This window comes from Halobacterium noricense (assembly GCF_021233435.1).
Taxonomy (GTDB): Archaea; Halobacteriota; Halobacteria; order Halobacteriales; family Halobacteriaceae; genus Halobacterium; species Halobacterium noricense.
The window spans coordinates 1,942,974-2,049,675 of sequence record NZ_CP089468.1; the positions used below are offsets into that span (position 1 = coordinate 1,942,974).

Consider the following 106,702-nt stretch of genomic DNA (forward strand, 5'->3'; position numbering starts at 1 on the left):
TCGGTGAGCTCGCTCTCGAAACTGCCGTCCTCGGCGACGACGTTGTGCGAGCCGGCAACCCACTTCCACGTCACCGTCGTCCCGGGGTCGACGCGAACCGCCGCGGGACCGAAGCCGAACGAGCCGTTGTTGGCTTCGACGCCGACCTCGACGGTGACCTCCGAATTTCCGGTCTTGTCGACGACGCCGTCGTAGTTCGACGTGTTCCCGAACCACGATTCGAGGTCGGCGTCCTGTGCGAGCGCGGAGCCGGTGAACGCCGCGCCCGTGGCTGCCGCCGCGCCCGCCGCAGCCGTCGTCTTCAGCACGCTGCGCCTCGTGACCGTGGGGGTGTCGTTGGGAGTCATGGTCCTGGGTTACGCTTCGTAGCCCGCGTACTCCATCAGTTGGGCGAAGATATCCGTGTCCATCGCGTCCCGGTAGACGATGCCCGAGAGCATGCCGCCAGGGTAGTACGAGCCGTTCATCACGTGGTTGACCTTGTGGCAGTGCATCAGGTAGATGCCGGGCTCGGCGTCCGCCTCGAACTCGATGGTGTGGCGCTCGGCGGGCGCGATGTTCGTGATGTCCATCTCGTGCTGAGCAGCCTCGGGAATCTGCCCGCCGTCCTTCTCTATCCGCCGGAAGCGGTGGTTGTGGAGGTGCAGCGGGTGGTTCATGTAGCCGCCGTTGACGAAGTGGATGCGCACCGTGTCGCCCTGGTCGACGATGATGGGCGAGCCGTCCTCGGGGTGGAGCGTGCGCGGTGCGGCCTTCCCGTTGACCGTGAACACGTCCGGGCTGCGCGTGCGTGGACTGTAGGAGACGTCCTCGCCGGCCATCTTCCGGTTGAGCCGGGAGTCCCAGTCCTTGACGGTCATGAAGTACTCCTTGTCCGCCGGCTCGTACCCCTTCGGGTCGACACGGAAGATGCCGTACATCCCCATGTCGATGTGGCGGTGGGTCTGGTAGTGGCAGTGGTAGACGTGCGTGCCGGGGACGTTGGCGGGAATCGTGTACGTGTGTTTCTCGCCGGGGTCGATGCGGATGCCCGTGGTCGTCGGGACGCCGTCGTCCTTCCAGGCTTTCTGCGTGCCGTGGAAGTGGAGGGTGTGCGGGCGCTTGCCCTCGGTATTGTCGAGCGTGACCTCGATGTCCTGGCCTTCCTCCGTCCGGACGATGGGACCGGGGACGCTCGGGTCGCCGTCCTCGGTGGCGAACGCCCACACGCGGGGGAGTTCGACGGGGCCGCCCATCGAGTCGAGGGGGTGGGCCTGGTGGACCGCCGGCACGCTCTTCAGCGTCACCTGATTGCCCTGTTCGGTCGCGTCGACGACCTCCGGCGGGCTCGTCGTCGGGAGGTTCGACTGCGAGGCCTGCTGGCTAGGGGTCGTGTTCGTCACGCCGGAGCCCTGTTCGGCGGGAGCGGTACAGCCGGCGAGCGCGGCGACGCCGGTGCCGCCCGTCGCTGCGACGAACTCGCGCCGCGAGATGCCGTAACCGGGTGCGCCAATACGGTCACTCATGGGTACACCTCAGCGTAGACGGTCCCCGGTAAAGCCCGGGTCGGTGATTCCCGGGACCGGGAAACGGTTCCCAGTTCGTGGGAACGCGGCGAACATGTTCGGCCGTCGGCCTACCCTCGTCGCGGCCCGAGTAGTCGGTGATGCAGACCAACGTCGACCAGACGGACTCCGACGCGCGGCTCCGCGGCCCCTTCGAAGCCGTCGAGGAAACCGACCCCGCGGCCGTCCTCGACGCGCTCACGGACCCACTCTGTCGGCGCGTCCTCGGCTGCGCCCGCGAGCCCGTGACCGCCAGCGAAGTCGCCGACGCCGCGGACCTCTCGCTGTCCTCGACGTACCGGAAACTCCACACGCTCTCGGACGCTGGCCTCCTGGAAACTCAGACCGAGCTCCGGGAAGACGGCTACCACACGACCCGCTACCGGGCGACGCTCGAAGAAGCGACCATCCGGCTCGGCGAGGACAACGACATCCACGTCTCCCTCGCCCACACCGACGAACGAGAATAGCTAGTCGTCTGCCGGATTCGCCTGCCGGTCGGGTAGCGGCCCGTCGTATCCGTCCGGGACGTACGGACACAGCGGGTCGCTCGCCATCGGGTCGCCGGTCACCGCGTACGCCCGCGACCGGCTGCCGCCGCAGACGTGGCGGAACGAGCACGCGCCACACTTCCCCTGGAGGTCGTCTTTTCGTCGGAGCGTCTCGAAGAGGTCGCTGTTCCGGTAGACGTCCACGACGGACTGCTCGCGGACGTTCCCCCCGGACTCGGGGAGGAATCCCGAGGGGTAGACCTCGCCAGTGTGGCTGACGAACGCGAACCCGTCGCCGGCGGTGATGCCGCCACGTCGCCGTGGGCCGCTCCCGCCGCGTTCCTGTGCTGCTTGGGCGCGAACGCGACGGAAGTGCGGGGCTTCCGTGGTCTTCACGCCGAACCCCTCCTCGCGGGCGGTCTCGTCGAGGAACGCCATCACGGCCTCGGCGCGTCCCGGCGAAATCGGGTCGAGGACGCGGCCGCGACCGACGGGCACGAGGAAGAACACGCTCCACAGCACCGTGCCCAACTCCCGGACGAGGTCACGGATGGCCGGCAAGTCGTCGACGGTCTGTTCGCAGACCGTCGTGTTGACTTGCAGCGGCACACCCGCCTCGCGGGCGTCGCGTGCTGCGCGGACGGTTTCCTCGAAGCTCCCGGTTTCCCCACGGAACGAATCGTGTGATTCCGGCGTCGCGCCGTCGATGCTGACGGCGAACTGTTTCACGCCAGCGTCCGCGAGCGCCTGGACGGCCTCCGTGGAGAGCGAGCGCGTCCCGCTCGGAGTGACCGTCATGCGGAGGCCGATGTCCGTGCCGTACTCGACGAACTCGACGGTGTCCTCCCGCGCGAGCGGGTCGCCCCCGGAGAGCACGACGAGCTGGCCGTCGCCGAAGCGACGGACGTCGTCGAGCAGTGCCTTCCCCTCCGCTGTGGTGAGCTCGTCCGGGTGGCGATTCGGCGTCGCGTCGGCCCGACAGTGCTCGCACGCGAGCTCGCACGCCTGCGTCACTTCCCAGATGAGCACGAACGGGCGTTCGTCGGTGTCTACTGGCGTCATCGGTACAATCGAGGCGGCGATTGGGCAGGTGACAGGCTAGGTCCCAGCACGGTGATGCCGCCTCACGTGGAGCGACGGCCGGCAAGGACTTTGTTCGGCGTGTCGGTTCCCAGTCTTCGGGAACGTCCGTGGGCACCTTTTGCACGGAAGCGCTAGCCGGCGACATGGACCCAGAGAACCGAACGCGGGTGCGCGACGCGCCGCGGTCGGCGACCGGCCGCGAGTGGGAGGTGTTCGTGCGCGAGGACGCCGACGGCGCGCTGAAGCACGTCGGCAGCGTCACCGCGGGCGACGCCGACGCCGCCCACGACCGCGCCGACGACCTGTTCGGCTGGACCGCGCGCGACGTCTGGCTCTGTCCCGCCGACGAGACGCGCCGGTACACCGCGCACACGCCCGGCGAGCCCGCGGGAGGTGAGTCGGCGTGATTTCCGTCAGTAAACTTCTCTGCGGGCTGGACGCCGAGAGCGACGGGCTGCGCTACGACGCCGCCGCCGACTCCAGCCGCGAGCAGATTACCGAACAGAAACAGCGGCGCCCGGTGGTCGTCTGGAACCTCACCAAGCAGTGCAACCTCTACTGTTCGCACTGCTACGCGGCCGCCGACACCGAGACGGCCCCCGGCGAACTCTCCACCACGGAGGGCAAGCACCTCCTCGACGACCTCGCGGATTTCGGCATCCCCGTCGTGCTGTTCTCGGGCGGCGAGCCGCTCGTCCGCGACGACCTCGAAGAACTCGTCGCGTACGCCGCAGACCGCGGCATCCGCCCCGTGCTCTCCACGAACGGCACTCTCCTGACCGAGGAGCGCGCCGAAGCGCTGCGCGAGGCGGGCCTGCAGTACGCGGGCGTCTCTGTGGACGGCCTCCCGGAGCGCAACGACGAGTTCCGCGGCGAGGAGGGTGCCTTCGACGCGGCCGTTCGCGGCATCGAGAACAGCCTCGACGCCGGCCTCAAGACCGGACTTCGGTACACCATCACGGAGGCGAACGCGCCCGACCTCCCGGACGTCGTGGACCTGCTGCACGACGTCGGCGTCGACCGGTTCTGCTTCTACCACCTCGACTACGGCGGCCGCGGGGCCGACATCTCGAACCTCGACCTCTCGCCCGCGGACACCCGCGAGGCCGTGCGCACGGTCTGTGACCTGACCCGCGAGTACCACGAGCAGGGCGAAGAAATCGAGACGCTGCTCGTCGGGAACTACGCCGACGCCGGCTTTCTCGTGGAGTACGCCCGGGAAGAACTCGGCGACGAGCAGGCCGACCGCATCCACCGCTACCTCGAAGCCAACGGCGGCGACCCGACCGGCGAGCGCATCGCGGACGTCGACTACCAGGGGAACGTCCACCTCACGCAGTTCTGGCAGGGGTACTCGCTGGGCAACGTCCGCGACCGCCCGTTCAGCGAGCTCTGGAGCGACGAGACCAATCCGCTGCTCGCGGGCCTGCGCGACCGCGACGACCGCCTCACCGGGAAGTGCGCGGGCTGCCGGTACCAGTCCATCTGTCTGGGCGGGTCGCGGCTCCGTGCGCTCAGCGCGGGCGGTCCCTTCGACCCCGACCCGAAGTGCTACCTCACCGAAGCCGAGCGTAGCGGCCCGGCTGACGCATCCGGTGGCTCCGGCGACGCACACGCGGACTGAAAACGAGAGCGGTCACCAGCAAACTTTTGCGAGCAGCAGTGTAATTTACGGGCATGAGTCTCACTACGGACGACTTCCGGGATTTCATGGGTTCAGACCCCGACGACGACGAGTCGGTCCCTCTCGGCGACGCCCTCGAAGAGCTGGCCGTCGACGCTGAGGTCGACTCCGTCGAGGCAGTCCGCGACGTTCGCGAACGGTTATGAAGCTGCTTCTCGACACGAACGTTCTCGTTGCAGCAGTCACCCGCGATACGGAACGGTCAGACGACGCCGTCGAACTCCTCAACGAAGCTGACGAAACGTTCGTCTCCGTGCTGAGCTTGATGGAACTCCGGAGCGTGCTAACGAAGAAGAAGCAGTTCGAGCGCGACCGAATCGACCAAATCGAGAACCGAATTGCGTCCCGAGCGACCGTCACGTTCACGGACGCATCGGACGTGATGGCAGCTAATCAGCTCCAGTCGGAGACGTTGCTCTACCCGATGGATGCTCTCGTTCTCGCGGCTGCTGACGAACTCGGCGCGACCCTCGTCTCGTTCGACGGGGAACTAGTCGAACACGGTGCGAAGCTTCCGAGTGGCGTGCTGTAGCCTCCTCTCGAACGCTAATACATACTACCGCCGAAAATCTAGTGTACGTCGGGCTGTTTTCCGGCTCCTATTCGTATTCGGGTGGTATAGACGGGCCATTCGTCGGCGGCGACCTGCTTGGTCTCGTAGGTGAATCCACAGTCCACCAAGACGCCGTACAGTGGTTCGGGATCGAAGCTGTTGACCAGCAGGCTCTCGCTTCGTTCCACCAACGATTAACGTCCCACCGGTTCTGGCTGGACACATGCCTCTCGGTGGTCTCCTCCCCAGCACACCGCTCGTGGACGTGCTCGTCGTGGTCGCCGCGACCGCGCTCGTCTGGTTCGGCAGCGGCTGGCTGGAATCGTCGGCCGAACACCTCTCGACGTACTACGGCCTCCCCGCGGTCGTGCAGGGCTCCATCGTCGTCGCCGTCGGCTCCAGTTTCCCCGAACTCGCCAGCGTCGTCTTCACGGCGCTGGCGGGCACGTTCAACATGGGCGTCGGTGCCATCGTCGGCTCCGCCATCTTCAACATTCTCGTCATCCCCGCCCTCGCCGGCATCGCCACCGAGGGCCACCTCGAAACCAACCGCACCATCGTCTACAAGGAAGCCCAGTTCTACATGATCGCGGTGTCCGCGCTCGTCGTCACGCTCGCGCTCGCGGTCATCTACGTCCCCGTCTCGGACGGCCCCGCGCTGGCCGGCCGGCTCACGCGCCCGCTCGCGGTGCTCCCGCTGTTGCTGTACGGGCTGTACCTCTTCGTACAGTGGCAGGACGTCGGCGACCACGACGCGCCCGCGGTGCCGGAGGGCATCGCGGTGGGCCGCGAGTGGGCGCGGCTCGCGGGCGGGCTAGTACTCATCCTCGTCGCCGTCGAGCAGCTCGTCGGTGCCGTCGAGTCGCTGGGCCACACGTTCGGCATCCCCGAGTTCCTCGCCGGCGTCACCATCGTCGCGGCGGCGACGAGCCTCCCGGACACCCTCGTGAGCGTGCGGTCGGCGAAAGCCGGCAAGGGCATCACGAGCCTCGGGAACGTCCTCGGGTCGAACACGTTCGACCTGCTGGTGGCGATTCCGGTCGGCGTGCTCATCGTGGGTGCCGTCACCGTGAATTTCGCGGTGGCCGTCCCGATGCTGGGCGTGCTCACGCTAGCGACCGTGCTCCTGTTCGCCATCCTGCGGACCGACCTCTCGGTGACCGGCGTCGAAGCGTACACGCTGCTGGCTGCCTACGCCGCGTTCGTCGCGTGGGTGGTCTCGGAGACGGTCGGGCTGACGAACCTCATCAAGGGAATCTGAACGGCTCGCCGTGGCGACCGGCTAGTCGTCGGTTGCGGACGTGATGTAGACGCGCCACTCGTCGTCGGCGGCCTGTTCGGTCTCGTAGGTGAAGCCACGGTCCGCCAGGACGTCGTACAGCGGCTCGGGCTCGAAGCTGTTGACCAGCAGGAGCGTCTCGCCGTCGTCGAGCGCGTCCAGTTCCGCGACGATGTCGCTGAACGGTTCCCCGTCGATGTCCCGCGCGTCGAGGCGGGCGTCCGTATCGGCAGTCGTCGCCATACTCGACGTATCGACGGACAACCGCCAAGCGGTTTCCCCGAAGGTGTTCGTCAGGCGAGCGCGAGCCGCAGGCTCTCGACGGACTTCGCGGCGAAGAAGCCGACAATCGCGGCGATGGGAACGGTTCCCGTGCCGTCCGCGACGAACCCCGCGACGGCGGCGACCGCGACGGCCGCGACTTCGAGCCCGCGCCCGCCGAGCAGGCCGGCGACAGCTGGTGGCATCAGAACGGTGCACCGGTCGGCGTCGTGTCGCCGGCGTCCGCCGCGTCTTCGTCGGGCAGTTCGCCGGTTTCGAGGTAGGTCTCCTCGAGGTCGCACAGTTCCTCGTTGATGGATTCGCTGCGCTGGTGGGAGTCGGCGACGCGCACCCGCACGAGGTCGTAGTCGTGGCGCTCGCTGAGGCCGTTCCACGCGCGGAACGAGCCGATGGTGAGCGTGTGGCTCTGCGGGCAGAACGGCGTCGTCGGCGTGAACTCCGCGCGCAACACCGAGCGGTCGTCGGCGTCGACGGCGTACCGGTAGCCCGCCTCGGTGTGGCGGGTGTCGCGGTTCAGGTCGGCGAGGTTGTACCCGAAGGTCATGTCGTAGACGCCGCGCTCGTCGAACAGCGCCCTGGTGAGTTCGTGGAACGCGACGTGGTCGTCGCCGGCGAGGACGTCGTGGCCGGCGAGGAACGTGCCGGGTTCGGGGTTCACGTCGGGGTCGAACTCCCCCTCGGGAGCGAGCGCGTCGTCGGACTGCGAGCCCAGGCTGTACATGTTTCACAGGACGAGCCACGGCCCGCTATGCGTAGCCCCGAACGTGTTCGGCGCGTCGCGCAGAGTAGACGGCGGCGCGGCTAGCGGCCCGTGGCTCGGGAACGGAGGATGAGTGACCGGATTGGCGGTTGGCTCGCTATTCGGTCCCGGGGTCGGGGTCGAAGATGTCCTCGTCGGGCTCGCCGGCGACTTCGACCTCGGCGAGCAGGCCCTTGCGGGCGACGCGGCTGAGCGCGTGGTCGACGAGCTTGATGGTCTCCGGGACGGGCGTGTCCATCTCCCCGATCATGCAGCTTCCCGGCGGGACCTTCATCGTCTGGACGTACTCCTCGGGCGTCCCGAGCGCGCCGTCGCGGTGGGCCTGCGTCCAGACGTTCCCGATGGGGTGGAAGTTCGAGGAGACGTTCGGGCCGCCGTCCACGAGGTAGACGCGAATCGTGTCGCCGGTCTCGGCCTGCAGGCGGCCGTAGCGGTCCGGCGTGAACGGGTACTTTTCCCCGTTGAAGAGGACGTACGTCGGGTCTTCGTCGGCCATCGCGTCCATGTCGAACTGGTGGTGGCCCTCCTCGCCGACCGCCTTGTTCGTGTAGAGTTCGTGTTGGCCGAGGTAGAACTCGCGGTCGACCTCGGGGAGGCCGTCCTCGGGTTCGACGAGAATCATCCCGAACATCCCGCTGGAGATGTGGTAGTCCATGTTCGGGACCGCGCAGTGGTAGATGAACGCGCCCGGGTACGTCGCGGTGAAGTCGATGCCGTTGGACTCGCCGGGCGAGACGGCGTCCGCTGCCGCGCCGCCACCCGTGCCGTAGACGGCGTGGAAGTCGACGTTGTGCGGCATCGCGTTGCCGTCCGGGCTGTTGAGCGTGAACGAGATGGTGTCGCCGCGGCGCACCCGAATCATCGGGCCGGGAATCCGCCCGTCGAAGGTCATGTAGTCGAACGTGACCCCGGGCTCGATTTCCGCGGTGACCTCCGTCACGTCGAGTTCGACGTCGTGGTGCTTCGGGGACGACCAGTCGACCGGGTCGGGGACGTCGGTGGGGTCGGCGGCGACGCGGTCGACCTCCGGCTGGGTCGTCTGCGCTGCGGCGTTCTGCTGGGGTTGTTCGGTCGCCGGACTGTCACCGCCAGGAGCGGTACAGCCCGCGACTGCGGCGGTTCCGCTTATTCCGAGGCCTTGCAGCACGCGCCGTCGAGTAGTGTCGAACATGGGTTGGCACCTCTTCACTCGGTAGTTGTCGAGAATACCCCTTCAAGCGGGTCTGCGTTTCCCGTTCTCCTGCGACACCCCCGAACCAGTTCGCAGCCCGCTTTATAAGTACTTCGCGGGGTCACGAACCCCGAACGAGGCGAACGTGTTCGGGGAACTTCTCACCCGCGTGCGCGACGAACACAGACACATGGCATCAGCCCCGCACGAAGACGCCGAGACCGTCGACGGCGTCCACCAGAACTCGTGGTCAGCGAACCTCGAACAGGACCAGCACGCCGACGACCGGGCGCTCGTCGTCGAGGAAGCCCGCGACGCGGTCGAATCCACCGCCACCGGCTACCACGTCAACCTCGTCACGCACGGCGACCACGGCCACCCCGAGACGTACCTCTACGACGAGCTCGACGACGCGTTCGGCGACAGCATCGCCTACGAGTACGTCGACCAGTGTGGCTGTGGCGGCCACGTCACTCGTGTGCGCGTCCTCAACTGACGCTACGTAACCATTTTTAGTTATCTCGTAACGTCTTTGTAACCACGAGTGGTTGTTCGCGCATGGACAGGCGGCGGTACCTCCAAGCGCTCGGCGTCGGCGGTGCGCTATCACTGACGGGCTGTCTCGGCGGGAGTGACGGGAGCAGCGCCGCCATCGCCGACCAGACGCTGACGGTCGCGGCGGCCACGACAGTCAACGACAGCGGACTGCTCGGTGACCTCTCGGCAGGGTTCGAGGACGCCTTCGGCACGACGGTACGCGCAGTCGTTCGGGGGACGAGTGCCGCACTCCGCACGGCCCGCGACGGCAACTGCGACGTAGTGTTCGTCCACGCACGCCCGCTCGAAGACGAGTTCCTGCGGGCGGGCTACGGCGTCAATCGCCGCGCCGTGATGGTCAACGACTTCCTCGTGGTCGGCCCATCCGACAACCCCGCCGGCGCGGCCGGCAGCGACCCGCTCGCCGCGTTCCGCGCAATCGCCGCCAGCGACGCGACGTTCCTCTCCCGGGGCGACCGCTCCGGGACGCACGTCCGCGAACGCCGCCTCTGGGACGAAGCCGGCGTCGAGCCCACGGGGAACTGGTACCGCGAAACCGGACAGGGGATGGGCGCGACCCTGATCGCCGCGGGCGAAACCGGCGCGTACACGCTCGTCGACCGCGGCACGTTCCTGAACACGGAGACGGGCCTCGCCGCGCACGTCGCCCGCGGTCTCGACGATCCGCCCGACCTGCTCCGCAACGAGTACGCCGTCATCCCCACGAATCCCGCGCGCCACGACGTCGCGTACGCGCTCGCGATGGCGTTCGTCGGCTACCTCACCGGGCCAGGCCAGGGCCGCATCGAGGCGTTTCGGGTAGACGGTGAACGCGCGTTCCGGCCGCTCGCACGCTCTGAAGAGCCAGAGTTCGACCAATACGTGCCCTCGGACTGGGCGCCGTAGCGCTCGTCAACGCTCCATTTCCCATCTCGTGTCGGCAGCAATCAGGGCGGTCGTCAGGAGAACGAACCCCACGAACCAGACGGGCTGAAGTGTGAGCCCCTCTCCGCACCCCGACAGGTCGAGGCACGCCGGTCGCGGCCGCAGGCCCGCGAAAATCGCGCCGGTCGACGCGGGCGCTGTCGCGAGTGCGGCGGCCCGACGGCGCCACGTTTCCATCGCGCTCGCCCGGACGACCTGCAGTAGCAGGAATCCAACGAGAGCGGCGTACGTGCCGAAAATCGCGAACAGGTAGGCGCCGGGGTCGAGCAGCCGCCACACCACGACGTAGCCGACGAGGACACCGAGGACGAGCACGAGCGAGCGGAGGAGCGAGCGGGCCGCCCCGCGGTCGAGCAACGACGTGGAGGGCATCTGTCAAGAGTCGTCGCAGGTGCGCGGTAAGTGTCTTCGGCCAGCAACGTCAGTCGGCGTTCTCGGGCTGGCCGTGGAAGCGCTCGGGGAGGACGCGACCGTGCCGGTAGACGACGCCGACGAGGTTCGCGGTGAACACGACGAAGCCGGCGGCCAGCGCGACGCCACCAGCGACAGTGGCCTGCTCGGGCGCGATACCGGCCCGTCCGAGAATCAGCGTGACCGCGCCGAGTGTGGCGAGCGCGCCGTCGACGGCGGCGAGGCGGTCGTCGTAGAGGTCGTCTATCATCGGCACGGGCTCGAAGCCGAGCCGGTCGCTGTACCGGTGCACCCAGACGATGAACGGGACGACGTGGTACAGCGACCCCATCACGACGAAGCCGACGACGCCGACGAACAAGAGGTGGACGCCCGCGGTCGGGCCGAACAGCGCGTTCCGGGCGAGCGGCGCGGCGACCCACTCACGTGCGGCCAGCGGACTCCACGCGGCGAGTGCGACGGCGACGACGGCGTACCGCGTGAGCATCGGCGTGCGTTCGACCTGTCCCTCCGAGAGCTTTTTCGCGAGGAGCACGGCGAACGCGAGCGCGCCAGCGGCCATCACGAGACCGCCAGCGACGGCGAGCGGTCGAAGCGCGAGCAGCCGTCCCGTTGCGAGCGCCACGACGCCTGCAGGGTAGGCGTACTCGGCGTACGCGAGGAAGCGCTCGCGACCCTCGATTTCGGTCTGCGTGAACATCGTCGCGAGCTGGTAGAGCGCGCCGAAGACGGTCGAGAGAATTGCGCCGAACACGGCCAGCGTGGCGTGCGCTCCGACGACCTGCGGCCGCGTCACGCCCGCGAACGGCAGCACGGACGTCGAGAGGTCGAACGCGAGCACGAAGCCGAGCGCGGCGAGGACGACGAAGCAGGCGAGCGCGAACGCGAAGTGGGCCTCCGTAGCGTCGAACTCGCGGAACGGCGGAAGAGTGCGCGCGAGGTTGTACGCGAACGCCCAGATACCGGCGACCAATAGCCCGCCGAAGCCGTGAATCCAGTGGATGTTGGCGGCGAGGAACGCGCCCGCGAGCCCGGCGACGCCGACGGTGACGAGCACGAGCGCGGCGTTCGAAAGCCGCCGAGAGTGGACGGGGCCGTTCGACCAGACGGGCACGAACTGCGTCATCGCGCCCATGATAGTGAGACAGACCCAGCCCGCGAGTAGGAGGTGGACGTGTGCGAGCCGGGTGAACCCGGGCGCAGCACCGAGGGCGGTGGCGAGGCCGACAGCGCCGCCGGCGAGCAGGAAGGCGAAGCCGACGAGGAAGTATCGTAGTGGCACCGTCATCGGTGGCTGCTGGTCGGTCGCGAGTCCGGCAGGGACGGCGCTCATGACTGAACTGTGGCGGTGACGGTGTGTGCGAATTCTCCCGAACGTGTTCGGTCTACGCGAGGTTCTGGTCGGCGAACTGCGGGAGGTTGCTCGCGAACTGCTTGATGGCGGTCTCCTCGGCGCGGTGCAGCGTCTCGCTGAGCGTGGACTTGGCGGTGCCGAGGTCGTCGGCGAGGTCGGTGAGTGTGCACTCGCGGGGCGTGTCGTAGTAGCCGGCCTCGATGGCGGCGCCGAGCAGTTCTTGCTGGCGCGGCGTCAGCAGGCGCTCGGAGTCCCCGGACTCGTAGAGGTAGCCGACGTCGAAGTCCATCCCGAACGCGTCCAGTTGGTCGCGCAGCGCCGACAGTTTCGCGTGCGGCGCGACGACTTCCAGGGTGGCGCTGCCGTTCGACACTTCCAGCGGCGGCTCCAGCGGGAGGCCGGCCTCCTGAAGCGTCAACAGCAGCAGCGGCTCGCTGGTCTCGAACTCGACGAGCACGGAGTCGTCGTCGCGTTCGAGCGGCTCCATGTCCTCGACGCCGTCGGCCTCGTGCATCTCGCGGAGGACTTCGACGACGTCGGGGCCCGTGAGTTCGAGGAGCGCGACGCCGCGGTCGTCGTCGGGGAACGCCGCGAGCACGCGGAACAGCGTGTCGGGGTACTGTGTGGATATCCGCGAAATCCACACCGAGTCGGGCAGGTCGATGGTGAGTTGTGCTCGTGCCATGCGAAGATGTTCGTACATATCGGCCCCAACCTCAAGAAGTATTCCCGAACTTGTTCGGGAGAACGCTGTGGGCGGCGGGAGCCGTCGGTGTAGACATGGCCACGACGACCGACTGGCACGCGCACCTCTCGGAGACGCCCGTGCCGCTGGACCGCGAGCGCGAACTGCTCGACGTCCGCGAGTTGGGACCGCCGAACCCGCTCGTGCAGACGCTGGAGACGCTACCGGACCTCGCCGACGACGTCGTCCTCGTGCAGGTCAACGACCGCGCCCCACAGCACCTCTACCCGAAACTCGACGACCGCGGCTACGAGTACGCCACCGTCGAAGCCGACGACGCCGTCGTTACCGGCATCTGGACCCCGGACGCGTGAGCGCGAGTTAACAATTCGACCGCCGACTTTTATTACGATTACCTATTCTGCGCCGGTTCTATAACAGCCGAATTAATAACTGGGCGGTTCGTAGCCTCGACTAACATGACCGACGACTCACCCGGCGACGAATCCGTCGCCACACTGACTGCCCGGCTGTCGGTCCCCGATATGGACTGCCCCTCGTGCGCCGGCAAAGTCGAGCACGCCCTCGAAGGCGTCGCCGGCGTCGACTCCTTCGACACGCAGCCGACCACCGGCCGCGTCGTCGTCACCTACGACCCCGACGAGGCCGACGAAGCCGAGTTGGTCGCCGCCGTCGAGGCCGCGGGCTACGAGGTGACCGGCTGGTCCGGCGAGAGCGAGGGCGAGCGCACCGAGCCCGCCAGCCCCGGCTCCGTCTGGACGAGTCCGCGCGCGCTGAAGACGTGGGCGAGCGCCGTCCTCGTCGCCGCCGGCTTCCTCCTCGAGTTCCTTCTCCCCGGCTCGAACGCCGCAATCGCGGAACTGCTCGGTAGCGACGTGTTGCTGTCGGACGCCGCGTTCCTCGGGGGCATCCTGGTTGCGGGCCAGCCCATCGTCCGCGGCGGCTACTACTCGCTGAAGAGCCTGAACCTCGACATCGACCTGCTGATGTCCGTCGCCATCCTCGGTGCCGTCGCCGCCAGCGTCGCGTTCGGCGAGCGCCTCTACTTCGAGGCGGCGACGCTCGCGGTCCTGTTCAGCGTCTCCGAACTGCTGGAGTCCTACTCGATGGACCGCGCGCGCAGCTCGCTCGAAGAGCTCATGGAGCTCTCGCCGGACGAGGCGACGGTCCTGCGGGACGCCGGGTCGTCGGAGACGCCCCGAGAAGACGGCGAAGCCGTCGACGGCGAGGAGGTCACTATCCCCGTCGAGGACGTTCGCGTCGGCGACCGCGTGGTCGTCCGGCCCGGCGAGAAGATTCCGATGGACGGCGTGGTGGTCGAGGGCGAGAGCGCGGTCAACCAGGCCCCGATTACGGGCGAGAGCGTCCCCGTCGACAAGACCGAGGGCGACGACGTGTACGCCGGCACCATCAACGAGGCGGGCTACCTCGAAGTCCAGGTCACGGCCGAGGCCACGGAGAACACGCTCGCGCGCATCGTCGAGATGGTCGAGGACGCGCAAGCCAACCGGACCGAGCGCGAGCAGTTCGTCGAGCGCTTCGCCGCCTACTACACGCCCGTCGTCGTCGGCGCAGGTATCCTGGTCGGTGTCGTCCCGCCGCTGTTCTTCGGCGCGTCGTGGCCGACGTGGATTCTCCGCGGACTCACGCTGTTCGTGCTCGCCTGTCCCTGCGCGTTCGTCATCTCCACGCCCGTTTCCGTCGTCTCGGGCGTCACGAGCGCCGCGAAGAACGGCGTGCTCGTGAAGGGCGGCAACCACCTCGAAGCGATGGGAGCCGTGGACGCCGTCACGTTCGACAAGACCGGGACGCTCACGAAGGGCGAACTCACCGTCACCGACGTGGTGCCGCTCGGCGACAACACCGACGAGGACGTGCTGCGCTGCGCGCGCGGCCTCGAATCCCGCAGCGAGCACCCCATCGGGGACGCCATCGTCGAATACGCCGACGACCGCAGCATCGAGGGTCGCGAGGTCTCGGACTTCGAGAGCGTCACCGGGAAGGGCGTCACCGCCGACCTCGACGGCACCACCCACTACGCCGGCAAACCCGGCTACTTCGCGGACCTCGGGTTCGACCTCTCGCACGTCCACGCCGCCACCGACGGCGGGATGGTCACGCAGAAGAGCCGCGACCTCTGCGAGCGCAACGACTGCCTGGACCTCCTCGAAGACCTCGTGCCGCGGCTCCAAAGCGAGGGCAAGACGGTCGTCCTCGTCGGCACTGACGAGGAACTGGAGGGCGTGATTGCGGTCGCCGACGAGGTCCGCCCGGAGGCGAAGGCCTCCATCCAGCGCCTCCGCGACCTGGGCGTCGAACACACCGTGATGCTCACCGGGGACAACGAGCGAACCGCCGGCGCCATCGCCGAACAGGTCGGCGTCGACGAGTTCCGCGCGGAACTGCTCCCCGAGCAGAAGGTCGAAGCCGTCGAGGACCTCACCGACGAGTTCGAGGCGGTCGCGATGGTCGGCGACGGCGTCAACGACGCGCCCGCGCTCGCCACCGCCACCGTCGGCGTCGCAATGGGCGCAGCGGGCACGGACACCGCCCTCGAAACCGCGGACATCGCGCTGATGGGCGACGACCTCACGCGACTCCCGTACCTCTACGACCTCTCCGGTCGCACGAACGGCGTCATCCGGCAGAACGTCTGGTCGAGTCTCGCCGCGAAAGCGATTCTCGCCGCGGGCGTGCCGCTCGGACTGGTACCCATCTGGATCGCCGTGCTCGTCGGCGACGCCGGGATGACCACCGCCGTCACTGGGAACGCGATGCGGCTCTCGCGCGTGAAGCCGGAACTCGACGCGGACGGCGAGAACTAGTCGTCGGCGGACGCGTCGGGGTCCGCACCGCTCTCTGCCACGGTCACGCCGACGGCGGCCGCCTTGTACTCGGGAATCTTCGCGCGCTCGTCGAGCACGTCGTTCGTGAGCGCGTTCGCCGACGCGTCCGCGAAGTGCGGGGTCGTCCACACCACGCCCTCCTTGATTGCCTCGGTGACGTTCGCGCGCAGCGTGATTTCCCCGCGCCGCGACTGGAGGGTCACGCTGTCGCCGTCCTCGATACCGAAGTGCTCGGCGTCCGCCGGGTGGACGTCGACGAAGTTCTCGGGGTGCTGGCGGGAGAGCGTCTCCGAGCGCCGGCTCATCGTCCCCGTGTTGTAGTGTTCTTCGAGGCGCGCCGTCGTCAGAATCAGGGGGTACTCCTCGTCGGGCGTCTCCCGCGGGGGCTGGTGGCGCACGCCCTCAATTTGCCCGAGGCCGCTCGGGGTGTCGAAGGAGTCCGCGTAGAGGAACTGGTCGCCCTCGTCACCGGGCTCGTAGCACGGCCAGTGCAGGCCCGTCTCGCCGAGTTCGTCGTACGTCATCCCGTGGTAGATGGAGCACACCTCGCGCAGCTCCTCGAACACCGCTTCGGGGCCGTCGAAGTCGAAGCCCGCGTCCTCGCCGAACAGCCGGGTGCCGACCTCGGTGAGGATGTCGAGGTCGTGGCGGGTGTGCTCGTGGACGTTCTCGACGCCGCGCATCCGCTGGACGCGGCGGTCCGTGTTCGTCACGGTGCCGCCGCGCTCGGCCCACGACGTCGCCGGCAGCACGACATCCGCGAACTCCACAGTCTCGGTCGGGAAGATGTCCTGGACGACGACGAACTCCGTCTCGTCGAGGAGGTCCGCCACGCGGTCGGCGTTGGGTTCGCTCATCACGGGGTTCTCGCCCATAATGTAGAGGCCGTGGACGGTGTCGCCGATGCTGTGCGTGATTTCGACGTTCGTCAGCCCGGGTTCGGTGGGAATCTCGAACCCCCAGACGGCCTCGACGGCCTCGCGGGCTTCGTCGTCGTCGACGGGCTGGTAGCCCGGGAGGACGTTCGGCATCGCGCCGACGTCGCTGGCGCCCTGCACGTTGTTCTGCCCGCGGAGGGGATTCACGCCCGTCCCGGGCCGCCCGAGGTTCCCGGTGGCGAGCGCGAGGTTGATTTCATTCTGGACGTTGTCCACGCCGCAGGCGTGCTGGCTCATCCCCATCCCGGTGAAGATGGCGGCGTTGTCCGCGGTCGCGTACACTTCCGCCGCGCGCTCGATGGCGTCGAGGAGGACGCCGCACTCCTCGGCAGCGGCTTCCTTGTCAAATCCGTCGAGCGTCTCTCGGAGGTCCTCGATGCCCTCGGTGCGCTCGGCGACGAACTCCTCGTCCACCCAGTCGTTCTCCAGGACGGTCTTGAGAACGGCGTTCAGCAGCGGGATGTCCGTCCCCGGCTCCAACTGGAGGTGCACGTGCCGGTCGGAGTCGTGGACGTCGAACGACTCCGTGGTCTTGTTCGCGTGCGGGTCGACCTGAATCACGGTCGCACCGTCCAGCACGGCCTGTCGGAAGTACTGGCTGTTCGCGATGGGGTGTTGTTCGCCGGGGTTCGCGCCCTGAATCCAGAAGACGTCCGCCTCGTCGCGGAGGTCGACCATGCTGTTGGTCATCGCGCCCGCGCCGAGGCTCTCGCGGAGCGCGTACACTGTCGAGGCGTGGCACATCCGCGTGCAGTTGTCGACGTTGTTCGTGCCGAACCGTCGCGCGAGCTTCTGGAGGAGGTAGTTCTCCTCGTTCATCACCTTCGACGACGCGTAGAACCCCATGCCGTCCGGGCCGTGCTCGTCCCGAATGGCCTCCATCTCGGCGACCACGCGAGAGAGCGCTTCGTCCCACGTCGCTTCGCGGAGTCTGCCGTCCTCCCGAATCATGGGCTCGGTCAGCCGGTCCTCGTGGTCGACGACTTCCGTCGCGGCTCCGCCCTTGATGCAGACGCGGCCCTCGTTGACCGGCGCGTCCCCCCACGGTGCGAACCGGACGTCGCCGGGCTCGTCGCCCTGCCGGACGCTGATGCCACAGCCCACGCCGCAGTACGGACAGATGGTCTTCGTCAGTTCCGCCTCAGTCGACACGCCGCACCGCCCCCGTTGTGGCTCCCGTCATGTGAGTCTCTAGTGGAGACTGTGGCAGGCAGTAGCAAGAATCTTTCCGCGACGCCGAGTCAGCGGGAACGACGCGGGGGCGTTACGCCCGTGGCGCTTCCACGAAGTCGAGGTCGACGGTGTCCAGGGAGACGAACTCCTCGACGAACTCGGTCGCGGGCTCGTGGTAGACGTCCGCGGGCGGCCCGACTTGTTCGAGCGCGCCGTCGTTCATCACGGCGATGCGGTCGCACATCGTCATCGCCTCCGCCTGGTCGTGAGTGACGTACAGCGCGGTGACGTCGAGGCGGTCGAGCAGGTCGCTCAACTCCGCGCGCAGCCGGGTCTTGAGCTTCGCGTCGAGGCCGGTCATCGGCTCGTCGAGCAGCAGAATCTCGGGTTCGATGGCGAGCGCGCGGGCGACGCCGACGCGCTGTTGCTGGCCGCCGGACAGCGACGCCGGGTCGCGGTCCCGGAGTTCCGCGATGTCCAGCAGCTCCAACAGTTCGTTCACGCGCTGGTCGCGCTCCGCGCGGCCGACGCCGTGCATCCGCGGGCCGAACGCGACGTTCTCCGCGACGGTCATGTGCTCGAACAGCGCGTACGACTGGAACACCAGCCCCGCGTTACGGTTCTCCGGCGGGACGTGCGTGACGTCGCGGTCGTCGAAGTAGACGCCGCCGCTGTCCGGCGTCTCGAAGCCCGCGACCGTCCGCAGTGTCGTCGTCTTCCCACAGCCTGAGGGACCGACGACGCCGAGCGTCTCGCCGTCGGGCACGGCCACGGAGACGTCGTCCATCGCAGTCGTGTCACCGTACGCCTTCGTCACCGAGTCGAGTGTTACACGTGCCATAGTTAGTCGCCTCCAATCGCGTCGAAGCCGCGGTTCCCGAGCCGCTGGAGGGCCACGGTGACCGCGACGACGATGCAGAAGAACAGCGACACCGCGGCCGCGGCCTGCGGGAACGCGCTGTTCGAGATGTGCCGCTGGAGGAACAGCGCCAGCGGCTGGGTGCCCTTCGCGTAGACGATGTACGAGAAGTTGAACTCCGCGGCGGCGAGCGTCCAGCAGATGATAGCGCCCGCGAGGATGCCCGAGCGCGCCTGCGGGACGACGACCGTGAGGAACGTCCGCGGCCACGACGCGCCCAGCGACCGCGCGCTCTCCTCGAGCCGCCGGAGGTCCATCGACTCGAACTCGCTGCGCACCGCCATCACCATGAACGGCGCTTTCAGCAGCGAGTAGCCGACGATGAGGCCGAAGCTCGTCGCGGAGAGGTTCGGGTACGCCCGCAGGAACGCGACGCCGAGAACGACGCCGGGCACCAGCGGGAGCACGGAGAAGGCGTCGACCCACTCCTTGCCGGGGAAGTCGTAGCGCGCGACGGCGTACGCGATGGGGACGCCGACGACGAGGTTGATGGCGACGCCGCCGAGCGCGAGCGCGACACTGAACGCCAGTTCTGCCGGCACTTGGACGCCGAGCGCGCGGCCGCCGAGCGGGAGTTCGAACAGCGTCGTCCACCCCATGCTGCGCTGGGAGCCGATGGTGTCCGCGAGCCCGAGCACCACCCGCCAGTTTTCGAGTGTCACGAACCCCTGCGGGACGACGCCGGTCATCCGCGTGGCGAACGACCCGGCGAACGTGTACACGACCGGCAGGATGAGGAACGCGACGGTCGCTACGAGCACGGCGACGACGGCGACGCGGCCGAACCGGCGGGAGGGCGCGACGCTGCGATTCGCGGGCGACGCGTCGGCGCTCACAGCCCCACCTCCGCCTCGGTGTACCGGAGCGCGAGCGCGGTGAACGCGAACGCGAACACGAAGTACGCGACCGCCATCGCGCCCGCCACGCGGAGGTTGTAACCGGGGCCGAGCTCGCGGGAAATTTGGAGCGTCCAGACGACGAGGCTCTGAATCACGAGCAGCGTGCCGAAGATGGCGAGCGCGGTGCGGAACGTCAACACCAGCGCGCCCGTGATGGCGGGTCGAATCGCGGGGAGCGTGACGTAGCGGAACGTCTGGAACGGCGTCGCGCCGAGGCTCTGGGCGGCTTCCTCGGGGCAGTCGTCGACCTCGGCGTACGCGCCGCGGAGGATGAGCGTCGCGCGCGGAATCATCGAGTAGAGGTACGCCAGGAACAGCCCGCGCGTGGTCGTGCCGAACGCGACGTCGAGCGGGCCGGCCGTGGAGAACGCCGCGACGACGCTCGTGACGAGCCCGGAGTTTCCGACGAGCACGAGCACCATGAACGCCGCGACGATGCCCGGGAGGCTGATGGGGAACGAGACCAGCGTGACGAGCAGGTCGCTGGCGGGGAGGTCGTACTTTTCGAGGGCGTGCGCGAGCGGGACCGCGAGCCCCACGGCGGTTACCGTCGTCCCGGCCGCGAACCACAGCGTGTTGACCGCGACGCCGCGGTAGTAGGGGTCCGTGAACAGCGTCTCGTAGGCCGCGAGCGTGAACCCGACCGACTCGTAGGTCTCCGTGGAGACGCTGATGCGCGCGACCTCCGCGAGCGGGTACGCGCCCGCGACGACCGCGAGCACGGCGAACGGCAGGCACAGCGCGAGGATGCGGCGTCGTTCGCGGTCGCGCTCCGTGACCGGCGTCAGCAGCCAGTCCGGGGCGGTCACGGAGTCGACGAGCCGGCCCGCAACGGACATCAGAGCCCCGCGCCCCGCGTAATCTCCTGAATAATCGACTCCTGCTGGTCGACGAGCGCGCCGTAGTCGACCTGGAACTCGGTGCGGTCGTACTCCGCGCTGTCGATGAACTCCTCGGGGAGTTCGAGTTCGTCGCTGCGAATCGGGCGGACGTACGCGTCGAGGAACTGCTGTTGGCCCTCCAGGGAGAGCACGTAGTCCATGAACAGTTTCGCGGCCTCGGGGTTGGGCGCGTCTTCGAGGAGCGCGTACCCGTACGGCATGTTGAGCGCGCCCTGGTTGCCGTTCTCGCCGCCGAGCAACGCGACGCCGACGTTCTCCTCGGCGACCTCGTCGTTGTTGTGCTTGAGGTCGAGCCCGGAGTAGTCGTAGCGCACGAACGTCGCGTACTCGCCGCGCGAGAACTGTGCGAGGAAGTTGTCCGTGAACTCCGCGCCGCCGTCCTGAATCTCCCCGTAGTAGTCGATGACGGGCTGGAAGTCGTCCATGCTGCCGCCGCGGGCGTTGTTGATGGAGAGCGCGGCGGCGAGGCCGACGGCGGCTTGGGGCGTCTGGAGCGCGAGGTCCTGTGCGATGTCGGGGTGGAGGAGGTCCGCCCACGTCGTCGGTTCGTCGAGCCCGCGCTCCTCGTAGATGTCCTTGCGGTAGGTCACGGCGGTCGTCACGCGTCGCGTGGCGGTGACGTGGTGGTCGTCAGTCTTCAGCGAGTCCGGCACCTGCTCCCAGCCTTTGGGCTTGTACGCTTGCGTGAAGCCGTCGTTGCGGGCGACGATGCCGTACGTGTAGCCGCCGTTGTACCCGGAGTGGGTCATGTTGTTCTCGTGCGACCGCATGTGCGTTAGGGCCTCCCCGGAGGAGCGGTCGTCGTCGTTGACGGCGACGCCGTAGTTGTCCTCGAAGGCGGACATGACCGACGGCCAGTTCATCCAGCCGGACTGCACGCAGTAGAAGTAGAGCTTCTCGGGGAACGACGACGCTTCGACGGTCGTCTCGTACTCCCCGGTGCCGACGGTGTAGGAGTCAGCGCCGCCACCACCGGACGCGTCGTTGGCGGCGTTGTCGGTGACGCAGCCGGCGAGACCGGCGGCCGCGAGCGCGCCCAGCGAGCGAACGACGTTGCGACGTGTATCGGGCATCGTGTGCCCGAACTACGACGCCGGTAAAACCCGTTTATAATAGCGTAACTGACGTTTTGGGGTCGCTCGCCCCCACGACTATGCTAAACTGTGCCAAACGTAGCGGAAGTTCGGCCTACTGCACGCGGTCCGCGAACTGCTCGCGCACTTTCGCGACCTTCGGCGCGACGTTCACCGAGCAGTACGCCTGATTCGGGTGTTTCTCGAAGTAGTTCTGGTGTTTGTCCGCCGCGCGATAGAACGTCTCCAGCGGTTCGATTTCGGTGACGATGGGGTCGTCGTAGGCACCAGCATCTTCGAGGTCCGCGACGAACGCCTCGGCGAGGTCGCGCTGCTCGTCGTCGTGGTAGAGGATAATCGAGCGGTACTGCTCGCCCACGTCCGGCCCCTGTCGGTTCAGCGTCGTCGGGTCGTGGACCTTGAAGAACACCTCCAGCAGGTCCTCGTAGGCGAGCTCGTCCGCGTCGTACTCGACCTGCACGACCTCCGCGTGGCCGGTCGTCCCGTTGCAGACCTCGCGGTAGGACGGGTCCTCGACGTGGCCGCCGGCGTACCCCGAGGTGACGTCCTCGACGCCGGCGAGCTGCTCGAAGGCCGCTTCCACGCACCAGAAACATCCGCCGCCGAACGTCGCAGTCTCGGTCATAGCTACTCGTTCGTGGGCCCGGCAGTTAACAGACGCGGCACCAGCATCAGAGCGCGAACACGAGCGCGGCCGTGACGACCGCCGCCAGCAGCACGCTCGTGGCGGTGATTTTCGCGGCGTACAACTGGTCGGTGCGGCGGTCCGCGGCGTCCGGAACGTCCTCACGGTCGTCGCCGAACGCGTACTGGCCGGCCAGCGCCAGCCGGACGCAGAACGACTCGTCGGCCTGGAACGCCCACTCGAAGCCGACTGCCAGCGGGACGAACACGACGAGCAACAGCGGCTCCGGGAGGGCACCGGCGAGGTACGCGGCGACCACGGCGGCAGCCGTGAGGAAGGCCAGCGCGGCGATGCGAGCGCGGCGCTGGCGCTGCTCGCTGCCGATGTTGCACTGGCCGGGGCGGTAGTCAGTCACGCCCGAGTTTCGGCCGGTCGGCGGTTGAGGGTTGCGTCTCTCGCGACGCCTGCTGGTACTTACGCGGACGCGTCGTAGCCGGCGTCCTCGACGGCAGCGACGAGGGCGTCGGTGGCCGCGTCGCCCTCGACGGTCGCAGCGTCGCGCTCGCGGTCCGCACTCGCAGACTCGACGCCTTCGACGCCGGCGAGGGCGTCTTCGACGGTCGATTCGCAGCCGCCACAGCTCATCCCTTCGACGGTGATGGTTCGGGCCATACGCGAGTATTGGCCGTGCCGAACTAATGCAGTTTCGCCTCACGACGTTCGCCTCGAACCGCCGCCGAAGTTTGGATTCGAGCGTCGTTCGGCGAAATCACTTTGTGTCGTTATCGCTGAAGGGTCGGCATGACCGACCTCGACGAGACCGACCGCCGCATTCTCGAACTGCTCGCCGCGGACGCCCGCCGCCCGTACAGCGACATCGCCGACGACGTCGGGCTCTCCGCGCCCGCCGTCTCGGACCGCGTCGCCAACCTCCAGGACAGCGGCGTCATCGAGCGCTTCACCGTGGACATCGACCGCTCGCGGCTCCGCGAGGGCGCGAACGTCCTCGTAGAACTCTCAGTCCCGCCGGGCGAGGTCGAAACCGTCCGCGAGGCCGTCGGCAGTGCGGACGCCGTCGAACACGTCTTCGTCACCGCGAGCGGCGCCGTCGTGTGCTCGGTGCGGCTCCCGATCGAGGACGTCCGTGCGTGGGTGACCGAGACCGTCGGGACCGAGCGCCTCCGCGACTACGAGGTGACGCTGCTCGCGGAAGCACAGTGGCACCCCAGCGTCGGCGAGGAGTTCGCGATGGCGTGCGCGGAGTGCGGGAACACCGTCACCAACGAGGGCGAGACCGCGCGCATCGACGGCGACCGCTACCACTTCTGCTGTTCGTCGTGTCAGGCGCGGTTCGAGGAGCGCTACGACCGCCACGACGCCGAAGCCTAACGGCTAAGCGCCCCCGGCCGCGAGTGCAACTGTGGACCGGAACGCGTTCGTCTCGCGCTCGCTGCTGCTGTTCGCGCTCGTCGCGGCGAGTTTCGTCGTTCTCGGCTTCACCCGGCTCGTGCTCTCGTACCGCGTCGCGCGCCTGCTCGCCGCGCCACTCTTGTTCGCAGCCGCGGGCCTCGCGGTCGTCCTCGTCGCACAGGCGGCGCTGGCGGCAGTCGGAATTTTGGACGTGGACTGACAGTACGCCACCGTACCCTCCGAATCATATACGTGCCGTGGCGGCGAACGGGGAGACGAATGAGCGACACCCCCGGTCCCGACGCGCGACGCGCCCTCCTCGCAGTCGTCTGCGCCATCGGCCTCGTCGCCGCCTCCACGGCCGCACCAGCGCTCGCTGGACAGGCCCCGCTGGGCGGCCTCGACTCGCCGCCCGCACCCGGCGAGGTCCCGGAACTCCTGCGCCAACTCCCCGGAGCCGACGCGCTCCTCGGCAACGTGGACGGTCAGCGGGGCAACTTCGACTTCGGGACGTCCGCGTTCGGCGCACTCACGCCGGGGCGGACGGCGAGCGTCGGCGGACCGATGTCGCCCGGCCAGCGCGAGAACGCGACGGAGGCGCACTTCGTCGCGGAAGCCGACGAGTCGCGGTACTGGCGGACGGAAGCGTACACGACCTACACCGGCTCGGGCTGGGAGCGCCAGCAGGTCAACCGCGTGCAGCCGCCGCGTCCCGCCGAGGAGCGGCCGACCGAGTGGAACGAGATTACGCTGCGCCGACCCGCGACCTCGTTGCCGACGCCGTGGCGCCCGGTCGACCTCACGTGCGGGAACGACGGCTGTGGCTCCACGGTGTCGCTGAGCACGACCGGCGGCATCGAGGCGAACCCCGCGTTCTCCGATACTCAGACGTATCGCGTGCAGAGTGTCGAACCGCTGGACGACGCGAGCGTGCTCGACGACGTGCGCGTCGCGGGCAGCGTCGTCGACACCGAGTACACGACCGTCGAGACGACCGACCGCGTCCGCGAGCGCACCGCGGAGGTGGTCGGGGACGCCGACAACCGCTACGACGCCGCGCGCCGCATCGAGCAGTACCTCGAAGCCGAGAAGACGTACTCGCTGACCGACGTCCCCGAGCCCGGCGACAACATCACCGACCAGTTCCTCTTCGAGCAGGACGCGGGCTACTGCGAGTACTTCGCCACCGCGATGACGACGATGCTGCGCACGCAGGACGTTCCCGCGCGCTACGTCGTCGGCTACGCGGGCGGCGAGCACGTCGGCGACAACAGATACCTCGTCCGTGGCGCGGACGCCCACGCGTGGGTCGAGGTGTACTTCGAGAACGTCGGCTGGGTGCGCTTCGACCCGACGCCCGGCGACGCCCGCGAGAGCGCCCGCGACGCGCTCCACGAGGACGAGCGCAACTTCGACGTCTCCCTGAACCGGACCGTGGTGCCGGGCGAGCGCGTGACCGCGACGGTGACGACCGCGGGCCTGCCCGCGCGCAACATCGCGCTCGTCGTGAACGGCGACCGCGTCGGGCAGACCGACGCGAACGGCACAGTCGCGTTCACGGTTCCGTACGCCGAGGAGTTGCGCGTCGAAGTGTCGACGACGGTCAATCTCACGGCGTCCAGCAGTTCGCTCGCGCCCGCTGGCGTCGGTGGCGGCGACCGCGCGTACAGCGTCGCGTCGCCGGCAGTCGCCCAGCAGGACGACGGCAACGACTCCGCACAGACGTTCGACGTGAACGCGGACGTCCAGTTCGCCTTCGACGGGGACGTCGACCCCGGCACGGAGCGCACGCTCACCGTCACCGTCGCCGGCCGGCCGTTCCCGGACGCCACGGTCAGCGTCGCCGGCGTCGAACAGGGCCAGACGGACGAGAATGGCCGCATCACGGTCCAGGTTCCCGAGGACGCCAGCGGCGTGCTCGACGTGACGGCGTCCCGCGACGACCTCAGCGAGACGACGACCTACCCCGTTGACGACCTCTCTGTCGCAGTGTCGCCCTCGCTCGTCGCGCCGCTTCCCGGCACGACGGCCACCGCGCACGTCACGTCGGGCACCGAACCGGTGAGCGGTGCGGCCGTCACGGTCGCCGGCGAGCGCGTCGGCACGACAAACGCTGACGGCACCGTCTCCTTCGAGATACCGCTGACGCGCGCGCCGGCGGTCGTCGCGACCGCCAGCGAAAAGACCACGACGACGTACCTCGGCTGGGTACTGTCGTCCGCCGCGGTCGCGGTGCTCGTGGCCCTCGGCGCGCTCGCTGGCGTCGTGCTGGGCGCGCAGCAGCGCGGTATCACGCCGCAAACCGTCGCGAGTGCGCTCGTCGCCGTCGCTCGCGGGGGCGTGTCGTACGCGGTCGGCGCACTCGTCGGGCTCGCCGACTCCCTCGACGACCTCGCCGCGGAACTCCGGACGGCCGCTGCGGACGGCTGGCGCGGCGTCCTCGCGTGGTTTGCGTCCCTCCCGGGCCGCGTCCGATTCCCGGACGTCCGCGGGTGGCTCGCGGGCGTCGTAGCGACTGTCGGCGCGACGAGTGGGCGCGAATCCGAGGCGACCGAGCGAGGAGTCGAGTCGAGCTCGGACGCCGCTGACGGCCGCTTGCAAGCGGTGTGGCGGCGGTTCGTCGCGGTCGTCGGCGTGGACCGCTGGGAGACGAAGACGCCCGCGGCGGTCGCACGGGAAGCCATCGCGCGCGGGTTCCCGAAGGAGCCCGTGTACGCACTCACGGCCGCATTCCGGGACGCCGCGTACGGCGGCCGCTCGGACTCCTCGCGGCTCGACCGCGCAGAGGAGGCGCTGGATTCGGTGCGCGAGGACGAGCGCGAGGAGGGCGAACAGTGACCGCGCTCCGCAGAACGCTGCTGGCGGCGGTCGGCGTCGCTGGCGTCGGGGTCGCCGTCGGCGTGGTCGTCGGGCTCGCACCAGCGTCGCTCGTCGGCGCAGCCAGTGGCCTGAACGCGACGCTCGCAACCGCCGTCGTCGCCGCCGGACTGGTCGGGTACGCGTTCCGTCGACGTCGACGAACCGAGCCCGTCACCGAGTCGTCGATGCTCGCGGACACAGGCAGTGAGACGACTGCGGCCGACCCCGGGCAGCCGGTCGACGGCGCGCTCGACCGAATCGCGGACGGCAGCGACGCGTTCGCGGGGGAAGCACGGACGCGCGTCCGCGAGCGGATTCGCGAGACGGCGGTTCGAGCGTGCGCGCAGAAACACGGCATCTCGCGGGACGAAGCCGCGGACGCCGTCGCGCGTGGCGAGTGGACGAGCGACCCGGTCGCCGCGCGTTTCCTCGGGGACGAGCGCGCGCCACGGTACCCGCTCCGCGAGCGCCTGCGCAGGTGGGTGCACCCCGACCGGGCGTTCCGGCGGCGCGTCGAGCACAGCGTCGACGCGACCCACGACCTCGCCACGGAGGGGTCGCGGTGAGCCAGTCGCGGTTCACTGGCGGCCTGCTGGCCGCGCTCGCGCTCGCCGGCGCGGGCGTGGCGAGCGGCCGGCCGGCGCTATTCGTCGCGGCTGTGATTCCGCTCGTGTTCGTGCTGTACGGCGCACTCTCGGCCCCGCGAGGTAGCGACACAGTTCGCGTGACCCGCGACCTCTCGACGGAGTCGCCGCTGCCCGGTGACCGCGTCGCGGTCGAACTCACTGTCGAGAACGTCAGCGGCGGCGCGCTCCCGGACGTCCGCGTCGCCGACGGCGTTCCCGGCGACATCCGCGTGGTGGACGGCTCGCCAGACGCCGCGCTCGCGCTCCCGGCAGACGGCACGGCGACCGTCGAGTACACGATAGTCTCGGACCGCGGCCAGTTCCCGTTCGACTCGCCGACGGTCCTGGTCCGTGGCGCGAGCGCGACGAACGCCCGCACGGTTGACGCGCCCGTCGAGGGTGCGAGCGAACTGAACTGCCAAGTGAGCGTCGCTGACGTACCGCTTCGCCGGCAGACGACGGCATACGCGGGGACGCTTCCAACCGACTCCGGCGGGCCGGGCATCGAGTTCCACTCGACGCGCGAGTACCAGCGCGGCGACCCCGCGAGCCGCATCAACTGGCGGCGCTACGCCAAGACGGGCGAACTCTCCACGGTGAACTACCGGGAGCGGCGCGCAGCGGCCGTCGTGCTCGCCGTGGACGCCCGCGACGCGAGTGACGCGACTGCCCACTCCGGCACGCCATCCGGAGCGTCACTGTCCGCGTACGCCGCAGCGCGCGCCGTCGAACCGCTCGAAACCGCCGGGCATCGCGTCAGTCTCGCGGTGTTCGGCATCGACGACCCCGTGACCGGCGGGACGGACCCCGCGTGGGTGCCGCCGGGAACCGGCGACGCCCACCACGCGCGTATTGCGACTGTGCTCGACGCCGCCGTCGAAGGCGGGGCGGGCGATTCCGAATCGACGACGGAACGGGCCGAGCGCGAGTCTACCGAACAATCGGCTGCCGCGGCCGACGGTGGCAGTTGGCTCGGCGCGGACGACGACGCGCACATCGACCGGTTCGCCGAGCGCGTGCCGCCGGGCACGCAGGTCGTGGTCTGCTCGCCCGCGCTCGACGAGTTCCCGGTGGCACTGACGCGCCGCCTCGCGGCCGACGGCCACCACGTCACCGCGGTCAGCCCGGACGTCACCGCGACGGACACGCCCGGGCGGACGCTCGCCGCGACTGACCGCGCGCTCTCGCTCTCGGACCTCCGGGCTGCCGGCGCGCACGTCGTCGACTGGTCGCCGGACGAACCGCTGGCCAGCGCGGTCGCCCGCGCGACGACCACGATTCGAGGGGGGCAGCGATGAGCACCGAGACCGTTCGCCGGCCGACGCTCGTCGCCGGCGCCGCGATGCTCGCGGTGGCGCTGTTCGCCGTCAACGACGCCAGCGCCACGTACGGCCTGCTGGCGTTCCTCACGGCCGTGGGCGGCGGTGTGCTCGCCGTGGCGACCGGGCTCGCGACGCGTGAGGAGCCGCTGTCCGTGTTCGCGGCGTCCGTGCTCGCGCCCGTAGGTGGTGTCGTCGTCCTCGCCACCGCCGGGCTCTCGGCCGCCGACCTCCCGCTGCTCGCGGACGTGCTCGACCCGCTGGTCGTCGTCGCGCTCGCGACCGCCGGCTTCGGCGCGACGGCGGCGTTCACGGGCGGCGTCGGCGGCGGCGCAGTCGGCCGCGCGTTCTCCGTCGTCGTCGCGACTACCATCCTCCCGTTCCTCGCGACTGTCGCCGTGCTCGTCGGACGCGTGCAGCAGGACGTGGGCGTGCTCGGCGAACTCGTGGACATCGTGGGGCTGATTGTCGGCCTCGTCCGCTCGCCCACCGGGTCCGGTATCGACGTGGTCGTGTTCTTCGTGCTCGTCGCAGCGACGGCGCGCGCGCTCGCTGCCGGCGTGAGCGCCGCGCCGTTGGTCGAACTCGCGCCACGCGACCGCCGCGAGTCGGTGTCGCGGGCGAGCCGCTACGTGGTCGCCGCGTGTCTGACCGTCTGGCGGCTGTTCGCGCTGAGTTGGGCGGTCGTGTTCTTCGCGTTCGTCACCGGTATCGCGGAGCGCGCTGTCGCACAGATGCCGGACAGCGTCGTCTCGCTCGTCGGCACGCTCGCCTCGGCCGGCGTACTGCGAACGCTCATGTTGGCTGCCATCGTAGTCTCCTTGCTCGTGGTCGTCGTCCTGCGCGTCGCACGCCTCGCGACCGGTGACCACCGCGAGAGCCTCCGTCGGGTCGCGTCGGCAGCGGGCGGCGGCGTGCTCGCGGTCGTCGTCGGCGTCGTGTTCGCTAGCCGGGTCGTCGCGGAAGTCCGGCGCGCGCTCCCCCAGCAGGCGCGAGCGAACTTCGAGGGCGTCGTCGGGACGTTCGGCGAGCCGGCGCTGGCGCTCGTCGCCCTGCTCGCGCCGCTGGCCGCGCTCTCGGCGCTCCTGCTGGCGTTCGCGGGGCTGGGCTGGCTTCGCGCGATTCCCCAGCGCAGCGCGCCCGCCGCCGTCGCAGCAGGCGGGCTCGTGGTCGCCGCGGCCGCTGCTGGCATGCAGGGCGCGCCCCGCGAGTTCGTGTTCGCGCTCGTCGCCGCGGGGATGGTCGCGTGGGACGTCGGCGAGTACGGCGTCGGCGTCGCGGCAGAGTTGGAGCGGCACGCGCCGACGGCTCGCGCGGAGGTCGTCCACGTCGCCGCCGCGGCCGCCGTCGGCGTTCTCGCGTACTACGCCGCCACGCTCGTCGGCGGGGTCGCAGCCGGCTTCCGGACGCCGGACGCGGGCGCGGCGCTGGTCGCGCTCGTCGCGGCAGGCGTAGGACTAGCGGCGCTAGTCGGCGCGCTCGCCGAGTGAGCCGTGGAACTAACACCGGGGCGGTCGACTTCCGGAGTATGCGGACGCTGTATGTCCAGCTGCTCTGCCCGTACTGTCGGAAAGTCAAACGCGCGCTCGACGACCTCGGCGTCGGCTACGAGACCGAACGCGTCTCTTTCTTCAAGTTCCGCCGCGACGAGGTCCGCGAAGTCAGCGGCCAGTCGCAGGTGCCCGTGCTCGTGGATCCCGAGCACGGGGTCGACGGGATGAACGAGAGCAGCGACATTGCCGGGAGAATCTCGGCAAGCTATCGGACAGGGTCCGAGAACATCGTGGAGTACCTCTACGAGACGTACGGGGACGGAACGAGCGAGCGATGATTACGTGACGGCCGGCACCTGCACGCTGTCGAGGACGTCCCGGACGACGTCCTCGGGGTCGACGTCCTCGACGGTGGCCTGACCGGTGAGCACGAGCCGGTGGACGAGCACGGCCTCGCCCGCTCGCTTGACGTCCTCGGGCGTGACGTAGTCGCGGCCCTGCACCACGGCGCGGGCGCGAGCGACCTCGAAGAGGCGCTGGGTACCCCGGGGGCTGACGCCGACTTCGACGCGCTCGTCCTCGCGGGTGGCGCGCCCGATGTCGACGACGTAGTCGCGGACGCCGTCGCTGACCGAGACCGTCTCCGGGACCTGCTGGAGGTCGGCGAGCGCGTCGTCGGGGACGACCTGGGACACCTCGGGCGTGGTGGTCTGGCGGTCGGCGCGGCGGTCGATGAGTTCGCGTTCGCCCGCGCCGTCGGGGTAGCCGATGCCGGCTTTCACGGCGAAGCGGTCGCGCTGGGCTTCCGGCAGTCGAAATGTCCCTTCCTGCTCGACGGGGTTCTGAGTCGCAATCACGAAGAAGGGCTCGGGGAGCTGGTGGGTCTCGCCGTCCACGCTCACCTGCCCTTCTTCCATCGCTTCGAGGAGCGCGGCCTGCGTTTTCGGGGGTGCGCGGTTGATTTCGTCCGCAAGCACGACGTTCGCGAACACGGGGCCGGGGTTGAATTCGAAGGACTCGGTGCGGGCGTCGTAGACGTGCGAGCCGGTGATGTCCGACGGGAGGAGGTCGGGCGTGAACTGCACGCGGGTGAAGCCGAGGCCGAGCGCGTTCGCGAGGCTGCGCGCGGTCAGCGTCTTCCCGGTGCCGGGCACGTCCTCCAGGAGGACGTGACCGCGAGCGAGCGCGCCCGAGAGGACCGTTTCGAGGAACGCGCGGTCGGTGACGACCGCCTCGCTGACCGCGTCTATCACGTCGGTGCACGTCCGGGCGGCGGTGTCGGCGTCCATTCGAGTCGTGGGTCGCCGCCACCCTCCTTGTAGTTGTCGCCTGTTCTCGACGCGTCACTGCGAGTAATCGCTCAGTTAATACCGCGCCAGCCCGTCACGTCGACTAACCTAGCGAAACGCATACACCGCTCCCACCGAGAGGGGTGCGTGCTAGCGCCGTTCGGGGCGATGGGGTCGCAGGCCTCGAACGGGCAACGGGGGCAACCGACGACCATGGGACCTGACACAGAGCTTTCGAACGTCGTACTCGTCACGGTCGACTCGCTCCGAGCGGACGCCATCGGAGCGTACGACGCACAGCGACACACGCCGGTGATGGATCGCCTCGCCCAGCGAGGGACCGTCTTCGAACGCGCGTTCGCGAACGGGAACTGGACGCCGTTCTCGTTCCCGTCGATGCTCTCCTCCCGGCCGGTGTTCGCCGATTCCGACGAGGTCGGCGTCAGCGAGTCGCCGACGCTCGCCTCGGCGCTCTCCGACGCAGACCTCGCCACCGGCGGGTTCAACGCGGCGAACGGCTTTCTCACCTCGCACTGGGGCTACGACGAGGGGTTCGACGAGTTCGAGCCGTTCGTCGCCAGCGTCGGGTCGAGCATCTACAGCCGCTACCTCGCCACCCACCCCACCGTCGAGGCGTGGCTCCAGCTCGCGACGTCGCCGCTGCGCCGCGCCGGGTCGTGGCTGCGCGGCGACACCAACGACCGGCCGTTCCTCGACACGTCCCGGATGTTCGACGTCGAGCACGCCGCCACGGAGTTCGTCGAGGATACGGACGAGCCGTTCTTCCTGTGGGTCCACTACATGGACGCGCACACGCCGTACGTCCCCGCGCCGCGGTACATCCGTGAGGTGTCCTCGAACGTGCTCGGCACCCACCGGATGCTGCACGCGCACACCCGCACCGGCCTCGGCTGGGAGGTCGGCGAGCGCACGCTCGGCGACCTCCGCACGCTCTACCAGGCCGCCGTCCGGCAGGTCGACGCCAGCATCGGCCGCCTGCTGGACACCCTCGACGAGGAAGGCGTCGCCGACGAGACCGCAGTCGTGCTCGCCGGCGACCACGGCGAGGAGTTCCAGGAGCACGGCCACCTCGCGCACTACCCGAAGCTGTACGACGAACTGATTCACGCGCCGCTGGTCGTCGACGTGCCCGACACGGAGCCGCGACGTATCGAGCAGCAGGTCGGCCTGGACTCGATTCCACCGACCATCACGGACCTGCTGGACGTCGACGCGAACGCCGAGTGGCAGGGCGACTCCCTGGCCCCCGCGGTCCTCGACGGCGACGAGCCCGACGACGACCCGGTCGTGTCGGTGACCGTGCGCGGCGAGTCGGTGACCGCCCAGCCCATCCCGCGTTCGCTGGACGACGGCGACCTGCTCGTGAGCGTCCGCGACGCGGACTGGACGTACGTCGAGAACGTCGACGCCGACACCCACGAACTGTACCACCGGCCGTCAGACCCCGGCCAGCAGGACGACCGCTCCGTCGACCCGTCGGCGGAAGCCCGCGAGGCCGTCGAGCGATTCGCGCCGCTGGTCGACGAGCACGCAGCCGTCATCCGCGACCGAAGCGGGACGACCGAGGCCGCGGTCGACGAGGACCTCGGCGCGCGACTGGAAGCACTCGGCTACAAATAGATGGTGCGACGCTACCTCCGCGGCCTCTACGAGGGGCCGTTCGCGGTGCAGTTGCGGCGGTTCGTCGCCGTCGGCGCGTTCACGGCGGGCGTTCAGATGGTGTTGCTGTGGCTGTTCGTGGACCTCGGCCGCCTGAACTACCTCGTCGGCGCGGTCGTCGCCATCGAAATCACCATCGTCCTCTCGTACGTCCTCAACAACGCGTGGACGTTCCGCCGCTACCGGAACAGCGGCACCGCCGACTTCCTCGTCGGCTTGCTGAAGACGAACGTCATCCGCGGCTCCGCGATTCCGCTGCAGGTCGGCGTCCTGTTCGCGCTCGTGGAGTGGCGCGCGGTCCCGTACCTGCTCGCGAACGCGTTCGCCATCCTCGTCAGCGGCCTCTACCGCTACGTCCTCGACGCGCGCTGGACGTGGGGATAGCGCCGCTGGCCGTCGCTCGCTGGCGGTTCTGCTGATTCGTCTCTCGCAGAACGGTCAGTCCAACTGCTTGTGCATCGCGACGTGGGGGATGCCAGCTTCCTCGAACTCGTCGCCGTCGCGGACGTAGCCGCGGCGGTCGTAGAACCCCGCAGCGGGCAGTTGGGCGTGGAGGAACAGTTCGTCGAACCGCTCGCGTGCGGCGGCTTCGAGGGCGTCCATCAGCGCTGCGCCCCAGCCCTCGCCGCGGCGGGCTTCGCGGACGGCGACGCGCTCGACTTTCCCCACGCCTGCCTCGTACTCGCGGAGACGCGCAGCCCCAACGGGCTCGTCGTGTTCGTCGTAGGCAACGAAGTGAAGCGCATCGTCCTCGTACTCGTCGACTTCGAGGTCTTCGGGAACGCCCTGCTCGTCGACGAACACGGCGTACCTGACGTCGAGGGCGTCCTCGTAGCGGGCGTCGGTGTCGGCTCGCACGACCGGCATGAAAACGAGTCGGGCGGCGAGCCGGAAAACCCCTACTGCTCGCCGGCGACGTCCGCGACGAACTCCCCGAGCAGCGACGACAGCATCCCGGCGAAGCCGGTGTCGCGGCTCCAGAACGCGGTCTCGGTGCCGTCGTCGCCAGCGACGCTGATGAGTACCGCCGCGTCGTCGACCATCACGACGCGCTCGGCACCCATGTCGGGGGTCGGCTGTTGGTCGACCGCGACGGCTCGCGCACCGAGGTCGCGGGCGACGTCGAGAACCGCCTCGGTCTCGCTGACGACCGTCACGTCGACGCCAGCGGCGACGGCACCCACGAGCGCGTCGCGGACGGCCGGCTCCATGTGAGTCGTCTCGTCGGTCCCGTAGAGGACGTGCGCTTCGGCTGATTCGGCGAGCTGGGCGGTCCGCGAGACGACGTTCGCCTGCCCGCGGACCGTCCAGATGGATTCGCTCTCCTCGGTCGCGCCGTACTCCTCGCGCACCGATTCGAGGTAGTTGAAGGCGGCGTCGCTCTCCGAGCGGAGATGGCGGTAGAGGCGCTCACGGGCCTCCTCGACGCCGACCGGCCGGTACCGGGTCGGGTTCGACTGCTCGACGTCGACGAGCCCGCGGCCTTCGAGGTCTTCGGCCGCGCCGTACACCTGCGAGCGCGGCACCTCCGCGATGTCCGCGACCTCGCTGGCGGAGCCCGTGCCGAGCTTCTGGAGCGCGACGAACACCCGGGCTTCGTACGTCGAGAGGCCGAGGCGCTTGAGCGCGCCGACGGCGTCCTCGTCGTTCATCGCCCCTCCGGGCGCTCGCGCGCCCACTCGCGGACCACGCGGTCGTACTGGTCGGTGGACAGCTCGCCCGCCTCGAAGGCCGCGCTGGCCTCCGCGAGGTCGTCGTCGGTGACCTCGGCTTGCGCGAACACGCGCTCGAAGATGTCCGCGACGACCGCGGCACCGTCGTCGCCGCCGACGTCGTGTTCGTCGCCGCCCGCGAGCACGCGACCGGAGAGTTCGACCGCGGAACCGTCGGACGCGGACTCGGCGACGGCGACGTCGTAGCTGACCGACGCGCGCTCGCCGTCGAGACGCCACGCGACGTAGACGGTGTCGTCGTCGACGACTGCCTCGACCGGTTCGGGGTCGGCGTCGAGTCCCGTCACGGTGCCGCCGCGAACCGTCTCCGTGAGCACGACGCGGCCGTCCTGCGCCGGGGCGGTGACAGTCGCGGTGAGCGTGCCGCCGGGCTGGACGAGGTCGCGGCTGAGCGTCCGCGTCGGTGCGTCGGCTGTCGCGCTGGCGGCCGCTGCGGTGGTCGCCGGTGCCGTCTCCGCGTCGACGACTGGCGCGGCTCCCGCCGTCGGCCCCGAGTCGTCCGGGTCGTCTGCCGGCGGGTCGGGGTCGTCGCCGTCGCCGCCGAAGTTCGCGTCCTCGGGGCCGAGATACTTCGTCCAGAGGACGAGCAGCGTCGGCAACACCAGCACGGCCGCGAGGAACGCGTAGACGATGGTGAGGCCGGTGATGATGCCGAACTGCTGGAGCGGCGGCAGGATGGCGAACACGAGCACGCCGAACCCGCCGACGGTGGTCGCGGCGCTCCCGAGGAGCGCGCCACCCGTGCCGGTGACGGCGGTGCGCATCGCGTCCCAGACGGTGTCGGTGCGCTCCAGTTCCTGCATGTAGCGCTCGCTGAGGTGGATGCTGTACGCCACCCCGAGCCCGACCGTGAGGCTCGTGATCATCCCCGTGAGCACGTTGAACGGGATGTCGAAGACGTACATCGTCCCCAGAATCCAGGCGACGCTCAACACCACGGGCAGCAGCGTCACCGCGCCGAGCGTCGCGCTCCCGTCCGTCAAGCGGTAGGTCGCCATCAGGAACGCGAACACCGCCACGAGCGTCACGAGCAGGCTCTGGATGACGGTTTCGAGCAGCTGGTCCTGAACGATTTTGTTCAGGATGGCGCTGCCGGTCGCGGTGGCTTCGAGGCCGTCGCCGGCCGCCACGTCCGCGACGTCGCGCATCTGCTCGGTGACGGCGTCGCCGGACGCGCCGCCCTGCACGGCGACGACCAGCCGCGCCGCCGCGTACTCGCCGTCGTCGGTCTGGTGGATGTACGAGCCCGCCTGCTCGGGCGCGGTCTCGTAGAGCGCGTCGTAGACGGCTTCGACGTTCCGGTCGGGGACGCCGTTCCCGTCGGTGTCCGCGGCGTGGAACGTCTCGTTGAACGACTCGTTCTCGGCGGCGACTTGCTGCATCGTCGACAGCGGCCCCTGGACGTCGGGCTCGCCGTTCGAGAGGATGTACGTGACGTTCTTCGCCGCGGCAGCGTCCCGGGCCGCCCGTATCCGTTCCAAAGCCCTGTCGCTGGCGACGTTCCCCTCGATGAGTATCTGGGCCTGGGAGTTCTCCGGGGAGAACCGGTCGTTGACGTATTCGAGGTTCTGCTTGGCGGTGTACTCGCCGGGCGCGAACGGCTCGGGGAGGTCTTTCATCCAGTCGGCGGGGTCCTCCGCGAGGAAGTCCTGCTGGTCGAACGACGTGTCGACGTTCGTCGCGCCGTACGCGCCCGCGGCGGTCACGAGAAGCGTAATCACGAGCACGATGGCGGGGGCCTTCCGGGCGGCCTTCGAGCCGACCGACAGCAGTTCGCTGAAGCGGCCGCCGCCGGTGCCGAACGCGCGCTTCTTGCGGTCCCAGCCGCGTCCCTCGAGGAAGCTGTCGAATTCGACTTTCAGCGCGGGAATCAGCACGCCGAACACGAGCAGCGCGGCGACGATGCCGACGCTGGAGACGACGCCGAAGTCCCGAATTGGCGGCACCGGGCTCGTGAGGTTCGACAGGAACCCGATGACGGTGGTCGCGGTCACCCACACGAGCGCGATGCCGACGCCCGCGAGCGCAATTCGCATCGACCCACGGGGGTCCGCGGGCCGGTCGGGGTCGTCGACGGCACCGGGCGCGCTCGCGGCTCCGCCGCTCGCATCGTTCGTGGAGCTCCGCCCCACGCGTTCCTCGCGGTGCCGCATGAAGATGTGAATCGCGTAGTCGATGGAGAGCCCGATGAGCAACACGGGCACCGCAATCATAATTTGGTTGAACGCGATGTCCGCCCAGCCCATGAAGCCGAACGTCCACGCCAGGACGGCACCGATGCCGAACAGCCCGAGGATGATGTCGAGGACGTCGCGGTACGCGACCGCGAGCGCCACGAGCACGAACAGGATGGCCAGCGGCCCGACGATGATGAGGCTGTCAGCCATCGAGGTGTTGATTTCGTGGCTGATGATGCCGCCCCCGAACACGAGGTAGTCCTGTGAGCGGTCCTCGCCGAGGTCCTGCATCGCGAGCTGCGCGTCGATGATTTTGTCGCTGGTGACCTGCCCGCCCGCGGGCACCTCGCTGTCGGTCCGCTGGGTGGCGACGAGCATCGTCGCCTCCGCGGTGGTCGAACCGGGCTCGTACGCGGTCGGCATGAACCCGAACACGGACCGGCCGTTGCCGCCGTTCTGCTCGCCGGCGAGCACGGTGGTGACCAGCGACTCGACTTCCGAGTCGTTCAGCGACCGGAGCTGGTCGAGTTGCTCGTCCAGGGACGCGTCGCTGGCGTTCTGGTACGCCGCGCGCTGGGTCTGCAGTTCCTCGCCGAGCTCCTGGAGGCGCTGGGCTTGCGCCTGGAGCTCGTTCGAGCGCTCTTCGAGGGCCGCGTACTCGGCTTCGAGGACGCCCCGCGTGCCGAGCCGGTAGGCGGCCTCGACCTCGGACTGACTGCTCGCGCTCCGGAGGTCGCTGGCGGCCTGCTCGAAGGTCTGGTAGTGGCTGTCGGTGAGGTTCACCGAGGAGTTCGCGCGCACCCGGTCGAACGACGCGCTGACGCTGGCGTCGGGGTTCTCGCGGAGGTACGTGAGTTCCGCGCGCAGCGACTCCGCGGTCGCGTTCAGTTCGGCCGCCCGTTGTTCGAGCGCCGCCCGTTCGGACTGGACGGTCTGGTTCAGTTGCTCGAACTCCTGGAGGGTGGCCTGCAGTTCGCGGCCTTCCTCCTGCCGGATGGACGCCGTGGCGACGACGTTGGCGATGCCGGTGACGGCGTTCTCGCTCGCGAGCGTCCCGGCGACGGTCTCGTTGTCGTAGAGCGCGCGCTCGTACTCCAAGGTCCCGACGAGCGCGTCCTTCGTGAGGACGTTGTCGTCGCGCACGACGACTTGGACGGTCGTCGTGTTCTCGTCGCCCGAGGTGAAGTTCTGCTCGATGTAGTCGAGCTTCTGTGACTCGTCGCTCTCGGACTGGAACTGGTCCAGCGACGACGACTGGTCGACCATCGGCGCGCCGGCGCCGACCACGAGGGTCAACACCAGCATGACCGCGATGGCAGCCTTGCTGTGCTTCGTGACGAGGGCGGCGACGTCGCCGATGCGGCTCACGACCGCCACCCCTGGAAGACTGTTGGTAGAATCATACTGACAGTGTGGTTCTCGGGTGATACTGACAGCTACTGCGTACATAAACACAGCGAAAGGAGCGGGAACCCGCGCCGACTACTCGCGGCGCTGGCGGTAGTCCGGCAGCGCGTCGTCCTGCATGACGGCCGTGCGCCCGCCGTCCACGAGCAGGGACGCGCCCGTCACGAACGCCGCCTCGTCGCTCGCGAGGAACGCCACCGCCGCCGCGACGTCCTCGGGCTCGCCGATGCGACCCACGGGATGGATGGAGTCGAGGTGTTCGCGGTATTCCTCGTCCATCTCCGCAGTGGTGCGTTCGACGGCGACCCAGCCGGGGTTGACGGTGTTCACGCGAATCGACGGCCCGAAGTCCAGCGCCATCGCCCGCGTCATCCCGTCGATGCCCGCCTTCACCGCGTTGTACGGGAAGTGCTCGGGCATCGTGAGCCGCGCGTGGTTCGAGGAGACGTTGACGACGCTGCCGCCATCCATCGCTGCGACGGCGTGCTTGGCGGTCAGCCAGTACGACCGGAAGTCCGTCTCCAGCACGAACTCCCAGTCCTCGACGGTCGCCTCGTCGGCGGGCGTCTCCGTCTGCACGCCGGCGTTGTTCACGAGCACGTCCAGCGCGCCGAAGCGCTCGATGGTCGCTTCCACGAGCGCCTGGATGTCCTCGGGGTCGCGCACGTCGGCCCGCACGAACACTGCCGAGCCCGCTTCCTCGTCGGTGATGCGCTCGGCAACCACCTCGCCGTCCTCGACTGTCCGGCCGGTGACGACGACGTTCGCGCCTTCTGCCGCGAGTCGGCGCGCGATGCCTTCGCCGATGCCGCGCGTCGACCCCGTGACGAGGGCGGTCTTCCCGTCGAAGCGTTCGCCCGAGTTCACCACTCGGCGACACCTCCGTCCTCGTGACGCCAGACTGGGTTGTGCCAGTCGGGCTCCTCGGCCGCGCGAATCGCGTCCTCGTCCACGTCGATGCCCAGGCCCGGTTCCTCGGGGAGTTCGACGTAGCCGTCCTCGTACTCGAACACGGACGGGTCTTCGAGGTAGTCCAGCACGTCGCTGCCCTCGTTGTAGTGGATGTCGAGGCTCTGCTCCTGAATCAGGGCGTTCGGTGCCGCCGCGTCCACCTGCACGCAGGACGCCAGCGCCACCGGCCCGAGCGGGCAGTGGGGTGCCATCGCCACGTCGTAGGCTTCGGCCATCGACGCAATCTTGTTCACCTCGGTGATGCCGCCGGCGTGCGAGAGGTCCGGCTGGATGACGTCCACGCTGCCCTGCTCGAAGACCTCCTTGAAGTCCCACCGGGAGTACATCCGCTCGCCCGTCGCGATAGGTGTCGTCGTCTTCGCCGCAATCTCCGGGAGCGCGTCGTTGTGCTCGGGGAGCACGGGCTCCTCGACGAAGAACGGGTCGTACGGTTCGAGCGCGGCGACCAGTCGCTTCGCCATCGGTTTCGAGACGCGCCCGTGGAAGTCCACGCCGATGTCCACCTCGTCCCCCACGGCCTCCCGGACCGCGGCGATGCGGTCGACGGCCTCGTCGACGGCCTTCGGGTTGTCGACGCGGCGCATCTCCGGCGTCGCGTTCATCTTCAGCGCCGTGAACCCCGCCTCGACTTTCTCCGCGGCGGCCTCGCCGACGTCGTCCGGCCGGTCGCCGCCAATCCACTGGTAGACGCGAACCCGGTCCCGAGCCGGCCCGCCGAGCAGTTCGTAGACCGGCGCGCCGAGCGTCTGGCCCTTGATGTCCCAGAGCGCCTGGTCGATGCCCGCGATGGCGGACATCAGAATGGGACCGCCGCGGTAGAACCCGCCGCGGTACATCGCCTGCCAGTGGTCCTCGATGCGCGTCGGGTCCTCGCCCAGCAGGTAGCTCTCGAACAGCTCCTCGACCGCCGTCTCGACCGTCTTCGCGCGCCCCTCCACAACCGGCTCCCCCCACCCGACGGTGCCGTCGCTGGTCGTAACTTTCAGGAACAGCCACCGGGGTGCCGCGTGGAACAGCTCGTAGTCGGTGATTCGCATTACGTCGAGGACTGACCGGACACCCGTTAGTGGTTCCGGTCAGCCCGCGAGCGCTCAGACTGGGCGCTCGTGCCGGGACCGGAGTCGCCGGGGCCGCGGTACTCGTAGTCCCCGAAGCCCAGCACGGGGAAGAAGATGGCCGGAATCAGCCAGAGTCCGATGCCGAAGAGGAGTCCGCAGCCGAACGACTCCGCGATGTCGATGGAAACCTTCGCGAGCACGAAGATGTTCACGATGGGCACGAACAGCAACAGCAGCCACCACCACTCGTTGCCGCCGATTTTGACCATCACGTAGAGGTTGTAGATCGGGACGATGGCGGCCCAGCCGGGCTCGCCGGCCTTCGAGAACGTCAGCCAGTAGCCCGCTACGACCGCGACCAGGATTGCCAAGCCCACGAGCAGGCCGACGGCGTCGCCGGCGCTCGACTGGAGGGGCAAGAGGAAGCTATCGGGTGTCATCCAATTCTACTATCACTACACCGCCGTAAAAAGCTCCGAGACGTCACTCCAACTGCTCGGCGTACTCGTAGTCGGCGGGGTAGGCGTTCGGCGCGGCGTCGTCGACGCGGATGCCCCAGCCGTCGAGTACCATGGGGTCGTCGAGCGCCGCGTGTAGCGTCTCGCGCACGTCGTCGACGTCCACGCCGTAGTAGTCGCCGGGCACGCCGTCGAGGTACTGTAATGCCGTCCGGAAGAGACTGCGCATCCCCGCGTCGTCGCCGGACGCCGGGCGGTCGTTCGCAGTGCTGCGCGTCCCGTCACTCTCGAAGTTGTAGTGCTTGTGAGCGCCCGCCGCGACCTGCACCATCCCGTGGAGGAACGCCGACTCCGTGGTGGCGCTGCCGTAGTTGTACCACTCTGATTCAAAACAGTCATGCGATTCGTGGAACTCGCCGCTGTTGTAGAGGCGGACGCCGTGCTCGGTCGCGCGCCGCAGCGTCGCGTGCTCCCACACCCGGCGGTCCGCGAGCCAGCCGGTCGGGTTCCCCAGCGGCGGCGCGACACTCGGGTCGCGGGTGTGGTCGTCCATCACGACCGGCTTGGGCCTGGCGGGCCGTAATCCCGTCGGTGGACCCGCCACGATGGCCGCAACGGCAACCCCTATGCGTCCGCGTCCGCTACGACGTGACGATGCGAGTCGAACAGCTGGGCGACGGCGAACCGGAAGTGGCCATCGTCGGGAGCGTCCACGGCGACGAGCCCTGCGGCGCCCACGCGGTCCAGCGACTGCTCGACGCCGACCTCGACGTGCTCGAACCGGTGAAGCTCGTCGTCGCGAACGAGCGCGCGCTCGACGCCAGCGTCCGCTACCTCGACGCCGACCTCAACCGCTCGTTCGGCGAGGACGTCCCCGACGACGCCCACGAGGTCGAACTCGCCCACCGCCTCGCCGACGAAATCCGGGGCTGTACGGTGCTGTCGCTGCACTCCACGCAGTCCCACGCCGACCCGTTCGCCATCACCGCGGGCTTCGACGGCGCGATTCCGGACGTCGTCCCGCGGCTCCCGGTCGTCGCGACCGTCGACACCCAGGGCTTCGGCGAAGGCCGACTGTTCGCGTCCGACGCGGACATCATCGAGGCCGAAGCCGGCCTCCAGGGAACGGAGACGGCCGCGGAGAACGCGTTCCGCCTCGCGCGCGAGTTCCTCACCGCGGTCGGCGCGCTCCCCGGGAGCGCGGTCGAACGCGAGATTCCGGTCTTCGAGATGGGTGAGTCGATTCCCAAACCTCCGGCCGACGAGTACGAGGTGTTCGTCGAGAACTTCGAGCGCGTCGAACGCGGCGAGACGTTCGCCGCGGCGGACGGCCACGAACTCGTCGCCGACGACCCCTTCTATCCGGTGCTCCTGTCACCGTACGGCTACGCGAGCCAGTTCGGCTACCGCGGCCAGCACCGCGGCACCGTCGGTCAGTCCTCGGACGGCGCGAACTCCACGAGCGTCAACTCCCTGTCCAGCGCGCAGTAGTCGTGGGGCGGGTCCCCGAGAATCTCCTGAATCTGGTACTCCTCGTCGAACGCCGCGCCCAGCGGCTCGCAGTACTCATGGCTCGGACACTCCGTGTGCGGGCACGGCCCCGCTAACTTCCCCTTGCTCCCGGCGTACGCGCCCTTCGACGGCACGTTCGCCTTCACGGACGCCGGCTCCACGTCCACCGCGACCACGCCCTCGTCGTGGACCGCGCAATCCAGTACCTGTCCGCCCTCCCGGACTTCGGTGACCTCGTAGCGCACGCCCTCCTCCAGCGTTAGACACTGCTTGCGGTACGGACACCCCTCGCAGGCCGACGACTCCCCGCGATAGACGAACTCCGTACCCGGCTCGGCGAGCCGCGACCCGAGCAGCGTGATAGACATGTCCGGAGATTCGGCTCGCGCGTGGTTAAGCCCCTCGCCAGCAGGACGGTCTGGCATTGGATGTGATTCCGTTTCTCCGAGTCCCGTGATGTCCGCTGTGAACACGAACTCGAAAGCCCCGGCGGGCTCGCGCTTGCGTGGCGGCGACGCCGCCACGGCATGAGGCGGTCGGCGGAGCCGACCGCCCGGTAGACGAAGGCAGGCGACGTAAGCACCGCAGCGAGCAGCAGCGAGCGAGGAGTGCAACAAGCCTCCCGAGTCTACAGCCTCGGGGCTTTCGAGATGACGTAAGCAACAACGTAGTCACAGGCTCCATCGGCGACTTGACCTAGCCCGAACAGCTACCCGACTAAGCACCGACGGCCTAGACGTGATACTGGTCGTGTGTGGACCGCCGGGCGCGGGGAAAACCACGGTCGCGCTAGGCCTGAATCGGCGGCTCGAAGCCGACGGCTACGACTTTCAGGTAGTACACACGGACGACCTCGCGACGCCGGTGTACGACCACCTCTTCGAGCGCGTCGCCGAAGCCCCCGAAGCGAACTGGCTGCTCGACGGGACGTTCTACGAGGCGAAGTGGCAGGCACGAATCCGGGAGTTCCCGGACGTCTATCTGCTGCTCGTGACTGCGGACCGGGACACCTGTATCCGGCGGAACTACGAGCGGGATGGGGTCTCAGACCGCGCGGTGAAGACGATTTACGACGAGTTCGACTGGCCCGACGCGGAGTTCACCGTCGACACCGACGTCCTGCGCGTGGAAACGGCGGTGGACCTCGCGTACGAGCGCGTGCAGGAGTGGTTCCGGGAGGCGGAGACAATCGAGACGGGCACAGGCGATGGACGAGAGTAAGCGTAGCGGCGGTCAGTTCGTGAGTTCGTCGAGTTCGTCGAGGTAGTCGTCGCGGGGGAGCTGGTAGGCGCTGCGGTAGTCGACGTCACCCGCGCCGAAGCGGGCGGCGAGGTCGACCGCACCGGCGTCGGCGGCGTCGCGGGAGTCGAAACGCGCGTCGGCGTCCTTGACGCGGACTTCGGGTTCGAGTCGGAGGGAGACGAACCAACTGTCGGGCGCGGAGTGCGAGCGGCGCTTGCGCTCGGTGGGCGGGCGGCGCGCGACGCGAATCGTCGGGAGGCAGGGCGCGGAGAAGCGCTGGGTGTCGAAGACGTCGGGCCGGTAGACGAGAATCGCGCCGTCCTCGTCGTCGTTCCACACCCGCCAGCCCTCGGAGAGGTCGTCGAACGCGGTCATGGGCGTCCTATCCCGCGAACGCCGTAAGGTCTGCCGGTTCGCGGCGAGCCGGAAGCCGACTATCGGCACGGCTTTCGGTACTGGCTGTCGGTGAAAGTGAAGTCAGTCGTGGCTGTATCGCGATTGCGTGTTCACCGGTGGAATCGGTCCTCAGCGCGATAGTAGCCACACAGAATAGTTCGTTTCACTTTCACTCCGCACCCCGGCCGGGCGTCGCAGTTTCTCGTTCAGGTGTCGGCCAGCGTGGCGGCCGCGTCGACGCTGTCCGCGTCGTCGCCGAGCCACTCCTCGGCCCACTCCTCGATGGCGTCGAACACCGGGAACAGCGACTCGCCTTTCGCGGTCAGCGAGTAGTACGTCGCGACGGGGGACTCCTCTTCGAGGCGGCGGTTGACGAACCCCATCTCCTGGAGGTCGTCGAGCACGCGCGAGAGCGTCCGCGAACTGGCGTCCGTCGAGCGTTTGAGCTCGTTGAACCGCTTCTCGCCGTCCTGGAGGTCGTGGAGCACGATGAGCCGCCACTGGGAGCCAATCTGTTCCAGCGAGTCGATGACGCTGCAGGCCTCCTCGCTGTATCTCTCGTCTGCCATGCCCGACCGTACGCAGCGGGCACCCATAGTGGTTCCGACTGGAATCAGGTGTCAGAGTGACACTGCAGGGGTGACGCCGCCGTCACCGGATGGCCCCGAGGTTAGCTGAACGGTTTACGTGTGGGCGGCTTACTGGGTGCCATGACAGACGCCGACCCCCACGCCGGACAGCCGGTCGAACACCGCGGCCCCGCCCTCGAAGACGCCGACAGTGCCGTCATTCTGCTGCACGGTCGCGGCGCTCGCGCCAGTGGCATGCTCGGGTTCGCCGAGGACCTCCCCAGCGAGGGCACCGCGTTCGTCGCGCCGCAGGCCGCCCGCGCGACGTGGTACCCGAACAGCTTCCTCGAGCCGACCGAGGAGAACGAGCCGTGGTTCAGTTCCGCGCTCGGCCTCGTGCACGACGTCTTCGACGACGTCACCGAGCACGTCCCTGCGGAGCGCGTCGCGTTCCTCGGCTTCTCACAGGGCGCGTGTCTGGGCAGCGAGTTCCTCGCGCGCAACCCCCGCGAGTACGGCGGATTCGTCGCGTTCTCCGGCGGCCTCCACGGCCCCGAAGGCACCACGCACGAACACGAGGGCGACCTCGAAGGCACGCCAATCTTCCTCGGGTGCAGCGACCGCGACCCCCACATCCCCGAGGAGCGCGTCCACGAGACCCGCGACGTCTTCGAGGCGATGAACGCCGAGGTCACCGAGCGCATCTACGAGGGCATGGGCCACACCGTCAATCAGGACGAACTCGAACACGCCGCCGACGTCGTCGGCGACCTCTGACCCGCCGCGACCTGTAGGTTTACCCGCGGCCGCTTCCTACCAGTGAGTATGAGCGACGCCAGTGACAGCGCCGACGCCGGCAGCGCGGACGCCAGCGACGTGCCCGAGACCGAGGCGGAGTGGCGCGAACGGCTCAGCGACGACGAGTACGAGATTCTGCGCGAAGCGGGGACCGAACGCCCGTATTCGGGCGAGCACGTGGACCGCGACGAGGACGGCACGTACCGGTGTGCGGGCTGCAACGAGGTGCTGTTCGACGCGGACACGAAGTTCGACGCGCACTGCGGGTGGCCGAGCTTCTGGGACGCCGCCGAGAGCGACGCCGTCGAACGCCGCCCCGACCACAGCAACGGCATGGAGCGCACGGAAGTCGTGTGCGCGACCTGCGGCGGCCACCTCGGCCACGTCTTCCAGGACGGCCCGGAGCCGACGGGCGAGCGCTTCTGCATCAACTCCGCCGCGCTCGACTTCGACGCCGAGGATTAGAAACAGAACGAGAACGGGTAGGTGAGCGCGACGCGGTCGCCGTCCGCCAGTTCGGTGGCGAATCCGTCGAGCAGTTCGTTGAACCGGCCGTTCACGAGCACGCGAGCGTACGCCCGGGTGCGCTCGCCCTCGGGGTTGCGCTCCCAGCGGCCGGGCGGGTCGCCGGGGTAGTTCGCCCACGTCGCGGCCGTCTCCTCTTCCTCGCTCTCCGCGAGCAGCATCTCCTCGCAGCCGTGCTCGTCGAAAAACGCGTCGAGAAACTCCCCGAGCGTCGTCCCGTCGAACTCGAACTCGAAGCTGTGCGTGCCGAGTTCGCGGCGGACGTGTCCCGTCGCGCGGACCTCCACAGTCGTCTGGGTCTGCTCGACCTCCCGAACGCTCATACGGGTCGTTCGCGCTTCGCCCATCTAAACACACTTCCGAACGTGTTCGGCTCGCGCGACGGGAAACGCCTATCCCGCTCGCTGGCGAGGGAGCCAGTGATGGACGAGGACCGCGAGTTCGCGCTCGAATCCCGACTCACGAACCACGGCTGCTACCCCCGCGAAATCGCCGAATCCAGGGACGCCTACCACCTCACCTACCAGTCCGCGGCGGCCGACCAGCACGGCGAAATCCCCCACCAGCAGGTCGGGGACATCGTCAACGTCTTCCGGACGCTGTTCGCCGACGCCGGCTGGCCGGTCCGCAGCGTCGAGGCGACCGTGACTGACCTCGACGACGAGCCGCTGGGGTCGTGGCGCGCGGAACAGGAGTGGTTCGACGCGCTCGCGGACGGCGACGTGACCGAGGTCGAGTTCTCGCGTCGCGTCGTCGACAGCCTCGAACCTTAGCCGCCCGCGCGCATCGCCTTCCGCGAGAAGTCCTCGATTAGTGCTTCGAATGCTTCCTCGCCGAACCCCTCGTCGGCCTCGAAGGCAACGGTGACTTCGGTGAGTTCCAGCGACGGCCCGATGGCGACTTGCTCCGCGGACAACTCGGCACGCCAGCCGTCGCCCTCGACCGCATCGTCGTCGACGATGGTGCCGCCGAGGCTTTCGAGGTAGTTTCGGGCGAGCCGCACGGAGATGCCGCGAAACTCCTTCTCCCGCTTCACACCACGTCCTCCGTCGCCGTTCCACCGGCGACCGGTGGGAAGATGCTCAACTGGTCGCCGTCTTCGAGTTCCGTCGCCATGCCGTCGAGGTGGAGCACCTCCCGGCCGCTCTTCAGGACGTTGATGTGCGGGCGGAGACCGTCGTTCTCGACGAGCTGGCCCGCCAAGCCCTCGTACTCGGTTTCGAGTTCGCGGAGCACCTCGCCGACGGTCGTCCCCTCGTCGTACTCGCGCTCGACGACCTTCGTGCCGACCGCCTCGCGGAACGTCGCGAAGAAGCGGAGTTCGACGTTCATGCGCCCCCGAATCGGATGCCGTCCTCGACGAGGCGCTGGTTGCGCTCGCGGTCCAGCGCTTCGCCGAGCTCGTCGTGGTCGTAAATCTGGGCGACGAGCTCCGCGTGGAGGTTCCGCCACGAGATGGCGTAAATCGGCGACTGCCCCCACGCGCGCAGCTCCGGCACGAACTCGTCGTAGCGTTCGAGGCGCTCCTCCAGTCGCTCGACGGCGTCGACGACGTACGACACGGCCTCCTCGTCGGAGTCCGCGGCGTCGATGGCGTCGTTGAGGCGGCGCTCCCACCCGGCGACGGCTTGCTGCATGTCCTTGCGCGTATCGTCGCTGTCGGCGGGGAGTGCGTCGAGAATCGGTTCCGGCACGCCGAGTGACACCGGCTCCATGCGTGAACGTGACGTGGCGACGAGCATAAAGCTCCCGCCGACCCCGGAATTCCCGGGACGGCAACCCATCGAGCGGTCCGAACGGGCGACCCGAGTGGCCCGCTCCGTCTCGAAAATGTAACCGGTACCGGTTACGTGACCGTGGGAATCACTATCGGGATACGGGCCGTATGTAACGAAAGAGCACCAACTATGACTGACCTAGGTGGCTTCCAGGACCACGTCGCCCGCGTCGACCTCGGCGCAGGCGACGTCGACTACGAGAGCATCGACGACGAGGACGCGCGCAAGTACATCGGCGCGCGCGGCCTCGGCGTGAAGTACGTCTTCGAGAACGGCCCCGATGTCGAGCCGCTCTCCGAGGAGAACCTCCTCGCGTTCATGAACGGCCCGCTGACGGGCACGCAGACGCCGATGAGCGGCCGCATCGCCGTGGTGACGAAGTCCCCGCTGACGGACACCGTCACGGACTCCCACCACGGTGGGTGGAGCGGCGCGCGCCTCAAGTGGGCGGGCTTCGACGGCCTCCTCTTCGAGGGGCAAGCCGACGACCCCGTCTACGCCGTCGTCGAGGACGGCGAAGTCGAACTACGTGACGCCGGCCACCTCTGGGGAGAGGGTATCCACGACACCATCGACACCCTCGAAGACGAAGTAGATGGCGCGTACGGGAAGAACCTCTCCGCGATGGCCATCGGGCCGGGCGGCGAGAACGCGGTCCGGTACGCCTGCATCATCAACGAGGACGACCGGGCCTCCGGCCGCGGCGGTACGGGTGCTGTCATGGGGTCGAAGAACCTCAAAGCGGTCGTCGTCAAATCCGGCACGCAGATGCCCAAGCCCGCCGACCGCGAGACGTTCATGGACGGCCACAAGGCCGCGATGCAGGCGATTCAGGAGTCCGACGTCACCGCGCCCAACGAGGGCGGGCTCTCCGTCTACGGGACGAACGTCCTGATGAACCTCACCGAGGAGATGGACGGCCTCCCCACCCGGAACGGCCGGTACACGTCCACGAGCACGGAGAGTGAGAAGGAGCCCGACGAGCCGAACATCGACTCCGAGAAGGTCTCCGGGGAGAACGTCGAGGAGAACATCCTCATCGACGACCCGACGTGTCACTCCTGTCCGGTCGCCTGCAAGAAGGAAGTCGAGGTCGACGTCCACCACAAGGGCGATGACCTCAACGTCCGCATGGAGTCCTACGAGTACGAGTCCGCGTGGGCGCTCGGCCCGAACTCCATGACCGACGACCGCGACAAGGTCGCGCTGATGATGGACCGCTGCAACGACTTCGGCATCGACACCATCGACAGCGGGAACATGCTCGCGTTCGCGATGGAGGCCGCCGAGAAGGGCTACCTCGACGACTTCGAGGGGACCCTCGACTGGGGCGACGTCGACGCCATGGTCGAGATGCTGGAGAAAATCGCCACCCGCGAGACCGACCTCGCGGACGTGCTCGCCGAGGGCCAGAAGCGCGCGGCGGAGACGCTGGACGCCCACGACTGCCGCCTCGACGTGAAGGGGCAGTCCATCGCGGCGTACGACCCGCGCGGCCTGAAGGGCATGGGCATCGGGTACGCGACCTCGAACCGCGGCGGCTGCCACCTCCGCGGGTACACGCCCGCCGCCGAGATTCTCGGCATCCCGGAGAAGGTCGACCCCACGGATTGGGAGGGCAAGGGCGAACTCACCGCGACCTTCCAGGACCTCCACGCCATCTCGGACTCGTTCGACATCTGCAAGTTCAACGCGTTCGCGGAGGGCGTCGAGGAGTACATCGACCAGTACAACGGCATGACCGGCCGCGACGTCGGCGAGGAGGAACTGCTGGAAGCGGGCGAGCGCATCTACAACCTCGAACGCTACTACAACAACCTCGCCGGCTTCGACGGCGACGACGACACCCTCCCGGACCGCTTCGTGGAGGGCGCGGAGGACGCGGTGCCCGCGGGCGGCGGCATCGAGGGTGAACTCTGCGAACTCGACGCGATGAAAGACGAGTACTACGAGCACCGCGGCTGGGTCGACGGCGTCGTCCCCGACGAGAAGCTCGACGACCTCAGCATCGACCTCGGCCCCGGTACGGGCGTTTCCGCGGGTGGCGCGGCCTCTGCGGACGACTAGCGCTCCACCTTGACATCCTCCTCCGCCTGAAGGCGGAGGAATCCCAAGCGTTGGGATATTAGGGTTTGCAGTCTCCCCGTTCTCTCGGTGTGAACCGTCCGCTCTCGCGGTCGAACAGGAAGACTCCGGGCTGTGCCAACCAGCCGTTACTCATATCCCCCGTCGGGGGACTCTGAGTTATCTTTCGGCGGATGTTCACCGCGCCGTTCACGTCTGCGTTCATCGTCGTTTCACAGGGCTCGCAGACGTACAGACCGCGCTCCACGCGATTACTGTCTCGAATCTGCCCGCAACACGAACACGTTTTCGACGTGTTCTCCTCGTCCACACGGTCAACGAGGATACCGTGTTCTTCGGCCTTGTATTCGAGCAGGTTCGTGAAACGGTCGAACCCCCATCCGTGCAACTTCTTGTTCCCCGACTGGCCCCAATTCCGCGAGTCGCCGTCGTCCTCGCGAATGTCACTGAGGTCGCCGACCGTGATCTTCCCCACCTCTTCTTCGGCACACCGTTGCACGATGTGATTGCTGAGGGTGTGGAGGAAGTGGTCTTTGCGTCGGGAGAGTTTCTGCCGGGCCTTCAACGCACGCTTCGACGGCCCGTTCTCGCCTTCGGTCTGATACTCCTCGCGGGTGAAGTAGTGCTTGTCCTCTTTCAGCACATTTCCCGGATACAGCTCACTTGCGCCATCTTCGTAGTCGATTGCGAGGTAGTTACTGATGCCGAGGTCGATGCCCGCCGTGTTGTCGCCGGGTGCGTCCTCGACAGGGATTTCTTTCTTGCAGACGAGGTGGAGTTCCCAGCGGTCGCCGTTCCAGACGACGCGCACCTGCTGGATGTTTTCCACCTGTATGTCGGGCCGAGTTTCGTACTCTGCGAGGATGAAGTCCGACCGTCCGTCTTTCAGATTCCAGCCTTTCGAGAGGCGAACACGGTTGTGCTTGTCGTCGTGCTTGATGCCTTTCTGCTTCCACGTCACGGTGGAGCGCGGGTGTCTGCCGCCACGTTTCCGGTAGCCCGGTGGGTTGTTGCCGTCGTCGGAGTTGTACCAGCCAGTGAACGCCTCAGCAAGCTCTTCGAGAACTCGCTGACTTGTCTGAGAATGTAGGTCACTGTAGCGTTCGTGGTCTTTCAATTCCGACTTCAGTTCGGCTTCATCGGGTATCTCGCCGTTGTCGTCCCTACGCAGTCAGACGCGAGAACTACCGTCCACGCAGCAGTTCAGAAATACGGTCCCGGATACGGGCGCGGTCGCCGAGGCGGAGGTAGTAGGCACCCTCGCCGTCCTCGTAGTAGTTCGAGATTTCGCGTTCGACGCTGAAGCCGAGGTGTTCGTAGAAGGACACCGCGCTCTCGTTGCTCTGGCGGGCGTGACACGAGGCTTTCCCGGCGTCCTCGGTGACGCGCGCGACGAGTCGTTCGCCGTATCCTTCGCCGCGATACTGGGGGGCGACCGCGAGAAACAGGATGTAGCCGTCCGAGCGCGCCGCAGCGAAGCCGACCACGTCGTCGCCGTCGACGAAACAGTAGACCGTCGAGCGACGGTAGGCGTTCGCGAAGAACCCGCGTCGCTGCTTGAGGAGGCCTTCGTCCGCCCGGATGCGCTCTTTGAGGTCCCACGCTTCGTCGAGGTGCTGGTCGCGCCCCGGTGGAACCACGCGCTTGTCGACTGTGACGCTCACTGAAAGGGGGTAGCAGGCCAGCGAATATAATTCCACCGTCGGCGGACGCCGAAACCCTTTCACGCGTCGTCGGCGTCCCCGCGAACGATGCTAGGCGGTAGCCGCCCCGACGGCGAGGCGATGCAGCGCGCCAGCGAGTCCGCGTACGACCGAGTCCGCGAGGCCGCGCTCACGGGCGTCACGGTGGTCGTACCCCTGCTCGTGACGCTGTACGTGCTCTCCATCGCCGTCGGCGTCGTCGACGACCTCCTCGAACCGCTCGCACAGGTGCTGAACAGCACCAACGTCGCGCCGGACGCCTCCGAGACCATCGTCGACCTCGTCGGCGTGCTCGTGGTGGTCGCAATCACGGTTCTCGTCGGGTTCGCTGCGTCGTTCCGGTCCGGGGAGCGCGTGCTCGCGTACTTCGACGCGGCGCTGGAACGCATCCCGGGCGTGGGGGCCGTCTACAAGAGCTTCCGGCAGATGGGCGACGTGATGGTGGACGGCGACGCGGACAACTTCCAGTCCGTGAAGCTCGTGGAGTTTCCCCACCAGGACGCGTACACGCTCGGATTCCTGACGACGGAGACGCCGAGTGTCATCGAGGACGCCGCCGGCCACGAGGAGATGTTGACGCTGTTCCTGCCGCTCGCACCGAACCCGGTGATGGGCGGCCACCTCACGCACGTCCCGGCCGAGCGCGTGATGGACGTCGACATGAGCGTCGAGGAGGGGATGCGCGCGGTGGTGACGATGGGCGTCGCGGTGTCCTCCGAGAGCGGCGCGACCGACGGGCTCTCGCGGGAGCGACTCGAACGGCTGACTGGCGAGGAAATCGCACCGCCGCGGGCGTCGGAGGACGGGGAATGAGCTACGAACTCAGAGAACACACCGCCGACGTCGCCGTCGAAGCGACCGCGGACAGCCTCGGCGACGTGTTCGCGGCGGTCGCCGAGGGCATGGCGGCGGCGATGACCGAGGAGACGCCGGACGCGGGGAGCCGGTTCACGTTCGAGGAGCGCGCCGAGAACCGGGAGGCGCTGCTGTTCGACTACCTCGACCGGCTCATCTACGAGCGCGACGTGCGGAACGTCCTCCCCGTCGACCACGACGCCGCAGTCCGCGAGGAAGACGGCGAGTGGGTCGTCGAGGCGAGCGCGCGCGGCGTCCCGCTGAGCGAGGTTCACGCCCGCGACCTGAAGGCCGTCACGTACTCCGAGATGGACCTCTCGAAGCGCTCGCCGACCGACGACGAGACAAGGGGCTGGCACGCGTACGTCGTCTTTGACGTCTAATTCCTGGACGGCTGGCCGACCTTTTTGCACACGCGGTGCGTTGGCGACCGTATGTTCACAGGCCTCGGTCCCAGCCACGTCGACTACGTCGTCGAGGGAGCGCCAACGGTTCGCGCGGTGGAGTTCCTCGTGGAGGTGCTCTCGAACCCGCTGAACGCCGTGCTCCTGCTCGGCGGCGCGCTCTCGGTCGTCGCCGGTATGGTCGCGTACCTCAAGTACAAGCCAGCGGCCGCGGACGTGCGCGCGCTCCGCAGCACGCTCGAAGAGTACCACGCGTTCCTGCCGTGGATGCTCCGGCTCGCGGTCGGCCTGCCGCTGGTCGGCGCGGGGTTCGCGGGCTACTTCTTCTCGCCGTCGGTCGAAGCGCCGACGCGCATCCTCCAGGTCCTGCTCGGGTTCTTCCTCCTGTTCGGGCTGGCGACCCGCGCGGTCGCGCTCGTCGGCCTGCTGGCGTACCTCACGGGGCTCGTGCTCCGCCCTGAGCTCGTGCTCGCCAGCGAGTACATCGGCGGGTTCCTCGGCGTCCTCCTGCTGGGCGCCGGCCGCCCCAGCGCCGACCACTTGCTCCAGCAGGTCGCCGCCGCGAGGGGGACGATCTACGGTCGCTTCGACCCGCTGCATCCGCTCGTCGAGAAGTTCAACGACATCGTCGGCCCCTACGAGCAGTACGCGCCGACGGTCATCCGGCTCGGCGTCGGCTTCAACTTCGCGCTGCTGGGGTTCTGGGAGAAGCTCGCGAACCCCGGGATGGCGCTGGCAGTCGTCGACAAGTACGATCTCACCGCGGTCGTCCCCGTCGACCCCGGCATGTGGGTCGTCGGCGCTGGCCTCACCGAACTCGCCGTCGGCATCTTCCTGTTCGTCGGGCTGTTCACGCGCGCGACTGCCGCGGTCGCGTTCGTCGTGCTGACGACGACGCTGTTCGGGCTGCCGGACGACCCCGTGCTCGCGCACATCACGCTGTTCGGGCTCTCCTCGGCGCTGTTCGTCACCGGCGGCGGCCCGCTCTCGCTGGACGAACGCCTCGCCGCGGTCACGGAGCACTCGCCGCTGGCCACCTCGACGGAGTAGCGCCCAGACGAAACGTATTCCCGGGCTCCGCGCCCATCGCCGAGTATGAACACGTTCGACGCCGACGGCGTCACGCTCCGAGAAGTCGAGGACGACGTCTGGGAGCTCGAACGCGACGACGAGATGCGGGTGCCCGCGCGCATCTTCGCCAACGAGACGCTGCTCGAAGACATCCAGAACGACAAGACCCTCGAGCAACTCCGGAACGTCGCCTGCATGCCTGGCGTGGTCGCACCCGCGCTCTGCATGCCCGACGGGCACCAGGGCTACGGCTTCCCGGTCGGCGGCGTCGCCGCCTTCGACGCCGAGGACGGCTACATCTCGCCGGCGGCGATCGGGTTCGACATCAACTGCGGCGTCCGGATGGTGAAGACGAACCTCACGTACGAGGACGTGCGCGGCCGCGAGGAGGAACTCGTGGACGCGCTGTTCGACGCCGTGCCCTGCGGACTCGGCGGCGGTGGCGTCTACGACGGCACGCACACCGACCTCGAAGCCGCGCTCGAACGCGGCGTCGACTGGTGTCTCGAAGAGGGCTACGCGGTGCGCGAGGACCTCCTGCACTGCGAGGACGAGGGCCGCCGCCCGGACGCCGACCCCTCGGCCATCTCGAAGAAGGCCAAGGACCGCGGCGCGAGCCAGATGGGGTCGCTGGGCTCGGGCAACCACTTCCTCGAAATCCAGCGCGTCACCGACGTTTACGACGACGAGACCGCCGACGCGTTCGGCCTCGACGAGGACCAGGTCGTCGTGCTCATCCACTGTGGCTCCCGTGGCCTCGGCCACCAGGTCTGCTCGGACTACCTCCGGCGCATCGAGCAGGAGTACCCGGACTTCACCGACGACCTCCCGGACAAGGACCTCGCGGCGGCACCCGCGGGCTCGGAGCTCGCCGACGACTACTACGGTGCGATGTGCGCGGCCATCAACTTCGCGTGGGTGAACCGCCAACTCATCACGCACGCGGTCCGCGAGACGTTCGCAGACGTCTTCGATCAGTCGTGGCAGGCTCTGGAGATGGACCTGCTGTACGACGTCGCGCACAACATCGCGAAGAAGGAGTCCCACGACGTCTACGTCGAACCGGAGGGTCGACGACTGGGCGGCGGCGACGCCGCCGGCTCCGACACTGAGGTCGCCTACAGCCTCCACGGCGACGGCGGCCGCGTCCAGCGCGACCTCTACGTCCACCGGAAGGGCGCGACGCGCGCGTTCCCCGCCGGCCACCCCGACGTGCCGAAGGCGTACCGCAACGTCGGCCAGCCCATCATCATCCCTGGCAGCATGGGCGCGGGCAGCTACATCTTGAAAGGCGGCGCGCAGTCGCTGCCGCGGTCGTTCGGTTCGACGGCACACGGCGCTGGCCGCCTGATGAGTCGCACGCAAGCCAAACGCGAGTACGGCGGCGGCGAAGTGCAGGCGGACCTCCGCGAGCAGAACGAAATTTACGTGAAAGCCGCCTCCGGCGAGACTATCGCCGAGGAAGCCCCCGGCGTCTACAAGGACGTCGACGAGGTCGTCGGCGTCTCCGACGCCCTCGACATCGGCGACCTCGTCGTTCGCACGTTCCCCATCGCGAACATCAAGGGGTAGCTACCGCGAGAATTCCGGGCCGTTCGGCCCCTGCGGGCCGCTCGGTGCCATGCCTTCCGCCAACTGCACGTACTCTGATTCGGGCTGCCCGCCGACTTCCTCGCCGTCGACGGCTTCGCCGTCCTCGCTGGACTCGGGTGGATGCGACCAGTCGGCGGCGTCGGTCCCACAGACGAATTTTACGCCGTCCGCGTCCTCGCTCTCGTACGCTCGCGGTTTGTCACCGCTCGCGGATTCCGCGGAACTACGTTCCGCGCCGTCCTCTGCGGGCGAGACGTACGTCCACCCCTCCAGCGGGAACGGCGTCACGGACTTGTCCGCGAGGTAGGGGTCGCGGTCGAGTTCAGCGACAGCGCCACAGCGCGGATAGTAGTACGACACGTCGACCATACTCGTGGTTGGGCGGCTAGCGGTTTGAGTGTCGCGCCGGCGGGCGACGAGTGCATTCCGTGGAAATCCACGAATACTGGCCTGGTGGACTGTAAGGGCGACGAGCGAGCGCGCGGCGCGTAGTGCCGCGCGTGAGGGACGAGGGCCTACTTCGGAAAGCCTTTGCTTAGACCCACGGATGCATCGGGTATGATAGACGAGACTGCCGAGGAGATTCGCGAGATGCGGACCCACTCCTCCTCGGTCGTCGCCGTGAAAGCCGCACGCGCGCTCGGAGACCTCATCGACAACGACTACCCGACCGTCGAGGAGTACGTGCGGGCGCTGGAGCGGAACAGCAACGCGCTCCGGCGCGCGAACCCCTCGCACGCGTCGCTGGTGACGACCCAGCGAGACATCGTCGAGCGGGTGCGGGACGCGGAGCCGGCGTCGGTCGTGGAAGCGAAGGAACTCACGGCCGCGGCTATCGACGACGTCGTGGAGGCCGTCGAGCAGGCGAAACACGAGGCCGCGGCGACGCTGGCCGAGCGCGTCGAGGACGGCCAGACGCTGCTGACGCACGACTACTCCTCGACGGTGCTGGAGGCGCTGGAGACGGCCGCGCAGGACGGCAAGCACCTCGACGTCTACGTGACGGAGGCCCGACCCCGACACCTCGGCCGGAAGACCGCGCGGACGCTGGCGGCCATCGACCGCATCGATCCGACGCTCATCGTGGACGGGGCGTCGGGCTACTACCTCTCGGAGTGCGACCGCGTCCTGCTCGGGATGGACTGCATCGTCGAGGACACGTACTACAACCGCGTCGGCACGTACCCGCTGGCCGCGGCGGCCAACGATACGGGGACGCCGGTGACGGTCGCGGGGTCGAGTGCGAAGCTCGTCGACGAGGGGTTCCGCTTCGAGAACGACTTCCGGGACGTCAGCGAGGTCATCCGCGAGCCGCCGGCGGGATTCGACGTGAAGAACCCGGCCTACGACGCGACGCCGACGCGGCTGCTCGACTCGGTCGTGACCGACGAAGGCGTCCGCGAGTTCTAGGTAGCGCCGTCAGCGAAGGGCTGCTCCGCCACGCGACCCCGATCGAGTGCGAGTACGGGTGGGCGCATCGCGTGAGCCCTGCCGGAACGACTAACGGCGTGGCAGCGAACGAATCGGTATGCGGCGTCTCGACGCCGACCGACTCCGGCACCACCTCGCCGGTGACCGTCGTCCCCGGCGACTCGTCGTTCTCTGTGCCGTCAGCCTCGTGAGCGTCGCGTCCGTCGCGTTCCTGCTCGGGCTGGACGCCGGCCTCTACGAATTTTCGGGCTGGCTCGTCATCGTCCCCGGGATTGCCGTCGCCGGCGGGATTCTCGGTGCCGGTCTCGTGCCGACCGTCGGCTCGCTGTGGCTCGTCGGCGTCTGGTGGTACGTCTTCCCGCCGCTGGTCGGGTACGTCACCGGCGAGTGGATGGGTGCCGGTCGATACACCCATCCGAGAATGCTGGGGTTCGCGTACGGGTCCGCCCGCGCCGAACTCCTCGGCGGCGTCGAGACGAGCGTCAACTTCGGGCTGCTGCTCGCGGTCCTCGTCGGCGTCCTCGGCTACGTTGCTGGCTCCGCCGTCAGTCGGCTGGCGATGCGCGTTCGGTCGTCCCGATAACGGGACCGTGCGTCTCGGGAAGGCGAGGATTCAGCGTCCGTACAGGGCGTACGAGAGCGCAAGAAAGCAGGCGACGGCGCCGCCGACGAATCCTACGAACGCGCCGTAGGGAACGTCGGCGTTCCCGAGAACCGCTGCGAGAGTCCCACCGACGAGCGCCGACGCCAGCAGGAGGGCGGCACCGGTCTGCCAGCGCTCGACGAACGCGACGGTGGTCTCGTCTGTCATAGACGAGAGTCGGGCTGTCGTCCGGTAAGTGTACCGACGAATCTACGCGAACGAGAACGCTACTCCCGCGGCGGGTTGTCGCGGGCGAGCGTGATTTCGTGGGCTTCGACGTCCTCGTAGGCGGCGACGCGGCCGCCGACCTCGACGCGGCCCGCGTCGGTGTCGAGGACGAGCGTCGCGACTTCCTCGGTCTCCTCGAACTTCGTCTCGGCGACGCGGCCGCGGTCCGTGCGCGCGTCGCCGCTGAGCACGTCGCGCCCGTGGACGGTCGCGTACACGTCACCGTCGAGCGTCCGGAGGTCTTTCACGCAGCGCCGGATGGAGGCGTACGTCCGCGGGAGCTCGATGTCGGCGGCGTCGCTCTCGTAGAGGGTGTCGTTGGCAGTCGACCAGATGACGGTGCCGAAGAAGCCCGAGACGAGGAAGCCCAGCGCCGAGCGGTTGAAGATGACGCCGTACTTCTCGGGGTCGTCGCGGACCGCGCCCTGCGTCGCGTAGACGGAGTACTGGCCGTCGGCGACGGCGACGACGGGCGTGGTGACGCCGCGGCGGCCGCGCGCGGTGGTGGCGACCTCGCTGTAGTCGAAGTCGTCGGCGTCGGGAGCGTTGCGGACCGGCGTGACGACGAGGTCGACGCTGACGCCGCGGTCGCGGGCGGCCGCGAGGTCGTCGGCGAAGCGGTCGAGCAGCCCCGGCGTCAGCGAGCAGACCAGTTCGAACTCCGCGCTGTCGATGACGTCGCCGAAGTAGCGCAGAATCGTCGACCGGGACTTCACCAGCGACACCGCCTCCGTCTCGCGGGCGGGCGTGGTGTACGCCTCTTCGAGGGACGCGACCATCTGCGCGAAGTTCGTCTGGAGGTCCGCGAACGCCTCCTCGGGGTCGATGGCGACCACCTTCATCGGCCGGGACTCGCGGAGTTCGACGAGCCCGCGGTCACCGAGACTCCGCACCGTGTCGTACACGCGCGGCTGGGGAATGTCGGTGCGGTCGGCGATTTCGCTGGCCGTGAGTTCGCCGTGCTGCAGCACCGTGAGGTACGCCTCGATTTCGTACTCGCCGAGGTCGAACCCCGCGCCGACTCGTTCGACCGTCTCGCGGAGGTCCTCGTCGCTCATACCGCCACCCACGGTGACCCCGCTCTTTTACCCTGCGGTCGGCGGTCGGCGACGCGACACGTTCGACGGGCGGTCCGCGCGCTCAGTCGTCGGCGTGCATCGTGACGCGGCCCTGGATTTCGGGGTCGATGCCGTGTTCGCGGGCGTACGCCGCGAGCACCTGGTGTTGGATGCCGAGGCGGTCGACGCGGTGGGCTTCGTCGAGCGCGGGGAACTCGTCGTCCGTGTAGAAGAGGTAGTCGGTGGTCGCGAGCGTGTACGTCGCACTGGGGTCGACGGGTTCGCCGGCGACCCGGACGTCCAGCAGTTCGTCGGTAGTCTCGTCCCACGTGAGTGCCGCGCCGGAGACGTGGGCGTGCCACCAGTCGGGTTCCGCGAAGCCCAGCGACCCGCCTTTCGCGCCGCGGAACACGTCCAGCAGTTCCGCGCCCGTGAGTTCGGCGACCGAGACGGGCTCCTCGAAGGGGACGACGCTGACGAGGTCCGCGACGGTCACGTCGCCCGCGATGGCGGGGCCGTCGCGGACGCCGCCGGAGTTCTGGAGCGCGACGTCCGTGTCGGCGGCCCACCGGTAGGCGTCCGCGACGAAGTTCCCGATGCGGGACTCGCCGCGGAACAGCGTCGACTCCGTGCGTTCCATCGGCTCGGCGACGTGGCCGACGGTGTCGTTCAGGCCGGTCTCGGCCATACGCTCGCGGAGGCGCTCGGCGAGCGGTTCGTAGACGGGCGCGTCCGCGACGACGTGGCGCGCGACTTCGCCGGCTTCGAGGTCGACTTCGAGGACGACCTCGCCGCCGGAGCCGGGGCGCGTGAGCAGGGTGTCGTCGAGGCGTTCGACGCGCTCGGCGGGGATGTGGCCGCCCAGCACCGCGTCCACGTCCGTCGTAGCGGCGAGTTCCTCGTCGCCACGGCCGAGGTGCGAGAGCGCGACTACGTAGTCCGCGCCCGCCTCGCGGAGCTGTTCGCTGGCTTCCCGCGTCGCTTCGATGGGGTCGGTGACGGTGAGGTCGCTCGCCATCGGGTTCAGCGACGGCGTGGCGTCGTCGAGCACGCCGAGGAAGCCGACGCGCGCGCCGTCGGCCTCGACGACGGTCCACGGGTCGACGCCGGCGACGCGGTCGCCGTCCCGGTAGACGTTCGCGGATACCCACGTCTGCGGGGAGTCGGCGACGATTTCGCCCGTGACGGCCGCGCCGTAGTCGAAGTCGTGGTTGCCGAACGTCTCCACGCCGGGCTCGACGGCGTCGTAGAGGTCCAGCGCCTGCCGGCCCTCCGTCACCAGCGAGAGCACGCCCGGGGCCGTGTTGTCGCCCGAGCCCGCCGCAATCGCGGTGCCGCGGTCGCGCAGCACGGACGCGAGCCGGCCGGCCTTCGCGGGCGAATCGTAGACGTTCTCCAGGTCGGAGTAGTGGAAAATCCGGACCGCCATTACCGGATTCGAGGCCCGCAGCGGGGAAGAGCGCTTCGATGGCCGGCACTCCCGCCGCGAGCGCGGGGACGGACAGGGCTAAATGCGGGAGCCAGCTACTGGGAGACATGCTTACGGTGGCGAGCGACGACGACACCCTGTACGTCGCGGAAGACGAGGGGCAGCGCGGTCAGGACGGCCCGTTCTACGTGGTCTACCGAACCGAGGACCGCGAGGGCCGGTACGGCTTCTACTGCTCGAACTGCGAGTCCGTCGACGTCGCGATGGACTCGATGCGCCGCATCAAGTGCAACGGCTGCGGGAACTTCACGAAGCCCGACGAGTGGGACTCCGCCCACGAGTAGCCACACGACCCGAGTTTTAATCGCCGGATCGGCGATTGCGCAGCCATGAGCCGGAGCTGCACGCTCGGCCCACGGGACGCCGTGGCGTCGCTCGTCGGTGGGGAGATGCGGGCCGCGTTCCCGGAGACGACGGCAACCGCGGCTCCACAAGACGGACGGCTGAGGCGCGCCGAACTCGGCGAAATCTGAACGGTTACCATGCGGCAGGAAAGCTTATTACCTAGACCCGCCACGGTACGAGTGCATGGGGACTGTTACCACCCCTCCCGACGAGCAGGCCCGGTCGATATTCGACGACCTCGGGTACAGCCTCGCAGGAGACGGCGCGGAGTTCTCCGCCACGCGCGACTGGAAAGAGATACGCGTGACAGCCGTCACAGACCACGTCGACGCCGACCACGACAGCGGTTATCGCTGTTTCGTGACGTGGGCCGAGAACACCGACGCGCTCGAACGACAGCTGCGTCGGCTCGATCCGCCCTACGAGTGGGCGGTGATGGGTGTCGAGGAGGACGGTGACTACGAAGTAGCGCGCGCCCCGCCGGTCAGCTAGGCGCGCGTCGGTTTTTCTATCGGAGTGCTTCCCGCGTCGCGGCGAGCCCGGCAGCCGCGTCCACGTCCGCGCCCAGCGCGTCGAAGGCGTCCGCGAGCGCAGCGACGACGAGCGTGACGTTCTCCGGGCGCGCACCGTGGCCCATACAGCCGATGCGGAACACGTCGCCCGCCAAGTCGCCGAGGCCGGACGCGATTTCGAGGTCGTAGTGGTCGAGCACGTAGTCGATGACCTCGCCGTCGTTGACCCCCTCCGGGACGCGCACGGCGTTCAGGCTCGGCAGCCAGTAGTCGTCCTCGGGGTTGAGACCGAGGCCCATCGCCTCCACGCCGGCCTTCAGCGCGCCCGCGATTCGCTCGTGGCGCGCCCACCGCTGTTCGATGCCCTCCTCGGCGACCAGCCGCAGCGCCTCGCGGAGCGCGTACACGTTCGAGACGGGTGCCGTGTGGTGGTACGCGCGCTCGTCGCCCCAGTAGCCCTCCAGCAGCGAGAGGTCCAGATACCACGACCGCGGATCCGCCTCGCGGGAGAGCACTTTGTCCATCGCGTCGTCGTTCAGGGTCAGCGGGCTCGCGCCCGGCGGACACGACAGGCACTTCTGCGGGCCGGAGTACGCCGCATCGATGCCCCACTCGTCGACGCGGAGTTCGACGCCGCCGAGACTCGTCACGGTGTCGGCCACGACGAGCGCGTCGTGCTCGTGGGCGATGTCCGTGAGCTCGGGGACGTTCGTCTGCTTCGCGCCGGTGGACGTCTCCGCGTGCACGAACCCGAAGACGTCGGGCTGGTGCTCGGCGAACGCGTCCGCGACGTCCGCGGGCTGGAGCGGCTCGCCCCACGGCGCGTCCACGCGCACCACGTCGCCGCCCGCGCGGCGCGCCATCTCGGCCATGCGGTCGCCGAAGTAGCCGTTCGTCGGCGCGAGGAACGTCTCCCCGGGCTCCGTGAGGTTGCCGATGGCAGCCTCCATCGCCGCGGAACCCGTGCCGGAGACGGGAATCGTCCACTCGTTGTCCGTGCGGAACGTGTACCGCAGCAGCTCCTGGGTCTCGTCCATAATCTCCACGAACGACGGGTCGAGGTGGCCCACCAGCGGCGTACTCATCGCTTTCAGTACGCGCGGGTGGACCGGGCTCGGCCCCGGCCCCATGAGCGTTCGCTGCGGCGGCGACAACTCACCGACGTCTGGCGCGTCCGTCATGTCAGAACCCCAGACGGGCGTTAGCAAGAAGGTTCGGGAATCGGCACCACGGGTACCCGGCCAGCGACAGGAGTTACGTTCCCGGGCCGCGATGGGCCGGTATGCAGCCAGAGTCGCCGTCGTCGCTGTCCGACCTCCTGAACAACACCGTCGACGAGTTCGTCGGCAACGTCGCCAGCGCGCTCCCGCGCGTCCTCACGGGCCTGGTCTTCCTCGTGCTCGCGGCGATTCTCATCCGCGTCGTCGCCACCGCCGTGCGCGTCGTCCTGCGACAGGTCTACCCGGACCAGCCGATTTACGTCCAGCTCGGCGGCACGCTCGCCTCGGTCGTGCTGTGGTTCGGCGCGCTGCTGGGCTTCCTGTCGGCGGTCGGCCTCCCCGAAATCGCCGCGGCGCTCGGCACCGCCTCCGGCTTCCTCGCGCTCGGCGTCTCGTACGCGCTCTCGGGGATGCTCGCGGACGCCGTCGCCGGCATCTACCTCCTCCGCGACCCCGACTTCAACCCCGGCGACACGGTCGAGACGGACGGCACCGTCGGCGTCGTCGAAGCCATCGAGCTCCGGAAGACTCGCCTCGACGTGGACGGCGACCGCCTCGTGCGCGCGAACGCCGACATCGAGGCGGAGTGGACGAAAAAGCCCGAGTGAGGCGCGAACGCTGCCTGCTAGCAGGGCACCCGCGAGTTTATCCCGCTTCGTAGAGTACTTTGGGTATGTTCGTAGGGCACGCGATGTTCGCGTTCGGCGTCGTCGCGCTCGCTGCCGCCCGATTCGGGGTGTCCCGAGAGCGCGCGCTCGCCCTCGGCGTCGCCGCCGGCCTGTTCGCCGCCGTCCCCGACGTCGACATAGCCTACGCCCTCGTCGGGCTCGTCGCCGTCGACCCGACGAGCCCTATGGCCGTCGCGCAGTCGTTCTGGGGCGCGTCCACGGTCGTCCATCGCGCGGTCACGCACTCGCTGGTCGTCGCGGTGCCCGCGGCCGCCGCGTTCGCGCTCGCGCCAACCCACCGCCGGATTGCCGCGGCCGCCCTCGCCGCGCTCGTCGGCGTCGTCGCCGCGTTCTCCGGCCCGCTCCCCGCGGTCATCGTCGGCCTGTTCGCGGCCGGCGGCTGGCTCGTCGCGCGCGCCGCCCACGCCTACCGCGTCCGCGGCACCAGCCTGTTCGCAGTCGCGCTCGTCGGCCTCGTCAGCCACCCGTTCGGCGACCTGTTCACCGGGAAACCCCCGGAGCTGCTCTACCCGCTCGGCGTCACCGTCTTCGACGGCCGCGTCGCGCTGTCCGCCGACCCGACGCTGCACCTGCTGGGCGCGTTCGGCGTCGAACTGTTCGCCATCTGGCTGGGCGTCGCCGCCGCGTTCTGGCTCACTGGCCACCGCTTCACCGACCACGTGAACTCGCGGGCGGCGTTCGGCGCTGCGTACGCCCTCGCCGTGCTCGTGTTGCCGCCGCCGACGATGGATGCCTCCTACCAGTTCGTATTCAGCGTCGTCGCGGTCGGCTTCGTCGGCGTCGTCCCCGCGCCGAAGCTCCGCCGGCGCTCGCTGACGCTGCCATCGCTGCCCACCGCCGTCGTCACTGGGCTGGCGGCGGTCACACTCGCCGGGCTCGCGTACGGCGTCGCGTACACCACGGGGCTCGCGTAACTGTTCTGCCGCGGCCTCAGCACTTGTTAGGCGGGCGCTCCGACACACGAACGTGGCACGCAACTCACGCCTCTCCGCGCTCGTCCGAGCGGAGCGCGCGAACGCCGCGCTGTCGTGGCTGCTCGTCGCCGTCGTCGCCGCGTCAGTTGCGGCGAGCGTTCCCAACGACCCCGTCTGGGTCGTGTTCGCGCTCGTCACGGCCGCGGTCGCCGTCCTCCCGCCGGTGGCATTCGGGGAGGCGCGCGCGATGCTCCCGTGGGAAGTCCTCGCGCTCGCTGCGCTCCCCACCGTCGGCCGGGCGCTCGCGACTCCCGGGCTGACCAGCGACCTGGCAACCTACGTCGGGATCGCCGCGCTCGCGCTCGTCGTCGCCGTCGAACTCGACGTGTTCACGCGCGTCCGGCTCGCGAACTGGTTCTCGGTCGTCTTCGTCGTCGTGGCGACGATGGCAACAGCGGGCTTCCTCGCGGTGCTCGGCTGGATTTCGGACCTCACCGTCGGCACCGCGTTCGTCCTCCCCGCGGAGCCGCCGCTGACCGCCGCACAGGAGCACGCCGCCGTGACCGCGCTCGTGCAGGATTTCGTTGCAGCGACGGTCGCGGGCGTGCTCGCCGCCGTCGTGTTCGTCTGGTACTTCCGGCGGCGCGCGGACGCCAGCCTCCGGCTCCCGGCGGAACTAGAGGTGGTCGTCGAGTGAAACTCCGCGACCGCCTCGGTATCTCCGAGCGCCGACAGCGACAGGCGACGCGCGGGACGCAACTCGCGCTCGTGGCGTTCACGGCCGTCGGCGTCCTCACGTGGAACGTCGCCGTCACCGTCAACGCGGCCGCCGCGCTCGCGGTCACGCACCTCCCCGCAGTGCTCGAACGCGACTACAGCATCCCGATGGACGCCGGGCTCACGCTATGGATTACGACCGCGGTGTTCCTGCACGTGCTCGGCACGCTCGGCGTCCCCGGCGTCACCGACCAGTTCTACGGGCCGAACCCGCCCATCTGGTGGGACCACCTCACGCACTTCCTCTCCTCGACGGTGGTCGCCGCGGCCGGCTACGCCACCGTGCGCGCGCTCGACGAACACCACGACGACGTCGCGTTCCCGCCGAAGTTCACGTTCGTGTTCGTCGTCCTGTTCGTGATGGCGCTGGGCGTGCTCTGGGAGATTCTGGAGTACGCCGCGTGGACGCTGGGCGACCTCGTCGGCGCGACCGTGCTCACCATCTACGGCGTCGACGACGTCACGCTCGACCTCGCGTTCAACACTATCGGCGCGGTCGTCGTCGGCGTCTGGGGGACCGCGTACCTCGGCGACGTCACCGACGCCATCCGCGCCAACATCGAGGACGCCGCCGGCGAGTGACGCCGGACCTGTTGGACGGTGTTCAGATGAGGATTCGTCTGTTCTCAGTTCTAGTTGGCGAACCAGCCGGTTTCCTAGCGGTCGCCGCGAGAGCAACGCGCTCCCGAGGCCTCGGAAATCCGCGATTTTCGGTGGATCGAAAGGGCGAGGCGCGCGTGGCAGTGAAGCCGCCACGTTGTGCGACGGTCGGCTTCGCCGACCGCCTACTCGGCGAACCCCGGCGTTCGCAAGACGCGACGCGTTTTGCGCCGTCCCTTCACTCGGTCTTGACAGTGGTGTGCGCGTGAACCATCGTAGCGCGGTGAGTGCCGGTTCCAACCTGGAAGTGGATTTTGTGCTCGCCCGGTTCGTACGCGTCACCGAGTTGTTCGGCCAGATCGATGGAACCGCTGGTCGATCCGTCACCGTAGTGGATGTGGTTGGCGTCACTCGGAATCACGTTGCCTACCGGGACGTGATCCGTGTCGATGACCGCGTGAAGGTGGCCCGAGTTGGCGTTGAGTCCCTCGCTCGACGGTTCGATGGTGTAGTTGTCGGCCGTCACGTCCCACTCGACGAGGCTCCCGTCGACGGTGGTCGAGAGGTCGAGCGCGGCGGTGTCCTCGACGGTTACCTCGACAGTGTCGGTCAGGTCCATCGCCTTGTGCTTGCCATCGGCAACCTGCAGATGGAGCGTGTGGTCGCCGGGTTCGAGTTCGAGGACACCGTCTTTCTGCCCTGTCCCGTAGTGAATGTGCTGGTCATCACTGGGAATCGTCTCGCCCGCCGTGACTGGTTCGGTGTCCACCATGATGTGATAGTGGCCGGCACCGTCGGTGACGGCACCCGATTCTTCGATGGTGACGCCGCTGGCCGATCCCTTCCACTGAACGTAGGGGCTGTTGAGCGTTGTTCCGTCCGAGGGAACGGCGAAGGAAACCGACGCGTCACTCTCGACGCCGTTCATGTACTCACCGTCGCCGGACGTAGTAGTCGACTCGGTAGTACCAGCAGGACTTCCTGTCTCAGTGCCTGTATCGTTTCCGTCGTTCGAGCTACATCCCGCGATCCCCGCCGTGGCCGCACCGGCGGTCAAACTGAGGAACTCTCTTCTATTAAAACTCTCAAACACGTTTCAAGCTGGTGTTTTTGATAGAGGTTAAAATAATGACCGGTTTCCCTCGAAAATCAGTGAACTGGTCCAGCAACTGGAGGCGAACGGAGCACGTCAGCGACCAACCGGGAGCGAACGCGCATGGTCCGAGAGAGCAAAGCCCTCTCGTCACTGAGCGAATCTGAGTGGGTCGAAAATCGCGTTGCGATTCTCGTCATGCCTGGAAACACGTCACATCTCTCGTCGTAATTCGCGAGGGCGGCGAACGCAAAGCGTTCGTCTGCTCTCGGAAGAGCATAAAGCGCTCTTTCGGTGACAGAGAGGGAGCAAGCTCCCTCAAGCAGCCGGCGGGTATGCCCGTCGGCGACAGCGAGTCGCGGGCAGTGAGGCGACAAAGCCCCTTGGGCCGTGCGAAAGGGCCTTCGCCCGCGAGCAGAAATCGAGGCCGCCGAGGGCTTTCAGGAACTACGTCCTCCCCGCCAGTTTCGTCTGCGTATCTGAACAGTACTCCTGTTGCCGGCGGGTAACTTTATCCGGTTCGGTGGAAAACTATATGGCGATGGTATTCAAGAAGATTCGACTCATCGGGACCAGCGAAGAGAGCTTCGACGCCGCCGCGGAGGACGCAATCGACCGCGCGGAGGACACCCTCGACAACGTGAAGTGGGCGGACGTGGTCGACCAGGGCGTCGAAATCGCCAGCGTCGAGAACCGACAGTACCAGGTCGAAGTCGAAGTCGCGTTCGAACTAGAGGGCTAGGTCCGGAAGGACTCGCCGCAGCCGCACTCGCTTTCGACGTTCGGGTTCTGGACGTGGAAGCCAGCGCCCTGCAGGCCGCCCTCGAAGGCGAGTTGGCTGCCGCCGACGTAGTTCAAGCTGGACTGGTCGACGAACAGCCGGATGCCGTTGCTCTCGAAAATCTGGTCCTCGGGCTCGGGCTCGGGCTCGAAGCGCATCCCGTAGGAGAGCCCGGCGCAGCCGCCCTGCTGGACGTACAGCCGCAGGCCGGCCTCCGAGACGTCCATCTCTTCGCCCTCCATGAGCTCGCGGGCCTGCTCGGCCGCGGGCTCCGTGGCGGTGACCACCGTGTCTCCGTCCCCGTTCTCGACGGTCGCGCTCATGTCGAATACGTTCGGGGGCCGCAGTCATAAGCGTGGTGCCACCGCACAGGGCCGCCGCGACCGGTTACGAGTCGTCCTCGAAGCGCGCGTCCACGCTGGCCGCGTGCGCGTCGAGGCCCTCGGCGTCCGCGAGCGTCGTTACGGTCTCCCGGAGGTCCGCGAGCGCGCCCTCGTCGAGGCGCTGGACGGTCGTCGAGCGGAGGAATGTGTCCACGGAGAGCCCGCCCGCAACCTTCGCCTTCCCGTTCGTCGGGAGCACGTGGTTCGTCCCGGTAGCGTAGTCGCCCGCCGCGACGGGCGCGTACGGCCCGAGGAACACCGAGCCCGCGGAGTCGATGCGGTCCAGGAGTTCTTCGTCATTTTCCGCCTGAATCGAGAGGTGTTCGGCGGCGTACTCCTCGGCGAACAGCACGCCCTCGCTCATCGAGCGCGCGACGAATACGCCGCTGGCGTCGTTGTCGAGCGCCGCTCGAATCGTCTCGGTGCGCTCACGGTTCTCGATTCTATCCTCGACTTCCTCGCAGACCGCTTCGGCGGTCGCCTCGTCGTCGGTGACGACGACGACGCTGGAGTCGGGGTCGTGCTCGGCCTGCGCGAGCACGTCCGCGGCGACGTAGCCGGGGTCGGCGGTCTCGTCGGCAACCACCAGTAGCTCGGAGGGGCCGGCGAGGAAGTCGATGTCCACGTCGCCCCGGACTTCGGCTTTCGCCGCGGTGACGAACTTGTTTCCCGGGCCGACGATTTTCTGCACGCGGTCCACGGTCTCGGTGCCGTACGCCAGCGCCGCGACGGCCTGCGCGCCGCCGGAGGCGTACACGCGGTCCGCGCCCGCGACGTGCATCGCCGCCATCGTCACGGGGTTCAGTTCCTCGGCGGGCGGCGTCGCGACCGCGACCTGTTCGACGCCCGCGACCTTCGCGGGAATCACGCCCATCAGCACTGACGACGGGTACGCCGCGGTGCCGCCGGGCGCGTACACGCCGACGCGCTCGATGGGACGGAACCGACGGCCGAGTTCGCGGCCCTCGGAGAACTCGCGGCGCCAGTCCTCGGGCACCTGCGCCTCGTGGAACTCCCGGACGTTCGCAGCGGCATCCTCGATGGCCCCACGGGTCTCGTCGTCGAGTTCCTCGTACGCGCGCTCGGCTTCGTCCGTGACGTCGACGTTCCCCAGTTCCACGTCGTCGAACTCGCTGGCGTACTGGCGCAGCGCCACGTCGCCCTCCTCGCGGACGCGCTCGACGATGTCCCGGACCGTCGACCGGACCGATTCCACGCCGGCCGTGCGCTCGAACAGCGCGCGGCGGCGGTCCGGCCCGAGGTCCGCAACGGCTTCGTAGTCCATACGCGCCGTAGGGGCGGCCGGCGAAAAGGCGTTTCCATCCCGCCGGTCGAGTCCGTCGCGTCAGTCCGTCGCCGACTCGACGGCCTCGCACACGGCGTCGAGGTGTTCGGTCGCACCCGCACGAATCACGTCCTCCGGACCGACCACGCACTCTCTGCGTACGTCCGGGAACTGGCCTTCGAGCAGCTCCTCGACGCGGCCGTCGAGCTCCGCGAGCACCTCCACGGGCCGGCCTTCGAGGTCCGTAGCGAGCAGGCTGGCGACCGCGGTGGAGACCGCACACGACTGGCTCACGAACCCGATTTCGTCGATGGTGCCGTCGTCGGCGACGTCGACGTGGAACTCGCCGTCGTCCCCGCAACTGGTCTCCGCGGAGTGCTTGCGGAACGTCGGGTCGTCGAGCCTGCCAGCGTCCTGTCGGGTCAAGTGGTGGTCGTGGAGGCGGTCGTGATAGCGCTCGGATTCGAGGAGTGTGTCGCGCTTCGCGGCGGCGTCCTCGATGGCGTCCAGCAGCGCATCGACGTCCTCGCGCGTGTTGTAGACGTAGACGGACGCGCGCACCGACCCCGGAACGTCGAGAACGTCGTGGAGCGGCTGCGTGCAGTGGTCACCGGCCCGCACCGCGATACCGCGGTCGTCGAGCACCTCGGAGAGGTCGTGGCCGTGGACGCCGTCGACGTTGAACGACACGAGACCCGAGCGCTCGACGCCCGGCGGCGGGCCGTACGTCTCGACGTCGTCGCGCTCGGCGAGCTTTCCGAGGAGGTACTGCGCGAGGTCGTTCTCGTGCTCGCGGACGGCGTCCATCCCGAGGTCGTCGAGATAGTCGGCGGCCGCCGCGAGCGCGACGCCCTGTGCGATGGGCGGCGTGCCGGCCTCGAACTTCCACGGCAGGTCGTTCCACGTCGACTCGTCGAACGTGACGTGGCGAATCATCTCCCCGCCGAACAGGAACGGCTCCATCTCCTCCAGCAACTCCCGGCGGCCGTACAGGCAACCGATGCCGGTGGGCCCCGCCATCTTGTGTCCGGAGAACGCGAGGAAGTCCGCGCCGAGGTCGTCGACGTCCACGGGCCGCGTCGGCACCGACTGCGCGCCGTCCACGACGACCACGGCGCCCGCGTCGTGTGCGAGGTCTGCGAGTTCGCGGACGGGGTTGATAGTGCCGAGGACGTTCGAGACGTGCGCGACCGAGACCACTTCGACGTCGTCGTCGACGAGCTCCTTCGCGTGGTCGAGGTCGAGCGTGCCGTCCTCGTCGACGTCGACGTAGCGGAGTTCGGCGCCCGTCCGCTCGGCAATCTGTTGCCACGTCACCAGCGACGCGTGGTGTTCCATCTCCGTCGTGACCACCGCGTCACCGGGGCCGAGCCGCTGGGCGCTGAGGCCGTACGCCACGAGGTTCACGGCCTCGGTGGTGTTCTTCGTGAACACCAGTTCCTCGCGGCCGTCCGCGCCGACAAACTCGGCGAGGCGGTCGTGGGCGTCCTCGTAGGCGACTGAAGCCTCGTGGCTGAGCGTGTGGATGCCACGGTGAACGTTCGCGTTGTACTCGTCGTAATACTCCGCGAGTACTGACGACACCTGTTCGGGCGTCTGGGTCGTCGCCGCGTTGTCGAGGTAGACCAGCGGCTCGCCGTCGCCGACATCACGGTCGAGAATCGGGAAGTGCTCGCGTATCCTATCGGCGTCCCAACGCATACTACAAAACCGGCGTAGCTCGCCGATAAATCTAGGGGATCCGCCGACGCCAAGCGGCGATTCGAACCGACACCACGACGCCGACCGCTACGAAGAAGCCGCCGCGTCCCGGTCCACGTCGCCGTGATGCGGTCGAGTACCGCCTGCACGTCCGCGTCCGGTTCGTCGGCCCCAGTCGATGGTCGACTACCGGTAGAGGTCGAACCGCCGGAAAATCGCCCCGAGCAGCACGGCAACGGGGATGATTTCCAGACGCCCGACCCACATGTTGATAATCAACATCGCTTTCGCGGTGTCGGGCATTCCCGGCCCGGTGATGCCGGAGTCCAGCCCGACGTTGCTCTGCGCGCTCATCACGTCGAAAATCACGTACTCCAACGGATGGGCTGGGGAGAGCACTCGCAGGAGAACGGCGACGCCGATGGCCAGGAAGGTGATCCAGAGGACGAACACGACCGTTGCCTCGGTGTATTCGCGTTCCGCTTGCTGCTCACTGAGTTTGCGCTCGCCGATACGTAGATATCGAATCGCCGTGTTGGGCCGGAACACTTCCTGAATTTGCCAGATGGTCCCCTTGATGAGGGTAGCGACGCGAATCAGTTTGAGGCCGCTCGTCGTGGACCCGGCGGCTCCGCCGGTCAGCATCCCCAGACACGTCAGTAGCGTCGCGCCAGCGCTCCACACCGGTTCAGTCCCATCACCAATCGTCGCGCTCCCGAAGCCGGTGTTCGACGTCGCCGAGACGAACTGGAACAGACTCACACGGAACGACTCCTCCAGCGTGGCGTACTGGCCGTTAGCGTACAGAATTCCGGTTAGCCCGAGGGAGCCGGCGGCGAACCAGAGGAACACCCACCGCGTCTGGAGGTCCGCGTAGAAGTTCCGTAGCTCACCCTTGAACAGCAGGTAGTGAATTGGGAACGCAATGCTGCCCGCGACCATTATCGGAACTGTCGCGTACTCGATGAGCGGGCTGTCGTAGTATCCGATGGACGCCGCATGCACGGAGAACCCGCCCGTCGCAATTCCAGTCATGCCGTGGTTGATGGCGTCCCACAGCGGCATCCCAGCTACCAGGAAGAGGGCAATCGAACCGACAGTGAGCGCGACGAATATCTTCCAGATCTCTTGGACCGTCGTGACGATGCTCGGATGGATCTTCTCCGAGCGCGCTTCGCTCTCGTACAGCGTATACGACCCGCCCCCGCCACTTCGCCGGAGAATGGCGACGGTCAACACGATGACGCCGACGCCGCCGATCCACTCGATGAGCGACCGCCACCAGTGCAGCGACCGTGGAAGTTTCTCTTCGACGGCAGCCATCGTCAGGCCGGTCCCAGTAAAGCCGCTCATACTCTCGAAGACCGCGTCGAGCGGATGGAGGAATATCGCCGTCGTCGAATCCATTACTGGTGTATTCGCCCAGACGGGGAACGGGTCGACCTGAATCGTCCACGCGATGAGGACGAACGGCAGCCCACCGAGGACGCCCACGAGCGCCCACGCGCTCGCCGCAGTGACCATCGCGTCGCGTTTCTCCGGCGGCGCTGCATCTCGGTAGCGTCTGGCTAATCCGGTGCCGATTCCGGCCGTGATAACGGCGGAGGCGAGGAACGCGGGAATGGCGTAGAACTCGCGGTTGACGGCCGCCACGGCGATGGAAACGAGCATCATCAGTAACACTGCCTGTACGATGCGCCCGACGTCGCGTGCGACCGTGTCCGTCTCAATTCTCATAGAGTACCTGCAGTCGTGTCGCACTGAGTGGTATTGGACGGCTCACAGACCGATGCCGTTCGAGGAATCCTGTTCGTGGTCCTCGTAGTGGCCGAAGACGTCCGTCACGTCCGGTGTCGCGCCCTGTCCGGAGTAGACTGTCAAAAGGTCCCCCTGCTCGATACGAGTGTCACCTCGGGGCGTGATAGGAGCCTCTGTCTCGTCACGCTCGATTGCGACGACGAGGGTATCCTCGTCGAGTAACCCCTGTTGGTCCGCCTCACTGAGCGTCAGCCCGGCGATAGGTGCGTCTTCGGCAACCGTGATTTCGAACACTTCGGCGACGTCGCCGACGCGCATGTAATCGACGATAGACGGCCGTTCGACCGACCGGAACAGCGACTCCGCGATGAGACGCTGGGGGTTTTCCATCGTGTTCACGCCGATCTGGCGGAACAAGTTCATGTGCTCGGGGTTGTGGACCACGGAGACGATAGAGGGGATGTCCAGTTCTTGCGCGAGCAGCGAGACCATCACGTTCGTCGCGTCTTGGTCGGTCGTCGTGATGATAGCATCCGCGCGGTCCGCACCAGCGTCGTTGAGCGTCTCTTTGGACGTCACGTCCGCGTTCAACACCATACAATCGTACTCGCCGGCGACTTCGTCCGCACGGCCGGCGTGCTTCTCGATGACGACGACTTCGTAGCCCGCGTTCGTTGCGATTTCGATGAGCGGCGACCCGATGTCGCCAGCTCCGACGATGATTATGTACATGGTTAGCGTTCGCTATAGGGATGTGATCGGCTTTTCCGGCGGTATGCATCGCCGTTCATGATTCGTCTTCTTCGCCGTAGACTCGCCCGAGATAATGCCACCGGTACTTCCCCTCGCCACCGTCGATATCCGGCTCCCAGTTGACTCGGTACGCGAACGGGCCACGGTCTTCGCCCGTTTCGTCGGGGCGTTCGACGGCAGCGATTGTGTATGCACCGTGGTCCTCGATTCGAACGAGGTCTTCGTCCGGGCGTGATTCGATAGCGTCCGTTAGCGGTGGATGCGCTCGGAGGAGTTGTTGCGCGTAGTGAATGATTTCCCGGAGTTGCGCATCACTGCTTCCTTCGAGCGTCGTTGCGACGTCCGTCGGGATGCCGTCTGGACGTTCGATTTCAGGTGTCATGGATTGGACGGTCACTTCGGATGGATGCCGGTGGTCGAATCGGGCTGGTCTGTTGTGGGTTCGTCGTCGGCTACTCTCCTGCTAAATTGCCGACACCGAATAAGTATTGGCATTCAGTTTTTGAGGCGAAAATAGGAGAGAGTTAATATTCAACTTCCAGAATTCCACTCTGTGTTGTGATGGATGAGTAGCGACGCAGCGCTGTGGAGCGCTCAGGTATCGAGAATTAATTATGCGCTCCACGCCTAGTTCAAGTATGGAATATCGGGTTGACGAGATTGACAAGCGAATCCTCTATCACTTGGCGCGTGACGCCCGGAACACGACGGCCGCTGAAATCGCCGAGGAGATGGAGGTGACCGCAGCGACGATTCGGAACCGAATCCATCAACTCGAAGCGGAGGGCGTGCTGCGCGGGTATCTGGCGGACATCAACTACAAATCTATCGAGGGACGCGTCACCTACCAGTTCAGCTGTACGGCCCCGATTCCCGACCGCGACCGACTCGCCCAATCCGCACTAGAAGTCTCCGGCGTCATCTCCATCCGGGAGTTGATGACCGGACAGACGAACATCGCCGTCACGGCGGTCGGGTCCAACACTGACGATATCAGCCGCATCGCGGGCGAACTCTCGGATATCGGCTTAGAAATCGAAGACGAGAGCGTCGTCGAATCCGAGTACCACCAGCCGTACAATCCATTCGGCCCGGAAGACGTTCCTATGGGACCGTCACTGACTGATTTCATGAGTCTCGCCGGTGGCGCGGAAGTCGTCGAATTCACCGTCTCGGACGGGGCCACGGTCGCTGGACTCACTATCGAGGAGGCAGTCGAAGAAGGGTTACTGGCTGACGAAATGTTGGTCGTCGGCATCGAACGAGACGGTGACGTCCTGACGCCGAAAGGTGAGACCGTGATTCGAACCGGGGATGTCGTCTCGCTCTTCTCCAAGTCCGGGCTAGAGCAAGCAGCCCTAGAAGTGTTCGGCACCCAGTAGCGTGGCTACAACGGGGAGTTCCTCAACCCCTACAGCGATGGCTGAGAAATACGTGTCGACTGGTCGCCTCCCCCAACTGTATCGTTGACGAACTTTCTCTACAGAAACTCGAATCCACTGCATTCCGTTCCCGACCCGACGTGGAACTACCTAACTCCATTCGCGTGATGCAAATGGCCCAAAACCGCTCCTCGGCGGCGACTTCGTTCCCACCGCCTCGGCGGTAGACGCACGTTCGCCCGCCCGATAAAAGGTACGTGTGCGCCCGCGACACTACCGGGCGACAATCTACTAGTAGATCCGCATCCGAGGTACGGGAGTACATTCATTACGCCAGCACACCTAACGTGGCGTATGCCGGTGAGCATCGACGAGTTCGAATCGGGCGATCTGCCGGACGGCCCGACCGTGCCCGAGCAGGTAATCGTGTACCTGTACACGCACCGTGACACGGCGTTCACCCGGTCGGAGATTGCGACCGCCATCGACGGAGACCCGAACACGGTCGGCACAGCACTCACACGACTGAAGGAACGCGACCTCGTCCGTCACCGGGGGCAGTACTGGGCGCTTGCGGAGGACGAACAGCGAGTCGCCGCCGCGTACGACCTCCATAGCGTGAGCGTACGGCTCGACGAAGCCGACGCCGGAATCGATTCGGAGGAATGGGACGCCGTCGCCCCCGACCGGCCACATCCGAGCGAACAACCCTCGAACGAGGACGGGTGACTGATGGAGGTCGAACGCGGCGACGTCGTCAGGAGTGCTGATCCGTCAAACTCGGCACCGACCGCCAGCGACCGTGGCTCGTCGTGAACAACAGCACCCACCCGTTCGCCGACGAGCAGTACATCGCGGTCGCTGTCTCCACGAAAGCGTACGACGATTCAGTACAGCTCCGCGAGAAAGTCTGGAAGACTGGCGGTGTCCCACGAGAGTCGTTCGCCTCGCCGTGGGCAGTTCATTCGCCCCGGCGCGAGGACCTCGTCGCGTGGCAGGGTCGAGTAACGGACGAATTCGTCGACCGCGTCGTGGACGCGCTGGAGACGTATCTGCGGTAGTTCGAGATGTGCGCCCGCGACACTAACGATCGTGAATCTACTAGTAGGCTCAGCGAAAGTGGAATACGTACTCACAAGACGAGCTTGCCAATTAGCTCCCTTGCGCTGTTCTAGAACAGACCATCTTCCAGGATCACCGAGCGATTAGATCGCTAAGTACAGATGAAGCACACATCACCAGCATCCGTGCGAGCAAAGCGAGCGCGGTTTACCGCCGGAGCGGGGCGAAGCCCCGCGGAGGCGGCCTTTTTAGCGTAGGTTTTTGCGCCGAGAGGTTCCCACAGTGAGCGAAGCGAACGAGGAAACCCGAGGCGCAAAAAGGTACGTTCACGGCACACCCACTTACCGGCTGTTTCACCGTAGATAGTGATTGGGCAATATGATTTCAACAGAGCCGAATTTTTGTCCCCATCTATCGTCCGTTTCAAAACCCAATACGGGCGCTAGCTAGTGATTCATCAGAGCCGGCTGATTCGATATCCTCCCAAAGACTTTAGGACATAGTTCGCATACTATGGACTATGTCAAACGCGCCAACCCCAGTTCAGCCACCCGACGCGGGTCACACCGCTCACCGGTTTTTCGTCATTCAGGAATTACTGGGGACGTCTGATCTCGCGCGCTTCTACACCGATCTCTTGATTAACTCTCCAACAACGGTCACGGCAGCGCGTGAACGCCAAGGCTTCTCCAAGAGTACTGCCTACAAATACGCTAATAAACTGGCTGAGTTGGGTATCGCCGAAGAACTTGATGAGTACGAAGCCGGCTCAGCACTCTGGCGTGCCGACCCCGTGAGTGGAGACTGGACGGACGAAATAACTCTCGAACTCGGCCCCGCCATCATCGCCGTCTATGGAGCGACCAGCGTTGACGACGATCTCGAACTGTTCGTTGACCGGCACGGAAAAGCGGCACTCGCACCCGCGGTCATGGCGACGCTCACGTACCTGCAAGAAGAGACAACGCGTCGTGGCGTCGCGGACGAACTCGGAGTGCCTGCTGTGGAAGGTATCGCGGTCACCCAGGCGATAGAGCGGATCATCGCCGTGGTGAAAGACTACGATCCGACGCTCAGCGACAGTACGTTCCAGGTGGACGTTCACGATCGAGCAATCGAACAGGGACCGTACCAGCGCGCCGATGAGTGAGGAGCATCCGTCTCCGTTTCCGACGGCCCTCATTCTCGATACCAGCTTTCTTCGAACCATCGGGGGAACCGGAACTACTGCCTATCAAACATTCATTCAGTACGTCAAATCAGCGGATGTTGACCTCTATCTGACACCAGGTGTCGTGGAGGAACTCGCAGAACAACATGGATACATACGTATCGACTGGGTGGATCGAGCAGACACAACAGAATGGATCGCCGTAATCGACATCGTGGAGCCAGGAGTACGAGTACACGACGGACCGCGTGCTGGTCAAATCATGGACCGTGTCCATGAACGACTGGCTAAGTTTGAGCAGACCGACGCAGACAAGCTGCGGACGACAGATTCAGAACTACCAGCCGCTGCAGTCATGGTCCTTGGTTCAACATCGCATGACTCCGTTGGAATATTGATTGACGACCGAAACGCTGAACGGGCGATCACCGGGGTAATCGACAATACGTTCTATGAAGGACGCATTCGGGTGATTAGTATCTGGGACGCAATAGAGTATATCGAGTGAGGAAATCATAGAAGATTACTGGATGACTTAAGTAACGACAAGTATAGGTCAAGTAGTTTCCAATCCGGGCCGAACTAACTGATTGCTGCCAGTAATCCGGTGCTGACCTTAGGGCATATTTAGCACAGCTGAGAGAACGGCTCTCGTTCCTGAAAGCGGCACGAAGGTAGATTCACACGTTCACCAAATGGCCGATTCACGCCATACTAGCTGAAACAATACCGTGTAAAACCGGGCGGGACATTCGTCTTTAGCTAAGCCTCACACCTCGGTTGCGTAGCGGTAGCGAGCGTCTCTTGCAGTATCGGTCGTTGCTGGTGGATCTTCTGTGCGTCTTCGATCAGCCGCTCCAACAGCGGCGGTGGTGAGTAGCCGAGGAACTCACCGAGTTCGTGAAGAATGAGCTGGGCGTGCGACCGGAAGGTCGCCGCCCAGCGTTCCGGTGGAAACACGATCTCGTCGTCAGCCTGCTCGGTGACCAGATCCAACAACTCACGGCTCACTAGCAGCGACAGCAACGCCGCATACAGCAAAATCTCCACCACAACAGGGTTGCTCGTGTCGAACTCATCTAGTTCGTATTGCGTCTTCAACTCACGAAACAGCGTTTCTACCTCCCATCGACACCGATACAGCGTCCCTAGATCTGCCGGGAGAAACTCTTCTCTCGGTAGATTTGTGATGTACAGATGGTAGTCGTCGGCGTCCTCGTCCCGGACGCCGACGACGCGGAACCGCTTCGTGTCTAGCGACCGTGTTCCCTCGTACTGACCCCGCTTGAACTCCGCTTCGACCTCTACGTCAATGTACTCCCGCGAGAGATCACCGACTACGTCGTGGATCTTCTCCTCTTCCAAGGGAATGGCGCGCCCGCGCCATTCCCGTAACTCCTCTGTTATCACCGGATTCGCGTTCTGCTTCAACCGGCTCACAAAGTAGCCGTCGTTCTCGTCGATCAGCGCAAAGCGGCGGTACTTGAAGTACGCTAGGTCAAACAAAACCAGCCGTCCATGCAGCCACGACCCCGTCTTGAACAACGTGCTGTCGTGCGCTTTTTCATCGGTCACGTCAATCCGTTCAATCGTCTGGTCGGTGGCATTGTGGAGCAGGTGGAGCTTCGCTCCAGCCTGCTCCTCGTGGCGAGCTTGGAACTCGTCGGAAAGGAACTCGTGCAACCGCAGCACCGTTCCATCAGCGATCATCACGTCTCTAAATCGGTCGATATCAGCGTCAACAGCGTCGGGAACAGCGACCTCGTCGAGACCACGCTCGACGAGGTCGCGGAGATACTCTGCAAGTGACGGCGTCAGCCGGTGATAGAAGCCACCGGGAGAGATCGTCTCATCGGCTGTGGAGTTGTAGCTACGTCTGAACCCAGCGAGTGTTCGGCTCTCTCCTGTGGCGAAGCCGAACACGAGCGCCCATACGAGGACGGGAATCTGAAGCTTGCCCTCGCGTTCGACCACGCCGAGTTCCTCGGCGTGCTCTTCGAGGAACTCAGAAGGAAACAGTGTAGTAAGACGACGCATGATTCTCGATGAGGAGGCGTCTTGGTGCACACTTGCCGCCTCCTCGTTCCTCTCAAAAAGTATCCTCGATAAGCCGCTGCTGTCACGCGGTTCCTCGCTTAGCTAAAGACGAATGCCGGGCGGGAGTAAGCGTGAGTCCCGTCGCTGCGCACGTCGTCGAGACCGGTCAGTCCCCTGATTCCCTCGCCGACTAGCTCGCTCGTCCCACGGAACCGAACGGCCTCATCGTGTGATCACTCCTAAACCCCAAATTCTCCCCGTAGAGACCATATACGACTGACTACGCAATCGGGAAATGTGCGCCCGCGACACTACCGGGCGAGTTTCTACTAGTAGGCTCGATGGAAATGGAATTGGGTGACAGAGGCGGTCTATTCGTCGAGAACACTACTGATTGGTTTCGCAGAGAATCTGTTCGTAGAGGTCGTCGGAAATCCAAAATCCGGCTTCACGGAGGGCGTCCAGTTCGTGTTCCAGATTCACTGCTCCGGTCTTCGCTCCGCGAAGCAGAATGCCGATCGCGCCCGTGACGTTCAGGTCGTGTCTGCGGGCGACGCGCCGGCCGTCTTGCTCGTCAAGCAGCACGAGGTCGGCGTCCTGTTCGACCGCATGGCAGATTGCGGCCGTTTCACCCGAATCGAGCTCGTGGAAGATTTCGACGAACAGGTCAGAGCGCTCCACCTCGACGAGCTTCAGAAATCCGTCGTTCTGCAACTCCCTGAGCGCTTCCAATCCTCCTCTCCGTCGGTGAGTTCACTCCAGACCTGGCGCGGTATCGTGGTTTCGGAGAACTGTGACTGGAGCAGGTCGAGCCGATCGATGAGTGCGAGGTTCAGAAGTGGGGACGTGTCCGAGACGACAAGCCCATTATTCGGCATACTCGAGGTCTTCGGCCAACTCCCGTTCACCGTAGTGCCGGGGAATCTCGCGCTCCCCGAGGAGGGCCTGAAACTCCCGCTCCGAGAGGCCCGCCAGTGTACGCGCCTTCCCGAACGAGAGGACGTCACGAGCGTACAACGAGACCGCCAGCTCTCGCTTCATCGCAGGCGAGCGCTCCCCTTCCGGGAGCTGTAACGCCTCGTAGACATCGTCGTCGATCTCAATCGTCGCCATATCCGAATGTAGGCGTACGGGATTCTTGAGTGTTTGGCTGAATTCGGCGACGAACGTAGCGAGCGCTGAGAGACTGGATGTACGCCCGCGACACTAACGACCGACCTCATCCGTGGGCGGCGTGCCCCGTTGGCCGGGAAACCCTCGTGGCGGGCGGGGGCTTCCGACGGAAGCCCCGATTGGCGAAGCGGCGGTAGCCGCTGAGCCGGGCAGCCTCGTTGAGGCCGCCAATTGCCGAAGCGGCGATAGCCGCTGAGGCGGGAGTGCTCTACGAGCACTCCGAATGGCGAGGCGGTTCACACCGGCTCGCTGCGTGGTGTGTGACGCCACCAGCCGGGCAGCCGTCGGGCTGCCGGTGTGTCGCACGCCGGGGTTCTCCGAGCGGTCATCGCGTCCGCATGGACAGACTCGGCTGGGGACAAACGGCGCGCGTGGGGTCTAGGCGGCCGCGTAGAAAGAGGGTTACGCCTCTGCCGTCTCGGTGAGCGCGTACACCTGTTCTTTGGTCTCGCAGAGCCCGCAGACGCATTCGGCGAGGCTGGCGTCGTCGAGTTCCGCGAGCGCGTCCGCAGCGTCGGCTTCCGAGAGGCGAGCCTCCTCGGCCACTTCGGCCGGGGAGAGCGGGCCGCAGTTGTCGAGCACGACGCGCGCGAGTTTCGCCGCGCACGACAGTGCCTCGGACTCACTCATCGCTTCCGCGTAGTTGATACGAGCCAAAAACCCTTCGTAAAGCGGCGAGTAGGGTTCCCGTCGCACAACGCTTAGGGTGGTCGCCGCCGACGAGCGAGGCGATGCCAGACATCACAGTACTGCGGACGGGTGCCCACGGCACCCCGATGTCGGAGTACGCCGCCGCGCTGCGCGACTGCCTCCCCGAGCAGGACATCGCGCTCGCGCGGACGCCGGCCGACGAGCGCGAACTCGTCGCGGACGCTCGCGTGGTGACGGGCGGCGACATCGACGAGGAACTGCTCGCACGAGCCGAGAAACTAGAGCTGTTCGCTGGCGCGTACGCCGGCTACGAGCATCTGCCGTTGGACGCGTTCCGGTCCCGGGACATCGCGGTGACGAACGCCGCGGGCGTGCACGCGCCGAGCGCTGCCGAGCAAGTGCTCGGGTACGTGTTGACGTTCGCGCGCAGTCTCCACGAAGGGTGGCGACGCCAGCAGAACCGCGAATTCCGCCACTATCAGGCGTACGAGCTGAAGGATTCGACGGTCACCGTCGTCGGCCTCGGTGCCATCGGGCAGGGCATCGTCCAGCGCCTCCAGGGGTTCGACGTGGACACCATCGGCGTGCGGTACACGGCCGAGAAGGGCGGCCCGACGGACGAGGTTATCGGGTTCGACGACGAGGCGCTCCACGACGCGTTCGCGCGCACCGACTACCTCGTGCTGGCGTGCCCGCTCTCGGATACCACGCGGAACCTCGTCGACAGGGAAGCACTCGACACGCTGCCGCCGGAGAGCGTGCTCGTGAACGTCGCACGCGGCGGCGTCGTCGACACGGACGACCTCGTCTCCGCGCTGCGCCAGGAGCACATCCGCGGTGCCGCGCTCGACGTCACCGACCCCGAGCCGCTCCCCGAAGACCACCCGCTGTGGACGCTCGAAAACGTCGTCGTGACCCCCCACACGGCCGGACAGACCCCCCAGTACTGGGACCGCCTCGCCGACATCCTCGCGACGAACGTCCCGCGCCTCGATACCGACGAGGAACTGCGCAACCGCGTCGCCTAACCCTCGACGTAGCCCAGCCAGACGAACAGCGCGCCGAAGAACCCCGCGAACACCGCGACGTAGCCGCCGATAATCGTCGCGTCCCCGGATTCGGTGAGCGCGAAGTACGCGAACGCCGCGGCGAGCGCGAACGACCCGACGCCGAACGCGTACAGCGTTCGCGTAATCGTCGGGTTCCGGGAGTTCGCCGGCGGTTCCGCCTCGCTCGATTCGAGAGCGGTTCGGACGCGGTCGGCGTCCTCGCGGGGAACCGTGACGATTCGCGGGTCTGACGCGCCGCCCGCACCATCGTGATAGCGAACGCGTAGCACCGAGACCGGTCCGAGGTCGTACTGGCGGACGTCGTCGACGGCTGCGAGCGATACTTCGCGGTCGTTCGCTTCGAAGACGCCCTCGGCTGTGTCCACGCACCCGTCGCTCCGCAGCGCCGCGGCGAGCGGGAGGCAGGCGAAGACGGCGACGAGGATGCAGGCGTAGACGACCTGCGACGGGACGTCGAGCGCGAGGAGTGCGCCGAGGAACGCGGCCCAGCCGACGCTCGCGGCGAGCAGTTCGCGGCCGGAGGCGAACTCCGGGAAGCCGCCTTTGTTGCTGCGCGCGAGCGCGGTGTGGGTCGCCAGCCGGCGCGCGCCGAGCAGGCCGAACGCCAACAGTATCGCGAGGACGGCGAACTCGCCCGCGAGCAGCGAGCCGGCGACGACGACCGCGGCGAGCGCGGCGACGAGCACGAACAGCCCACCGATAGCACCGAACGCGACGAGCGCGAGCGCGCGCAGCAGCCGGCTCGTCTCGACTGTGTACGTCCACTCGATGCGAGTCACGACAGGCGGTTCGCGGGACCAGCGGTTAAAACGAACGGGGGCGTCTCAGACCCAGCCTTCGCTGGCGAGCAGTTCGCCGTTGAGGAGGCTCGCGCCGGCGGCGCCGCGGATGGTGTTGTGCGCGAGGCAGTTGTACTGGATGCCCGTGTCAGTCTTCTGGATGCCGCCCGCCGCGACCGCCATCCCGCCGCCGAGCATGCGGTCGAGGCGCGGCTGCGGGCGGTCGGGCTCCTCGAAGACGTGCACGAGCTGGTCGGGCGCGCTCGGCAGGTCCAGCGTCGGCGCGTCCTCGAAGGCTTCGGCGACCTCGGCGGGCGTCGGCTCGTCGCGGGTCTCCACGAAGACGTTCTCCAGGTGACCGTCCAGCGTCGGGATGCGGTTGCAGGAGGCGGAGACGCTGGCGTCATTCCAGGAGACCTCGGTGTCCGTGAACTCGCCGAGGAGCTTCCGGGACTCGGTCTCCATCTTCGCTTCCTCGCCGCCGATGTGCGGGACCGCGTTGTCGATGATTTCCATCGACGTCACGCCCGAGTAGCCCGCGCCCGAGACGGCCTGCAGCGTCGAGACGTGGACGCGTTCGAGGCCGAACTGGCGCAGCGCAGCGAGCGTCGGCACCATCGTAATCGTCGAGCAGTTCGGGTTCTTCACGAGCGCGCCGTCCCACCCGCGCTCGTCGCGCTGGACGTCGATGAGGTCGAGGTGGTCGGCGTTCACTTCGGGAATCACGAGCGGGACGTCGTCGGCCGCCCGCGCGTTACTCGAATTCGAGGAGACGACGAACCCGGCCTCGCAGAGCGCGGGTTCGACGCGCTCGCCGACGCTGGAGGGCAGCGCGGAGAACAGGAGGTCGGTGTCGTCGGGAATCTCGTCCGGGTCGGTGTCGTGGACCTCGACGTCCGCCACGTCCTCGGGAATCGGCGTATCGAGACGCCACTTCGCCGCTTCGCGGTATCGCTTCCCCGCGCTCTCCGGGCTCGCGGTGAGTACTGAGAGTTCGAACTCCGGGTGGCCGTCCAGCAACTGAATGAATCGCTGGCCGACCGCGCCAGTCGCTCCGAGTACGCCGACAGATGTCATACCCCACTCTCAGAACCGGGTAGTGAAACCCCTTCGGGTCGTGGAAAATTCGGCACGTTCCCCGGCGCACGCCGCAGGAAAACTACTCGCGCTTGTGCGTGATGTAGCCCGCGATGCGGTTGCGGACCGGCTTCGACTCCACGTTCGTGAGCTCGGTGACGGCTTCCTTGTTGTGCTCGAAGTCTTCGCGGCTGAACGCGTCGGGGTATCGCTCCATGAGGATGTTCCCCGTCTTCTTGACGTAGTCGGGCTTGATGGCCATACGGTCTGGTTCATTCGCCGTGCGTTAAAAGGATTCGTTTCACGAGCACGACTCGGCCTCTGGCGGAGGGGTGCGAGTGGGCGACGCTAACACCTTCGCCACCTCGACGTTGCTGTCGGGGCAAGCCAACCCACACAGACGAGAGAGACGACACGCATTTACCCGCGGTCGGCGTACGCGTTTCCCGCTATGGAGGAACGGACCCGCGCGTATCTCCGGGGGCGTTTCGGCGACTTCTATCGCCGCTCGGAGGTACAGCTCCCGCCGCGCGCCGACGACCGCGAGTGGGGGTACATTCCGTGGACGTCGGGGCCGGACACGACGATGGTCCGGCACAAGTCCACGCTCGATTTGGGGAACACGTCGGCGTTCCTCGAACGGGAGCGACCCCGCCACGTCTACTTCTCGGCGGGGTTCTACGAGACGCCGGGTGCGTCGACGATGGAGCAGAAGAACTGGCTGGGCTCCGATTTGGTCTTCGACCTTGACGCCGACCACTTGCCGAGCGTGACGCTCGGCGAGGACACGTACGCGCAGATGCTCGCGAAGTGCAAGGACGCGCTCTACCGGCTGTTGGACTTCCTCGAACGCGACTTCGGCTTCGAGGACCTGACAGTGACATTCTCCGGCGGCCGCGGCTACCACGTACACGTTCGTGACGAGGGCATCCACGACCTCGAACGCGAGCAGCGCCGGGAAATCGTGGACTACGTCCGCGGGAACGAACTCGAACTCGACTCGCTCGTACGCGAGGAGACCGTCGAGGGACTCGGGCTGAAGAATCCGACGAACAAGCGCGTGCTCCCCGCGGACGGCGGGTGGGGGCGACGCGTCACCGAGCGCCTCGGCGAGTTCGCCGACGACCTGCTCGAACGCGGCGAGGACGACGCCGTCGAGTACCTCTCCGGGATGGAGGGCATCGGCGAGAAGTCCGCGCGCGCCATCTACAACGCCGTCGCGAACAACACCGAGGCGGTGCGCGCGGGCAACGTCGACGTGCATCCGGCGTTCCTGAAGGTCGCGCGGAAGTACGTCGCGGAGACCGTCGAGGCCGAGAACGCGCCCATCGACGAGCCCGTGACGACGGACACGAATCGCCTGATTCGGCTGCCAGGAACGCTGCACGGCGGGAGCGGCCTGCAGGTCCAGCGGCTCACTCGGGAGCAACTGGACGACTTCGACCCGCTGGTGGACGCCGTCCCGGAGACGTTCGTCGGCCACGACATCACCGTCGACGTCCAGGAGGAGCGCACGCTGGAACTGCTCGGGGAAACGCTTACGGTGCGACCGGGCGTCGTCTCGGTCCCAGAGTACGCGGGCGTCTTCCTGATGGCCCGCGGCACCGCGGAGAAAGCCAAGCAATGAACCTCGAAGACTTACGGGCGGCCCAGACCCGGGAGCGCGCGACCGACGGCCTCCAGGAGCTTCGGGACTCGTTCTACGCCGACGTCGCGGCGTACATCGCGGAGCTCAAGGACCGCCGGGAGGCCGCCGCGAGCGCGGCCGACGACCCGTTCGGCGACCCCGAGGTCCAGGAGCTCACGGACAAGGTCGAGACTGCCGAGCAGGTCGCGGAAGCCATCTACGAGCGCCGCATGGGCAAGCTCGTCAAGCAGGCGAGCCTCGCGGCTGCGGGGATGCCCGACGACGCCGAAGGGCTCACCGACGAGGAGCGCGCCCTGTACGGCGACCTCGTCGAGCGCATCGAGTCCAACAAGAACCACGTGCTCGACGTCATCTCCGGGGACGCCGAACCGACGAGCGCCGAATCGGCGGATTCCGACACGGGACCGCTCGGCGACGCCACCGGCCGGACGCCGACGGACCCGACGCCCGAATCCGCCGAGGATTCGTCTGCGGCAGCCGCGATGGGTGGCGGACTCGACGACGCGGACGCGGAGCCAGCCCCCGAGCCGGACGCTGGCGAGGACCTCCCCGAATCAGACCGCGTGCCTGCCGAGCCTCCCGAAGCCGTCGCCGAGGATCTCGAACGCGTCGCCGACGACGAGCAGCCGGACGAAGATACGGAATCCGACGGGGACGTGGCCCGGACGAAGGTGCGCGTGACCGACGACGTCGGCGAGATTTTCGGCGTGGACGAACGCCCGTACACGCTCGAAGCCGAGGACATCGTGACGCTCCCGGAGGAGAACGCGAAGCCGCTCGTCGAGAAGGACGCCGCCGAGAAACTGGACTGACGGCGTCTCAGTACCGAAACTGCATTCTACCGAGAATAGCGTCGCGGCCGTTCAAGCGGAGTGAACAGCGAAAGGAGTGGGTTAGTTAGCAGCATACGCGCGGCGGAGCCGCGCGTTTCACCGCTCGCCGTACGCGAGCGGGCTTTTTTAGCGCAAAAAAGGTACTACTACTGGAACGCCCCGGGGGTCGTGGGTTCTTCGTCCTCGGGGGCGGCGGCTTTCTCGAATTTCTCTTCGAGTTCGTCGTACTGTTCGCGGACGTCCTCGTCGACGCTCGGCGTGATGTCCGAGAGCGCTTCCTCGAAGTGCTCGGCAGTGATGCGGACGTTGCCGACGGATTCGATGGCTTCCTCGGGATCGACGGAGTTGATGAACTCCCGGGTGGCGTTCATCGTGGCTTCGCGGACGAGCGCTTCGACGTCCGCGCCGACGAAGTTCCCGGTCTCGCTGGCGAGGTAGTCGAGGTCGACGTCGTCAGCCAGCGGCTTGTTCCGGGTGTGGACTTCGAGGATGGCGCGGCGTGCGTCCTCGTCCGGGACGGGGACGTGGACGTGGCGGTCCAGGCGGCCCGGGCGGAGCAGCGCGCTGTCGATGAGGTCGGGGCGGTTCGTCGTCGCGACGACCACCACGTCCTCCAGTTCCTCGATGCCGTCCAGTTCCGTGAGGAGCTGGCTGACGACGCGTTCGCCGACGCCGGAGTCGCCCATGTTGGCGCCGCGTTCGCCGGCGATGGAGTCGATTTCGTCGAAGAACACCACAGTAGGGGCGTTCGCGCGGGCCTTCTCGAAGACCTCGCGGACGCCCTTCTCGGACTCCCCGACGTACTTGTTGAGGAGTTCGGGGCCCTTCACGGAGATGAAGTTCGAGTTGGCCTCGTTGGCGACGGCCTTCGCGAGCAGCGTCTTCCCGGCGCCCGGCGGGCCGTACAGCAGCACGCCCTTCGCGGATTCGAGGTCCATGGATTCGAAGACCTCGGGGTAGTCGAGCGGCCACTGGATGGTCTCGCGGAGGCGTTCTTTGGTGTCTTCGAGGCCGCCGACCTGGTCCCAGGTGACGTCCGGGACTTCGACGAACACTTCGCGGAGCGCCGAGGGCTCGATGCCCTTCAGCGCGGCCTTGAAGTCGTCCTCGGTGACCTGGATGGATTCGAGGAGCTCGGCGTCGATTTCGTCGGCTTCGAGGTCGATTTCCGGGCGGACGCGCCGGAGCGCGTTCATCGCGGCTTCCTTCGCGAGGCTCTCGATGTCCGCGCCGACGAATCCGTGCGTGGATTCGGCGAACGCGTCGATGTCGATTTCCTCGGCGAGGGGCATGCCGCGCGTGTGAACCTGGAGAATCTCCGTGCGGCCCTCTTTGTCCGGGACGCCGATTTCGATTTCGCGGTCGAAGCGGCCGCCGCGGCGGAGCGCGGGGTCGATGGCGTCGACGCGGTTGGTCGCCGCGATGACCGTGACGTCGCCGCGCTCTTCGAGCCCGTCCATGAGGCTCAGCAGCTGGGCGACGACGCGGCGCTCAACGTCACCCTGCGTCTCGCTGCGCTTGGGCGCGATGGAGTCCAGTTCGTCGATGAAGACGATGGCGGGGGCGTTCTCCTCGGCCTCGTCGAAGACCTCACGGAGCTTCTCCTCGCTCTCCCCGTAGTACTTCGACATGATTTCGGGGCCGGAGATGGTCTGGAAGTGCGCGTCGATCTCGTTGGCGACGGCCTTCGCGATGAGCGTCTTCCCGGTGCCCGGCGGGCCGTGGAGGAGCACGCCTTTCGGCGGCTCGATGCCGAGTTGCTGGAACAGCTCTGGGTGGCGCATCGGCAGCTCAATCATCTCCCGGATCTGTTCGAGTTCGCGGTCGAGGCCACCGATGTCCTCGTAGGCGACGTTCGGCGTGCTGTCGCCGCCTTCGCCGGCGGGAGCGCCCGCGGCGATTTCCTCGGCGGGCTGCTCGGAGACCTGAATCTCGGTGTCGTTGCTCACGACGACCGTGCCGTCGGGATCCGTGTCGGCGATTTTGACGGGAATCTGCTGGCCGGAGACCGTGCTCATCCCGCCGAAACCGAAGGAGATGGGGATGGTCTGGCCGGTGGTGACGGGGCGGCCGCTCAGGCGGTCGCGCACCATCGGCGTGATGTCGCCGCGAACGCGGAGGTTCTGCGGGAGCGCGACCGTGACGGCGGTCGCGGGCTTGATGTCGGCGGGTTCGACGGCGACGTTGTCGTCGATGCCGACGTCGGCCTCCTGTCGGAGGCGGCCGTCGATGCGGACGATGCCCTCGCCCTCGTCTTCGGGGTAGCCCGGCCAGACGCGGGCGACGGCGCGACCCTGGTCGCTGCTGAGGACGACGTAGTCGCCGTTCTCGAGGTCGAGTTCGTCCATCGCCGCGCGGTCGATGGCGGCCAGTCCACGGCCTGCGTCCTTCTGCTTGAGCGGCTTGACCGTGAGTTTCATCGTTCCACCTCGACGGTGACGATGCCGTTGTTGATAAGCGCTTTCGCGACCGTGCCCGCGGGCACGTCGAACTCGTGCTGGTGCGGCTCGTCGTCGGTTTCGACGACGAGAATGACCGTCTCGTCGACGACGTCAATCGAGACCGCGTCGTCGGCAACCCCGAGGTCCGCGACGAGGACGGTTTCGTCGCCGTAGTCGAACCGTCGGGCCGGCGCATCGAGTTGCTCGGTGAAGGATTTGGGGTTCATTTGACTAACGTAAAGTTACCAGTGCACACGTATAAACTTACCGTCGGGCGGTGGGGGACGGTACGGCGATAGTGCGACAGGTAGAATTGCGGTTCACATCGCCGTAGGTGTTTTGGCGCTGGTCGTCCTCGCCGGAACCATGCAGACGGTCACCCACGACGGCCGCGCGACCGCCTACCGGGTCGAGGACCGCGGGGGCGGCGGGACGCCGCTGCTCTGCGTCCACGGCAGCGGCGGCACGCACGCGGTCTGGAAGGCACAGCTCGCCCGGCTGTCCGGCGAGCGCCCGGTCGTCGCCGTCGACCTCAGCGGCCACGGCGAGAGCGACGACGTGGACACCGAGCCCGGCCCCGAGATGCTCGCCGCGTACGTCGAGGACGTGCGCGCGGTCGCCGACGAGGTCGACGCCGGCGTGCTCGTCGGGAACAGCCTCGGCGGCGCTGTCGTCCTCACTGCTGTCCTCGACGCGGCGTTCGACGCCGACGCCGTCGTGCTCGCGGGCTCCGGCGCGAAGCTCTCGGTGCTCGACGAACTCCGGGACTGGCTGGCCGGCGAGGGCGACGGTTTCTCTCGTGCCGTCGAATTCCTCCACCGGGAGGACATGCTCTTCCACGACCCCAGCGAGCGCGAACTCGCCTTCTCGAAGGACGCGATGCGCGAAGCCGGCCGCGAGGTCGTCGAACGCGACTTCCTGTCCTGTCACACGTTCGATGTCCGCGACCGCCTCGGCGAAATCGAGACGCCGGTGTTCGCGCTCACGGGCGAGTACGACCGCCTCACGCCCGCACAGTACCACGAGTACGTCGCAGAACACGTGCAAGACGGGGCGTGGACGACCGTCGACGACGCCGCCCACCTCGCAATGCTGGAAGCGCCCGAAGCGTTCAACGACGAACTCACGTCGTTCCTCGACGAGAACTCGCTCTAGCAGTCCAAATCCTTAGAGCGAGCATCCGCGAGCGAGGGGTCTAACGAGCCCGAGCGAAGCGGTTTACCGCGCGAACCGAGTGAGCGCGGGCCGACGACCGACCAGAGAGGGGCGGCGGAGCCGTCCCTCAGGCCTGCGGGCGACTCGCGGGTCGCCCGCAGACAACGGGAGGGAGGAGTGCTTTTTCAGCAAGTTTTTGCAAGCGAGGGAGCGGCAGTGACCGAGCGCTGGAAAAAGTGCGCTAATAGAGAGAATCCACGTCTTCCTCGACGTGACTGTGCTCCTCGCTGGGGAACTCCCCGGATTCGACCGCGTCGACGTAGCCCTCGACGGCGTTCTCCATCTCCGTTTTGACGTCGCCGAACTGTTCGGCGAACGGCGGACTGCGCTCGGAGAGCCCGATGGCGTCGTCCACGACGAGCACCTGGCCATCTGTGCCCGGGCCAGCACCGATGCCGATGGTCGGAACGTCGAGGGCGTCCGTGACGTCGCTGGCGACGTTCGCGGGGACGTGTTCGAGCACGAGCGAGCACGCGCCCGCGTCCTCGTGCTCGCGCGAGAGGTCGAGGATGCGTTTGGCGGCGCTCTGGTCGGTTCCCTGCCGGAAGTAGCCGCCGAGTTGGTTGACGTGCTGGGGCGTCAGCCCGAGGTGGGCCATCACGGGAATCCCGAGGTCCGTCAGCCGGTCCGTGAGTTCGACCGTGTGCGGGCCGGATTCGAGTTTCACGGCGTCGGCGTTCGCCTCCTTCAGCATGCGGCCGCAGTGCTCGATGCTGTCGGCTTCGTCCGCTCCGAAACTCAGGAACGGCATGTCTGCGACGACCACGGCGTCCTCGGTGACTCGGGACACTGCGCCGGTCGCACTCGCGACTTCGTCGACGGTCACGGGGAGCGTGGTGTCGTAGCCGAGCTTCGCGTTGCCCATGCTGTCGCCGACGAGAATCACGTCGACGCCCGCGTCGTCGACGACGCTAGCGGTCGGCGCGTCGTACGCGGTCAGCATCGTTATCGGCTCGTCGCCCGCGTTCCGGCGGACGTCTCGGACGGTCGGCATACTTCGTGGTCGCGCCGGCGTCGTGATAAACGTACGCGAACCGGGCCGCACAACGGGGAAGTTATGCTGGGGGCCGCCATGCTTTCGCGTGTGCCGGAGTTACAGGAGGAGACCGACCCGGAGGGTGTCGACTACGGCTGGGTGATGCAGACGACGTTCGTGCTCACCATCGTCGTCGGCGCGCCTGCGGTGGTCGTTCTCTCGCTATTCTACACGCTGCCGACGTGGGCCGCCCGGGTGTCGTTCGCGGTGCGCGTCGGCGCAGTCGTCTGGCTACTCACCGCGCTCGCGACGTACTGGTACGCGCGCCGGAACGTCGAGGAGTAGCTACGCCCAGCGGAACGACGTGCCCGCGCGCTCGGCAGTCACTTCGTCCGAGGCCGAGTCGCCGACGAACAGCGCATTCTCGGGTTCGACGCCGAGTTCGTCCAGTACCCACGTCAGCGCCCGCGAGTCGGGCTTGCGCGCGGGCACCGTGTCGCGGCCCGCGACCACGCGGAACGAGTCCAGCAGGTCGTGGCGCTCCAGCGCGGTGCGACACGCGTCCTCCGCGTTCAGCGAGCAGACCGCCGCGGGGGCGTCGAGGCCCGCGAGTTCGTCCGCGCCCGGCAGGCGCTGTGCGCGGGTCGCACCGTCGCGCTCGTGGCTCGCGATGAGGTCGTGGACGTCACTCCCGATGCCCGCGTCCTCGGCGGCGTCCAGCATCTCCCACATGTCGTACGCGCTGGGGTCGACGCCTGCCTCGCGGAGCCGCGCGGCGACCTCGCGCTCGACGACCGCCCAGTCGACCGCGAGCCGGACGAGCGTCCCGTCGAGGTCGTAGACCACTGCCTCGTAGTCAGTCACGACTCCGCGTAGGCTGTCCCGAGGCTTAGCAACTTCGGTGGGTCAGTCGACGAAGCCGAACCCCTCTGCTTCGAGTTCGTTGCTGACGTGGCCGCTGCCGCGGTCCGTAATCACGTAGTAGTCGTCGGTGTCCGCGAACGTCCGCACGAAGTTGTCCTCGTCCAGTTCCGCGAGTGCGGCGTCCACCTCGACGGCGGTCGGCGCGTCGTCGAGTACAGCGTCGAGGTTCGTCGCGACCACGTCCGCGGTGACGGCGACGCCCGCCTGGTGGAGCACCCGCAACACGGGTTCGACGACGTCGCGCTGCCAGTCCTCGGTGTCGGTCATGTCCGGGGCGTCGGCGCGCTGGCCCAAAGGTCGTGCGGCCGCTCAGTCCAGTAGGCCGCGCGCGATGACCTCTTTCTGAATCTCGGATGTACCCTCGTAGATGGTCGTAATCTTGGCGTCGCGGTAGAATCGCTCGACGTCGAAGTCGGTGGTGTAGCCGTAGCCGCCGTGAATCTGGACGGCTTCGTTGGTGACGTCGACGGCGGCCTCGCTGGCGAAGTACTTCGCCTTCGCCGCGGCGTCGCGGTGGTCCTCGCCCGCGTCCGCCCGCCGGGCGGCGTCGCGCGCGAGCAGCCGCGCAGCCTGCGTCTGCGTCTCCATGTCCGCGAGCTTGTGCCGAATCGTCTGAATCTCCGAGAGTTGCTGGTCGAACTGCTCGCGCTCGTCGGCGTACGAGAGCGCCGCGTCGAGGCCGGCCCGCGCGAGCCCGACCGCTTGCGACGCGATGCCGATGCGGCCCCCAGTCAGGATGTGCAGCGCCGCGGACATCCCCTTGCCTTCTTCGGTGAGCCGGTACTCGGCGGGAATCCGGCAGTCGTCGAACAGCAACGCGGTGGTGTCGCTGGCGCGCAGCCCGAGTTTGTCTTCCTTCTTCCCGACCTCGATACCCTCTGTGTCCTTGGGTACGAGGAACTGCGTTATCTTGTCGTCGCCGTCCACCTTCGCGAAGACGATGGCGACGCCGGAGCGCTGGCCGTTCGTAATCCACTGCTTCTTCCCGTTCAGCACGTACTCGTCGCCGTCGCGGACTGCCTCGGTGGTCATCTGCGCGGGGTTCGAGCCGGCTTCGGGCTCCGAGAGCGCGAACGCGCCGACGGGCCGGCCGTCGGCCATCTCCGGCAGCCACTCGGATTTGAGGTCGTCGCTGCCGAACTCCGCGATGCACGACGTCGCGAGGCAGTGCACGGAGAGCGCAGTCGCCACCGACAGCGCGCCGTACGCGACCTCCTCGTTGACGACGCTGTACGTGAGACTGTCCACGTCGAGGCCGCCGTACGCCTCCGGGACGGTCATCGCGGTCATCCCCATCTCCCCGAGGCCGTCCCAGACGGCCTCGGGGAACTCCTGCTCGCGGTCGGCGTCGGCCGCCGTCGGGCGAATCTCCTCGGTCGCGAACTCCCGGACGGCGTCCCGTATCTGGCGCTGCTCGGCGGAGAGGTCCATACACCGCCTTTGCGTCTTGCCTGAAAAAAGGTGACTGATTCCCGGCTGCGAGCCGCGTTCGCCGGGCTACTCGTCGCTGAGTTCCACGTCGAGGCGCGCTTCGAGCGCCGCGACGACCGACCCGCCGACGCTCGCCTGCGTCGCACGCGCCTGCTCGACCGCGAGCAGGTCCGACTCGTCGATGTCGAGCTCCTCGGCGAGCTCCTCGCGCTGGAGGCCGGCCTCCTGGCGCGCGCGGACGACGCGCTCGCCGTAGTCCGAGACGAGGTACGGGAGCTGGTCGCGCTCGTAGTCGGTGCCGTTCTCCTCCCAGTGACTGGAGTCGCCGGTCGCCTGGTCGAGCGCGCGGGCCGTGTTCTGTGCGGCCTGCTGCTTGCGTTCCTGGTCCTCGTCGGGACTCCGGTCGGGGCTCTCGTCGTGGCTGCTCGCGCAGTCGGGGCAGACCGTGAGCTCCGCCCCCGCGACGTCCGCGGTGCGGAGGGAGTCGGCGGACGACCCGCAGAGCTCGCAGGTCTGTCCGCCCCCGCCGCCGCTGGCATCGCCGGTCGAATACTTCGGCATACCCTGCCGTATGGAGGTGCCGACATTTTAATACCCCGCTTGCCGGCCGGAACCGCCAGAAATCTCGCGGGCGACAGTTAAGTACCCGCGGCGTCAGCGCTCCCGTATGCCCGCCGACTTCGCCGACAGCGTCTACCTCGCCTCACTGACCAGCGAGGACGTCACCGACGCCTTCGGAAAGGGGTACGCGACCGCCGCGGAGCCGCCCGCGGTCTCGGGCCTCCTCCGCAGCCTCGCCGACACGCACGCGTGGGCGACCCGTGACACGGACGTCCTCGCGGCCCTCGACCGCGGCGACTACGTCTTCTTCCACCGCGAGTTCGGCCTGCGTTGCGTCGGTCAGGTGTGGACGACCACCGCGGACAGCAGCGAGGTCGCCCGCTACACCGACGTCGAGGAGCCCGCCGGCGAGTGGGGCGTCGTCACGCTCACGAACGTCCAGCCCGCGCTCGACCACGTCTCGTTGCTCTCGCTGGGGATGGACGACGCGCGCCGCGACGACTCACTCTACCGGCTGCCCGAGGCCGTCGCTGCGGACCTCCGCGCGGAGTACACGACGCCCGCGCGCCTCGTCGAGGACGCGGTCGCCGACCCGCTCGCGTTCGACGTTCCGCCCGGTGGCACGCCCGGGGACCGTCGACCCGACCCAGAACCGTTCGACGCGAGCGCGCCCGCCGTCACTGGAACCGAGACGGTGCTCGACGCCCACCTCGACGCGCTCGACGGCGTCCGCGCCGTCGCGTGGCGCGTGCTCGGCCTCGCGGCGTTCCTGCTCGCCGCGACGCTCGCGGTCGTCGCAATCTTCCGCCCGCCGACCGGCTCCCGAATCGTGCTCACGGGACCCGTCAGCGTCGGCGTCGCTGCGGTCGCGGTCGGCACGGCAATCGCAGCGGGCGTCGCCGTCCACGCCGCCGTCGCGCCGCGGCCCGGGCTCGCCGCGTTCACGCGCGAGCAGACTTCGGCTGTCCAGCGCGCGGGCACCAGCGAATCTCACGGCGACGCCGCCACGCACGTCGCGGGGAAAGTCGAGGCGTTCTGCACGTATCTCGCCGCCCGCACCCGGCGGCTCGGATTCGCCGTCGCCGCTGCCACCGTCGCCGTGCTCGTCGGCTGCGTCTACGTCGCGTACGGGCTCGGCGTGCAGGTGTCGCCCTCGGTCGAACCCCTCTCGGCCGTCGCACTCGCGGGCTTCCCGGTGCTCGTCGTCGGCGCAGCGCTGGTCGTCGTCCGCCACCACGTCCGCGCTGTGCTCCCGGAGCGCTCGACGGATTCTGCGGGTGAGGTCCCGTCGATTCCCGCGGTCTCCGCCGGAGAACGATTGGATGCCCTGAAGCGCCGTGTTTCGGGATTTGCGGGACGGTTCCGCTGACGGGTAGGGTCGCACAGCAGTTGTTCTCAGACGTTTGGAAACAGGGGGGTTCATTTACCGGGAGCGAGCATACGCTCAGGTAGCGATGAGCGCCAGTGAGGAGTTCACCTTCGTCTGCCCGAGTTGCGGGGAGTCGATGGCAGTCAACCCCTCGATGCGGGACGCCCTCGTGGAGAACGGGTGCGTCGTCTGCGGGGCCTCGGTCACCACCGAGGCGTTCTCCCCGACCGACGCGCCCGAGTAACGACTCCGTTCGACGGTTCGCTCCTCGCTGGCAGTACGTACGCCCGTACGCGTGTCCGGGTTTTCCGCACTCCAGATGGGCAAGTATAAAGATACTGCCGAACAAGCACGACATGTCTACGATGGCCCTGGAGAAGCAGACCGAGATGACGCAGTCGGACACCGACGCGCTCCTCGGCCGCCACGAAACCGGCGTGCTCTCGCTCGCCCGCGACGACGACCCGTACGCGATTCCCATCTCCTACGGGTACGACGCCGACGACCGCACGTTCTACCTCCGGCTGGTCTCCACGCCGGAGAGCGAGAAACGCGAGTTCCTCTCCTCGAACCCCGACGCCCGCCTCGTCGTCTACGAGGAGGACGAACCCACCTACCAGAGCGTCGTCGTCACCGGCACGCTCGCCGGGATTCCTCGCGACGAGATGACCGTCGAGCACGTCGAACAGTACGGCGAGGCGAAACGCCCGCTGTTCGAAATCTGGGGCGAAGCCAAACCCGACCTCGACATCAAGCTGTACGAACTCCGCGCCGACACCATCAGCGGCCGCCACATCGAACTCTCCGAGCGCCACGACTGACCGCGCTGCTTCTCCCGGGCCCCCTTCCTGTTGCGGTAGACCCGCACGCTCAAGTACGGAGCCAGCCAACGGGCTGCTAATGTCTGGCGGGATTCGCGTCACCGTCGAGTTCCCCGCGCCGGCGGTCTGCCCCGTCGCCGACCTCTCCGAGCGCGCCAGCACCACTATCAGCGACGTCTCCACGAGCGTCGCGGCCGCCGACTCCGCGGACTGCGTCACCGAGTTCCTCGTCGACGCCGACGCCGTCCCCGAGGACTACGACGACCCGGTCTTCGAGTACGCCGACCGCCACCTCTACCGCGTCACTCACGACACCGACGCCGACTGCCCCTGCGTCTGTCTGGGCGAGTTCGACACACCTGTCGACCGCTTTTTCGCACACTCTGGCGACCTCGAAGTCGTCTTCCACGCCGAGAGCTTCGACCAGCTCCAGGCCATCGTCAGCGAGTTCCGCGACCGCTACCCGGAGGTCGACATCCAGCGCCTCGTCCGCGCGCCCACCGGTGGCGCCCCCCGCGACACGGTGTTCGTCGACCGCGGGAAGCTCACCGACCGCCAGCTCGAAGTGCTCCAGACCGCCCACGACATGGGCTACTTCGCCCAGCCCCGCGAGGCCAACGCCACGGATGTCGCCGACGAACTCGACATTACCCCGTCGACGCTCACCGAGCACCTCACCGCCGCCCAGCGCAAGCTCTTCGCGGACGTGCTCGAAGAAGGGTCCTGACTGGCCGCCTCCCGCAGCGAGCGGCCCGCCCCGCCGTCCTTACTTAAACCCCCCTCGATACCGGGGTCGTACACTCCTCCCCCCGGAGCGCATTCTACGAAATATGAGTCAGAGTCAGCTGCCCGCCGGCATCCGTGACCGCGACGACGGCCCCACCACGCACGCCGACGCCGAGAACGTCCAGAACATCCTCGACGCGCTCGACGACGCCGATTGCCGGACGATTCTGGAAGCCACCCGGGACGCCACGCTCACCGTCAACGAAATCTCCGAGCAGTACGACCTCCCCCAGTCGACGGCCTACCGCAAGGTCGACATCCTCGCGGACGCCGGCCTCCTCGAAGAGTCGCTGCGCGTGCGCCGCTCCGGCAAGCACGTCAGCGAGTACGACTGCGGCGTCGAGGACGTCACGCTCTCCGTCGACGCGAGCGGCGTCGCCCTCACTGTCGACCACGCCGACACCGACGCGAGCGCCACGTTCGCCAACTCCCTCTCCACCCAGACGAATGTCGCAGACGACTGACCGACACAGCCGGTTCGCGTCGCTGTTCGTCGACCTCACCGGCACGGAGACGATTACGCAACCCCAGCGCGACGCCGACTCCCGCCGCATCGAAGCCGCCGACGAACGCGACGTCGCGGACTACGTCGCCGACGCCACCCAACAGAGCGGCCTCGACGACGCCATCGACGACCCCGAAACCGACAACTGACGCTCCTCCTGCTGGCCGCGGCGCTGGCGAACTCGCGTGTACGCAGAAGGACAGCAGCGCTGCTGTCGAGTATTACTTTCGCGAGAATTTGCGTGGGTGATGTCCCAGAGGGGATATCACCGTGCATCGCCGTTTGCCTCCGCGGCTTCGCCGCGTCGGCGTTCGGCGGCGCGTAGCGCCGCCCGAGCGATGCGTGGGACCGGATTTGAACCGGCGAACCTCTACAGGACAGCGCCCTCAACGCTGCGCCTTTGGCCTAGCTTGGCTACCCACGCTCGCTACGTGCGTTTGCAATCCACCGTACCCGCCGACCAATTAAAACCCCTACGATTTGGCCGTCCCCTGCGAGTCGCCGACACGGAAACCGCTATGGGGCGCGCGTCCGAACCGCCGGCCATGACAGACGGGTTCGCGCGGCGGCACGTTCGTTCGCTGACCGCGGTGCTCTCGGTGGCGTCGCTCGCGCTCGTAATCGCCGTCGTCCGCGGGTTCGTGCCCGCGTCCGCGGTGCCGCACGCGCCGGACGCGGTCCTGCACGCGCTCCCGACCGTGAACGCCGCACTCAGCGCGGCCGCCATCGTCACCATCTCCGCCGGCTGGCGCGCGATTCGGAACGGCGACGTCGAGCGCCACAAGGCCGCGATGCTGACATCGACGTTGCTGTTCGTGCTGTTCCTCGCGTTCTACCTCTACCGCATCGTCGTCGAGGGAACCACGGGATTCGCGGGTCCGGACGCGGTCTACACGTACGTCTACCTCCCGATTTTGATTATCCACATGGGGCTGGCGATGGTGTCGATTCCCCTGGTCTACTACGCGCTGTTGCTCGCGGGCACCCGCCCGGTGAACGAGATTCCGGCGACGAACCACGCGACTGTCGGCCGCGTCGCGGCGTCGCTGTGGCTGGTGTCGTTCGCGCTCGGTATCGTCGTCTACCTCCTGTTGTACGTGCTCTACTAACCACACTGCGTGCGCCTGCGCGGACCGTCAGTCGTCGGCGGGCGCTTCGACCGGGTGGTCGATGTCGCGGTCTGCGGCCTCGCCGGGAATGTCGTAGGGGTACTCGCCGGTCACGCAGCCCGCGCAGAGGTCCGCCTCCGACCGGCCGATTGCGGTCGTGACGGCGTCCAGCGAGAGATACGAGAGGCTGTCCGCGCCGATCTGGTCGGCGATCTCGCTGGCGGTCTTGTCGGCGGCGATGAGTTCGTCGCGGGTCGCCATGTCGATGCCCATGTAGCAGGGCGCGCTAATCGGCGGCGCGCCGATGCGCACGTGAACTTCCTCCGCCCCGGCCTCGCGGAGGAGGTCGACGAGCTGGCTGCTCGTGGTGCCGCGGACGATGGAGTCGTCGATGACGGTGACGGTGCGGCCCTCGACGGTGGACTTGATGGGGTTGAGTTTGAGGCGGACGGCCTGCTCGCGGGCCTCTTGGGTGGGCATGATGAACGTGCGGCCGACGTAGCGGTTCTTCATCAGGCCCTCCGCGAACTCGACGGTCGCGCCGTCGGCCTGTCCGGCCTCGGCGTACCCGGAGGCGAACGCGCGCCCGGAGTCCGGGACGGGCATCACGACGTCCGTGTCGACGCCGTTCTCCGTCCAGAGCTGGCGGCCGAGTTCTCGTCGTACCTCGTAGACGAGTTCGTCGTCGATGACGGAGTCCGGGCGCGCGAAGTAGACGTACTCGAAGAAGCAGTTCGCGGTGTTCTCGGCTTCGACCAGTTGGTGGGAGTCGTAGCCCTCGCCGTCCTCGTGGAGGACGACGAGTTCGCCGGGGCGGACGTCGCGCACGAGGTCGCCGCCGAGCGTGTCGATGGCCGCGGACTCGCTGGCGAGCACGTAGCCGTCGTCGAGCTCCCCGAGGACGAGCGGGCGGTTGCCCAGCGGGTCGCGCACGCCGAGCACGGAGTCGTCGTGCATGATGGTCAGCGAGTACGACCCGTGGACGCGGTTCATCGTCGTCTCGACGGCGGCGACGAGGTCCTCGTCGAGGAGGTTGCGCGCGAGGTCGTGAGCGATGACCTCGGTGTCGCCGTCGCTGGTGAACGCGTGCCCGCTGCTCGCGAGGTCGTCGCGGATCTCGTCGGCGTTCACGAGATTGCCGTTATGACTGAGCCCGAGCGCGCCGCCCTTGAACGAGACGGAGAACGGCTGTGCGCAGGACTTGTCGACGCTGCCCGCGGTCGGGTAGCGCACGTGGCCGATGCCGGCGCTGCCCACGAGTCCCTCGATGTCGGACTCGTCGAAGGCCTCGCCGACGAGGCCCATGCCGACGTGCTGGTGTTGCTGGAAGCCGTCGTGGGTGACGATGCCAGCGGACTCCTGGCCGCGGTGTTGGAGCGCGTACAGCGCGTAGTACGTCGGGAAGGCGGCGTCGCGCTCGGCGAGAGAGACGCCGACGACGCCGCACTTCTCTGTGGGATGGTCGAACTCGGGGCCGTCCTCGCGCCCGGGTGACATGGACGCTCCTACCCCGGCAGGCAGGGTAAAACTTCCGCAACCGTGTCGAACTCGCCGAAACACACAGTCGTTGTATGCACGAACGTGCTAGCTGTGGGATAGGCATGCTACCACAAATCAAGGAAGGTGACAGACTTCTCAATCGGTGCGAGAGCGCAGGCTCCAGGTCACGAATGTTCAGAACGCAGAACGGCTGCGTCGCTACGGAGTCGAGAGAAACGCAGGAGAAACGGAGTCGTTAGTTGTCGCCGGTCTTGCCCTGCCAGTTGTAGCCACGGCGCTTCGCGGACTTGCCGAAGCCACAGCTCGAACAGACCTTCTTCTTCGTGTGGTAGGACTTCTCGCCGCACCGGCGGCACTTCGTGTGCGTCGTCGTGTTCTTCTTCCCTTGGCTCGGGGTCCCAGCTCCCGTCATGGTTTGATGGTAACGACGTTGTCGCCACGGATAATCGTTGTGTCTTCGCCCTCCAGCACGATGTTCATGTGCTGGTCGTAGCCCGTGAGGACGCCGGTGAACTCTTCGCCGTCCTTGAGTCGGACCGTGACGGTCTCCTCTAGTGACTCCTCGAGTACGTCGAGTGGTCGGCCGCTCATACACCAACGGGTGCGTGTCGCGTCTATAAGCGTACCGGACCGCGGCCGCGACCCGGAGCGACGCCCGCTGGCACCGCTGGCGACTTCAGACGTCCACTGCGAACGACTCCCGGTCGGCCTCGCGGACCGCGAACGCCGCCAGCAGGTCCGCGGCGTCCTCGACGTCCTCGGTGTCCACGACTTCGGCGGGCGTGTGCATGTACCGGTTCGGGATGCCGATGGCGACTGTGGGAATGCCGCTGCGCGCCCGGAAGAACGTGTCCGCGTCCGTCCCCGTCGTCGTGGACATCGCCTCGACCTGCACGTCGATGCCCTCCGCGTCGCCCGCGGCCCGGACCGCGCGCGCCACCTCGGGGTGACTCGACCCGCCACGGGTCACGGTCGGCCCGCCGCCCAGTTCGACCTCGCTGGCGTGGGCGCTGGGGTACGACGGGTTGTCCGCGGCGTGCGTGACGTCCACGACGAGCGCGACGTCCGGGTCGAGGTCGAACGCCACCATGCTCGCGCCCCGCGTTCCGAGTTCCTCTTGGACAGTGTTGACGGCGTACACCGTGCAGTCAGCGCCCCGTTCGGCGGCGCGCCGGAGTGCTTCCGCGGCGACCCACGATCCCGTGCGGTTGTCGAGGCCGCGGCCCGCGATGCGCGTCCCCGCGAGGTCGTGGACGCCCGCTGCGAGCGTCGCGGGGTCGCCGACCTCCACGAGTTCGCGGGCCTGCTCGCCGTCCTCGGCACCGACGTCCACGTGCTGCTCGGTGACGTCCGCGGGCGCGTCCTCACCAGCCTCCCGGAGATGAATGGCGGTATGGCCGACGACACCGTTGACGGTACCCTCGTCGGTGTGGACCGCGACCTGCGAGCCCTCGGTTACCGAGCGGTCGACGCCACCCAGCGGCCGCACGCGCAGGAAGCCGTCGTCGGTGATGGCAGTCACGACGAAGCCGAGTTCGTCAGCGTGGCCGGCGAACGCGACCTCGGTGTCGCCGCCGTCGTAGACGGCGACCGCGTTCCCGTACGCGTCCGTGCGTACGTCGTCGGCGAACTCCTCGACGTAGTCGACCCACGCGCGCTGCCCGGCGGTCTCGAACCCGGAGGGGCTGGGCGCGTCGAGCAGGCGGCGCAGGAAGGCGTCTCGCGTCTCGTCCATACGAGTACTGTCGAAGCCGCGGGCAAGAATCCTCCGAGAGCGCCACGGCCGACCCCACAACGGATATATGGCGTCTCGGCGAACTGACTGGTATGGGACTCATCGAGGTACACTTCCACGAGTCGGAGTTCGACTTCTCCCCGTCGATGGTCACGGGCGCTGGCGAGCAGGCGCTCGAAGCCACCGAGGAGGAGAGCGACGAGACCGCCGACGAGGACGTCGAAAGCGTCGGCTGGAAAGACGAGGAGGCGGAGCCGAGTAGTTCCGCCGGGCTGGGCGCGCTCGTCGCGCTCGCCGTGCTGGTCGTGCTCGCCGCGCTCGTCGGCTTGAAGCGCCGCAGCAGCGGCGACGAAGACGGCGAACTCGAAGCGTAGGCCGCGAGCAGCAGAAGGGCTTTGGCCGTTCGTCGCCGACTTCCCCTATGACGCTTTTCGAGAGCGCACGCGCTGTCGCGGGCGCTAGCGGAACCGGCGCTATCGACTGGGACGCCGTCGCCGAGGCCGCGAAGGCCGCCACCGACCCCGGCGACCTCGACCTCTCCGAGGCTGAGGCCGAAGCGTACGCCGCCGACGTCCGTGACGCCCGCCAGCAGCTCCGCAACGTCTCCGGGCTCGACTTCGACGTCCCCGAGACCGTCGAGATTCAGAACCGCCACCACTGGGTCGACGCCAACGTCGAGACGTTCAGGCGCGCGTTCGAGCCGCTGAACCAGCGCGCCAGCTACCTCCCCGGCGTCGCGCGGTCGCTGAACACGGCGACCACAGCGGGCGCGCTCGCGTTCGTCTCCCGGCACGTTCTCGGACAGTACGACCCGCTCCTGCTGGCCGACGCCGTCGAGGAAACCTCGGCGAGCAGTCGGACGCAGTCCGACGATACGTCCGACCACGCGCTCTACTTCGTCCACCCGAACGTCGTCGCGGCCGCCGACAATCTCGACGTCGCGTTCCCGCGGTTCCGGCGCTGGATTGCGTTCCACGAGGTCACCCACGCCGCGGAGTTCGGTGCCGCGCCGTGGCTCGCCGACCACCTCGAAGACCGCCTCGAAGCCGGCGTCGCCGCGCTCGCCGAGGGCGAGGTCGAACGCGAGGCCTTCGCGGAGTTGCACGTCGCGATGACCGCCGTCGAGGGGTACGCGGAGCTGTTGATGGACGAGGCGTTCGACGGCGAGTACGCCGACCTCCGCGCGAAACTCGACGCGCGCCGCCGTGGCGGCAGCCCGCTGACGAAGCTCGTCAAGCGTGCGCTCGGCCTCCAGTTGAAGCGCGAGCAGTACGAGCGCGGCCGCGAGTTCTTCGAAGCGGTCGCCGCCGACCGCGGGCTCGCCGGCGCCAGCCGCGTCTGGGACAGTCCCGAGTACCTCCCGACGGACGCGGAACTCGACGCGCCCCGCGCGTGGCTCGCTCGCGTCCCCGCAACGTCGGACGAGACTGCCGAGTAGACTTATCAGTCTTCGTCGCCAACTGTCCCCTATGAGCCGACTCAAGCGAGTGTTCAGTCGTGCGAAGTACGCAGCCATCGGTGCCGCCGTCGGCGGTGCGCTTGGCGGTATCGTCAGCCGGAACGCAGCGAGCACAGCGGCGGGCGTCGGTGCGCTCGCGGGCGCAATCGTCGGCGAGAAGCGCGTTGACGTCGGCACAATAGTCGACGACGTCAAGGACCGGAAACCCGACACCGAAGTCGTCTCGCGCTCCAGCGACGACTAACTCCTTTTGCGCTCCCCCGGCTATAAGTGTCGACAGACGAATCTATTAGTTGAGGGAGACGGCATGCCGGCCACCTTGGCATCTGCGAGGGCGACGTGCCACTCGGGCACGCCATCCACGCGACCATACACACCAAGACGGACGCGGGCGTCGTCGACTACTACGTCTGCCAGCCGTGCTACGAGGACGAACTCGCGCCGCTGTTCGAGAACTAGTGGAAGCCGCGGCCGACGTCGTCCTCCTCGACGAGGTCGTCGAGTTCCGAATCGAGTAGTTCCTCGGCGTCCGCGAACTCCTCCTTGAGGTCGTCCATCGCGTCCGGCCGGCCGTACGGGTCGTACTCCATCGGCCCGAACGCCGGACTCTCCAGGGCGTCCATCACGTCGTCGAAGAAGTCCCCGGGCGTCGTCGGCGCGTCCGCGTGCGCCTGCACGACCTGCTCCAGTTTGCTCGCGCGGTCCTCGGCTTCGTCCTCGTCCTCGACGGGCTGCTGGACGGCGAACCGGCCGCTGTCGTCGTCCGGGAGGTAGTCCGCCAGCCCGTCGTCGACCTTCCGCGCGACTCGCGTCCCCACGCCGCGCACCTCGAAGGGGTTCTTCGCGTACGTTTTCAGGTGATAGACTCCCCGCGACGGGTGGCCGAGGTAGAAGTCCTCGCCGACGCCGGACTCGCGGTCGCCGGCGAGCGCGCGCCACCCCTCGGGGTCGGCGTTCGACTCCACGACGTTCGAGACGATGTCCTCCCAATCCCGTACTCTCATTACGCGAGACTAACGCACTAGTGGACTTGAGTGCGTCGGCGGCGTACGCGCTCGCGGTTTTGAGGAGTCGGGTACGCTGCTTCGTGGCTCACAGTGTTCCCGCTCGCATTACCGTGGCCTCCCGTCGGTCGAGCACGCGCCTCGCGCATCGCTGCGCTCCGCGCTCGCATTACCGTGGCCTCACTTCGTTCGGCCACCACGTAACGTGCGTTTTATAACCGCGACGGGAGTAATCGGGCGTACGACTATGCCGAGCTCCAACGGACCCCTCAACAGCACCCGCGAGAAGCTCTCGAACGACCCCCGCGACCGCGGCACGTCCCCGCCCCAGCGCGCAATCGCCGAGTACGACGAAGGGCAGAAAGTCCACCTCAAGACCGACCCGAGCACGGCGAACGGTCGCTTCCACCCGCGATTCGACGGCCTCACCGGCGAAGTCCTCGGGAAGCAGGGCGACGCGTTCAAGGTCGAAATCAACGACAACGGTAAGGACAAGGTCGTCATCGCGGCGGCAGCGCACCTCCGCGCACAGCAGGACTAGCATGACCATCTTCAAGGAAACGCTCGACGAGGAGTTCCTCACTGTCTCCGAGGCGAAGGAGCTGCTGACCGACGTCGAAGCCGAGCGCGCCGCCGAGGAGGACCGCGAACTCCGCTTCGAGCTGGCGCGAGCGGTCGAGCACGTCAACCGGTTCGCCATCCTCGAACCGGAGGAGTCCCGCGAACTCGTCGAGGACCTGCTCGCCCTCGAACACGTCAGCGACGAGTCCGTCGCGTACAAGATTGCCGACCTGCTCCCGCGAACCCGTACGGAACTGCGTGCGGTGTTCGCGCAGGAACGCTACGCGCTTTCGGGCGACGAACTCGACGACATTCTCGACGTCGTCGCGAAATACGCCTAACTCGGGTCGAGTGGCCGACCGTTTAAGTGTCGGCTGGGCGTAGCAGTTCGTATGAGTGAATCGTCTTCGACCGAGGACGAAGAGTACGCTGTCGTCCTCGACTTCCTCGCGCACGGCCGCTCGAACGGCGGCCGCGGCTACGGCGACGGCGCGCTCGCGTACGCCGTCTCTACTGACCGGTTCGTCCTCTACGAACTGAGCCTCGAAGCGGACGCGGACATCTCGATTCTGGACCGCGTGCGCATCCGCCCCGACTTCGAGGCGGGCATCGAGCGCGGGCACGTCGTCGACTACGACGACCTCTCGGACGGCGCGCGCTCCGAACTCGACTACGTCGTCGAGGACGTCGTCGAAGCCAACGAGCAGCGCTTCGTGGACTTCTACAACGAAGCCCAGCCCATCTCCCTGCGCCTCCACCAGTTGAACCTCCTGCCGGGCATCGGCGACAAGCTCCGGGACAACGTCCTCGACGAGCGCAAGCGCAACGGTCCCTTCGAGAGCTTCGAGGACGTCGAGGAGCGCGTCGACGGCCTCCACAACCCCGAGGAGATCATCGTCGAGCGCATCCTCGACGAGATGCGCGAGGACGACCTGAAGTACCAGAACTTCGTGCAGGCGTAGCACGGGCGCACAGAAGGTAGCCTTTAGGGAACGGCGGAGGATACTCCGGGTAATGAGTGATTCGCGGGACCCGGACGCGCTGATTCGGCGCGCCGGCCGGCCCGACCCCGAGCGCGACCAGCACTTCCTCGTCGACGACCGCGTCCTCGACCGGATTCCGACGTACGCGGAGTCGTTCGACCGGTCGCACGTGCTCGAAATCGGTGCGGGGACGGGCGCACTCACCGATAGGCTGCTAGAGCACGCCGACCACGTCACGACGGTCGAACGCGACCGCGGGTACGCCCAGTTCCTCCGCGAGGAGTTTAGCGAGGAAATCGCGGCCGACCGCCTCACCGTCGTGCAGGGCGACGCCCTCGACGTGGAGTTCCCCGAGTACACTTGCTGCATCTCGAATCTCCCCTACGGCGTCTCCAGCGAAGTCACGTTCCGGCTGCTGCCCGAGCACGAGCCCGCCGTCCTGATGTACCAACTGGAGTTCGCCGAGCGGATGGCCGCCGAACCCGGCACGAGCGACTACGGCCGGCTGTCGGTCGCCACCCAGCATTACGCGCACGTCGAACTCGTCGAGACCGTCCCCCCAGAAGCGTTCGAGCCACAGCCGCGCGTCGAGAGCGCGGTGGTACGGTTGACGCCCCGCGAGCCCGACTACGAGGTCGCCGACGAGCAGTTCTTCTTCGGCTTCGTGAAGGCGCTGTTCACGCAGCGCCGCAAAACCGTGCGCAACGCCATCCGGAACACCGGCCACATCTCGGGGCTGGACGACCCGGACGCGGTCGTTGACGCCGTCGAGGAGGCCGTGCTCTCGAAGCGGCCCGGCGACCTCGCGCCGGGGACGTTCGCGGCGCTGGCGAACGTCGCGCTCGGCATCCAGGAGGGTGGCACACCGTGAGCGCGCCGGAGTTCGTGGACGTCGCGGTAAACGACCTCTCGACCGCTCAGCGGGTGGTCGTGACCGCAGTCTCGATGGCCGCGCTCGTCGCCGCCATCCTGTTCTCGCGGCGCGAGTCCACGCGTCGGGAGTCGCGGCTGTCGACGGTCGTCGCTGCTGTCGGCGCGCTCGCCGTGGTCGTCGCGGCGACCGTCCTCGTGGTCGTCGCGTGGGACGCGGAGACGATTGCGTGGGCAGCCGTCGCGAGCTTCCAAGTGCAGGCGACGATGCTCGTCCGCACGTTTCTCACCGTGATGTTCCTCGTCGGCGTGTACGCCGGCACGGGGGTCATCCACCGCGCAGTCAGCCGGTTCGTCAAGCGCACGGAGGGCGTCAGCGACCACCAGGCCGAAATCACCTACCGCATCATCCAGATTTCGGTGTACGTCGTCGCGCTGGTCGTCGTCCTCAACCTCTGGGGCATCAAGCTCGGTGGCCTGCTCATCGGGGCGGGGTTCGCCGGCATCGTGCTCGGGATGGCCGCCCGGCAGACGCTGGGCGCGGTCATCGCGGGGCTCGTGTTGATGTTCTCGCGGCCGTTCGAAATTGGGGACTGGGTGAAAATCGGCGACAAGGACGGCATCGTCACGGACATCACCATCGTGAACACGCGGCTGCAGACGTTCGACGGCGAGTACGTGATGTTACCCAACGACCTTGT

Annotated in this window: 129 protein-coding genes, 1 tRNA gene and 2 pseudogenes (2 of these 132 only partly in view); 64 read left to right on the forward strand and 68 right to left on the reverse strand. The window is 67.6% G+C overall.

The window, feature by feature from the left end:
- Together LT974_RS10195 and LT974_RS10200 are read right to left on the reverse strand one after the other, a co-directional pair.
- Positions 1-347: the start of a halocyanin domain-containing protein gene (locus LT974_RS10195; protein WP_232587562.1), read on the reverse strand. Its footprint begins 664 nt before the window's first position; 347 of the gene's 1,011 nt are visible here — the first part of the coding sequence; its start codon is at positions 345-347; its stop codon lies off the left edge, out of view.
- A gap of 9 nt (positions 348-356) precedes the next feature.
- The gene (locus LT974_RS10200; protein WP_232587563.1) at positions 357-1,505 is read right to left on the reverse strand and encodes a multicopper oxidase domain-containing protein; all 1,149 of its coding nucleotides are present in this window, start codon (positions 1,503-1,505) and stop codon (positions 357-359) included.
- Positions 1,506-1,645: 140 nt separating this feature from the next.
- Here LT974_RS10200 and LT974_RS10205 point away from each other — a divergent pair, with 140 nt between their 5' ends.
- On the forward strand, positions 1,646-2,014 hold the full coding sequence (locus LT974_RS10205) for an ArsR/SmtB family transcription factor (RefSeq protein ID WP_232587564.1): 369 nt from the start codon (positions 1,646-1,648) through the stop codon (positions 2,012-2,014).
- Here LT974_RS10205 and LT974_RS10210 read toward each other — a convergent pair whose 3' ends face one another.
- Complete coding sequence (locus tag LT974_RS10210) at positions 2,015-3,097, reverse strand: radical SAM protein (protein WP_232587565.1); 1,083 nt, start codon at positions 3,095-3,097, stop codon at positions 2,015-2,017.
- A gap of 164 nt (positions 3,098-3,261) precedes the next feature.
- Here LT974_RS10210 and LT974_RS10215 point away from each other — a divergent pair, with 164 nt between their 5' ends.
- The 4 genes from LT974_RS10215 to LT974_RS10230 are packed head-to-tail and all read left to right on the forward strand — an operon-like array spanning position 3,262 to position 5,334.
- Positions 3,262-3,525 (forward strand): Htur_1727 family rSAM-partnered candidate RiPP, encoded by a 264-nt coding sequence (locus tag LT974_RS10215; RefSeq protein WP_232587566.1) that lies wholly within the window; start codon positions 3,262-3,264, stop codon positions 3,523-3,525.
- A complete protein-coding gene (locus LT974_RS10220; protein ID WP_232587567.1) occupies positions 3,522-4,742 on the forward strand; it encodes a TIGR04347 family pseudo-SAM/SPASM protein in 1,221 nt (406 codons plus the stop codon). The genes LT974_RS10215 and LT974_RS10220 overlap by 4 nt, the downstream gene beginning before the upstream one ends.
- Positions 4,743-4,795: 53 nt before the next feature.
- Entirely contained in the window at positions 4,796-4,948 is a 153-nt protein-coding gene (locus LT974_RS10225) for a hypothetical protein (RefSeq protein ID WP_232587568.1), read from the forward strand.
- On the forward strand, positions 4,945-5,334 hold the full coding sequence (locus LT974_RS10230) for a type II toxin-antitoxin system VapC family toxin (protein ID WP_232587569.1): 390 nt from the start codon (positions 4,945-4,947) through the stop codon (positions 5,332-5,334). Before LT974_RS10225 ends, LT974_RS10230 begins: the two co-directional genes overlap by 4 nt.
- Positions 5,335-5,372: 38 nt before the next feature.
- Here LT974_RS10230 and LT974_RS10235 read toward each other — a convergent pair whose 3' ends face one another.
- Positions 5,373-5,543 (reverse strand): DUF2249 domain-containing protein, encoded by a 171-nt coding sequence (locus LT974_RS10235; RefSeq protein WP_232587570.1) that lies wholly within the window; start codon positions 5,541-5,543, stop codon positions 5,373-5,375.
- Positions 5,544-5,578: 35 nt separating this feature from the next.
- Between LT974_RS10235 and LT974_RS10240 the strand changes: the two genes are divergently transcribed.
- On the forward strand, positions 5,579-6,616 hold the full coding sequence (locus LT974_RS10240; RefSeq protein WP_232587571.1) for a sodium:calcium antiporter: 1,038 nt from the start codon (positions 5,579-5,581) through the stop codon (positions 6,614-6,616).
- A gap of 21 nt (positions 6,617-6,637) precedes the next feature.
- Here LT974_RS10240 and LT974_RS10245 read toward each other — a convergent pair whose 3' ends face one another.
- The 4 genes from LT974_RS10245 to nirK all read right to left on the reverse strand — a co-directional run bounded on the left by LT974_RS10245 (position 6,638) and on the right by nirK (position 8,847).
- Positions 6,638-6,877, reverse strand: coding sequence for a DUF2249 domain-containing protein (locus tag LT974_RS10245; protein WP_232587572.1), 240 nt, complete (start codon positions 6,875-6,877; stop codon positions 6,638-6,640).
- Positions 6,878-6,927: 50 nt separating this feature from the next.
- The gene (locus LT974_RS10250) at positions 6,928-7,101 is read right to left on the reverse strand and encodes a hypothetical protein (RefSeq protein WP_232587573.1); all 174 of its coding nucleotides are present in this window, start codon (positions 7,099-7,101) and stop codon (positions 6,928-6,930) included.
- Positions 7,101-7,637 carry a hypothetical protein gene (locus LT974_RS10255; RefSeq protein ID WP_232587574.1) on the reverse strand — a complete coding sequence of 179 codons (537 nt, stop codon included), beginning with the start codon at positions 7,635-7,637 and terminating at the stop codon, positions 7,101-7,103. Before LT974_RS10255 ends, LT974_RS10250 begins: the two co-directional genes overlap by 1 nt.
- Before the next feature lie 136 nt (positions 7,638-7,773).
- Positions 7,774-8,847: a copper-containing nitrite reductase gene (gene nirK / locus LT974_RS10260; RefSeq protein WP_232587575.1), complete on the reverse strand. Its 1,074-nt coding sequence runs from the start codon at positions 8,845-8,847 to the stop codon at positions 7,774-7,776.
- 190 nt (positions 8,848-9,037) lie between these two features.
- On the opposite strand from nirK, the gene LT974_RS10265 reads away from it, so the two are divergent.
- Together LT974_RS10265 and LT974_RS10270 are read left to right on the forward strand one after the other, a co-directional pair.
- On the forward strand, positions 9,038-9,343 hold the full coding sequence (locus LT974_RS10265; RefSeq protein WP_232587576.1) for a CGCGG family putative rSAM-modified RiPP protein: 306 nt from the start codon (positions 9,038-9,040) through the stop codon (positions 9,341-9,343).
- Positions 9,344-9,405: 62 nt separating this feature from the next.
- Complete coding sequence (locus LT974_RS10270; RefSeq protein ID WP_232587577.1) at positions 9,406-10,290, forward strand: substrate-binding domain-containing protein; 885 nt, start codon at positions 9,406-9,408, stop codon at positions 10,288-10,290.
- 6 nt (positions 10,291-10,296) lie between these two features.
- On the opposite strand, the gene LT974_RS10275 is transcribed toward LT974_RS10270, so the two are convergent.
- Genes LT974_RS10275 through LT974_RS10285 form a run of 3 tightly spaced genes read right to left on the reverse strand, consistent with a single transcriptional unit; the run spans position 10,297 to position 12,779 of the window.
- Positions 10,297-10,701, reverse strand: a complete 405-nt coding sequence (locus tag LT974_RS10275; protein ID WP_232587578.1) for a hypothetical protein — start codon at positions 10,699-10,701, stop codon at positions 10,297-10,299.
- Positions 10,702-10,750: 49 nt separating this feature from the next.
- Positions 10,751-12,073 carry a hypothetical protein gene (locus LT974_RS10280; protein ID WP_232587579.1) on the reverse strand — a complete coding sequence of 441 codons (1,323 nt, stop codon included), beginning with the start codon at positions 12,071-12,073 and terminating at the stop codon, positions 10,751-10,753.
- A 52-nt stretch (positions 12,074-12,125) separates the two neighbouring features.
- A complete protein-coding gene (locus LT974_RS10285; protein WP_232587580.1) occupies positions 12,126-12,779 on the reverse strand; it encodes a helix-turn-helix domain-containing protein in 654 nt (217 codons plus the stop codon).
- Between the two features lie 95 nt (positions 12,780-12,874).
- On the opposite strand from LT974_RS10285, the gene LT974_RS10290 reads away from it, so the two are divergent.
- Together LT974_RS10290 and LT974_RS10295 are read left to right on the forward strand one after the other, a co-directional pair.
- Complete coding sequence (locus LT974_RS10290; RefSeq protein WP_232587581.1) at positions 12,875-13,153, forward strand: DUF2249 domain-containing protein; 279 nt, start codon at positions 12,875-12,877, stop codon at positions 13,151-13,153.
- Positions 13,154-13,258: 105 nt separating this feature from the next.
- Complete coding sequence (locus tag LT974_RS10295; protein WP_232587582.1) at positions 13,259-15,625, forward strand: heavy metal translocating P-type ATPase; 2,367 nt, start codon at positions 13,259-13,261, stop codon at positions 15,623-15,625.
- Here the strand turns inward: LT974_RS10295 and fdhF are convergent.
- The 8 genes from fdhF to LT974_RS10335 all read right to left on the reverse strand — a co-directional run bounded on the left by fdhF (position 15,622) and on the right by LT974_RS10335 (position 22,868).
- Positions 15,622-17,736, reverse strand: coding sequence for a formate dehydrogenase subunit alpha (gene fdhF, locus LT974_RS10300; RefSeq protein WP_232587583.1), 2,115 nt, complete (start codon positions 17,734-17,736; stop codon positions 15,622-15,624). The genes LT974_RS10295 and fdhF overlap by 4 nt on opposite strands.
- A 112-nt stretch (positions 17,737-17,848) precedes the next feature.
- The gene (locus LT974_RS10305; RefSeq protein ID WP_232587584.1) at positions 17,849-18,598 is read right to left on the reverse strand and encodes an ABC transporter ATP-binding protein; all 750 of its coding nucleotides are present in this window, start codon (positions 18,596-18,598) and stop codon (positions 17,849-17,851) included.
- A 2-nt stretch (positions 18,599-18,600) separates the two neighbouring features.
- On the reverse strand, positions 18,601-19,437 hold the full coding sequence (locus LT974_RS10310; RefSeq protein WP_408611720.1) for an ABC transporter permease: 837 nt from the start codon (positions 19,435-19,437) through the stop codon (positions 18,601-18,603).
- 71 nt (positions 19,438-19,508) lie between these two features.
- Entirely contained in the window at positions 19,509-20,414 is a 906-nt protein-coding gene (locus tag LT974_RS10315; RefSeq protein WP_232587586.1) for an ABC transporter permease, read from the reverse strand.
- Positions 20,414-21,550 (reverse strand): extracellular solute-binding protein, encoded by a 1,137-nt coding sequence (locus LT974_RS10320; protein WP_232587587.1) that lies wholly within the window; start codon positions 21,548-21,550, stop codon positions 20,414-20,416. The genes LT974_RS10315 and LT974_RS10320 overlap by 1 nt, the downstream gene beginning before the upstream one ends.
- Before the next feature lie 115 nt (positions 21,551-21,665).
- Positions 21,666-22,196, reverse strand: a complete 531-nt coding sequence (gene msrA / locus LT974_RS10325; RefSeq protein WP_232587588.1) for a peptide-methionine (S)-S-oxide reductase MsrA — start codon at positions 22,194-22,196, stop codon at positions 21,666-21,668.
- Positions 22,197-22,242: 46 nt separating this feature from the next.
- Complete coding sequence (locus tag LT974_RS10330) at positions 22,243-22,611, reverse strand: hypothetical protein (RefSeq protein ID WP_232587589.1); 369 nt, start codon at positions 22,609-22,611, stop codon at positions 22,243-22,245.
- A gap of 59 nt (positions 22,612-22,670) precedes the next feature.
- A complete protein-coding gene (locus LT974_RS10335) occupies positions 22,671-22,868 on the reverse strand; it encodes a heavy-metal-associated domain-containing protein (protein ID WP_232587590.1) in 198 nt (65 codons plus the stop codon).
- 129 nt (positions 22,869-22,997) lie between these two features.
- Here LT974_RS10335 and LT974_RS10340 point away from each other — a divergent pair, with 129 nt between their 5' ends.
- The 7 genes from LT974_RS10340 to LT974_RS10370 are packed head-to-tail and all read left to right on the forward strand — an operon-like array spanning position 22,998 to position 30,241.
- On the forward strand, positions 22,998-23,585 hold the full coding sequence (locus LT974_RS10340) for an AsnC family transcriptional regulator (protein ID WP_232587591.1): 588 nt from the start codon (positions 22,998-23,000) through the stop codon (positions 23,583-23,585).
- 31 nt (positions 23,586-23,616) lie between these two features.
- Complete coding sequence (locus LT974_RS10345; RefSeq protein ID WP_232587592.1) at positions 23,617-23,826, forward strand: hypothetical protein; 210 nt, start codon at positions 23,617-23,619, stop codon at positions 23,824-23,826.
- 59 nt (positions 23,827-23,885) lie between these two features.
- A complete protein-coding gene (locus LT974_RS10350; protein ID WP_232587593.1) occupies positions 23,886-26,444 on the forward strand; it encodes a transglutaminase domain-containing protein in 2,559 nt (852 codons plus the stop codon).
- Entirely contained in the window at positions 26,441-27,031 is a 591-nt protein-coding gene (locus LT974_RS10355; RefSeq protein WP_232587594.1) for a DUF7269 family protein, read from the forward strand. Before LT974_RS10350 ends, LT974_RS10355 begins: the two co-directional genes overlap by 4 nt.
- Positions 27,028-28,389 (forward strand): DUF58 domain-containing protein, encoded by a 1,362-nt coding sequence (locus LT974_RS10360; protein ID WP_232587595.1) that lies wholly within the window; start codon positions 27,028-27,030, stop codon positions 28,387-28,389. The genes LT974_RS10355 and LT974_RS10360 overlap by 4 nt, the downstream gene beginning before the upstream one ends.
- A complete protein-coding gene (locus LT974_RS10365; RefSeq protein ID WP_232587596.1) occupies positions 28,386-29,900 on the forward strand; it encodes a DUF7519 family protein in 1,515 nt (504 codons plus the stop codon). Before LT974_RS10360 ends, LT974_RS10365 begins: the two co-directional genes overlap by 4 nt.
- Positions 29,901-29,938: 38 nt before the next feature.
- A complete protein-coding gene (locus LT974_RS10370) occupies positions 29,939-30,241 on the forward strand; it encodes a glutaredoxin family protein (RefSeq protein ID WP_232587597.1) in 303 nt (100 codons plus the stop codon).
- Here LT974_RS10370 and LT974_RS10375 read toward each other — a convergent pair whose 3' ends face one another.
- Positions 30,242-31,192, reverse strand: a complete 951-nt coding sequence (locus tag LT974_RS10375; protein ID WP_232587598.1) for an AAA family ATPase — start codon at positions 31,190-31,192, stop codon at positions 30,242-30,244.
- A gap of 213 nt (positions 31,193-31,405) precedes the next feature.
- Here LT974_RS10375 and LT974_RS10380 point away from each other — a divergent pair, with 213 nt between their 5' ends.
- A complete protein-coding gene (locus tag LT974_RS10380; RefSeq protein WP_232587599.1) occupies positions 31,406-32,833 on the forward strand; it encodes a sulfatase in 1,428 nt (475 codons plus the stop codon).
- Entirely contained in the window at positions 32,834-33,256 is a 423-nt protein-coding gene (locus LT974_RS10385) for a GtrA family protein (protein ID WP_232587600.1), read from the forward strand.
- Between the two features lie 54 nt (positions 33,257-33,310).
- Here LT974_RS10385 and LT974_RS10390 read toward each other — a convergent pair whose 3' ends face one another.
- The 7 genes from LT974_RS10390 to LT974_RS10420 all read right to left on the reverse strand — a co-directional run bounded on the left by LT974_RS10390 (position 33,311) and on the right by LT974_RS10420 (position 41,230).
- Positions 33,311-33,739 carry a GNAT family N-acetyltransferase gene (locus LT974_RS10390; protein ID WP_232587601.1) on the reverse strand — a complete coding sequence of 143 codons (429 nt, stop codon included), beginning with the start codon at positions 33,737-33,739 and terminating at the stop codon, positions 33,311-33,313.
- A gap of 32 nt (positions 33,740-33,771) precedes the next feature.
- Positions 33,772-34,524 (reverse strand): TrmB family transcriptional regulator, encoded by a 753-nt coding sequence (locus LT974_RS10395; RefSeq protein WP_232587602.1) that lies wholly within the window; start codon positions 34,522-34,524, stop codon positions 33,772-33,774.
- Entirely contained in the window at positions 34,521-38,150 is a 3,630-nt protein-coding gene (locus LT974_RS10400) for an MMPL family transporter (protein ID WP_332840542.1), read from the reverse strand. Before LT974_RS10400 ends, LT974_RS10395 begins: the two co-directional genes overlap by 4 nt.
- 114 nt (positions 38,151-38,264) lie before the next feature.
- Complete coding sequence (locus LT974_RS10405; RefSeq protein ID WP_232587604.1) at positions 38,265-39,056, reverse strand: SDR family NAD(P)-dependent oxidoreductase; 792 nt, start codon at positions 39,054-39,056, stop codon at positions 38,265-38,267.
- Entirely contained in the window at positions 39,053-40,198 is a 1,146-nt protein-coding gene (dgoD, locus tag LT974_RS10410) for a galactonate dehydratase (protein ID WP_232587605.1), read from the reverse strand. Before dgoD ends, LT974_RS10405 begins: the two co-directional genes overlap by 4 nt.
- Before the next feature lie 26 nt (positions 40,199-40,224).
- Positions 40,225-40,659 (reverse strand): DUF5684 domain-containing protein, encoded by a 435-nt coding sequence (locus LT974_RS10415; protein ID WP_232587606.1) that lies wholly within the window; start codon positions 40,657-40,659, stop codon positions 40,225-40,227.
- A 43-nt stretch (positions 40,660-40,702) separates the two neighbouring features.
- Positions 40,703-41,230, reverse strand: a complete 528-nt coding sequence (locus tag LT974_RS10420; RefSeq protein ID WP_232587607.1) for a DUF309 domain-containing protein — start codon at positions 41,228-41,230, stop codon at positions 40,703-40,705.
- A 101-nt stretch (positions 41,231-41,331) separates the two neighbouring features.
- Between LT974_RS10420 and LT974_RS10425 the strand changes: the two genes are divergently transcribed.
- Positions 41,332-42,168, forward strand: coding sequence for a M14 family metallopeptidase (locus LT974_RS10425; protein ID WP_232587608.1), 837 nt, complete (start codon positions 41,332-41,334; stop codon positions 42,166-42,168).
- Here the strand turns inward: LT974_RS10425 and LT974_RS10430 are convergent.
- Complete coding sequence (locus LT974_RS10430; protein WP_232587609.1) at positions 42,111-42,557, reverse strand: UPF0179 family protein; 447 nt, start codon at positions 42,555-42,557, stop codon at positions 42,111-42,113. The two genes, LT974_RS10425 and LT974_RS10430, sit on opposite strands and share 58 nt — an antisense overlap.
- A gap of 370 nt (positions 42,558-42,927) precedes the next feature.
- On the opposite strand from LT974_RS10430, the gene LT974_RS10435 reads away from it, so the two are divergent.
- A complete protein-coding gene (locus LT974_RS10435; RefSeq protein ID WP_232587610.1) occupies positions 42,928-43,410 on the forward strand; it encodes an AAA family ATPase in 483 nt (160 codons plus the stop codon).
- A 12-nt stretch (positions 43,411-43,422) separates the two neighbouring features.
- Here LT974_RS10435 and LT974_RS10440 read toward each other — a convergent pair whose 3' ends face one another.
- Complete coding sequence (locus LT974_RS10440) at positions 43,423-43,806, reverse strand: DUF5820 family protein (RefSeq protein WP_232587611.1); 384 nt, start codon at positions 43,804-43,806, stop codon at positions 43,423-43,425.
- 227 nt (positions 43,807-44,033) lie between these two features.
- Positions 44,034-44,396 carry a winged helix-turn-helix transcriptional regulator gene (locus LT974_RS10445; protein WP_230892744.1) on the reverse strand — a complete coding sequence of 121 codons (363 nt, stop codon included), beginning with the start codon at positions 44,394-44,396 and terminating at the stop codon, positions 44,034-44,036.
- 141 nt (positions 44,397-44,537) lie between these two features.
- Between LT974_RS10445 and LT974_RS10450 the strand changes: the two genes are divergently transcribed.
- Both LT974_RS10450 and msrB read left to right on the forward strand, forming a co-directional pair.
- On the forward strand, positions 44,538-45,173 hold the full coding sequence (locus tag LT974_RS10450) for an alpha/beta hydrolase (protein ID WP_232587612.1): 636 nt from the start codon (positions 44,538-44,540) through the stop codon (positions 45,171-45,173).
- A 48-nt stretch (positions 45,174-45,221) separates the two neighbouring features.
- Positions 45,222-45,659, forward strand: a complete 438-nt coding sequence (gene msrB / locus LT974_RS10455; protein ID WP_232587613.1) for a peptide-methionine (R)-S-oxide reductase MsrB — start codon at positions 45,222-45,224, stop codon at positions 45,657-45,659.
- Here msrB and LT974_RS10460 read toward each other — a convergent pair.
- Complete coding sequence (locus LT974_RS10460; protein ID WP_232587614.1) at positions 45,656-46,042, reverse strand: MoaD/ThiS family protein; 387 nt, start codon at positions 46,040-46,042, stop codon at positions 45,656-45,658. The genes msrB and LT974_RS10460 overlap by 4 nt on opposite strands.
- Positions 46,043-46,141: 99 nt before the next feature.
- Here LT974_RS10460 and LT974_RS10465 point away from each other — a divergent pair, with 99 nt between their 5' ends.
- Positions 46,142-46,492: a hypothetical protein gene (locus LT974_RS10465; RefSeq protein WP_232587615.1), complete on the forward strand. Its 351-nt coding sequence runs from the start codon at positions 46,142-46,144 to the stop codon at positions 46,490-46,492.
- Here LT974_RS10465 and LT974_RS10470 read toward each other — a convergent pair.
- Genes LT974_RS10470 through LT974_RS10480 form a run of 3 tightly spaced genes read right to left on the reverse strand, consistent with a single transcriptional unit; the run spans position 46,489 to position 47,434 of the window.
- On the reverse strand, positions 46,489-46,755 hold the full coding sequence (locus LT974_RS10470; RefSeq protein ID WP_232587616.1) for a hypothetical protein: 267 nt from the start codon (positions 46,753-46,755) through the stop codon (positions 46,489-46,491). The two genes, LT974_RS10465 and LT974_RS10470, sit on opposite strands and share 4 nt — an antisense overlap.
- Positions 46,752-47,051, reverse strand: coding sequence for a ubiquitin-like small modifier protein 1 (locus LT974_RS10475; protein WP_232587617.1), 300 nt, complete (start codon positions 47,049-47,051; stop codon positions 46,752-46,754). Before LT974_RS10475 ends, LT974_RS10470 begins: the two co-directional genes overlap by 4 nt.
- Positions 47,048-47,434, reverse strand: coding sequence for a hypothetical protein (locus tag LT974_RS10480; protein ID WP_232587618.1), 387 nt, complete (start codon positions 47,432-47,434; stop codon positions 47,048-47,050). The genes LT974_RS10475 and LT974_RS10480 overlap by 4 nt, the downstream gene beginning before the upstream one ends.
- Before the next feature lie 192 nt (positions 47,435-47,626).
- Between LT974_RS10480 and LT974_RS10485 the strand changes: the two genes are divergently transcribed.
- Complete coding sequence (locus LT974_RS10485; RefSeq protein WP_232587619.1) at positions 47,627-49,564, forward strand: aldehyde ferredoxin oxidoreductase family protein; 1,938 nt, start codon at positions 47,627-47,629, stop codon at positions 49,562-49,564.
- A 58-nt stretch (positions 49,565-49,622) separates the two neighbouring features.
- Here LT974_RS10485 and LT974_RS10490 read toward each other — a convergent pair.
- Positions 49,623-50,750 (reverse strand): annotated as a pseudogene (locus LT974_RS10490) (RNA-guided endonuclease InsQ/TnpB family protein); the annotation flags it as partial.
- Between the two features lie 16 nt (positions 50,751-50,766).
- Positions 50,767-51,246, reverse strand: a complete 480-nt coding sequence (locus tag LT974_RS10495) for a GNAT family N-acetyltransferase (protein ID WP_232587621.1) — start codon at positions 51,244-51,246, stop codon at positions 50,767-50,769.
- Positions 51,247-51,333: 87 nt separating this feature from the next.
- Between LT974_RS10495 and LT974_RS10500 the strand changes: the two genes are divergently transcribed.
- From LT974_RS10500 to LT974_RS10515, 4 genes are read left to right on the forward strand one after another with little or no spacing between them, the layout of a single operon-like run.
- Positions 51,334-52,098 (forward strand): DUF502 domain-containing protein, encoded by a 765-nt coding sequence (locus LT974_RS10500; protein WP_232587622.1) that lies wholly within the window; start codon positions 51,334-51,336, stop codon positions 52,096-52,098.
- On the forward strand, positions 52,095-52,523 hold the full coding sequence (locus tag LT974_RS10505) for an archease (protein WP_232587623.1): 429 nt from the start codon (positions 52,095-52,097) through the stop codon (positions 52,521-52,523). Before LT974_RS10500 ends, LT974_RS10505 begins: the two co-directional genes overlap by 4 nt.
- A gap of 51 nt (positions 52,524-52,574) precedes the next feature.
- On the forward strand, positions 52,575-53,594 hold the full coding sequence (locus LT974_RS10510; protein WP_232587624.1) for a DoxX family protein: 1,020 nt from the start codon (positions 52,575-52,577) through the stop codon (positions 53,592-53,594).
- A gap of 45 nt (positions 53,595-53,639) precedes the next feature.
- A complete protein-coding gene (locus LT974_RS10515; protein ID WP_232587625.1) occupies positions 53,640-55,187 on the forward strand; it encodes an RtcB family protein in 1,548 nt (515 codons plus the stop codon).
- Here LT974_RS10515 and LT974_RS10520 read toward each other — a convergent pair whose 3' ends face one another.
- Positions 55,188-55,577, reverse strand: a complete 390-nt coding sequence (locus LT974_RS10520) for a hypothetical protein (protein WP_232587626.1) — start codon at positions 55,575-55,577, stop codon at positions 55,188-55,190.
- A 189-nt stretch (positions 55,578-55,766) separates the two neighbouring features.
- Here LT974_RS10520 and LT974_RS10525 point away from each other — a divergent pair, with 189 nt between their 5' ends.
- Entirely contained in the window at positions 55,767-56,618 is an 852-nt protein-coding gene (locus tag LT974_RS10525; protein WP_232587627.1) for a translation initiation factor eIF-2B, read from the forward strand.
- A 118-nt stretch (positions 56,619-56,736) separates the two neighbouring features.
- A complete protein-coding gene (locus LT974_RS10530) occupies positions 56,737-57,222 on the forward strand; it encodes a hypothetical protein (RefSeq protein ID WP_232587628.1) in 486 nt (161 codons plus the stop codon).
- 30 nt (positions 57,223-57,252) lie between these two features.
- On the opposite strand, the gene LT974_RS10535 is transcribed toward LT974_RS10530, so the two are convergent.
- The 3 genes from LT974_RS10535 to LT974_RS10545 all read right to left on the reverse strand — a co-directional run bounded on the left by LT974_RS10535 (position 57,253) and on the right by LT974_RS10545 (position 59,997).
- The gene (locus tag LT974_RS10535; RefSeq protein ID WP_232587629.1) at positions 57,253-57,450 is read right to left on the reverse strand and encodes a hypothetical protein; all 198 of its coding nucleotides are present in this window, start codon (positions 57,448-57,450) and stop codon (positions 57,253-57,255) included.
- 59 nt (positions 57,451-57,509) lie between these two features.
- Positions 57,510-58,568 (reverse strand): HTH-type sugar sensing transcriptional regulator TrmB, encoded by a 1,059-nt coding sequence (gene trmB, locus LT974_RS10540; protein WP_232587630.1) that lies wholly within the window; start codon positions 58,566-58,568, stop codon positions 57,510-57,512.
- 82 nt (positions 58,569-58,650) lie between these two features.
- Positions 58,651-59,997 (reverse strand): bifunctional metallophosphatase/5'-nucleotidase, encoded by a 1,347-nt coding sequence (locus LT974_RS10545; protein ID WP_232587631.1) that lies wholly within the window; start codon positions 59,995-59,997, stop codon positions 58,651-58,653.
- A 107-nt stretch (positions 59,998-60,104) separates the two neighbouring features.
- On the opposite strand from LT974_RS10545, the gene LT974_RS10550 reads away from it, so the two are divergent.
- Genes LT974_RS10550 through LT974_RS10560 form a run of 3 tightly spaced genes read left to right on the forward strand, consistent with a single transcriptional unit; the run spans position 60,105 to position 60,894 of the window.
- Entirely contained in the window at positions 60,105-60,341 is a 237-nt protein-coding gene (locus tag LT974_RS10550; protein ID WP_232587632.1) for a DUF5816 domain-containing protein, read from the forward strand.
- 45 nt (positions 60,342-60,386) lie between these two features.
- Entirely contained in the window at positions 60,387-60,530 is a 144-nt protein-coding gene (locus tag LT974_RS10555) for a hypothetical protein (RefSeq protein ID WP_232587633.1), read from the forward strand.
- Between the two features lie 55 nt (positions 60,531-60,585).
- Complete coding sequence (locus LT974_RS10560; RefSeq protein ID WP_232587634.1) at positions 60,586-60,894, forward strand: DUF7116 family protein; 309 nt, start codon at positions 60,586-60,588, stop codon at positions 60,892-60,894.
- A 16-nt stretch (positions 60,895-60,910) separates the two neighbouring features.
- On the opposite strand, the gene LT974_RS10565 is transcribed toward LT974_RS10560, so the two are convergent.
- Positions 60,911-62,095, reverse strand: coding sequence for a pyridoxal-phosphate-dependent aminotransferase family protein (locus tag LT974_RS10565; RefSeq protein WP_232587635.1), 1,185 nt, complete (start codon positions 62,093-62,095; stop codon positions 60,911-60,913).
- 101 nt (positions 62,096-62,196) lie between these two features.
- Between LT974_RS10565 and LT974_RS10570 the strand changes: the two genes are divergently transcribed.
- From LT974_RS10570 to LT974_RS10585, 4 genes are all read left to right on the forward strand, one after another.
- Complete coding sequence (locus LT974_RS10570) at positions 62,197-62,742, forward strand: mechanosensitive ion channel domain-containing protein (RefSeq protein WP_232587636.1); 546 nt, start codon at positions 62,197-62,199, stop codon at positions 62,740-62,742.
- Positions 62,743-62,807: 65 nt separating this feature from the next.
- The gene (locus tag LT974_RS10575) at positions 62,808-63,737 is read left to right on the forward strand and encodes a metal-dependent hydrolase (protein WP_232587637.1); all 930 of its coding nucleotides are present in this window, start codon (positions 62,808-62,810) and stop codon (positions 63,735-63,737) included.
- A 52-nt stretch (positions 63,738-63,789) separates the two neighbouring features.
- Positions 63,790-64,434 (forward strand): hypothetical protein, encoded by a 645-nt coding sequence (locus tag LT974_RS10580; protein WP_232587638.1) that lies wholly within the window; start codon positions 63,790-63,792, stop codon positions 64,432-64,434.
- Positions 64,431-65,096, forward strand: a complete 666-nt coding sequence (locus LT974_RS10585; RefSeq protein WP_232587639.1) for a hypothetical protein — start codon at positions 64,431-64,433, stop codon at positions 65,094-65,096. The genes LT974_RS10580 and LT974_RS10585 overlap by 4 nt, the downstream gene beginning before the upstream one ends.
- Before the next feature lie 256 nt (positions 65,097-65,352).
- On the opposite strand, the gene LT974_RS10590 is transcribed toward LT974_RS10585, so the two are convergent.
- Entirely contained in the window at positions 65,353-66,042 is a 690-nt protein-coding gene (locus LT974_RS10590; RefSeq protein WP_232587640.1) for a DUF4399 domain-containing protein, read from the reverse strand.
- Positions 66,043-66,748: 706 nt separating this feature from the next.
- Between LT974_RS10590 and LT974_RS10595 the strand changes: the two genes are divergently transcribed.
- Positions 66,749-66,949: a dodecin gene (locus LT974_RS10595; RefSeq protein WP_232587641.1), complete on the forward strand. Its 201-nt coding sequence runs from the start codon at positions 66,749-66,751 to the stop codon at positions 66,947-66,949.
- Here LT974_RS10595 and LT974_RS10600 read toward each other — a convergent pair.
- The 6 genes from LT974_RS10600 to LT974_RS10630 form a co-directional block, all read right to left on the reverse strand.
- Positions 66,946-67,311, reverse strand: a complete 366-nt coding sequence (locus LT974_RS10600) for a HesB/IscA family protein (protein ID WP_232587642.1) — start codon at positions 67,309-67,311, stop codon at positions 66,946-66,948. The genes LT974_RS10595 and LT974_RS10600 overlap by 4 nt on opposite strands.
- A 64-nt stretch (positions 67,312-67,375) precedes the next feature.
- A complete protein-coding gene (gene hisD / locus LT974_RS10605) occupies positions 67,376-68,656 on the reverse strand; it encodes a histidinol dehydrogenase (protein ID WP_232587643.1) in 1,281 nt (426 codons plus the stop codon).
- 60 nt (positions 68,657-68,716) lie between these two features.
- Entirely contained in the window at positions 68,717-70,357 is a 1,641-nt protein-coding gene (locus tag LT974_RS10615; RefSeq protein ID WP_408611682.1) for a SufS family cysteine desulfurase, read from the reverse strand.
- 186 nt (positions 70,358-70,543) lie between these two features.
- On the reverse strand, positions 70,544-72,094 hold the full coding sequence (locus LT974_RS10620) for a TrkH family potassium uptake protein (protein WP_232587644.1): 1,551 nt from the start codon (positions 72,092-72,094) through the stop codon (positions 70,544-70,546).
- A gap of 42 nt (positions 72,095-72,136) precedes the next feature.
- Entirely contained in the window at positions 72,137-72,847 is a 711-nt protein-coding gene (locus LT974_RS10625; RefSeq protein ID WP_232587645.1) for a potassium channel family protein, read from the reverse strand.
- Positions 72,848-72,902: 55 nt separating this feature from the next.
- Positions 72,903-73,250 (reverse strand): hypothetical protein, encoded by a 348-nt coding sequence (locus LT974_RS10630; RefSeq protein WP_232587646.1) that lies wholly within the window; start codon positions 73,248-73,250, stop codon positions 72,903-72,905.
- A gap of 256 nt (positions 73,251-73,506) precedes the next feature.
- Here LT974_RS10630 and LT974_RS10635 point away from each other — a divergent pair, with 256 nt between their 5' ends.
- The 5 genes and pseudogenes from LT974_RS10635 to LT974_RS10655 all read left to right on the forward strand — a co-directional run bounded on the left by LT974_RS10635 (position 73,507) and on the right by LT974_RS10655 (position 76,991).
- Positions 73,507-74,250, forward strand: a complete 744-nt coding sequence (locus LT974_RS10635; protein WP_232587647.1) for an Lrp/AsnC family transcriptional regulator — start codon at positions 73,507-73,509, stop codon at positions 74,248-74,250.
- A 354-nt stretch (positions 74,251-74,604) separates the two neighbouring features.
- The gene (locus LT974_RS10640; protein ID WP_232587648.1) at positions 74,605-74,979 is read left to right on the forward strand and encodes a helix-turn-helix domain-containing protein; all 375 of its coding nucleotides are present in this window, start codon (positions 74,605-74,607) and stop codon (positions 74,977-74,979) included.
- 3 nt (positions 74,980-74,982) lie between these two features.
- Positions 74,983-75,311, forward strand: a pseudogene (locus tag LT974_RS10645) (hypothetical protein).
- A 521-nt stretch (positions 75,312-75,832) separates the two neighbouring features.
- Complete coding sequence (locus LT974_RS10650) at positions 75,833-76,462, forward strand: DUF7437 domain-containing protein (protein ID WP_232587650.1); 630 nt, start codon at positions 75,833-75,835, stop codon at positions 76,460-76,462.
- Positions 76,455-76,991, forward strand: coding sequence for a hypothetical protein (locus LT974_RS10655; RefSeq protein ID WP_232587651.1), 537 nt, complete (start codon positions 76,455-76,457; stop codon positions 76,989-76,991). Before LT974_RS10650 ends, LT974_RS10655 begins: the two co-directional genes overlap by 8 nt.
- 254 nt (positions 76,992-77,245) lie before the next feature.
- Here the strand turns inward: LT974_RS10655 and LT974_RS10660 are convergent, their stop codons facing one another.
- The 4 genes from LT974_RS10660 to LT974_RS10675 form a co-directional block, all read right to left on the reverse strand.
- Entirely contained in the window at positions 77,246-78,520 is a 1,275-nt protein-coding gene (locus LT974_RS10660) for an IS4 family transposase (protein WP_232590237.1), read from the reverse strand.
- A 387-nt stretch (positions 78,521-78,907) separates the two neighbouring features.
- On the reverse strand, positions 78,908-79,252 hold the full coding sequence (locus LT974_RS10665; RefSeq protein WP_232587652.1) for a DUF3368 domain-containing protein: 345 nt from the start codon (positions 79,250-79,252) through the stop codon (positions 78,908-78,910).
- Positions 79,253-79,387: 135 nt separating this feature from the next.
- Positions 79,388-79,633, reverse strand: coding sequence for a UPF0175 family protein (locus LT974_RS10670; protein WP_232587653.1), 246 nt, complete (start codon positions 79,631-79,633; stop codon positions 79,388-79,390).
- A gap of 462 nt (positions 79,634-80,095) precedes the next feature.
- Entirely contained in the window at positions 80,096-80,323 is a 228-nt protein-coding gene (locus LT974_RS10675; protein WP_232587654.1) for a hypothetical protein, read from the reverse strand.
- Between the two features lie 101 nt (positions 80,324-80,424).
- On the opposite strand from LT974_RS10675, the gene LT974_RS10680 reads away from it, so the two are divergent.
- On the forward strand, positions 80,425-81,372 hold the full coding sequence (locus tag LT974_RS10680) for a D-2-hydroxyacid dehydrogenase (RefSeq protein WP_232587655.1): 948 nt from the start codon (positions 80,425-80,427) through the stop codon (positions 81,370-81,372).
- Here the strand turns inward: LT974_RS10680 and LT974_RS10685 are convergent.
- The 3 genes from LT974_RS10685 to LT974_RS10695 form a co-directional block, all read right to left on the reverse strand.
- Positions 81,369-82,193, reverse strand: a complete 825-nt coding sequence (locus tag LT974_RS10685) for a hypothetical protein (RefSeq protein ID WP_232587656.1) — start codon at positions 82,191-82,193, stop codon at positions 81,369-81,371. The genes LT974_RS10680 and LT974_RS10685 overlap by 4 nt on opposite strands.
- Positions 82,194-82,238: 45 nt before the next feature.
- Positions 82,239-83,270, reverse strand: a complete 1,032-nt coding sequence (asd, locus tag LT974_RS10690) for an aspartate-semialdehyde dehydrogenase (RefSeq protein ID WP_232587657.1) — start codon at positions 83,268-83,270, stop codon at positions 82,239-82,241.
- Positions 83,271-83,352: 82 nt separating this feature from the next.
- Entirely contained in the window at positions 83,353-83,532 is a 180-nt protein-coding gene (locus LT974_RS10695) for a 30S ribosomal protein S17e (RefSeq protein WP_059057270.1), read from the reverse strand.
- A 189-nt stretch (positions 83,533-83,721) separates the two neighbouring features.
- Between LT974_RS10695 and priS the strand changes: the two genes are divergently transcribed.
- Both priS and LT974_RS10705 read left to right on the forward strand, forming a co-directional pair.
- Positions 83,722-84,897: a DNA primase small subunit PriS gene (gene priS, locus LT974_RS10700; RefSeq protein ID WP_232587658.1), complete on the forward strand. Its 1,176-nt coding sequence runs from the start codon at positions 83,722-83,724 to the stop codon at positions 84,895-84,897.
- Positions 84,894-85,730, forward strand: coding sequence for a DNA replication complex subunit Gins51 (locus tag LT974_RS10705; RefSeq protein ID WP_232587659.1), 837 nt, complete (start codon positions 84,894-84,896; stop codon positions 85,728-85,730). The genes priS and LT974_RS10705 overlap by 4 nt, the downstream gene beginning before the upstream one ends.
- Positions 85,731-85,897: 167 nt before the next feature.
- Here the strand turns inward: LT974_RS10705 and LT974_RS10710 are convergent, their stop codons facing one another.
- Both LT974_RS10710 and LT974_RS10715 read right to left on the reverse strand, forming a co-directional pair.
- Positions 85,898-88,171 (reverse strand): CDC48 family AAA ATPase, encoded by a 2,274-nt coding sequence (locus LT974_RS10710; RefSeq protein ID WP_232587660.1) that lies wholly within the window; start codon positions 88,169-88,171, stop codon positions 85,898-85,900.
- Positions 88,168-88,419, reverse strand: a complete 252-nt coding sequence (locus LT974_RS10715) for a DUF7127 family protein (protein WP_230892800.1) — start codon at positions 88,417-88,419, stop codon at positions 88,168-88,170. Before LT974_RS10715 ends, LT974_RS10710 begins: the two co-directional genes overlap by 4 nt.
- A gap of 139 nt (positions 88,420-88,558) precedes the next feature.
- Here LT974_RS10715 and LT974_RS10720 point away from each other — a divergent pair, with 139 nt between their 5' ends.
- On the forward strand, positions 88,559-89,347 hold the full coding sequence (locus LT974_RS10720) for an alpha/beta fold hydrolase (RefSeq protein ID WP_232587661.1): 789 nt from the start codon (positions 88,559-88,561) through the stop codon (positions 89,345-89,347).
- 241 nt (positions 89,348-89,588) lie between these two features.
- Here the strand turns inward: LT974_RS10720 and panB are convergent, their stop codons facing one another.
- Positions 89,589-90,401 (reverse strand): 3-methyl-2-oxobutanoate hydroxymethyltransferase, encoded by an 813-nt coding sequence (gene panB / locus LT974_RS10725; RefSeq protein WP_232587662.1) that lies wholly within the window; start codon positions 90,399-90,401, stop codon positions 89,589-89,591.
- A gap of 90 nt (positions 90,402-90,491) precedes the next feature.
- Here panB and LT974_RS10730 point away from each other — a divergent pair, with 90 nt between their 5' ends.
- On the forward strand, positions 90,492-90,728 hold the full coding sequence (locus LT974_RS10730; protein WP_232587663.1) for a DUF5822 domain-containing protein: 237 nt from the start codon (positions 90,492-90,494) through the stop codon (positions 90,726-90,728).
- Here the strand turns inward: LT974_RS10730 and LT974_RS10735 are convergent, their stop codons facing one another.
- The 4 genes from LT974_RS10735 to LT974_RS10750 form a co-directional block, all read right to left on the reverse strand.
- On the reverse strand, positions 90,729-91,247 hold the full coding sequence (locus LT974_RS10735) for an HAD family hydrolase (RefSeq protein WP_232587664.1): 519 nt from the start codon (positions 91,245-91,247) through the stop codon (positions 90,729-90,731).
- A 42-nt stretch (positions 91,248-91,289) separates the two neighbouring features.
- Positions 91,290-91,574, reverse strand: a complete 285-nt coding sequence (locus tag LT974_RS10740; protein WP_232587665.1) for a hypothetical protein — start codon at positions 91,572-91,574, stop codon at positions 91,290-91,292.
- A gap of 42 nt (positions 91,575-91,616) precedes the next feature.
- Positions 91,617-92,738, reverse strand: a complete 1,122-nt coding sequence (locus tag LT974_RS10745; RefSeq protein WP_232587666.1) for an acyl-CoA dehydrogenase family protein — start codon at positions 92,736-92,738, stop codon at positions 91,617-91,619.
- Positions 92,739-92,804: 66 nt separating this feature from the next.
- A complete protein-coding gene (locus LT974_RS10750; RefSeq protein WP_232587667.1) occupies positions 92,805-93,299 on the reverse strand; it encodes a helix-turn-helix domain-containing protein in 495 nt (164 codons plus the stop codon).
- 106 nt (positions 93,300-93,405) lie between these two features.
- Here LT974_RS10750 and LT974_RS10755 point away from each other — a divergent pair, with 106 nt between their 5' ends.
- From LT974_RS10755 to LT974_RS10780, 6 genes are all read left to right on the forward strand, one after another.
- Positions 93,406-94,668 carry a hypothetical protein gene (locus tag LT974_RS10755; RefSeq protein ID WP_232587668.1) on the forward strand — a complete coding sequence of 421 codons (1,263 nt, stop codon included), beginning with the start codon at positions 93,406-93,408 and terminating at the stop codon, positions 94,666-94,668.
- A gap of 85 nt (positions 94,669-94,753) precedes the next feature.
- Complete coding sequence (locus LT974_RS10760; protein ID WP_232587669.1) at positions 94,754-94,912, forward strand: DUF7560 family zinc ribbon protein; 159 nt, start codon at positions 94,754-94,756, stop codon at positions 94,910-94,912.
- 121 nt (positions 94,913-95,033) lie between these two features.
- Positions 95,034-95,489 carry a pyridoxamine 5'-phosphate oxidase family protein gene (locus LT974_RS10765; RefSeq protein ID WP_232590253.1) on the forward strand — a complete coding sequence of 152 codons (456 nt, stop codon included), beginning with the start codon at positions 95,034-95,036 and terminating at the stop codon, positions 95,487-95,489.
- A 79-nt stretch (positions 95,490-95,568) separates the two neighbouring features.
- Entirely contained in the window at positions 95,569-96,216 is a 648-nt protein-coding gene (locus LT974_RS10770) for a helix-turn-helix domain-containing protein (RefSeq protein ID WP_232587670.1), read from the forward strand.
- A 103-nt stretch (positions 96,217-96,319) separates the two neighbouring features.
- Entirely contained in the window at positions 96,320-96,739 is a 420-nt protein-coding gene (locus LT974_RS10775; protein WP_232587671.1) for a winged helix-turn-helix domain-containing protein, read from the forward strand.
- Positions 96,723-96,929, forward strand: a complete 207-nt coding sequence (locus LT974_RS10780) for a hypothetical protein (RefSeq protein ID WP_232587672.1) — start codon at positions 96,723-96,725, stop codon at positions 96,927-96,929. The genes LT974_RS10775 and LT974_RS10780 overlap by 17 nt, the downstream gene beginning before the upstream one ends.
- A 190-nt stretch (positions 96,930-97,119) precedes the next feature.
- Here LT974_RS10780 and LT974_RS10785 read toward each other — a convergent pair.
- Positions 97,120-97,204 (reverse strand) — tRNA-Leu (locus LT974_RS10785).
- A 121-nt stretch (positions 97,205-97,325) separates the two neighbouring features.
- On the opposite strand from LT974_RS10785, the gene LT974_RS10790 reads away from it, so the two are divergent.
- Positions 97,326-97,889, forward strand: coding sequence for a DUF420 domain-containing protein (locus LT974_RS10790; RefSeq protein WP_232587673.1), 564 nt, complete (start codon positions 97,326-97,328; stop codon positions 97,887-97,889).
- Positions 97,890-97,916: 27 nt separating this feature from the next.
- On the opposite strand, the gene purF is transcribed toward LT974_RS10790, so the two are convergent.
- From purF to LT974_RS10810, 4 genes are all read right to left on the reverse strand, one after another.
- Positions 97,917-99,386, reverse strand: a complete 1,470-nt coding sequence (gene purF / locus LT974_RS10795; protein WP_232587674.1) for an amidophosphoribosyltransferase — start codon at positions 99,384-99,386, stop codon at positions 97,917-97,919.
- Between the two features lie 238 nt (positions 99,387-99,624).
- A complete protein-coding gene (locus tag LT974_RS10800) occupies positions 99,625-99,801 on the reverse strand; it encodes a 50S ribosomal protein L37e (protein ID WP_058983694.1) in 177 nt (58 codons plus the stop codon).
- Complete coding sequence (locus LT974_RS10805) at positions 99,798-99,980, reverse strand: LSM domain-containing protein (protein ID WP_058983693.1); 183 nt, start codon at positions 99,978-99,980, stop codon at positions 99,798-99,800. The genes LT974_RS10800 and LT974_RS10805 overlap by 4 nt, the downstream gene beginning before the upstream one ends.
- 85 nt (positions 99,981-100,065) lie before the next feature.
- A complete protein-coding gene (locus tag LT974_RS10810) occupies positions 100,066-101,124 on the reverse strand; it encodes a M20/M25/M40 family metallo-hydrolase (RefSeq protein WP_232587675.1) in 1,059 nt (352 codons plus the stop codon).
- A gap of 92 nt (positions 101,125-101,216) precedes the next feature.
- Here LT974_RS10810 and LT974_RS10815 point away from each other — a divergent pair, with 92 nt between their 5' ends.
- Genes LT974_RS10815 through LT974_RS10825 form a run of 3 tightly spaced genes read left to right on the forward strand, consistent with a single transcriptional unit; the run spans position 101,217 to position 102,827 of the window.
- Complete coding sequence (locus tag LT974_RS10815) at positions 101,217-101,498, forward strand: hypothetical protein (RefSeq protein ID WP_232587676.1); 282 nt, start codon at positions 101,217-101,219, stop codon at positions 101,496-101,498.
- Positions 101,499-101,545: 47 nt separating this feature from the next.
- Positions 101,546-102,562 (forward strand): zinc-dependent metalloprotease, encoded by a 1,017-nt coding sequence (locus LT974_RS10820; protein WP_232587677.1) that lies wholly within the window; start codon positions 101,546-101,548, stop codon positions 102,560-102,562.
- Between the two features lie 31 nt (positions 102,563-102,593).
- Positions 102,594-102,827, forward strand: coding sequence for a glycine zipper 2TM domain-containing protein (locus LT974_RS10825; RefSeq protein WP_232587678.1), 234 nt, complete (start codon positions 102,594-102,596; stop codon positions 102,825-102,827).
- Positions 102,828-103,038: 211 nt separating this feature from the next.
- On the opposite strand, the gene LT974_RS10830 is transcribed toward LT974_RS10825, so the two are convergent.
- Positions 103,039-103,587 carry a hypothetical protein gene (locus tag LT974_RS10830; RefSeq protein WP_232587679.1) on the reverse strand — a complete coding sequence of 183 codons (549 nt, stop codon included), beginning with the start codon at positions 103,585-103,587 and terminating at the stop codon, positions 103,039-103,041.
- Positions 103,588-103,834: 247 nt separating this feature from the next.
- Here LT974_RS10830 and LT974_RS10835 point away from each other — a divergent pair, with 247 nt between their 5' ends.
- The 5 genes in view from LT974_RS10835 to LT974_RS10855 are tightly spaced (at most 52 nt apart) and all read left to right on the forward strand, a layout consistent with a single transcriptional unit that may run on beyond the window.
- Positions 103,835-104,128: a 50S ribosomal protein L21e gene (locus LT974_RS10835; RefSeq protein ID WP_232587680.1), complete on the forward strand. Its 294-nt coding sequence runs from the start codon at positions 103,835-103,837 to the stop codon at positions 104,126-104,128.
- Between the two features lies 1 nt (position 104,129).
- On the forward strand, positions 104,130-104,489 hold the full coding sequence (locus tag LT974_RS10840; protein WP_230889045.1) for an RNA polymerase Rpb4 family protein: 360 nt from the start codon (positions 104,130-104,132) through the stop codon (positions 104,487-104,489).
- 51 nt (positions 104,490-104,540) lie between these two features.
- Positions 104,541-105,110, forward strand: coding sequence for a DUF655 domain-containing protein (locus tag LT974_RS10845; protein WP_232587681.1), 570 nt, complete (start codon positions 104,541-104,543; stop codon positions 105,108-105,110).
- 52 nt (positions 105,111-105,162) lie between these two features.
- Positions 105,163-106,002: a 16S ribosomal RNA methyltransferase A gene (locus LT974_RS10850; RefSeq protein WP_232587682.1), complete on the forward strand. Its 840-nt coding sequence runs from the start codon at positions 105,163-105,165 to the stop codon at positions 106,000-106,002.
- A protein-coding gene (locus tag LT974_RS10855; protein WP_232587683.1) for a mechanosensitive ion channel family protein crosses the window boundary here: on the forward strand, positions 105,999-106,702 show its 5' portion. 514 nt of this gene lie beyond the right edge of the window; only the first 704 of its 1,218 coding nucleotides appear in the window; its start codon is at positions 105,999-106,001; its stop codon lies off the right edge, out of view. The genes LT974_RS10850 and LT974_RS10855 overlap by 4 nt, the downstream gene beginning before the upstream one ends.

Bases quoted from the DNA above. Each gene is read 5' to 3' on its own strand.
- LT974_RS10290 (WP_232587581.1), top strand. From the start codon at position 12,875: ATGGCCACGACGACCGACTGGCACGCGCACCTCTCGGAGACGCCCGTG.
- LT974_RS10450 (WP_232587612.1), top strand. From the start codon at position 44,538: ATGACAGACGCCGACCCCCACGCCGGACAGCCGGTCGAACACCGCGGC.
- LT974_RS10675 (WP_232587654.1), bottom strand. From the start codon at position 80,323: ATGAGTGAGTCCGAGGCACTGTCGTGCGCGGCGAAACTCGCGCGCGTC.
- LT974_RS10500 (WP_232587622.1), top strand. From the start codon at position 51,334: ATGCTAGGCGGTAGCCGCCCCGACGGCGAGGCGATGCAGCGCGCCAGC.
- LT974_RS10365 (WP_232587596.1), top strand. From the start codon at position 28,386: ATGAGCACCGAGACCGTTCGCCGGCCGACGCTCGTCGCCGGCGCCGCG.
- LT974_RS10560 (WP_232587634.1), top strand. From the start codon at position 60,586: ATGGGGACTGTTACCACCCCTCCCGACGAGCAGGCCCGGTCGATATTC.
- LT974_RS10630 (WP_232587646.1), bottom strand. From the start codon at position 73,250: ATGACACCTGAAATCGAACGTCCAGACGGCATCCCGACGGACGTCGCA.
- LT974_RS10250 (WP_232587573.1), bottom strand. From the start codon at position 7,101: ATGCCACCAGCTGTCGCCGGCCTGCTCGGCGGGCGCGGGCTCGAAGTC.
- LT974_RS10245 (WP_232587572.1), bottom strand. From the start codon at position 6,877: ATGGCGACGACTGCCGATACGGACGCCCGCCTCGACGCGCGGGACATC.
- LT974_RS10370 (WP_232587597.1), top strand. From the start codon at position 29,939: ATGCGGACGCTGTATGTCCAGCTGCTCTGCCCGTACTGTCGGAAAGTC.
- LT974_RS10510 (WP_232587624.1), top strand. From the start codon at position 52,575: ATGTTCACAGGCCTCGGTCCCAGCCACGTCGACTACGTCGTCGAGGGA.
- LT974_RS10280 (WP_232587579.1), bottom strand. From the start codon at position 12,073: ATGAGCGCCGTCCCTGCCGGACTCGCGACCGACCAGCAGCCACCGATG.
- LT974_RS10695 (WP_059057270.1), bottom strand. From the start codon at position 83,532: ATGGCCATCAAGCCCGACTACGTCAAGAAGACGGGGAACATCCTCATG.
- LT974_RS10565 (WP_232587635.1), bottom strand. From the start codon at position 62,095: ATGACGGACGCGCCAGACGTCGGTGAGTTGTCGCCGCCGCAGCGAACG.
- LT974_RS10760 (WP_232587669.1), top strand. From the start codon at position 94,754: ATGAGCGCCAGTGAGGAGTTCACCTTCGTCTGCCCGAGTTGCGGGGAG.
- LT974_RS10670 (WP_232587653.1), bottom strand. From the start codon at position 79,633: ATGGCGACGATTGAGATCGACGACGATGTCTACGAGGCGTTACAGCTC.
- hisD (WP_232587643.1), bottom strand. From the start codon at position 68,656: ATGGACTACGAAGCCGTTGCGGACCTCGGGCCGGACCGCCGCCGCGCG.
- LT974_RS10825 (WP_232587678.1), top strand. From the start codon at position 102,594: ATGAGCCGACTCAAGCGAGTGTTCAGTCGTGCGAAGTACGCAGCCATC.
- LT974_RS10390 (WP_232587601.1), bottom strand. From the start codon at position 33,739: ATGCCGGTCGTGCGAGCCGACACCGACGCCCGCTACGAGGACGCCCTC.
- LT974_RS10850 (WP_232587682.1), top strand. From the start codon at position 105,163: ATGAGTGATTCGCGGGACCCGGACGCGCTGATTCGGCGCGCCGGCCGG.
- LT974_RS10380 (WP_232587599.1), top strand. From the start codon at position 31,406: ATGGGACCTGACACAGAGCTTTCGAACGTCGTACTCGTCACGGTCGAC.
- LT974_RS10555 (WP_232587633.1), top strand. From the start codon at position 60,387: ATGAGCCGGAGCTGCACGCTCGGCCCACGGGACGCCGTGGCGTCGCTC.
- LT974_RS10445 (WP_230892744.1), bottom strand. From the start codon at position 44,396: ATGGCAGACGAGAGATACAGCGAGGAGGCCTGCAGCGTCATCGACTCG.
- LT974_RS10240 (WP_232587571.1), top strand. From the start codon at position 5,579: ATGCCTCTCGGTGGTCTCCTCCCCAGCACACCGCTCGTGGACGTGCTC.
- LT974_RS10715 (WP_230892800.1), bottom strand. From the start codon at position 88,419: ATGAACCCCAAATCCTTCACCGAGCAACTCGATGCGCCGGCCCGACGG.
- nirK (WP_232587575.1), bottom strand. From the start codon at position 8,847: ATGTTCGACACTACTCGACGGCGCGTGCTGCAAGGCCTCGGAATAAGC.
- LT974_RS10295 (WP_232587582.1), top strand. From the start codon at position 13,259: ATGACCGACGACTCACCCGGCGACGAATCCGTCGCCACACTGACTGCC.
- LT974_RS10820 (WP_232587677.1), top strand. From the start codon at position 101,546: ATGACGCTTTTCGAGAGCGCACGCGCTGTCGCGGGCGCTAGCGGAACC.
- LT974_RS10265 (WP_232587576.1), top strand. From the start codon at position 9,038: ATGGCATCAGCCCCGCACGAAGACGCCGAGACCGTCGACGGCGTCCAC.
- LT974_RS10620 (WP_232587644.1), bottom strand. From the start codon at position 72,094: ATGAGAATTGAGACGGACACGGTCGCACGCGACGTCGGGCGCATCGTA.
- LT974_RS10775 (WP_232587671.1), top strand. From the start codon at position 96,320: ATGAGTCAGAGTCAGCTGCCCGCCGGCATCCGTGACCGCGACGACGGC.
- LT974_RS10465 (WP_232587615.1), top strand. From the start codon at position 46,142: ATGGACGAGGACCGCGAGTTCGCGCTCGAATCCCGACTCACGAACCAC.
- LT974_RS10575 (WP_232587637.1), top strand. From the start codon at position 62,808: ATGTTCGTAGGGCACGCGATGTTCGCGTTCGGCGTCGTCGCGCTCGCT.
- LT974_RS10710 (WP_232587660.1), bottom strand. From the start codon at position 88,171: ATGAAACTCACGGTCAAGCCGCTCAAGCAGAAGGACGCAGGCCGTGGA.
- priS (WP_232587658.1), top strand. From the start codon at position 83,722: ATGGAGGAACGGACCCGCGCGTATCTCCGGGGGCGTTTCGGCGACTTC.
- LT974_RS10375 (WP_232587598.1), bottom strand. From the start codon at position 31,192: ATGGACGCCGACACCGCCGCCCGGACGTGCACCGACGTGATAGACGCG.
- LT974_RS10595 (WP_232587641.1), top strand. From the start codon at position 66,749: ATGGTATTCAAGAAGATTCGACTCATCGGGACCAGCGAAGAGAGCTTC.
- LT974_RS10530 (WP_232587628.1), top strand. From the start codon at position 56,737: ATGCGGCGTCTCGACGCCGACCGACTCCGGCACCACCTCGCCGGTGAC.
- LT974_RS10285 (WP_232587580.1), bottom strand. From the start codon at position 12,779: ATGGCACGAGCACAACTCACCATCGACCTGCCCGACTCGGTGTGGATT.
- LT974_RS10340 (WP_232587591.1), top strand. From the start codon at position 22,998: ATGACCGACCTCGACGAGACCGACCGCCGCATTCTCGAACTGCTCGCC.
- LT974_RS10800 (WP_058983694.1), bottom strand. From the start codon at position 99,801: ATGACGGGAGCTGGGACCCCGAGCCAAGGGAAGAAGAACACGACGACG.
- LT974_RS10480 (WP_232587618.1), bottom strand. From the start codon at position 47,434: ATGGAGCCGGTGTCACTCGGCGTGCCGGAACCGATTCTCGACGCACTC.
- LT974_RS10350 (WP_232587593.1), top strand. From the start codon at position 23,886: ATGAGCGACACCCCCGGTCCCGACGCGCGACGCGCCCTCCTCGCAGTC.
- LT974_RS10835 (WP_232587680.1), top strand. From the start codon at position 103,835: ATGCCGAGCTCCAACGGACCCCTCAACAGCACCCGCGAGAAGCTCTCG.
- LT974_RS10660 (WP_232590237.1), bottom strand. From the start codon at position 78,520: ATGCGTCGTCTTACTACACTGTTTCCTTCTGAGTTCCTCGAAGAGCAC.
- LT974_RS10805 (WP_058983693.1), bottom strand. From the start codon at position 99,980: ATGAGCGGCCGACCACTCGACGTACTCGAGGAGTCACTAGAGGAGACC.
- LT974_RS10840 (WP_230889045.1), top strand. From the start codon at position 104,130: ATGACCATCTTCAAGGAAACGCTCGACGAGGAGTTCCTCACTGTCTCC.
- panB (WP_232587662.1), bottom strand. From the start codon at position 90,401: ATGCCGACCGTCCGAGACGTCCGCCGGAACGCGGGCGACGAGCCGATA.
- LT974_RS10430 (WP_232587609.1), bottom strand. From the start codon at position 42,557: ATGTCTATCACGCTGCTCGGGTCGCGGCTCGCCGAGCCGGGTACGGAG.
- LT974_RS10255 (WP_232587574.1), bottom strand. From the start codon at position 7,637: ATGTACAGCCTGGGCTCGCAGTCCGACGACGCGCTCGCTCCCGAGGGG.
- msrB (WP_232587613.1), top strand. From the start codon at position 45,222: ATGAGCGACGCCAGTGACAGCGCCGACGCCGGCAGCGCGGACGCCAGC.
- LT974_RS10765 (WP_232590253.1), top strand. From the start codon at position 95,034: ATGGCCCTGGAGAAGCAGACCGAGATGACGCAGTCGGACACCGACGCG.
- purF (WP_232587674.1), bottom strand. From the start codon at position 99,386: ATGTCACCCGGGCGCGAGGACGGCCCCGAGTTCGACCATCCCACAGAG.
- LT974_RS10505 (WP_232587623.1), top strand. From the start codon at position 52,095: ATGAGCTACGAACTCAGAGAACACACCGCCGACGTCGCCGTCGAAGCG.
- asd (WP_232587657.1), bottom strand. From the start codon at position 83,270: ATGACATCTGTCGGCGTACTCGGAGCGACTGGCGCGGTCGGCCAGCGA.
- LT974_RS10475 (WP_232587617.1), bottom strand. From the start codon at position 47,051: ATGAACGTCGAACTCCGCTTCTTCGCGACGTTCCGCGAGGCGGTCGGC.
- LT974_RS10525 (WP_232587627.1), top strand. From the start codon at position 55,767: ATGATAGACGAGACTGCCGAGGAGATTCGCGAGATGCGGACCCACTCC.
- LT974_RS10755 (WP_232587668.1), top strand. From the start codon at position 93,406: ATGCCCGCCGACTTCGCCGACAGCGTCTACCTCGCCTCACTGACCAGC.
- LT974_RS10215 (WP_232587566.1), top strand. From the start codon at position 3,262: ATGGACCCAGAGAACCGAACGCGGGTGCGCGACGCGCCGCGGTCGGCG.
- msrA (WP_232587588.1), bottom strand. From the start codon at position 22,196: ATGACCGAGACTGCGACGTTCGGCGGCGGATGTTTCTGGTGCGTGGAA.
- LT974_RS10705 (WP_232587659.1), top strand. From the start codon at position 84,894: ATGAACCTCGAAGACTTACGGGCGGCCCAGACCCGGGAGCGCGCGACC.
- LT974_RS10810 (WP_232587675.1), bottom strand. From the start codon at position 101,124: ATGGACGAGACGCGAGACGCCTTCCTGCGCCGCCTGCTCGACGCGCCC.
- LT974_RS10535 (WP_232587629.1), bottom strand. From the start codon at position 57,450: ATGACAGACGAGACCACCGTCGCGTTCGTCGAGCGCTGGCAGACCGGT.
- LT974_RS10570 (WP_232587636.1), top strand. From the start codon at position 62,197: ATGCAGCCAGAGTCGCCGTCGTCGCTGTCCGACCTCCTGAACAACACC.
- LT974_RS10275 (WP_232587578.1), bottom strand. From the start codon at position 10,701: ATGCCCTCCACGTCGTTGCTCGACCGCGGGGCGGCCCGCTCGCTCCTC.
- LT974_RS10740 (WP_232587665.1), bottom strand. From the start codon at position 91,574: ATGACCGACACCGAGGACTGGCAGCGCGACGTCGTCGAACCCGTGTTG.
- LT974_RS10655 (WP_232587651.1), top strand. From the start codon at position 76,455: ATGAGTGAGGAGCATCCGTCTCCGTTTCCGACGGCCCTCATTCTCGAT.
- LT974_RS10395 (WP_232587602.1), bottom strand. From the start codon at position 34,524: ATGAACGACGAGGACGCCGTCGGCGCGCTCAAGCGCCTCGGCCTCTCG.
- LT974_RS10845 (WP_232587681.1), top strand. From the start codon at position 104,541: ATGAGTGAATCGTCTTCGACCGAGGACGAAGAGTACGCTGTCGTCCTC.
- LT974_RS10305 (WP_232587584.1), bottom strand. From the start codon at position 18,598: ATGGCACGTGTAACACTCGACTCGGTGACGAAGGCGTACGGTGACACG.
- dgoD (WP_232587605.1), bottom strand. From the start codon at position 40,198: ATGCGAATCACCGACTACGAGCTGTTCCACGCGGCACCCCGGTGGCTG.
- LT974_RS10485 (WP_232587619.1), top strand. From the start codon at position 47,627: ATGACTGACCTAGGTGGCTTCCAGGACCACGTCGCCCGCGTCGACCTC.
- LT974_RS10315 (WP_232587586.1), bottom strand. From the start codon at position 20,414: ATGTCCGTTGCGGGCCGGCTCGTCGACTCCGTGACCGCCCCGGACTGG.
- LT974_RS10815 (WP_232587676.1), top strand. From the start codon at position 101,217: ATGGGACTCATCGAGGTACACTTCCACGAGTCGGAGTTCGACTTCTCC.
- LT974_RS10640 (WP_232587648.1), top strand. From the start codon at position 74,605: ATGCCGGTGAGCATCGACGAGTTCGAATCGGGCGATCTGCCGGACGGC.
- LT974_RS10200 (WP_232587563.1), bottom strand. From the start codon at position 1,505: ATGAGTGACCGTATTGGCGCACCCGGTTACGGCATCTCGCGGCGCGAG.
- LT974_RS10520 (WP_232587626.1), bottom strand. From the start codon at position 55,577: ATGGTCGACGTGTCGTACTACTATCCGCGCTGTGGCGCTGTCGCTGAA.
- LT974_RS10545 (WP_232587631.1), bottom strand. From the start codon at position 59,997: ATGGCGGTCCGGATTTTCCACTACTCCGACCTGGAGAACGTCTACGAT.
- LT974_RS10385 (WP_232587600.1), top strand. From the start codon at position 32,834: ATGGTGCGACGCTACCTCCGCGGCCTCTACGAGGGGCCGTTCGCGGTG.
- LT974_RS10600 (WP_232587642.1), bottom strand. From the start codon at position 67,311: ATGAGCGCGACCGTCGAGAACGGGGACGGAGACACGGTGGTCACCGCC.
- LT974_RS10335 (WP_232587590.1), bottom strand. From the start codon at position 22,868: ATGGCCCGAACCATCACCGTCGAAGGGATGAGCTGTGGCGGCTGCGAA.
- LT974_RS10590 (WP_232587640.1), bottom strand. From the start codon at position 66,042: ATGAACGGCGTCGAGAGTGACGCGTCGGTTTCCTTCGCCGTTCCCTCG.
- LT974_RS10425 (WP_232587608.1), top strand. From the start codon at position 41,332: ATGCGAGTCGAACAGCTGGGCGACGGCGAACCGGAAGTGGCCATCGTC.
- LT974_RS10745 (WP_232587666.1), bottom strand. From the start codon at position 92,738: ATGGACCTCTCCGCCGAGCAGCGCCAGATACGGGACGCCGTCCGGGAG.
- LT974_RS10225 (WP_232587568.1), top strand. From the start codon at position 4,796: ATGAGTCTCACTACGGACGACTTCCGGGATTTCATGGGTTCAGACCCC.
- LT974_RS10680 (WP_232587655.1), top strand. From the start codon at position 80,425: ATGCCAGACATCACAGTACTGCGGACGGGTGCCCACGGCACCCCGATG.
- LT974_RS10770 (WP_232587670.1), top strand. From the start codon at position 95,569: ATGTCTGGCGGGATTCGCGTCACCGTCGAGTTCCCCGCGCCGGCGGTC.
- LT974_RS10420 (WP_232587607.1), bottom strand. From the start codon at position 41,230: ATGGACGACCACACCCGCGACCCGAGTGTCGCGCCGCCGCTGGGGAAC.
- LT974_RS10780 (WP_232587672.1), top strand. From the start codon at position 96,723: ATGTCGCAGACGACTGACCGACACAGCCGGTTCGCGTCGCTGTTCGTC.
- LT974_RS10635 (WP_232587647.1), top strand. From the start codon at position 73,507: ATGGAATATCGGGTTGACGAGATTGACAAGCGAATCCTCTATCACTTG.
- LT974_RS10625 (WP_232587645.1), bottom strand. From the start codon at position 72,847: ATGTACATAATCATCGTCGGAGCTGGCGACATCGGGTCGCCGCTCATC.
- LT974_RS10615 (WP_408611682.1), bottom strand. From the start codon at position 70,357: ATGCGTTGGGACGCCGATAGGATACGCGAGCACTTCCCGATTCTCGAC.
- LT974_RS10205 (WP_232587564.1), top strand. From the start codon at position 1,646: ATGCAGACCAACGTCGACCAGACGGACTCCGACGCGCGGCTCCGCGGC.
- LT974_RS10320 (WP_232587587.1), bottom strand. From the start codon at position 21,550: ATGCCCGATACACGTCGCAACGTCGTTCGCTCGCTGGGCGCGCTCGCG.
- LT974_RS10415 (WP_232587606.1), bottom strand. From the start codon at position 40,659: ATGACACCCGATAGCTTCCTCTTGCCCCTCCAGTCGAGCGCCGGCGAC.
- LT974_RS10230 (WP_232587569.1), top strand. From the start codon at position 4,945: ATGAAGCTGCTTCTCGACACGAACGTTCTCGTTGCAGCAGTCACCCGC.
- LT974_RS10750 (WP_232587667.1), bottom strand. From the start codon at position 93,299: ATGCCGAAGTATTCGACCGGCGATGCCAGCGGCGGCGGGGGCGGACAG.
- LT974_RS10460 (WP_232587614.1), bottom strand. From the start codon at position 46,042: ATGAGCGTTCGGGAGGTCGAGCAGACCCAGACGACTGTGGAGGTCCGC.
- LT974_RS10550 (WP_232587632.1), top strand. From the start codon at position 60,105: ATGCTTACGGTGGCGAGCGACGACGACACCCTGTACGTCGCGGAAGAC.
- LT974_RS10650 (WP_232587650.1), top strand. From the start codon at position 75,833: ATGTCAAACGCGCCAACCCCAGTTCAGCCACCCGACGCGGGTCACACC.
- LT974_RS10440 (WP_232587611.1), bottom strand. From the start codon at position 43,806: ATGACCGCGTTCGACGACCTCTCCGAGGGCTGGCGGGTGTGGAACGAC.
- LT974_RS10720 (WP_232587661.1), top strand. From the start codon at position 88,559: ATGCAGACGGTCACCCACGACGGCCGCGCGACCGCCTACCGGGTCGAG.
- LT974_RS10790 (WP_232587673.1), top strand. From the start codon at position 97,326: ATGACAGACGGGTTCGCGCGGCGGCACGTTCGTTCGCTGACCGCGGTG.
- LT974_RS10210 (WP_232587565.1), bottom strand. From the start codon at position 3,097: ATGACGCCAGTAGACACCGACGAACGCCCGTTCGTGCTCATCTGGGAA.
- LT974_RS10270 (WP_232587577.1), top strand. From the start codon at position 9,406: ATGGACAGGCGGCGGTACCTCCAAGCGCTCGGCGTCGGCGGTGCGCTA.
- LT974_RS10515 (WP_232587625.1), top strand. From the start codon at position 53,640: ATGAACACGTTCGACGCCGACGGCGTCACGCTCCGAGAAGTCGAGGAC.
- trmB (WP_232587630.1), bottom strand. From the start codon at position 58,568: ATGAGCGACGAGGACCTCCGCGAGACGGTCGAACGAGTCGGCGCGGGG.
- LT974_RS10830 (WP_232587679.1), bottom strand. From the start codon at position 103,587: ATGAGAGTACGGGATTGGGAGGACATCGTCTCGAACGTCGTGGAGTCG.